Origin of the sequence: Dyella sp. S184, assembly GCF_009766065.1 — a bacterium.
Taxonomy (GTDB): Bacteria; Pseudomonadota; Gammaproteobacteria; order Xanthomonadales; family Rhodanobacteraceae; genus Rhodanobacter.
This window is the reverse complement of record NZ_LMUE01000002.1, coordinates 1-115,343: the sequence shown is the minus strand read 5'-3', so window position 1 is coordinate 115,343 and position 115,343 is coordinate 1. Positions and strand designations below refer to the sequence as shown.

At 62.2% G+C, this 115,343-nt stretch carries 98 protein-coding genes, 1 tRNA gene, 1 pseudogene and 1 riboswitch; of the genes and pseudogenes, 57 read left to right on the top strand and 43 right to left on the bottom strand.

The window, feature by feature from the left end; all coding sequences use genetic code 11:
• Positions 1-113: 113 nt before the first annotated feature.
• The 4 genes from GSQ75_RS00500 to GSQ75_RS00485 form a co-directional block, all read right to left on the bottom strand.
• Positions 114-1,037, bottom strand: a complete 924-nt coding sequence (locus GSQ75_RS00500; protein ID WP_158752596.1) for a type II CAAX endopeptidase family protein — start codon at positions 1,035-1,037, stop codon at positions 114-116.
• Positions 1,038-1,130: 93 nt separating this feature from the next.
• Positions 1,131-2,732 carry a peptide chain release factor 3 gene (locus GSQ75_RS00495; protein ID WP_158752595.1) on the bottom strand — a complete coding sequence of 534 codons (1,602 nt, stop codon included), beginning with the start codon at positions 2,730-2,732 and terminating at the stop codon, positions 1,131-1,133.
• 216 nt (positions 2,733-2,948) lie between these two features.
• Positions 2,949-4,121, bottom strand: a complete 1,173-nt coding sequence (locus GSQ75_RS00490) for a YncE family protein (RefSeq protein WP_174236678.1) — start codon at positions 4,119-4,121, stop codon at positions 2,949-2,951.
• Positions 4,122-4,177: 56 nt separating this feature from the next.
• On the bottom strand, positions 4,178-4,996 hold the full coding sequence (locus GSQ75_RS00485) for a creatininase family protein (protein ID WP_254058389.1): 819 nt from the start codon (positions 4,994-4,996) through the stop codon (positions 4,178-4,180).
• A 235-nt stretch (positions 4,997-5,231) separates the two neighbouring features.
• On the opposite strand from GSQ75_RS00485, the gene GSQ75_RS00480 reads away from it, so the two are divergent.
• Positions 5,232-5,615, top strand: coding sequence for a carboxypeptidase-like regulatory domain-containing protein (locus GSQ75_RS00480; protein ID WP_158752593.1), 384 nt, complete (start codon positions 5,232-5,234; stop codon positions 5,613-5,615).
• Positions 5,616-5,714: 99 nt separating this feature from the next.
• On the opposite strand, the gene fusA is transcribed toward GSQ75_RS00480, so the two are convergent.
• The 10 genes from fusA to GSQ75_RS00430 form a co-directional block, all read right to left on the bottom strand.
• Positions 5,715-7,844, bottom strand: a complete 2,130-nt coding sequence (fusA, locus tag GSQ75_RS00475; RefSeq protein WP_158752592.1) for an elongation factor G — start codon at positions 7,842-7,844, stop codon at positions 5,715-5,717.
• Between the two features lie 286 nt (positions 7,845-8,130).
• Positions 8,131-8,493 (bottom strand): response regulator, encoded by a 363-nt coding sequence (locus GSQ75_RS00470; protein WP_158752591.1) that lies wholly within the window; start codon positions 8,491-8,493, stop codon positions 8,131-8,133.
• A complete protein-coding gene (locus tag GSQ75_RS00465) occupies positions 8,493-12,062 on the bottom strand; it encodes a chemotaxis protein CheB (protein WP_158752590.1) in 3,570 nt (1,189 codons plus the stop codon). Before GSQ75_RS00465 ends, GSQ75_RS00470 begins: the two co-directional genes overlap by 1 nt.
• Positions 12,063-12,172: 110 nt before the next feature.
• A complete protein-coding gene (locus GSQ75_RS00460; protein ID WP_158752589.1) occupies positions 12,173-12,835 on the bottom strand; it encodes a M24 family metallopeptidase in 663 nt (220 codons plus the stop codon).
• A 14-nt stretch (positions 12,836-12,849) separates the two neighbouring features.
• A complete protein-coding gene (locus tag GSQ75_RS00455; protein ID WP_158752588.1) occupies positions 12,850-13,206 on the bottom strand; it encodes a DUF1304 domain-containing protein in 357 nt (118 codons plus the stop codon).
• Positions 13,207-13,427: 221 nt separating this feature from the next.
• On the bottom strand, positions 13,428-13,766 hold the full coding sequence (locus GSQ75_RS00450) for an RcnB family protein (RefSeq protein WP_158752587.1): 339 nt from the start codon (positions 13,764-13,766) through the stop codon (positions 13,428-13,430).
• A 328-nt stretch (positions 13,767-14,094) separates the two neighbouring features.
• Positions 14,095-14,433: an RcnB family protein gene (locus GSQ75_RS00445; protein ID WP_158752586.1), complete on the bottom strand. Its 339-nt coding sequence runs from the start codon at positions 14,431-14,433 to the stop codon at positions 14,095-14,097.
• Between the two features lie 237 nt (positions 14,434-14,670).
• Entirely contained in the window at positions 14,671-15,858 is a 1,188-nt protein-coding gene (locus GSQ75_RS00440; RefSeq protein ID WP_158752585.1) for an acyl-CoA desaturase, read from the bottom strand.
• Positions 15,859-16,017: 159 nt separating this feature from the next.
• Entirely contained in the window at positions 16,018-16,743 is a 726-nt protein-coding gene (locus GSQ75_RS00435) for a 2OG-Fe dioxygenase family protein (RefSeq protein WP_158752584.1), read from the bottom strand.
• 60 nt (positions 16,744-16,803) lie between these two features.
• A complete protein-coding gene (locus tag GSQ75_RS00430; RefSeq protein WP_158752583.1) occupies positions 16,804-17,820 on the bottom strand; it encodes a cysteine synthase A in 1,017 nt (338 codons plus the stop codon).
• A gap of 300 nt (positions 17,821-18,120) precedes the next feature.
• Positions 18,121-18,236, top strand: a riboswitch (SAM riboswitch).
• A gap of 85 nt (positions 18,237-18,321) precedes the next feature.
• On the opposite strand from GSQ75_RS00430, the gene GSQ75_RS00425 reads away from it, so the two are divergent.
• The 6 genes and pseudogenes from GSQ75_RS00425 to GSQ75_RS00400 form a co-directional block, all read left to right on the top strand.
• Positions 18,322-19,353, top strand: coding sequence for a homoserine O-succinyltransferase (locus GSQ75_RS00425; RefSeq protein ID WP_158752582.1), 1,032 nt, complete (start codon positions 18,322-18,324; stop codon positions 19,351-19,353).
• Between the two features lie 37 nt (positions 19,354-19,390).
• Positions 19,391-20,596 carry a cystathionine gamma-synthase gene (gene metB / locus GSQ75_RS00420; RefSeq protein WP_158752581.1) on the top strand — a complete coding sequence of 402 codons (1,206 nt, stop codon included), beginning with the start codon at positions 19,391-19,393 and terminating at the stop codon, positions 20,594-20,596.
• On the top strand, positions 20,593-21,702 hold the full coding sequence (locus GSQ75_RS00415) for a homoserine dehydrogenase (protein WP_158752580.1): 1,110 nt from the start codon (positions 20,593-20,595) through the stop codon (positions 21,700-21,702). The genes metB and GSQ75_RS00415 overlap by 4 nt, the downstream gene beginning before the upstream one ends.
• Positions 21,703-22,288: 586 nt before the next feature.
• On the top strand, positions 22,289-25,174 hold the full coding sequence (locus GSQ75_RS00410) for a type 2 lanthipeptide synthetase LanM family protein (protein WP_158752579.1): 2,886 nt from the start codon (positions 22,289-22,291) through the stop codon (positions 25,172-25,174).
• A 110-nt stretch (positions 25,175-25,284) separates the two neighbouring features.
• A complete protein-coding gene (locus GSQ75_RS00405; RefSeq protein ID WP_158752578.1) occupies positions 25,285-27,084 on the top strand; it encodes an ATP-binding cassette domain-containing protein in 1,800 nt (599 codons plus the stop codon).
• Positions 27,085-27,154: 70 nt separating this feature from the next.
• A pseudogene (locus tag GSQ75_RS00400) lies at positions 27,155-27,569 on the top strand (homoserine dehydrogenase); the annotation flags it as partial.
• 22 nt (positions 27,570-27,591) lie between these two features.
• On the opposite strand, the gene GSQ75_RS00395 reads toward GSQ75_RS00400, so the two are convergent.
• The 3 genes from GSQ75_RS00395 to GSQ75_RS00385 all read right to left on the bottom strand — a co-directional run bounded on the left by GSQ75_RS00395 (position 27,592) and on the right by GSQ75_RS00385 (position 31,599).
• Positions 27,592-28,290 (bottom strand): CDGSH iron-sulfur domain-containing protein, encoded by a 699-nt coding sequence (locus GSQ75_RS00395; protein ID WP_158752577.1) that lies wholly within the window; start codon positions 28,288-28,290, stop codon positions 27,592-27,594.
• A gap of 167 nt (positions 28,291-28,457) precedes the next feature.
• Positions 28,458-30,122: an APC family permease gene (locus GSQ75_RS00390; RefSeq protein ID WP_158752576.1), complete on the bottom strand. Its 1,665-nt coding sequence runs from the start codon at positions 30,120-30,122 to the stop codon at positions 28,458-28,460.
• A 94-nt stretch (positions 30,123-30,216) separates the two neighbouring features.
• The gene (locus GSQ75_RS00385) at positions 30,217-31,599 is read right to left on the bottom strand and encodes an L-serine ammonia-lyase (RefSeq protein WP_158752575.1); all 1,383 of its coding nucleotides are present in this window, start codon (positions 31,597-31,599) and stop codon (positions 30,217-30,219) included.
• A 77-nt stretch (positions 31,600-31,676) separates the two neighbouring features.
• Here GSQ75_RS00385 and GSQ75_RS00380 point away from each other — a divergent pair, with 77 nt between their 5' ends.
• Positions 31,677-31,904, top strand: a complete 228-nt coding sequence (locus GSQ75_RS00380) for a glutaredoxin family protein (protein ID WP_158752574.1) — start codon at positions 31,677-31,679, stop codon at positions 31,902-31,904.
• Between the two features lie 64 nt (positions 31,905-31,968).
• Here the strand turns inward: GSQ75_RS00380 and GSQ75_RS19305 are convergent, their stop codons facing one another.
• Entirely contained in the window at positions 31,969-33,327 is a 1,359-nt protein-coding gene (locus GSQ75_RS19305) for a 3-oxoacid CoA-transferase (RefSeq protein WP_158752573.1), read from the bottom strand.
• 167 nt (positions 33,328-33,494) lie between these two features.
• Here GSQ75_RS19305 and GSQ75_RS00370 point away from each other — a divergent pair, with 167 nt between their 5' ends.
• The 3 genes from GSQ75_RS00370 to GSQ75_RS00360 all read left to right on the top strand — a co-directional run bounded on the left by GSQ75_RS00370 (position 33,495) and on the right by GSQ75_RS00360 (position 36,345).
• Positions 33,495-33,866 carry a BlaI/MecI/CopY family transcriptional regulator gene (locus GSQ75_RS00370; protein WP_158752572.1) on the top strand — a complete coding sequence of 124 codons (372 nt, stop codon included), beginning with the start codon at positions 33,495-33,497 and terminating at the stop codon, positions 33,864-33,866.
• The gene (locus tag GSQ75_RS00365) at positions 33,853-35,172 is read left to right on the top strand and encodes a M56 family metallopeptidase (RefSeq protein ID WP_158752571.1); all 1,320 of its coding nucleotides are present in this window, start codon (positions 33,853-33,855) and stop codon (positions 35,170-35,172) included. The genes GSQ75_RS00370 and GSQ75_RS00365 overlap by 14 nt, the downstream gene beginning before the upstream one ends.
• A gap of 177 nt (positions 35,173-35,349) precedes the next feature.
• On the top strand, positions 35,350-36,345 hold the full coding sequence (locus GSQ75_RS00360) for an isoaspartyl peptidase/L-asparaginase (protein ID WP_158752570.1): 996 nt from the start codon (positions 35,350-35,352) through the stop codon (positions 36,343-36,345).
• 10 nt (positions 36,346-36,355) lie between these two features.
• On the opposite strand, the gene GSQ75_RS00355 is transcribed toward GSQ75_RS00360, so the two are convergent.
• From GSQ75_RS00355 to GSQ75_RS00340, 4 genes are all read right to left on the bottom strand, one after another.
• The gene (locus tag GSQ75_RS00355) at positions 36,356-36,814 is read right to left on the bottom strand and encodes a hypothetical protein (protein WP_158752569.1); all 459 of its coding nucleotides are present in this window, start codon (positions 36,812-36,814) and stop codon (positions 36,356-36,358) included.
• Complete coding sequence (locus GSQ75_RS00350; protein WP_158752568.1) at positions 36,811-37,986, bottom strand: sialidase family protein; 1,176 nt, start codon at positions 37,984-37,986, stop codon at positions 36,811-36,813. The genes GSQ75_RS00355 and GSQ75_RS00350 overlap by 4 nt, the downstream gene beginning before the upstream one ends.
• Before the next feature lie 23 nt (positions 37,987-38,009).
• On the bottom strand, positions 38,010-40,229 hold the full coding sequence (locus GSQ75_RS00345; protein ID WP_158753836.1) for a TonB-dependent receptor: 2,220 nt from the start codon (positions 40,227-40,229) through the stop codon (positions 38,010-38,012).
• 250 nt (positions 40,230-40,479) lie between these two features.
• Entirely contained in the window at positions 40,480-41,334 is an 855-nt protein-coding gene (locus tag GSQ75_RS00340) for an outer membrane protein assembly factor BamD (RefSeq protein ID WP_158752567.1), read from the bottom strand.
• A 71-nt stretch (positions 41,335-41,405) separates the two neighbouring features.
• Between GSQ75_RS00340 and rluD the strand changes: the two genes are divergently transcribed.
• From rluD to GSQ75_RS00230, 22 genes are all read left to right on the top strand, one after another.
• Positions 41,406-42,365, top strand: coding sequence for a 23S rRNA pseudouridine(1911/1915/1917) synthase RluD (rluD, locus tag GSQ75_RS00335; protein WP_158752566.1), 960 nt, complete (start codon positions 41,406-41,408; stop codon positions 42,363-42,365).
• A gap of 35 nt (positions 42,366-42,400) precedes the next feature.
• A complete protein-coding gene (locus GSQ75_RS00330; RefSeq protein ID WP_158752565.1) occupies positions 42,401-43,732 on the top strand; it encodes a glycosyltransferase family 39 protein in 1,332 nt (443 codons plus the stop codon).
• Positions 43,733-43,745: 13 nt separating this feature from the next.
• Complete coding sequence (gene pgeF / locus GSQ75_RS00325) at positions 43,746-44,477, top strand: peptidoglycan editing factor PgeF (protein ID WP_254058388.1); 732 nt, start codon at positions 43,746-43,748, stop codon at positions 44,475-44,477.
• Positions 44,478-44,604: 127 nt separating this feature from the next.
• The gene (clpB, locus tag GSQ75_RS00320; RefSeq protein ID WP_158752563.1) at positions 44,605-47,211 is read left to right on the top strand and encodes an ATP-dependent chaperone ClpB; all 2,607 of its coding nucleotides are present in this window, start codon (positions 44,605-44,607) and stop codon (positions 47,209-47,211) included.
• A 125-nt stretch (positions 47,212-47,336) separates the two neighbouring features.
• Positions 47,337-47,675, top strand: coding sequence for a zinc ribbon domain-containing protein (locus GSQ75_RS00315; protein ID WP_158752562.1), 339 nt, complete (start codon positions 47,337-47,339; stop codon positions 47,673-47,675).
• 102 nt (positions 47,676-47,777) lie between these two features.
• Positions 47,778-49,550 (top strand): aspartate--tRNA ligase, encoded by a 1,773-nt coding sequence (aspS, locus tag GSQ75_RS00310; protein WP_158752561.1) that lies wholly within the window; start codon positions 47,778-47,780, stop codon positions 49,548-49,550.
• Positions 49,551-49,652: 102 nt separating this feature from the next.
• Entirely contained in the window at positions 49,653-50,282 is a 630-nt protein-coding gene (locus GSQ75_RS00305) for an alpha/beta hydrolase (protein WP_158752560.1), read from the top strand.
• 103 nt (positions 50,283-50,385) lie between these two features.
• Entirely contained in the window at positions 50,386-51,120 is a 735-nt protein-coding gene (locus GSQ75_RS00300; RefSeq protein ID WP_158752559.1) for a YebC/PmpR family DNA-binding transcriptional regulator, read from the top strand.
• Between the two features lie 45 nt (positions 51,121-51,165).
• Positions 51,166-51,687, top strand: a complete 522-nt coding sequence (ruvC, locus tag GSQ75_RS00295; RefSeq protein ID WP_158752558.1) for a crossover junction endodeoxyribonuclease RuvC — start codon at positions 51,166-51,168, stop codon at positions 51,685-51,687.
• A complete protein-coding gene (gene ruvA, locus GSQ75_RS00290) occupies positions 51,684-52,280 on the top strand; it encodes a Holliday junction branch migration protein RuvA (protein ID WP_158752557.1) in 597 nt (198 codons plus the stop codon). Before ruvC ends, ruvA begins: the two co-directional genes overlap by 4 nt.
• 19 nt (positions 52,281-52,299) lie before the next feature.
• Positions 52,300-54,186 (top strand): potassium transporter Kup, encoded by a 1,887-nt coding sequence (locus tag GSQ75_RS00285; RefSeq protein ID WP_158753835.1) that lies wholly within the window; start codon positions 52,300-52,302, stop codon positions 54,184-54,186.
• Positions 54,187-54,316: 130 nt separating this feature from the next.
• Positions 54,317-55,366 (top strand): Holliday junction branch migration DNA helicase RuvB, encoded by a 1,050-nt coding sequence (gene ruvB / locus GSQ75_RS00280; protein WP_158752556.1) that lies wholly within the window; start codon positions 54,317-54,319, stop codon positions 55,364-55,366.
• The gene (gene ybgC, locus GSQ75_RS00275) at positions 55,359-55,781 is read left to right on the top strand and encodes a tol-pal system-associated acyl-CoA thioesterase (RefSeq protein ID WP_158752555.1); all 423 of its coding nucleotides are present in this window, start codon (positions 55,359-55,361) and stop codon (positions 55,779-55,781) included. Before ruvB ends, ybgC begins: the two co-directional genes overlap by 8 nt.
• Before the next feature lie 33 nt (positions 55,782-55,814).
• Entirely contained in the window at positions 55,815-56,501 is a 687-nt protein-coding gene (gene tolQ / locus GSQ75_RS00270; protein WP_158752554.1) for a protein TolQ, read from the top strand.
• Positions 56,502-56,515: 14 nt separating this feature from the next.
• Positions 56,516-56,965 (top strand): protein TolR, encoded by a 450-nt coding sequence (tolR, locus tag GSQ75_RS00265; RefSeq protein WP_158752553.1) that lies wholly within the window; start codon positions 56,516-56,518, stop codon positions 56,963-56,965.
• Positions 56,952-57,896, top strand: coding sequence for a cell envelope integrity protein TolA (tolA, locus tag GSQ75_RS00260; RefSeq protein WP_158752552.1), 945 nt, complete (start codon positions 56,952-56,954; stop codon positions 57,894-57,896). The genes tolR and tolA overlap by 14 nt, the downstream gene beginning before the upstream one ends.
• A gap of 8 nt (positions 57,897-57,904) precedes the next feature.
• The gene (gene tolB / locus GSQ75_RS00255; RefSeq protein ID WP_158752551.1) at positions 57,905-59,218 is read left to right on the top strand and encodes a Tol-Pal system beta propeller repeat protein TolB; all 1,314 of its coding nucleotides are present in this window, start codon (positions 57,905-57,907) and stop codon (positions 59,216-59,218) included.
• Between the two features lie 247 nt (positions 59,219-59,465).
• Positions 59,466-59,975 carry a peptidoglycan-associated lipoprotein Pal gene (pal, locus tag GSQ75_RS00250; protein WP_158752550.1) on the top strand — a complete coding sequence of 170 codons (510 nt, stop codon included), beginning with the start codon at positions 59,466-59,468 and terminating at the stop codon, positions 59,973-59,975.
• 42 nt (positions 59,976-60,017) lie between these two features.
• A complete protein-coding gene (gene ybgF, locus GSQ75_RS00245) occupies positions 60,018-60,824 on the top strand; it encodes a tol-pal system protein YbgF (protein ID WP_158752549.1) in 807 nt (268 codons plus the stop codon).
• A 10-nt stretch (positions 60,825-60,834) separates the two neighbouring features.
• A complete protein-coding gene (queE, locus tag GSQ75_RS00240; protein ID WP_158752548.1) occupies positions 60,835-61,527 on the top strand; it encodes a 7-carboxy-7-deazaguanine synthase QueE in 693 nt (230 codons plus the stop codon).
• Positions 61,528-61,687: 160 nt separating this feature from the next.
• Positions 61,688-62,383, top strand: a complete 696-nt coding sequence (gene queC, locus GSQ75_RS00235; RefSeq protein WP_158752547.1) for a 7-cyano-7-deazaguanine synthase QueC — start codon at positions 61,688-61,690, stop codon at positions 62,381-62,383.
• 61 nt (positions 62,384-62,444) lie between these two features.
• A tRNA-Lys gene (locus GSQ75_RS00230) sits at positions 62,445-62,520 on the top strand.
• Between the two features lie 459 nt (positions 62,521-62,979).
• On the opposite strand, the gene folE2 is transcribed toward GSQ75_RS00230, so the two are convergent.
• The 8 genes from folE2 to GSQ75_RS00190 all read right to left on the bottom strand — a co-directional run bounded on the left by folE2 (position 62,980) and on the right by GSQ75_RS00190 (position 70,158).
• Entirely contained in the window at positions 62,980-63,879 is a 900-nt protein-coding gene (gene folE2, locus GSQ75_RS00225) for a GTP cyclohydrolase FolE2 (RefSeq protein WP_254058467.1), read from the bottom strand.
• 132 nt (positions 63,880-64,011) lie between these two features.
• A complete protein-coding gene (locus GSQ75_RS00220; RefSeq protein ID WP_158752545.1) occupies positions 64,012-65,316 on the bottom strand; it encodes a S8 family serine peptidase in 1,305 nt (434 codons plus the stop codon).
• Positions 65,313-65,948 carry a zf-HC2 domain-containing protein gene (locus GSQ75_RS00215; RefSeq protein WP_158752544.1) on the bottom strand — a complete coding sequence of 212 codons (636 nt, stop codon included), beginning with the start codon at positions 65,946-65,948 and terminating at the stop codon, positions 65,313-65,315. Before GSQ75_RS00215 ends, GSQ75_RS00220 begins: the two co-directional genes overlap by 4 nt.
• Positions 65,945-66,529 carry a sigma-70 family RNA polymerase sigma factor gene (locus GSQ75_RS00210; RefSeq protein ID WP_158752543.1) on the bottom strand — a complete coding sequence of 195 codons (585 nt, stop codon included), beginning with the start codon at positions 66,527-66,529 and terminating at the stop codon, positions 65,945-65,947. The genes GSQ75_RS00215 and GSQ75_RS00210 overlap by 4 nt, the downstream gene beginning before the upstream one ends.
• A gap of 76 nt (positions 66,530-66,605) precedes the next feature.
• Positions 66,606-67,442, bottom strand: coding sequence for a hypothetical protein (locus GSQ75_RS00205; protein WP_254058387.1), 837 nt, complete (start codon positions 67,440-67,442; stop codon positions 66,606-66,608).
• Positions 67,443-67,533: 91 nt separating this feature from the next.
• Positions 67,534-67,908 carry a c-type cytochrome gene (locus GSQ75_RS00200; RefSeq protein ID WP_254058466.1) on the bottom strand — a complete coding sequence of 125 codons (375 nt, stop codon included), beginning with the start codon at positions 67,906-67,908 and terminating at the stop codon, positions 67,534-67,536.
• A gap of 38 nt (positions 67,909-67,946) precedes the next feature.
• Entirely contained in the window at positions 67,947-69,320 is a 1,374-nt protein-coding gene (locus GSQ75_RS00195; protein ID WP_254058386.1) for a cytochrome C, read from the bottom strand.
• A gap of 52 nt (positions 69,321-69,372) precedes the next feature.
• Entirely contained in the window at positions 69,373-70,158 is a 786-nt protein-coding gene (locus GSQ75_RS00190; protein WP_254058385.1) for a cytochrome b, read from the bottom strand.
• Between the two features lie 157 nt (positions 70,159-70,315).
• Between GSQ75_RS00190 and GSQ75_RS00185 the strand changes: the two genes are divergently transcribed.
• From GSQ75_RS00185 to GSQ75_RS00110, 16 genes are all read left to right on the top strand, one after another.
• Positions 70,316-70,753: an FdtA/QdtA family cupin domain-containing protein gene (locus tag GSQ75_RS00185; protein ID WP_158752541.1), complete on the top strand. Its 438-nt coding sequence runs from the start codon at positions 70,316-70,318 to the stop codon at positions 70,751-70,753.
• Complete coding sequence (locus tag GSQ75_RS00180) at positions 70,738-71,403, top strand: acetyltransferase (RefSeq protein WP_158752540.1); 666 nt, start codon at positions 70,738-70,740, stop codon at positions 71,401-71,403. The genes GSQ75_RS00185 and GSQ75_RS00180 overlap by 16 nt, the downstream gene beginning before the upstream one ends.
• Before the next feature lie 7 nt (positions 71,404-71,410).
• A complete protein-coding gene (locus GSQ75_RS00175) occupies positions 71,411-72,364 on the top strand; it encodes a hypothetical protein (RefSeq protein ID WP_158752539.1) in 954 nt (317 codons plus the stop codon).
• Positions 72,351-73,283, top strand: a complete 933-nt coding sequence (locus tag GSQ75_RS00170; protein WP_158752538.1) for a GNAT family N-acetyltransferase — start codon at positions 72,351-72,353, stop codon at positions 73,281-73,283. Before GSQ75_RS00175 ends, GSQ75_RS00170 begins: the two co-directional genes overlap by 14 nt.
• Before the next feature lie 14 nt (positions 73,284-73,297).
• Positions 73,298-74,410, top strand: a complete 1,113-nt coding sequence (locus GSQ75_RS00165) for a DegT/DnrJ/EryC1/StrS family aminotransferase (protein ID WP_158753831.1) — start codon at positions 73,298-73,300, stop codon at positions 74,408-74,410.
• Positions 74,407-75,657, top strand: coding sequence for an O-antigen translocase (locus tag GSQ75_RS00160; RefSeq protein ID WP_158752537.1), 1,251 nt, complete (start codon positions 74,407-74,409; stop codon positions 75,655-75,657). Before GSQ75_RS00165 ends, GSQ75_RS00160 begins: the two co-directional genes overlap by 4 nt.
• Positions 75,658-75,659: 2 nt before the next feature.
• Complete coding sequence (locus tag GSQ75_RS00155) at positions 75,660-76,607, top strand: glycosyltransferase (RefSeq protein ID WP_158752536.1); 948 nt, start codon at positions 75,660-75,662, stop codon at positions 76,605-76,607.
• Positions 76,604-77,818 carry a hypothetical protein gene (locus tag GSQ75_RS00150; RefSeq protein ID WP_254058384.1) on the top strand — a complete coding sequence of 405 codons (1,215 nt, stop codon included), beginning with the start codon at positions 76,604-76,606 and terminating at the stop codon, positions 77,816-77,818. The genes GSQ75_RS00155 and GSQ75_RS00150 overlap by 4 nt, the downstream gene beginning before the upstream one ends.
• Positions 77,805-78,641, top strand: a complete 837-nt coding sequence (locus GSQ75_RS00145) for a Wzz/FepE/Etk N-terminal domain-containing protein (RefSeq protein WP_158752535.1) — start codon at positions 77,805-77,807, stop codon at positions 78,639-78,641. The genes GSQ75_RS00150 and GSQ75_RS00145 overlap by 14 nt, the downstream gene beginning before the upstream one ends.
• Positions 78,642-78,866: 225 nt before the next feature.
• Entirely contained in the window at positions 78,867-79,751 is an 885-nt protein-coding gene (locus GSQ75_RS00140; RefSeq protein WP_158752534.1) for a class I SAM-dependent methyltransferase, read from the top strand.
• A 25-nt stretch (positions 79,752-79,776) separates the two neighbouring features.
• Entirely contained in the window at positions 79,777-80,985 is a 1,209-nt protein-coding gene (locus tag GSQ75_RS00135; RefSeq protein ID WP_254058465.1) for an amidohydrolase family protein, read from the top strand.
• 2 nt (positions 80,986-80,987) lie between these two features.
• Positions 80,988-81,686 carry a class I SAM-dependent methyltransferase gene (locus tag GSQ75_RS00130; RefSeq protein WP_158752532.1) on the top strand — a complete coding sequence of 233 codons (699 nt, stop codon included), beginning with the start codon at positions 80,988-80,990 and terminating at the stop codon, positions 81,684-81,686.
• 24 nt (positions 81,687-81,710) lie between these two features.
• Positions 81,711-83,228, top strand: coding sequence for a radical SAM protein (locus GSQ75_RS00125; RefSeq protein ID WP_158752531.1), 1,518 nt, complete (start codon positions 81,711-81,713; stop codon positions 83,226-83,228).
• 13 nt (positions 83,229-83,241) lie between these two features.
• Positions 83,242-84,369, top strand: a complete 1,128-nt coding sequence (locus GSQ75_RS00120) for a glycosyltransferase family 4 protein (RefSeq protein ID WP_158752530.1) — start codon at positions 83,242-83,244, stop codon at positions 84,367-84,369.
• On the top strand, positions 84,366-85,475 hold the full coding sequence (locus tag GSQ75_RS00115; protein WP_158752529.1) for a glycosyltransferase family 4 protein: 1,110 nt from the start codon (positions 84,366-84,368) through the stop codon (positions 85,473-85,475). Before GSQ75_RS00120 ends, GSQ75_RS00115 begins: the two co-directional genes overlap by 4 nt.
• A gap of 7 nt (positions 85,476-85,482) precedes the next feature.
• Positions 85,483-86,634 carry an acyltransferase gene (locus GSQ75_RS00110; protein ID WP_158752528.1) on the top strand — a complete coding sequence of 384 codons (1,152 nt, stop codon included), beginning with the start codon at positions 85,483-85,485 and terminating at the stop codon, positions 86,632-86,634.
• A gap of 128 nt (positions 86,635-86,762) precedes the next feature.
• Here GSQ75_RS00110 and GSQ75_RS00105 read toward each other — a convergent pair whose 3' ends face one another.
• From GSQ75_RS00105 to GSQ75_RS00090, 4 genes are all read right to left on the bottom strand, one after another.
• Complete coding sequence (locus tag GSQ75_RS00105) at positions 86,763-87,686, bottom strand: hypothetical protein (protein WP_158752527.1); 924 nt, start codon at positions 87,684-87,686, stop codon at positions 86,763-86,765.
• 1 nt (position 87,687) lies between these two features.
• Positions 87,688-88,287, bottom strand: a complete 600-nt coding sequence (locus GSQ75_RS00100; RefSeq protein ID WP_254058383.1) for a class I SAM-dependent methyltransferase — start codon at positions 88,285-88,287, stop codon at positions 87,688-87,690.
• A gap of 73 nt (positions 88,288-88,360) precedes the next feature.
• Positions 88,361-89,575: a nucleotidyltransferase family protein gene (locus tag GSQ75_RS00095; protein WP_158752525.1), complete on the bottom strand. Its 1,215-nt coding sequence runs from the start codon at positions 89,573-89,575 to the stop codon at positions 88,361-88,363.
• Entirely contained in the window at positions 89,550-91,061 is a 1,512-nt protein-coding gene (locus GSQ75_RS00090; RefSeq protein WP_158752524.1) for a radical SAM protein, read from the bottom strand. Before GSQ75_RS00090 ends, GSQ75_RS00095 begins: the two co-directional genes overlap by 26 nt.
• A 296-nt stretch (positions 91,062-91,357) precedes the next feature.
• Here GSQ75_RS00090 and GSQ75_RS00085 point away from each other — a divergent pair, with 296 nt between their 5' ends.
• The 3 genes from GSQ75_RS00085 to GSQ75_RS00075 all read left to right on the top strand — a co-directional run bounded on the left by GSQ75_RS00085 (position 91,358) and on the right by GSQ75_RS00075 (position 95,279).
• On the top strand, positions 91,358-92,395 hold the full coding sequence (locus GSQ75_RS00085; protein WP_254058382.1) for a serine kinase: 1,038 nt from the start codon (positions 91,358-91,360) through the stop codon (positions 92,393-92,395).
• 237 nt (positions 92,396-92,632) lie between these two features.
• Positions 92,633-93,244: a peroxiredoxin gene (locus tag GSQ75_RS00080; protein WP_158752523.1), complete on the top strand. Its 612-nt coding sequence runs from the start codon at positions 92,633-92,635 to the stop codon at positions 93,242-93,244.
• Positions 93,245-93,524: 280 nt separating this feature from the next.
• Entirely contained in the window at positions 93,525-95,279 is a 1,755-nt protein-coding gene (locus tag GSQ75_RS00075) for an ABC transporter ATP-binding protein (protein WP_158753829.1), read from the top strand.
• Between the two features lie 11 nt (positions 95,280-95,290).
• On the opposite strand, the gene GSQ75_RS00070 is transcribed toward GSQ75_RS00075, so the two are convergent.
• The 4 genes from GSQ75_RS00070 to GSQ75_RS00055 all read right to left on the bottom strand — a co-directional run bounded on the left by GSQ75_RS00070 (position 95,291) and on the right by GSQ75_RS00055 (position 104,677).
• Entirely contained in the window at positions 95,291-99,184 is a 3,894-nt protein-coding gene (locus GSQ75_RS00070) for a filamentous hemagglutinin N-terminal domain-containing protein (RefSeq protein ID WP_158752522.1), read from the bottom strand.
• 55 nt (positions 99,185-99,239) lie between these two features.
• On the bottom strand, positions 99,240-100,934 hold the full coding sequence (locus GSQ75_RS00065; RefSeq protein ID WP_158752521.1) for a ShlB/FhaC/HecB family hemolysin secretion/activation protein: 1,695 nt from the start codon (positions 100,932-100,934) through the stop codon (positions 99,240-99,242).
• Positions 100,931-103,063, bottom strand: coding sequence for a CHAT domain-containing protein (locus GSQ75_RS00060; RefSeq protein ID WP_216840585.1), 2,133 nt, complete (start codon positions 103,061-103,063; stop codon positions 100,931-100,933). The genes GSQ75_RS00065 and GSQ75_RS00060 overlap by 4 nt, the downstream gene beginning before the upstream one ends.
• A gap of 180 nt (positions 103,064-103,243) precedes the next feature.
• Positions 103,244-104,677 (bottom strand): HAMP domain-containing sensor histidine kinase, encoded by a 1,434-nt coding sequence (locus GSQ75_RS00055; protein ID WP_158752520.1) that lies wholly within the window; start codon positions 104,675-104,677, stop codon positions 103,244-103,246.
• Positions 104,678-105,024: 347 nt separating this feature from the next.
• On the opposite strand from GSQ75_RS00055, the gene GSQ75_RS00050 reads away from it, so the two are divergent.
• The 3 genes from GSQ75_RS00050 (at position 105,025) to GSQ75_RS00040 (ending at position 106,667) form a co-directional block, all read left to right on the top strand.
• Complete coding sequence (locus GSQ75_RS00050) at positions 105,025-105,621, top strand: OmpA family protein (RefSeq protein ID WP_158752519.1); 597 nt, start codon at positions 105,025-105,027, stop codon at positions 105,619-105,621.
• 10 nt (positions 105,622-105,631) lie between these two features.
• Positions 105,632-106,021: a DUF4280 domain-containing protein gene (locus GSQ75_RS00045; protein WP_158752518.1), complete on the top strand. Its 390-nt coding sequence runs from the start codon at positions 105,632-105,634 to the stop codon at positions 106,019-106,021.
• Between the two features lie 118 nt (positions 106,022-106,139).
• Complete coding sequence (locus GSQ75_RS00040; protein ID WP_158752517.1) at positions 106,140-106,667, top strand: DUF3617 family protein; 528 nt, start codon at positions 106,140-106,142, stop codon at positions 106,665-106,667.
• Between the two features lie 85 nt (positions 106,668-106,752).
• Here GSQ75_RS00040 and GSQ75_RS00035 read toward each other — a convergent pair whose 3' ends face one another.
• From GSQ75_RS00035 to GSQ75_RS00015, 5 genes are all read right to left on the bottom strand, one after another.
• Positions 106,753-108,231, bottom strand: coding sequence for a hypothetical protein (locus GSQ75_RS00035; protein WP_158752516.1), 1,479 nt, complete (start codon positions 108,229-108,231; stop codon positions 106,753-106,755).
• Between the two features lie 4 nt (positions 108,232-108,235).
• Positions 108,236-108,589 (bottom strand): hypothetical protein, encoded by a 354-nt coding sequence (locus GSQ75_RS00030; protein ID WP_158752515.1) that lies wholly within the window; start codon positions 108,587-108,589, stop codon positions 108,236-108,238.
• Entirely contained in the window at positions 108,582-109,169 is a 588-nt protein-coding gene (locus tag GSQ75_RS00025) for a DUF4123 domain-containing protein (protein WP_158752514.1), read from the bottom strand. The genes GSQ75_RS00030 and GSQ75_RS00025 overlap by 8 nt, the downstream gene beginning before the upstream one ends.
• Positions 109,156-111,282 (bottom strand): type VI secretion system tip protein TssI/VgrG, encoded by a 2,127-nt coding sequence (tssI, locus tag GSQ75_RS00020; RefSeq protein WP_158752513.1) that lies wholly within the window; start codon positions 111,280-111,282, stop codon positions 109,156-109,158. The genes GSQ75_RS00025 and tssI overlap by 14 nt, the downstream gene beginning before the upstream one ends.
• A 953-nt stretch (positions 111,283-112,235) precedes the next feature.
• Positions 112,236-113,330: an IS110 family transposase gene (locus GSQ75_RS00015; protein ID WP_158752512.1), complete on the bottom strand. Its 1,095-nt coding sequence runs from the start codon at positions 113,328-113,330 to the stop codon at positions 112,236-112,238.
• A gap of 146 nt (positions 113,331-113,476) precedes the next feature.
• Between GSQ75_RS00015 and GSQ75_RS00010 the strand changes: the two genes are divergently transcribed.
• The gene (locus tag GSQ75_RS00010; protein WP_254058381.1) at positions 113,477-113,797 is read left to right on the top strand and encodes a hypothetical protein; all 321 of its coding nucleotides are present in this window, start codon (positions 113,477-113,479) and stop codon (positions 113,795-113,797) included.
• 102 nt (positions 113,798-113,899) lie between these two features.
• Complete coding sequence (locus GSQ75_RS00005; protein WP_158752511.1) at positions 113,900-114,427, top strand: hypothetical protein; 528 nt, start codon at positions 113,900-113,902, stop codon at positions 114,425-114,427.
• The last annotated feature ends 916 nt before the right edge of the window (positions 114,428-115,343 follow it).

The following is a 115,343-nucleotide window of genomic DNA, read 5'->3' as shown; positions in this document are numbered from 1 at the left end:
CTGGGCCATCGTGGTTCGTGGGCGACCTGTTACACGACCACCGGAACGGCCATCGTGCCTTCAACAGGGTAGCCGGTGCGGCCGGCGAACCATAGCCGGCCGCACACTCCGGATCAGCAGCGCCTGAACCAGTGCCGGAATCGCTGCCAGGGTGCGCACGGCATGATCGAATCATGCCTCATAGCGACAATCAATAAGGCGAGCGTGCATGCTGAACAGAGGCTCAGCGCGACCACCGAGGCTTCGGCCCCGAACACGCCACCGCTGAGCCAGTCCGGGCCGCTGCGCGTGGAAACCAGCCAGCCGTCGGCTGGCAGACCGGATACCGGAATTCCGTAGACCGTGCCCTGACAGAAGTTCCAGGCCGCATGCAGACCCATGCAGAGCGGCAGTGAGCGGGTGAGGTGGTAAATCATGCCGAACAACAGACCGGCCTCGATTGCGATTGCCATCGAACTCCACACCGTGGCGCCGGGATTGCTCGCGTGCATGAAGCCGAAGACCAGCGCCGACACGATCAGTGCAGCCCAAGTGCCGAGGCCCTCCTCAACAATACGGAATAGTGCACCACGAAACATGATTTCCTCCCCGATGCCGGCGCCAAGGCCGACCATCAGCAGCGCCGGCAGCCATGCGGCATGGGGATTGAATCCGGTGATGTGATAGCTGCCCAGCAACCCGAGTATGCCGACGATCGTGCTGAACAGTACCGTGCCAAGAAACACGCCAAGCAGACCATGTGGCAGCAGTTTGCATGGCGCCAGTTCGGTCATCGGTCGGCGTTCGATCAGCTTCACCAGCACCAGATAGGCGATCAGCGGCGGCAACGAGCGACCGATGAACTGTGCCAGTCCACGCTGCAGCGCCGGTGCGCCCTTGCCCCAGCCTACTGCGTGCAGGCCGTGTTCGGCCAACATCACGCCAGCCATGAACAGCGCGATGAAGATCGCGATGCGCGCCAGCGGCGAGAACAGCAGCCAGCGTTTCCACGCGGGCGCCGCGGCGGGTGTGGCGAAGGCGGTCGAAATTTCCTGCATGGTGCGGCGTCCCCTGTTGGAAAGACCGCACACTAGTGATCGCCCCCAGCAGCCACCCAGTGGCATCGGTCATGATAGGTCGGCAGTAACGGGTTACACGTCCACCGACGCCGCATGCTCACGCGTGTTGGCAAAGCGCACCTGCGGCCAGCGCTCCTGTGCCAGCTGCAGGTTCACTCGCGTCGGTGCGATGTAGACCAGTTCGCCGGCGCCGTCGATGGCCAGGTTCATCGCATTCTTCTCGCGGAACTCGGCCATCTTCTTTTCATCGTCGCAATGCACCCAGCGCGCGGTGGTCACCGTTACCGGCTCGAAGCTGGCATCGACGTTGTATTCGTCCTTCAGGCGGTACGCGACCACATCGAATTGCAGTACGCCGACCGCGCCGAGGATCAGGTCGTTCGACATCAGCGGACGGAAGAACTGGGTAGCCCCTTCCTCGGACAGCTGCGCCAGGCCCTTCTGCAGCGCTTTCATCTTCAGCGGATCACGCAGCCGCGCACGACGGAACAATTCGGGCGCGAAGTTCGGGATACCGGTGAAGTTGATCGCCTCGCCTTCGGTGAAGGTGTCGCCGATGGTGATGGTCCCGTGGTTGTGCAGGCCGATCACGTCGCCCGGATAGGCGGTCTCCACGATCTCACGGTCGCTGGCCATGAAGGTCAACGCATTGGCAATGCGGATGTCCTTGCCGGTGCGGGTCTGGATCATCTTCATGCCGGCGTTGTAGGTGCCCGAGCACACGCGCATGAACGCCACGCGGTCGCGGTGCGCCGGGTCCATGTTCGCCTGGATCTTGAACACGAAACCGGTCAGTTTTTCTTCCTCGGGCTGCACTTCGCGACTCATCGTGCCGCGTGGACGCGGCGAAGGTGCGTGTTCGACGAAGAAGTCCAGCAGCAGCTGCACGCCGAAATTGTTGACCGCCGAGCCGAAAAACACCGGTGTCTGCTTGCCGGCCAGGTATTCGTCCATCTCGAACGAGGGCGCAGCACCCTGCACCAGCTCCAGTTCCTCACGCAGCTCGCGCATTGCTTCGTCGCCGACTTTCTCCAGCAGGCCCGGTGCATCGAGGCCCTTGAAGATCGTCGAGTCCTGCCGGGTGAAGTTCTTGCCCGGTTCGAACACGTGCACTTCATCCAGCAGCAGGTGATAGACGCCCTTGAGTCGCTTGCCCATGCCGATCGGCCAGGTCACCGGCGCACAGGCGATGCCGAGCACCGACTCCACTTCGTCCAGCAGTTCGATCGGCGAGCGGCCCTCGCGGTCGAGCTTGTTGATGAAGGTCATGATCGGCGTATCGCGCAGACGGCACACTTCCATCAGCTTGATCGTGCGTTCTTCCACGCCCTTGGCGCAGTCGATCACCATCAGCGCCGAGTCCACCGCGGTCAGCACGCGGTAGGTATCCTCGGAGAAGTCCGCGTGTCCCGGTGTGTCGAGCAGGTTGACGATCTTGCCTTCGTACGGGAACTGCATCACCGACGAAGTCACCGAGATGCCACGCTCTTTTTCCAGCGCCATCCAGTCGGACGTCGCATGCCGCGCCGCCTTGCGTCCCTTCACCGAGCCGGCCATCTGGATCGCGCCGCCGAACAGCAGCAGCTTTTCGGTCAACGTGGTCTTGCCCGCGTCAGGATGGCTGACGATGGCGAAGGTACGGCGGCGACGGGTTTCTTGCAGATGGGTGGACATGCGGGCAGGTCGGCTGGAGCGTTAACCGGCAATTGTAGCTTGGATCGAGCCAACGCCTCAGTGATGGCTTGATAGCGCAGACGGCGGGTGCCTGCATGCTGGCCAAAAGGTCATTGGCAGCTTATTGCACCTGCCCAGACCAGCAAAAAAGAACCCGAGGATTTCTCCCCGGGTCCCTGGTTTTGCGCTTGCCGCTAAGTCAGAGCGGAATACGGGTCAACGCATGATCCCGGTATGGCCCAGCGAGTAGCGTCCGGGCTGCGGCCAGACGGCCAGTCCGTGGGGCTCCGCGCCGACCTTGATGGATCTGACCGCGCCGGTGGTGGTGTCGAAGGCATAGACGACGTCGTCGAACCGTCCCGACAGCCACAACAGCTTGCCATCGGCACTGACGTTGCCCATGTCCGGGCTGCCACCGTGTGGAATCGGCCAGTTCGCGACGACCTTGCGCGTGGCAAAGTCGATCACCGACACGCTGCCCTTGCCGTGGCGTGGTCCGTGGATGCGGTTGGAGCCGCGATTGGCGACATACAGCTTGGTGCCATCCCGGCTCGGATACATCCCATGCGTGCCGACCCCAGTCGGAATGAAACCGATCCGGGTGAAGCTGTCACCATCGACCAGGTAGACACCATTCGCCATCATGTCGGCGACGTAGAACACCTTCCCGTCGGGCGAGACGCGGATGTCCTGCGGCATGCCCTTCTTGTCGAGCAGCAGATAGCCCACCACCTTGCGCTTGACCATGTCGATCTTGGCCAGCTTGCCGCCGAATTCGCAGGTGAAGATCGCATAGCGGCCGTCGATCGAGAAATCGGCGTGGTTGATGCCCTTGCACTCCGGTACCTGGAGGCTGTTGTGCAAGGCCATCGTATGCGCATCGCGGAAGTCCAGCCGCGCCCGCGACTCGGCCACCACGATCGCTTCCTTGCCGTCCGGGGTGAAGTACATGTTGTAGGGATCGTCCACCGCGACCGCTGTGCCCGGCTTGCCGGTCTTCGGATCGATCGGTGTGAGGCTGCCGTCGTTGTGGCCCTCGGCGTTGTTGGTCACCCACAACGTCTTCAGGTCCCATGCCGGGACCACATGTTGCGGGCTCTGGCCGACGGGAAACGTGTCGATCACCTTGAACGTCGCCGGGTCGATCACGGATACCGTGTCCGAGCGCAGGTTCGGCACGTAAATCCGCGGCAATGCCCCCGCCACGGCCGGGCTGAAGTGATTGACGCCGGCTTCGCTGTACATATTGCTGGCATTCACCACCCGGGGCATGCCGGGGACGGTAGCAATCGACTGTGCGGCTCCCGCGAAGGGGGCCGTACAGAGGCCAGCAAATGCTATGCCGACACATGCGGCGATCCGGGAAAAACGTTGGGGACGTGTAGTCATGGCGAATTCGTTTTCAAATGATGGGGGAGGGGAATGAGTAAGGCGCCAGCGCTGCATTATCGCCCAGCTGTGTCCTTCCTGAGGGCATCGACCGTTCGCGACACGATCGCATTGATACCCAGTTGGCCAAGTTCGGCGCTCGATCGACGGGGATCCCCGCCGTAAACACCGTCGGCAGGACCAAGTTGCGGGCCGTTGCGCAGTCGATCCAGCCGGACCATCTGTGGTGCGACCGCCAGTTGCAGTGAGGTGTCGGCGAGTCCTGCATGTGTGCCGATCTCGTCATCGCGGATGCCATGCTGGCGCAGGATCTGCGCGTAACCATCCGAGCTGGCCTCGTAGTATTCCGGCGGTACAAAGGCCCGCGCTGTTGAACCGGCCCAGGTCTTGTTGAGATGGGTGACGACCCGCTGGAGCTCCTTCTGATAGCCGCCATGGTCGCCCAAGAAGACGATGTTCCGAAACCCATGCACCGCAAAGCTGTTGGCCGCGGATTCCAGCATCTGTTCGAACACGCTGTCCGGAATGGTGATGGTGCCCGGGAAGCGCATATGCGAGGTCGGTGGCGCGTAGCCTCCCTCGGGCACATAGGCGATGGTCGGCGCGACCAGCGCATTGCCCAGCCCTTCCGCAATGCGTTGCGACAGCACCGTCACGCGTACGTTGTGCTTGCCCACGGCAATGCCCGGGCCGCTTTGCTCGGTCCCACCGATGGGAATGATGATGGTGGTCTTGCCCGCCTGAATCTGGTCGCGCAGCTCCGTCCAGGTGAGGTCCTGCAGCTGAACGGTTTTTGGCGTTTGCGCAAACGATGCCTGCGCGGCGATCAGCAGGATGGCAAGCGCGAAAGCTTGTCGCAATGGGTGGCGCATCATGAAGCGTCCTCGCGGGTGTGCGGTGCATGGTGTGGGGAAACGGTTGAAGCATCACCACATATGGTTACATGCCGCCCAACCATAATGCCGTTTGGCTTCTTTTATGCTTCTGAGCAGATGCCCGAAAGATTCACGATTTGCCCGGTGGAACTGCATCCGTCGGCATTAGAAGCGCTAAAATCTGCTGGTGAGCCCGCCACGCAGGGATGCATTCCTCGCAGATGGAGGCATCGTCATGACCCGTCTAGTTCCAACCCTGGTTCTCACCGCGCTGTTCGCGACCTTGGCTTTCAACGTGCAGGCGTCGCCCGATGAGTGTCGCATTATGGGTACCGCGTATGACTACACCGGACATCCGCTGCCCGCCGCCGTGATCCGCCTTATCGATCAGCAAACGCAGCAGACCGCTTACACCGCCAGCAATGCGGATGCCACGTTTGCATTCACCAATTTACCGGTGGATGCCAGTGGGCAACGTTATCGGCTCGATGTGCTGAGTCCGGCTGTTGAAGTCACCGGCAGCCATATCCCCATGAGATCCGTGCTCGGCATCGCGCCGGCTTTTGCCTGCGGAGCAGGCCAGAGTGTGCGCGCCGACGTGAGAGTCGAAGTGCGTTGAATCACTGGACCGATGGATAAAAAAGAGCCCGGGGATCGCTCCCCGGGCTCTTTGCTTTCGCGCTGACGATCAGATCAGCACGATCATGCAAGCGAAGGCTTACTTCGCCTCCTTCTCCATCAGCTTCTCGACCATGCTGGCCGGCACTTCCTCGTAATGATCGAAGATCATCGTGAAGTTGCCGCGGCCGCTGGTGGCCGAACGCAGGAAGTTGATGTAGCCGAACATTTCGGCCAGCGGCACGAAGCCCTGCACGAAGGCATTGGTACCCTTCTGGCCCTGTTCGGTGATCGAGCCGCGACGACGGTTCATGTCGCCGATCACGTCGCCGAGGTAGGTCGCTTCGGTGACCACTTCCAGCTTCATCACCGGCTCGAGCAGCTTCGGCTTGGACATCTTCTGCGCTTCGCGGAAGCAGGAGCGGGTGGCGATGTCGAAGGCCAGCGCCGAGGAGTCGACGTCGTGGTACTTGCCGTCGATCAGGCGTGCCTTGAAGTCCAGCACCTGGTAGCCGGCGACCTGGCCCTGGCGGGATTCCTTGATGATGGCCTGCTCCACCGCCGGAATGAACTCGCGCGGTATGCGACCGCCGACTACCTCGTCGGAGAACACCACGCCGCTGCCCGACTCGCCTGGCTCGAAGATGATCTTCACTTCGGCGAACTGACCCGTGCCGCCGGTCTGCTTCTTGTGCGTGTAGGTGTGCTCGACGGTCTGGCCGAACGCCTCGCGGAAGCTGACCTTGGGCTTGCCCATGTTCGCTTCTACGCCGAGCTCGGTGCGCATGCGGTCGATGGTGATTTCCAGGTGCAGCTCGCCCATGCCCTTGAGCACGGTCTGCCCGGTTTCCTGGTCCACTTCCATGCGCAGCGACGGATCGGCCTTGACCATCTTGTAGAGCGCGGTCGACATCTTGTCGACGTCGCCACGGGTCTTCGGCTCGACCGAGACGCTGATCACCGGATCGGGGAAGCGCATGCGCTCGAGCAGGGCCGGGTGCGCCGGATCGGACAGCGAATCGCCTGTCTCGGTGTCCTTCATCGAGACGAACGCGCAGATGTCGCCGGCGCGAACCTCGTCGATTTCCTTGGTGGCGTTGGCCTGCACTTCCACGATGCGGCCCACGCGCTCCTTCTTGCCGCGGGTGACGTTCTGCAGCGTATCGCCCTTCTTGATCACGCCGGAGTAGATGCGGCAGAAGGTCAGCGTGCCGAACTGGTCGTTGATGACCTTGAACGCCAGCGCGCGCGCCGGCGCGTCGTCGCGCACTTCCTGCTCGCCGATGATATTGCCGTCCTCGTCGACGATCGAGATGCCGCCGTTCTCGCCCGGGTACGGCATGTAGTCGACGACCGCGTCGAGCAGCTGCTGCACGCCCTTGTTCTTGTACGACGAGCCGCAGAAAACCGGTACCAGCTTGCCGGTGACGCAGCCCTTGCGGATGCATTCCTTCAGCTTCGCCGGATCGTGCTCGCCGGTCTCGATCAGGCGCTCGAAGGCGTCGTCGTCCATCGCCAGCGCGGTCTCCAGCATTTCCTCGCGCAGCTTCGGTAGCTGGTCGATCCAGTCGTTGTCGACGGTGGAACCGAACTTCAGGCGGTTCTTGGCTTCCTCGAACGACACGGTTTCCCAGGTGCTGTCCTTGTCGTCCGACGCCCAGATGTAGGCGACATTGGCGACCAGGTCGGCCATGCCGACGAATTCGTCGGAGCTGCCCAGCGGGATCTGGCACAGCAGGGCCGGTGCATTGAGGCGCTCGCGGATGCCCTTCACGCAATGCGCGAAGCTGGCGCCGATGCGGTCCATCTTGTTGACGTAGCACACGCGCGGCACGTTGTACTGGTCGGCCAGGCGCCAGTTGGTCTCGGTCTGCGGTTCCACGCCGGCGACGCCGTCGAACACCACCACGGCGCCATCCAGCACGCGCAGTGAACGATTCACCTCGATGGTGAAGTCCACGTGTCCCGGGGTGTCGATCACGTTGATCTGGTGACCTTTCCATTCGGCCGTCACGGCCGCGGACTGGATCGTGATGCCGCGCTTGCGCTCCTGCTCCATGTAGTCGGTGGTGGTCGAGCCCTTGCCGTCCTTGGTGTCATGCACGTCGATGATCTGGTGCTTCTTGCCGGTGTAATACAGCACACGCTCGGTGGTCGTGGTCTTGCCCGCATCGATATGCGCAATGATGCCGATGTTGCGATAAAGGTTGAGTGGTTTGTTTCTGGCCATGACCTGGGTTCCGGAGTATCGAGCGTGATTGAATGGGTAAAGTGAAGTTATCCGCGGTTGCGAAACGCCATCCACGGACGCAGCCGTTCCGTGGATGGCTATGCCTCGAAGCACGGTCCGAGGGACATCCATGGGGAACGACAACGGTATAACCGCTTATTTTAGCGTGATTTGGGGTCCAGCTTGTAAGCCCGCCCGCTGGAATCGCTTCCAAGGCCCGCCCAGCCTCGAATTTGCGGTCAGTGCGCCGAAAGCGAGAGGGGCGTCATTTGCCTTTCGAAGCCAATCAGGCTGCGCGCAGTGCGGTCAGTGCCGCGGCCAGTTGCCTGGTGTCATACGGCTTCTGCAGGACTTTTTCGTTGCGCCACGCTTCCGGCAGGTCCTGGTCGTCGTAGCCGGAGGAAAACACAAACGGAATGCCACGACGGCGCAACACCAGGGCGACGGGGAAGCTGACTTCACCGGCCAGGTTGATATCGAGAATGGCCAGATCGATCGACGCAGACTCGGCCAGCTCCAGGCATTTGGCCAACCGCGCGGCCTTGATTACGCGGTAGCCCGAGGCGTTGAGGCGATCCTCCAGCATCATCGCCAGCATCATCTCGTCTTCGGCGAGCAGGATGCAGGGCAGGTTGCTGTCGATGGTCATCAGGAAGCTACCTCAAGTGGTACATCGATGGTGCAGGTCACACCGCTATGGGGAAATGCGAGGGTCACCTCACCATCCAGTTCATACGGCACGCCTTCATCGATCAGGCGTGAACCGAAGCCGCGGCGTGTGGGTGGCTTGACGGCTGGGCCGCCGGTTTCCGTCCACTGCAGCAGCAGCCACGGACGTTGGTCCTTGATGTGTGTCGTCCAGGTGACGGTGACCAGGCCTTCCGGTATCGACAGTGAGCCGTACTTGCTGGCATTGGTGGCGAGTTCGTGCAAGGCCATGCTCAGTGCCAGCGCCTGCTTCGGCTGCAGATTGAGTTCATCACCCTGCAGGCATACCCTCGCATCATTCATCCGCGCATCGCTGTCGTGCCGGTATGGCGCCAGTTCGTTGTTGATCATGCCAACCAGTGACGCGCCGAGCCATGCATCCTGTGCCAGCAGGTTGTGCGTGTGCGACAGCGCCAGCAGCCGCGATAGGAAGCTTTCGGTAAAGGCAGGCAAGTCTTGCGCGTTGATGATGGTCTGCTGGGCAATCGCCTGCACCGTGGCGAGGGTATTTTTTACCCGATGGTTGAGCTCGGCCATCATCATTTCCGTATGCCGTTCCGCGCGCACGCGCTCGGTCACGTCGCGTGCGATCAGCTTGCCGGCGAACATCGTGCCGTCCTGGTCGCATACCGGCGAGTAGCTGATCGCCAGTGGCACGGATGCGCCGTCCGGTCGCACCCAGGTCATGTCGAATTCGGCCAGCCGCATCGGCCGCTCGTGGCTGACGAAGAACTTCCTGGTCTCCTCGGACGGTTCCGGCGGTAGCAGCATGTTTAACGGCTGACCGACTACCTGTTTGGCGGACAGGCCGAAGATGCGTTCGGCGCTGGCGTTCCAGCTGCTGATGCGCTCGTCCAGCGAAAAACCGAAGATCGCGTCGCGCGAGGCGTTCACGATCGCTGCCATTCGGGCGTGCTCGCTGTTCAACTGCTGGCTTTCGGTGATGTCGACGAAGGTCAGCACAACGCCGTCTACGACATTGTCGAACGTCAGGTAGGGCCGCATGCGCAGCAGGAAGGTCGGGGCTTCACCTACGCCGCGCAGCATGCGTTCGGTCACGGCCATGTCGTGCAGCACCTGCGCCACGTCGCTTTTCAGTTCCGGGTAGCTGATGCGCGGCGAGATCTCGGTGATCGGCCGGCCCTTGTCACCGTCACGCAGATGGAACAGTTCGGTCATCTTCGGCGTATAGCTGCGGATGTGTAGCTCGCAATCGAGGAAGATCGTCGCGATCTGCGTGCTGTCGAGCAGGTTGCGGATGTCGTTGTTGAGCCGGTTCAACGCCTCGTTTTTGCTGTTGAGCTCGGCGTTGACGGTCTGCAATTCCTCGTTGATCGACTGCATTTCCTCGGTCGAGGTTTCCAGCTCTTCGTTGGCGGATTGCAGTTCCTCGTTGACCGACTGGTATTCCTCGTTCGCTGATTTCAGTTCCTCGCTGGCCGTTTCGTGCAGGTCGACCGCGGCATGCAGTTGCATGCGCGTGCCGCGCAATTCGTCCTCCAGTGCCTGAATGCGCGTAAGTTCATTGCCGGGTTTACCGTCCGTTGTCGGCTCGATCGAGTGCGGCGCAGGTTCGAGCTCATGGAAGGCAACCACACACATCTCGACCTTGCCGTCGTCGCGGAGCTCATCCTGACCCAGCGGCTCCACGATCAGCCGCAACGATCGCTCGTGTCCGTTGAGCAGGAGGGTCAGTCCATCGCGGATCACCTGCTTGCCGCTGGCAAATGCCTGCAGTGCGGCTGCGCGCACGGCGCCGCGCAAAGGCTTGTCGAGCAGCTGGAACAGGTTCAGGCTGGCTGCGCCGGTCGAGGGTGCCAGGTAACGTCCGGTGTCGCCGCCGAAGCGCAGCACGTCGTGGCTGCTGTTGATCACCACGTAAGCCGGTGACCACGGTTCCAGCGCCTGGCGCGCAGACTGATCGATCGGGTCTTCCACATGTCGCGGCGCGGCGTGCTCGGTACTGCTGAAGGGGCGCGGATGCGTGCTGACAAAATCCCGCGGGCGTGTATGTGTGTCGTCGCGTCGCACGTACAGCCGCTGCTTCTTGTCCAGCTCGGTGAACAGGCGCGCGTTCCGTGCCAGCCGCTCTGACGGACCCAGCAGCAGGAAGCCGCCGGGTCGCAACGCATAGTGAAACGACTGCACCAGCCGCTCCTGCAGACCGTTGTTGAGATAGATCAGCAGATTGCGGCAGGAGACCAGGTCCATCCGCGAGAACGGCGGATCCTTGATCACGCTATGCGGCGAGAAGATGCACATTTCGCGGATCTGCTTGGCCACGCAGTAGTCGTCGCGGTCCTGGGTGAACCAACGCTCGAGGCGCTCCGGCGAGATGCCGTTCAACGGTGCGCGGTAACGTCCGGCGCGTGCGCGGTCGATCGCCTGATCGTCGATGTCGGTGGCGAAAATCTTCACCTTCAGGCCGCGCTGCGAACCCATCGCCTCGCGCAGCAGGATCGCGATGGAGTAGGCCTCCTCGCCGGTGGCGCAACCGGGTACCCAGACCCGCAGCACATCGTCGCTGGCCCTGTCCGCCAGCAGCGAAGGGATCGCGATGGAGCGCAGTGCCTCGAAGGCAACCGGATCGCGGAAGAACTCGGTCACGCCGATCAGGAATTCGCGAAACAGCAATTCGTGTTCGTTCGGATGCTCGCGCAAATACTCGATGTAATCCGTCACGGTCTCGGCCTGCACCACCAGCATGCGCCGTTGGATCCGCCGCATCAGTGTCTTCTCCTTGTACTGGCTGAAGTCGTGGCCGACTTCGGCGTGCAGCAATCCGCAGATGGTATTCAGGTGCGCAGCCACATCGCCGCGTACGCCATCGGAACCCTTCTTCTGCTGCGCGGCGTGCATCTGCTTCTGATAGGCCAGCAGCCGTGCCGGCATGTCGGATACCGGCATGACGGCATCGACCAGCCCGGTGGCTACCGCGTTGGCTGGCATGCCGGTCATCGCCTCGTGGTCGAAGCCGGACTGCGCCAGCGCCAGGCCGCCGTGATCCTTCACCGCGCGTAGCCCCTGTGCACCATCACTGCCGGTGCCGGCCAGTACCACACACACCGCGCCATCGCCCTGATCCTCGGCCAGCGACGTGAAGAACGTATTGATCGGCCAGCGATGCTCGCGTGGTGGCGCCGGCTTGCATACCTGCAGCACGCCGTCGGCAATCGTCAGCGTGGCATTCGGCGGAATCACATAGACATGTCGCGCTTCCACCCGCATGCCATGCGTCGCCTCAAGCACCGGCATCGTGGTGCTGCGCCCGATCAGTTCCGCCAGCAGGCTGTTGTGATCGGGCGCCAGATGCTGCACCAGCACGAAGGCCAGCTCGCCATCGGCCGGCATGTGCGCGAAGAACGACTTGAACGCTTCCAGTCCACCCGCCGAGGCGCCGATGCCAACGATCATGGTGCTGTTCGGTGGCAGCTTGCGGGTTTTCGCCGTTAGTGCGCCTTTGCCGGCGGTTGCGGCGGGAGTGGGTACTGGCTTCAGATACGACGGCATGCGGTGCAGCCTGAATCTAGGCGACGCCTGGATGAGGCTGCAGCATAGCGCGCATGGCGTTCAGTCTGGGTGATTGCAATGCGGGTATGTGGCTGCTGTGTTTGCGCGGATCAGCGCGCCAGCAGATCCTCGTAGAACGCGCCGAACGGTTCGCTCGGATGCGCGATCTGGATTTCCAGGATCCACAGTCCGCTAGACGGTGATGCTTCCAGATCACCAAGGTCGCCGGCCTTGTGGATCGCATGCGGAAAGTCGCTGACCCGATGACCTTTGATCGCGTGGTTGAACCGCCAACCCATCGCTGCGGCACGCTGGCCGGCATACGCATACAGCGCCTGGCCGCTCAGCGCTTGCGAGCGCCACACGTCGGCCACTTCGCCGAACAACGTCCGCGCCGCTTCCGCGCAAGCCTGACGTTCCGGCGCGTGACCGACCACGAATGTATCGCCCACATCACCCTCGTGTCCGTCGAATACCAGTCCAAGATCGATGAAGTAGCTATCGTTCTCGCCCAGTCGCACGCTGGGGTCGGAGCGCTGCCGATAGATCTTGGTGGTGTTCGGCCCGATGCGGATCAGCACCGGATGCCATAGCCGCTCGAAGCCTAGCTCGCGGAATACCTCGGCTGCCTCGAGCTTCGCCTCGTCTTCGCTGATGCCCGGACGCATGCGTTCGCGGATGCCATGTAGCGCGGCCCAGGTTTTTTCGCGGGCGTGTTGCATCAGCGCTTGATCGAAGCGTTGTCCGACAGCTTCGCGAGAGGGCGTCGCCATGAGTGTCTGCCTCGTCAGGCCAGATGGACGAGTACCAGCCCAATCAGGGCCGGCAATGCCTGTATCCACAGAATCTTCCTGCTCGCGGTCAGTCCGCCGAAGATGCCGGCGACCAATACACATGCGAGGAAGAACACTTTCACGCTGAAGCCGGCGCCGCCGAGGTAGAGGCCCCAGGCCAGTCCTGCGGCCAGGAAGCCGTTGTAGAGCCCCTGGTTGGCGGCGAGCGCTTTCGACTGCTCGGCGAATTCTGGGGTGAGGCCAAAGGCGCGGCGGCCCGCGGGCTTGGTCCACAGGAACATTTCCAGGATCAGGAACCACAGGTGCAGCAGCGCGATGATGGCGATCACGACGTTTGCGGCGATGGACATGTCACTCCCCTTGGATGAGTTGATCATGGCGTTCCATGGCTGGAGCACCGTGGCCGCAGTGTCGCAGCCGGATCGGTTCATCGCAAACCTGTAGTTCTACAAGGGGAGGTAACGGCAAACGCGGGCAGTAGATCGAAATCTGCAATAAAAAACGGATCCATGGAAACCATGGATCCGTTTGCAAGGGCACGGCGATAAACCGTGCCCTTGGCCGATCAGCTTCAGTGTTGCTGGTGGACGATGCTTACGATGGCACCGGTGTTTTCGTCGACCAGCAGGAAGTCACCGTTGTCGCCACGCACCCAATGGGAACCTTCAGCGGGTTCGTTCAAGTGCTCGGTCTGCCAGTGCTGAACGACATACCGATTGTCGCGATACTCGGTAGGTATTACGCCACCCTGTTTGTACCAGGTCTCGTTGTTGCCACCGATATGCTGCACGGTGGTAGTGACCGTCTTGGTGGTTTCAACCGTCCCACCACTTTGATCGTCGGTTTGCGCCAACGCCACATTGGACAGCAGCAGGGCAGCGCACATAGCCAAAACAAGTTTCGTTTTCATGATGTATTCCTTCGTAAATGGCGAGTCACAACAAGAAAGGCAGCAAATCTCAGCGTGCACTAGCTAAGAGTTAAATCGCACCGGGCATGCCTAATGCACAGGCAGCTTTGCAAGCTGCAAGCCCTCAATATGTGAATTTCGCGCCAGTGCGCCGTTCACGTTTGAACGTAGGTCACCTGTCTGCGATGGTGCGTTCAGATTGTTGTCTGCCCTTCAGTTTCCGGGAACGGCATGCCACTTGATCGGATCGGCAGAAACAAAAACGGACCCATGGAAACCATGGGTCCGTCAGCATGGGTACGGCAAGAAGCCGCGCCCAGCAGGTCAATCAATGCTGATGGATGATGCTGGTAATCGCGCCGGTGTTTTCGTCGACCAGCAGGTAGTCACCATTGTCACCACGCACCCAGTGGGATCCTTCCGTGGGTTCGTTCAAATGCTCGGTCTGCCAGTGCTGAACGACATAGGTGTTGCCGCGATACTCGGTAGGTATCACGCCACCTTCCTTGTACCAGGTGGTGTGGGCGCCGCTGACGTGCTGCATGGTCGTAGTAGTGGTTTTCGTGGTCTGAACAGTGCCGTCGCTGCTTTGATCATCCTGCGCTGCCATCGCTGCACTTGAAGCCAGCAGAGCTGCGCACATAGCCAAGACAAGTTTCGTTTTCATGATGAGGTGTCCTTTATGAATGCCAAGCTTGTGGCGGAGCCACAGGTCAAGGACAGTGGCAAATGTCAGCGCACGCACCTGACGGAGGTGAAACCGTACCGAAGGCATGGCTACTGCGGATACAGCATCGCAAGCCGCAGGCTCTTTGCATGTGAATTTCGTGGGAGTGCGGCATTCACATGTGGGCGACAGTCACGCGTGCCTCGGATCTTTCCACGGGCACGTGGAATGGGTGGCTCAGGTCTGCGGCAGCGGTTCGGGTTCCAGTACGGATACTGGAGCGGTGGCTGTCACGATGACTGGGCGGCCCAGTTGCCGCAGCCAGCGGTAATGCGAAGCGATGCCGGCAGCGAACGTGCGATGTTCGAGGTAGGTCACTCCGAATTCGCGGCAGGCCTCTTCCACCACGCGTGCGACGGCCGGATAGTGCACGTGCGAGATACGTGGAAAAAGGTGGTGTTCCACCTGGAAATTCAGGCCGCCGATCAACCAGCTCAATACGCGATTGCCGCGCGCGAAATCCACCGTGGTTTCCAGCTGATGGATCGCCCATGGCGTGTCCATCTGCTGACCGCCTTCATTCGGCTCGGGAAACGCTGCCTCTTCCACCACGTGCGCCATCTGGAACACCAGCGCCAGCAGCACGCCAGCGACGGCGGTGGTCACCGTGTAGAAAAGCAGCACGGCACCGATCGAATGGAAGGCCAGCGGCAACCCGAACGCAAGGGTGAAGAACGCCAGCTTGCCGACCACGAACACAGCCAGATCCCAACCGCGCGGGCGCGCGAACGGACGTTCGCCGACAGTGCCGGTAATCATGTCGCGGAAATCGCCGTACAGATGCCAGCGGATCGCGGTGACGCCGTACAGCACCCACAGGTAGAAGTGTTGCCAGCGATGCCATGGTCGCCTCGGTTGCGATGGGGAAAGGCGCCCCAGTACGCCGAGGTCGATGTCACTGTCATGCCCGGCGACGTTGACCCATGTATGGTGGAAACGTGCGTGCTTCCACTGCCAGATGTACGAGCTGCCGCCGACCATATCCAGCGTCATTGCCATCAGCCGGTTGATCCAGCGGCGTTCCGAATACGCCTGATGGCCGCCGTCATGCATGATGTTGAAACCGATCCCGGCTGTCGCCACGCCGAGCACGATGCTCAGCAGAAGGGCCTGCCAGCCGCTGGTCGCGAAGAACACCAGCGCTACATAGGTGAGCGCGAACAGGCCAAGGATGATCGCCGTCTTCAGATACATCTGCGCACTGTCACGCTGGTGGCGGCCGCTGCGCTCGAACTCGGCGTCGACACGTCGACGCAGTTCGCGATGGAAGGAGTTGTCACCGCTGAACTTCAACCGCTCCTCGATGGCATCGTGTGGCAAGGCGGGGGCAGCGTTGTCCCTGCGATGAGATGAATCGAGGGACATGGGGGGTACCTTGTGAAAAATGTGGGTTCCATCATAGCGGGTGTGACGTAACGCGGATGTTGATGGCTATTCCAGCAAATTCGCGGCTTGCCCGGGGTGCTCGGTGCGCGGCACACGTCCGATGACGATGTCGTAACAATTGCAGCGATGCACGGGCTGCTATGTGGAGGCCTTGAACGTCACCACCAGCACGTCGCGATGGGCTGGGTGCTTAGGATCGAGCGGCGTCACTGCGGTAACGCCGTGGTAGACGCGGGCATCGTCGACCAGGGCGGCGTCCAGTGCATGGGTGAGGGTGAAGCTGCCCAGCAGGGTGCCATCGTGGGCGTGGATGGTGGTGGTGCCGCTCTCGATGTTGGCGCGGTCAATCAGCAGCACCAGCACATAGTCGACGCCGTCGCGATGCACGCCTTCCGGAGTTGGCTCGCCGGCCTCGCCCGCACGCGCCTCAATGCGGAACTGGTGCACCTCGATGTGCCAATGGCGAGTGGCCGGCGCCAGCGCGCCGAACAGTTCACGGCTGAAGGCGAGGATGCGCCGCAGGCTGGGGCCTTCGGCGATCGCTTGCTGCACCGGATCGAACCAGCGCTGGATGTCGCCCTGCAGGGTGTTGTAGGTGAGGCTCTGGTAATGCGGTTGGTGCGGTTCGCGCCGGATCTCACCGCTGGCATCGGCGGCGTACACCGCATGCCGCCGGCGCCGCTGCCGGCCGCGTGCAGCCAGATAGGTGTCGGGTCCCAGATCGTTCCAGCTGGCGGCGAACGCGGGCCAGTCGCTCAGCGCCTGCGCCTGTAACAGGTCGCGCATCTGGTCGGCGGTGAGGAAGGCAAAGCCGTCGCGTTGCAGCTGGATGTGCAACGTCGACGTGTCGGAGTGTGCGGTCATGCGAATACGTTAGCAGGAGGCGCATGAAGCGGCGCAGACTCTGCCATCGCAGCGATCGCCTCAGCCCGGGAACGCCTGCGCCAGCCAGTCCGGCACGGGTATGCCTTTTTCGTGGAGGAACGCCGGATTGAACAGTTTGGCCTGATAGCGCGTGCCGGCATCGGCGAGCACGGTGACGATGGTATGGCCGGGGCCGAGTGCGCGTGCGAGGCGGATCGCGCCGGCCAGGTTGACGCCGCTGGAGCCACCGACGCACCAGCCTTCCTCGTGCAGCAGCAAGTGGGCGAGCGGCACCGATTCATCGTCGGGAATCGACCAGGCCAGGTCGATTGGCGCGCCGTCGAAGTTGGCGGTGACGCGGCTGGAGCCGATGCCCTCGCTGATCGAATTGCCCGTGGCAGTCAGTTCGCCGGTATTGACGTAGCTGGCTAGCGCGGAGCCGGTGGGATCGGCCAGTGCGATCATCACGCCCGGCTTGCGCGCTTTCAGTGCGCGGCCGACGCCGGCCAAGGTGCCGCCGGTGCCGGCGGCACAGACGAAGCCGTCCACACGGCCGTCGGTGTCTTCCCAGATTTCCACGCCGGTAGTGGCTTCGTGGAAGTCGCGGTTGGCGGTGTTGTCGAACTGGTTGGCGAACCATGCGATGCCCGTGTCGATCGCGTTCAATGCCTCGGCGTGTCGGCGGGCGTGATGTGCGTAATGGTTCGGATCTTTGTACGGCACGGCAGGTACCAGCCGCACCTCGGCGCCGGTGACGCGCAGTGCATCGATCTTCTCGCGACTCTGCGTCTCCGGCATGAAGATCACCGTGCGATAACCCAGACTGGCACCGAGCAAGGCCAGTCCGATGCCGGTATTGCCGGCAGTGCCTTCGACGATGGTGCCGCTTGGACGGATCAGGCTGCGCTGCTCGGCATCGCGCAGCAGGCCAAGCGCGGTGCGGTCCTTGATCGAGCCGCCGGGATTCAGGAACTCGGCCTTGGCCAGGATCTCGCAACCGGTCAACGCGGAAGCGTGGCGCAGCCGCAGCAGCGGGGTGTGGCCGATGGTGGCGGAGAGGTCAAGGTGAATGCTCATGGCGACGGCTTGATGAGTGGGCTTGGCAGAGATTCTCCTCCCCCTGCTTGTCCCGAAAAGGGACTTCCTTCGGTCGCAGGGGAGAGGCAATAAGCCAGTCAACCTTGTGGTGCCGGCACCAGTTGCAGGTAGGACTTCAGCATCCTCCGGCCTGCGGGGTGTGGCTTCAGGTGATGGCATGGATGGTCAGCATGAGGATGTTTCAGGTATATGGCAAATCGTTATCACGAATAAACATATATGCGTTTAGATGTTTAGACGTCTATTGACACTGTGAAACAAGGCGTTCAATATCCGCTCTACTCATCGAGACCGGCTGAGGGACAGGCCCTTTGAAGCCGGGGCAACCTGCGGAGCGTTTCCGCCACGGTGCCAACTCCTGCGGAGGTGCTTCGGCACTGACCGGTAGATGGGCGTCATCGGTATCGCAGCTATCCGCTGCCGATTCCGGAATGGCGACCTTTCCGGTACTGCGCAGGGCGATGCCTACCGGAGAGCGAGATGACCTTCCTGCCCGAAACCCGCTATGTCGAGACCAGCCACGCCGCGTTTGTCGAAGGCCTGGAGGCGCGACACGCGCGCCCGCAGCTGACCGCCCAGCGCAGTACGCGGCGGCTGCGGCTCACCCCGAAATACGGCGCCGGCCCGCGCGAGGTCGAGGTGCGCTACCTGTGGTGCGGCGCGCCCGATGCACCGACCTTGATCGTCCAGGGCGGTATCTCGGCCAGTCGCGACGTCACCGCGCTGGACGGCGACAGCGCTCCGGGCTGGTGGCAGGCGCTGGTGGGCGCCGGTGCAGCGATCGATCTGGACCGCTGGCGCGTGCTGGCGATCGACTGGCTGACCCCGGCCGAGCTGGGCGTCGACTCGGTATCCAGTGAGGATCAGGCCGACGCGCTGGCCGCGCTGCTGCAGGCGCTGGCGGTCCCGCAGGCGCACGCCTTCGTCGGTTCCTCGTACGGCGCGATGGTGGCGCTGGCCTTCGCGGCGCGCCATCCACGCTGCGTCGATCGGCTGCTGCTGCTGGCCGGCGCGCACCGGCCGCATCCGCTGGCCACCGCGCAGCGCAGCGTGCAGCGCGGCATCGTGCGGCTCGGTCAGTCGACCGGCCGGGTCGATGAGGCACTGGCGCTGGCACGCCAGCTGGCGATCACCACCTACCGCGGCAGCGGCGAATTCGGCCGGCGCTTTGCCGGTGGCCCGGAATGGCGTGACGAGCGCTTCCATTTCCCGGTCGAGGACTATCTGGAGCATCAGGGGCGCCGCTTCGTCGAGCGTTTCGATGCGGATCGTTTCCTCGCGCTGTCCGAATCGATCGACCTGCATGACGTGACGCCGGAGCAGATCCCGACGCCGACCACGCTGATCGGCTTCCCGTCCGACCGGCTGGTGCCGCTGGCCGACCTGTGCGAGCTGCAGCGCCGCCTGCACGGCCCGGCCACGCTGGAAGTAGTCGAGTCGCCGTACGGCCACGATGCCTTCTTGAAAGAACCCGAGCAGCTCGCGCCGCTATTGCGCGAAGCGCTGGCCTGACTACATCCGATAACTAGCAAGAACTGGAGATCCACCCATGAGCGAGTCCGCCCCCTGTACCGAGAAAGGTACAAGTACCCGCGCCGTGCGCGCCGGCATCGAAAGCGACACCCAGCACGGCGCCGTGGTGCCGCCGCTGCATCTGTCGAGCAACTACAGTTTCGCTGGCCTCGGCCGCAAGCGCGCCTACGATTATTCGCGTAGCGGCAATCCCACCCGTGACCTGCTCGGCAATGCACTGGCGGAACTGGAGCAGGGCGCTGGCGCGGTGGTGACGTCCAGTGGCATGTCGGCGGTGGCGCTGGCGCTGGAACTGGTGCCGGCGGGATCGAAAGTCCTCGCTGCGCACGATTGTTACGGCGGCACCTGGCGCTTGCTGGATGCGTGGGCAAAGAAGGGTCGTTTCAGTGTTGAATTCGCCGACTTGACCGACAGTGTGTCGCTCGCCGCGGGCCTGGCGCAGAAGCCGGCGCTGGTCTGGGTGGAGACGCCGTCCAATCCCTTGCTGCGGATTACCGACATCCGCCACGTGGCGCAGGCCGCGCATGCGGTCGGTGCGCTGGTGGTGGTTGACAACACCTTCCTGTCGCCGGCACTGCAGCAGCCATTGCTGCTCGGTGCGGATGTGGTGGTGCACTCCACTACCAAGTACATCAACGGTCATAGCGACGTGGTCGGCGGCGCGGTGGTGGCGCGTGAGCCGGCCGTGTTCGAGCAGCTGAAGTGGTGGGCCAACTGCAACGGCCTCACCGGAGCGCCATTCGACAGCTACCTGACCTTGCGCGGCCTGCGTACCCTGTCCGTACGCCTGCGTCAGCATCAGGAGAACGCCGAACGCATTGCCGTGCAGCTGGATGCCCATCCGGCCGTACGCAAGGTGTATTACCCCGGCCTTGCCAGCCATTCCGGTCACGCCCTGGCCGCACGTCAGCAGCAAGGCTTCGGCGCCATGCTCAGTTTCGAGCTGGAAGGCGATGTCACCCAGATCGAAGCGTTCGTCGATGGGCTCGAGTATTTTTCGCTGGCCGAGTCGCTGGGCGGAGTGGAGAGCCTGATCGCGCATCCGGCCTCGATGACGCATTCGTCGATGGCGGTGGAAGCGCGTCACGCCGCCGGTATCGCCGACAGCCTGTTGCGGGTGTCGGTGGGCATCGAAGATGGCGACGACCTGCTGCGCGATCTCGATGCGGCGCTGTTGCGTGCCGTCGCCGTGGATAAATCCAAACGCCGGGTGATCGCATGAGCGCGGTGCTGGAAGAAGCGGCTGCTGCGGTTGACCGCAAGCTGCCGCGCGCCACCCTCGCAGTTGGAACCGCGCCCACGATTGCCATCGTGCTGCTAGGTACAGGCGTGGTCGGTGGCGCGTTGTTGAAGCTGCTCAACACGCCGGCTGCCGCCAGCGTGCGGCTGGTCGGTGCGGCCAACTCACGCCGCCAGCAGACCGATCCGATCCATTTGGCCAATCGCAGCCTGCGCGAGCAGTTGAACAGCCAGGGCGATGCGCGCAGCGATGCCATCCTGCTTGAGGTGCTGGATGCCAGCAGTGCGGCGGTGAAGGTGATCGTCGACGCCACTGCCAGCGTGTCCCTGGCGTCGCGCCACGCCGAGTGGCTGGCACGTGGTTATCACGTGGTCACCGCGAACAAGGCGCTGGCGGGCGGCGAACTGCCCGGCTGGCGTGCGCTGCAGGCGGCGGTCGCGAACGGCGGTCGCTACGGCGATTCGGCCACTGTTGGAGCAGGCCTGCCGGTGCTGTCCACGCTGCGCCGTTTGCGTAGCTGTGGTGACAGCCTGCTCACGCTGGAAGGCGTGTTCTCCGGTTCGCTGTCGTGGCTGTTCAACCAGTACGACGGCAGCCAGCCATTCTCTGTCTTGCTGCGCGAGGCGCGTCGACTGGGCTACACCGAGCCCGATCCACGCTCGGATCTTTCCGGCGAGGACGTGGCGCGCAAACTGCTGATCATCGCCCGCAACGCGGGCTTCGCCCTGGGCGTCGATGAGGTACAGGTGGAAAGCCTGGTGCCCGAACCGCTGCGTGCGATCACTGCCGAGCAGTTTCTGGCTCGGCTGACGGAACTGGACGAACCGCTTGCCGCGCGTCACGCCGAAGCCAAATCACGCGGCAACGTGCTGCGCTTCCTCGCCCGTCTCAACCAGCGTGGCAAGGCGCGCGTCGGCATCGCCGAAGTCCCCGTTACCCATCCTGCCGCACGCCTCTACGGCACGGACAACCAGTTCGCCCTCACCACTACCCGTTACAACACCCAACCGCTGGTGATTCAGGGGCCAGGCGCGGGGCCGGAAGTGACCGCACAGGCTTTGCTTGGTGACGTGTTAGCCCTTTTGTAGCGGTGACGAAAGTTTATCCAGAAGCGCTAAATTTCCGTCGTGCGGCAGTCGCAACATGCCTCACAACAAAGCATGTTGCGACTGTCTGGATCGCACCAATGCTGCAATATCATCCATATGTATCCGGCACGAAAATCTACACGACCGCCATGAAATGCTGCACTGCTTTGCGCCGTAATGTGGCTATTCCGCTGGAATAGTCAACTGGTAATTCGCCCAGGTAGACCGGTTCTTTTAAGCGTGACTACCATCGCCGCGGGAGAGTGATCTCCCAGTTTGTCGGCGGAGTTTACGGGGTGGAGGCGGTTCGACATAAAGCAAAGCTCATAAATCGCCGTTTGCCTTTGCACATCTTTCCGGCACGATTTTCCTCAACCATCTAAGAGGTAGATGTTATGAGCAATGCAAACGATATGGTCTCTGGTTGGCTCAACGATGCTGGACTGGACAATCCAGCCGGTCCGCTGTTCAGCAGCAGCCAATTCGCCGAGGCCGACATCGTCAGCGAATCGATCAGGCCAACCACGCTCGGTGGATGCGGCACGGCTTGTACGGGGTCACAAACGCGTCAGTGCTGCTAAACCCGATGGCGTCCACCACGGACGCCGGTAATTTTGATGCATCGCTGGGTTGCCTGTTCTCGTCCGCGTTGGACGAGCTGGCAACCCAGTTTGCGTTGATTACCGGCCTTGTTGAGCGCGAACGCGAAGCGATCCTGGCCGCGACGCGGCAATCCCTCTACGCCGTGCTGCACAGCAAGCTTAGCCGCATGCTGCTGCTGGAGCTGAATGCGGCGCGGGTCACCGGCCAACTGCATGGCGACGATAGTGCTCAGCGTTGGCAGCAGTTTCTCGACCTTTCGTCGCAGCGCAGCTTCTGGGATAGCCGGGCCGAGCGCTATCCCGGTTTGTTGGCGCGGGTCACGTATATCGTGCAGCATCGCTGCGCAGCATCGTTGAATTTCGCGCAACGCTGGGCGGTTGATCGCGCCAGCCTGGCGTCGCTGTGCGCCGAGCCGCTGGGCGACTTGTTGGAAATGAGTTTCAGTGCTGGCGACAGTCATCGCGGCGGACAAACCGTAGCACTGCTGCGCTGCACCGGCGGGCGCCTGGTCTACAAACCGCGTTCGGTGGCGGTGGATATCGTGCTGGCCGATTTTGTCGACGAGCTCGCCGACGCGCAGACTGAGCGATCAAGCATGCGCGTACCCCGGGTGGTGGCGCGCAAGGGTTATGGCTGGACCGAATTTATCGGCCATCGCTACGCAGCGGATGCCGGGCAACTGCGCGGTTTCTATCGCGGCATCGGCCACTGGCTGGCGGTGATGCGCCTGCTCGGCGGGACCGATCTGCACGCGGAGAACGTGATCGCCCATGGCGACAGTCCCGTGGTGATCGATTGCGAGACGCTGTTTACGCCAAAGGTTGCGCCATCGCCCTCCGGCTTCGGGCAGGCATTGGACCGCGCATCGGAACTGGTCGCTGGCACGGTGCTGAGCATCGGCATGCTGCCGGGCCGCGGTGTGGGACTGGGCTGGCGTGGCGTCGATGCTTCGGCGGTCGGTATGCTGCCGGGAGAGCAGCCGCTGCTGCCGCTGCCGGATATCCTCGAGCCCGGCACCGATCAGGCGCATATCGGTACCAGCCTGGTGTCGGCGCCGATCTCGCAGAATCATCCCAGTCCGCAGCCGGCGCTAGCGCAGTACTGGCCCGAGGTGCTGGATGCATTCGATCAGATGACCGCACACCTGCACACACTTGACGCCGCCGGCACGCTGCGCATACGGTTGGCCGCGTTTGCCGACTGCCGTATCCGGGTAGTGCCCCGCGCCACCGAGGTGTATGCCGAACTGGGTCGCATGTTGTGGCATCCGGTGTCACTGCATAACGAGCCACCGGCACGAAAGCGGGCGCGTGAACTATTAAGCAAGATGGCCGCCAACGTGGCGGCAGCACCAGGCGAGTCCGTGGTGATCGAGGCCGAGATCGACGATCTGCTGGTCGGCGATATTCCGTTCTTTACCGCGATGGCCGGCGAAGGGCAGTTGGAAGGTCCGCGCGGCACACGCTGGCGCGCACAGGGCGACCTGATCGAGGCGGCGCTGCGGCATTGGCGTGCCGCCGATCTGCAACTGGAACGCAAGGTGATCCAGGGTGCTTTGATCAGTGCCTATATCAATCAAGGCTGGTTGCCGGATGAGACATCGATGTGGCCGGCACGAGCGCATACCGGCGAACACGATGCGCGCCGCCGATTGCTGGCGGCGCAAATCATGCGCGAGCTGCTGTCCAGCGCGATCCGCGGCGACGATGGCAGCGTCGCCTGGATCGCCCCTGTATTCGATCCGGACACGGACTGGTCGGTGCAGCCGGTGGGCTTGGACCTGTACGGCGGCACTGCCGGGGTCGCGCTGCTGACCGCGGCCTATCTGCGTGAAGCTCAAGCTGGCCGTGCCGATCCGGTCGAGGGCATCGAGGCCTTATTCGCCGCAACCTTGCGCACGCTCGATTTGGCCGAGGCGAAACGCCAGAACCAGCGCAACAGTAGTATCGAGGTGCGCCCCTTGTCGCCTGGCGGCTATTTCGGCTTGGGTTCGCTGATCTGGACACGGCTGATTTTGGCCGATTGGGGCATGGCAGGCGATGACAGCGTGGCCCGCGCCTGCGCGATGGCCGACGATATCGCCGAGGCGGCCGCCGCCTGCGATGTGCAAGATGTGCTTTCCGGTGCACCAGGCGCGATCCCGCCCTTGCTGATGCTGGCCAAGCGCACTGGTGATACGCGCTATCTGGATATGGCCTGTGCTCTCGGTGACCAGTTGTGTGCGCAGGCCAGCCAACGCGATGGGCAGGCGTTCTGGGTGTATGAGCAATGGCCGGACGGTATCGGCGGTTTTGCGCACGGTGTCAGCGGAATCGGTTGGGCCTTGAGCAGGCTGGCCCAAGCCAGCGGCGAGGCGCGATATCTACAAACGGCGCAGGCGGCGTTCGCTTTCGAGGACGCCCTGTTCGATGACGAAGAACAAAACTGGCTAGACAAGCGCCTGCTGGGTGGCATCAAAACCGCCGCCGCGTGGTGCCATGGCTCGGTCGGGATCGGTTTGGCCCGGCTCGATCTCGATCCACAGCTGCGGCAGCCGTCGACGCGGCTGCTGCTGCGGCGTGCTGCCGCGGCGACCTGGCGGTTGGGGCTGGGTTGGAACCACTGTGTCTGCCACGGTGATCTCAGTGCGTGGGAGTTGCTGGATCATGCAATCGTTGCCGGTGAGGGACCGCCGGAGCTGTCGCGCGACGGGCTGCTGGAATACGTGCTGACCAGCCTGGAGCAACACGGCCCGATCTGCGGCATGACCCGCGAGATCTTTTCGCCAGGACTGATGTCGGGTCAGGGTGGTATCGCCTATCAGCTATTGAAAGCGCATCCGGACAGCGCCCTGCCCTCGATCCTCACTCTCGGAGGCGATCGGTTCTGAACACGCAGGCAGACCAGGTCGATCAGGCAGAGCTGCACACCCCGTACTGGCGTCTGGACGATCAAGCGCAGCAAGCCGTAGGGCTGCGCGCGCTATTGCGTCGCCTGGGCATGGCGGCACGACCGGTGGTGGGTATTCTGCGGCGCGCTTCGCCGAGACTTGCGGTGCTGGTGGTAGTGGCGCAATTGCTCGCCGGCGCGGCTACTACCTTGGGTCTGTTGCTGACGGCCAAAGTGCTGGCGCGCGTCTTCAACGGGCCCGGCAATCCAGCGCAACTGCGAGCCGCCTTGCCGCTGCTGCTGCTGTTGTGCGCCGTGTATCTGCTGCGTATCGCGATGGACGCCTTGACGTCCATCGCCAGGGTGCGACTGGCGCCGCGAGTGCATCGCGTGGCCGAGGAGCAACTGTTCGAAGTCAGCCTGCAAGTGCCGCTGGAATCGTTCGACGATCCGGCGTTCTACGATCGGCTGCATCGCGCGAAGGATCGCGGTGTGATGCATATGGAAAGCGCTACCGCTTGTTTGGTCGAGGTGCTCAGCGCGCTGCTCGCGGTGGCCGGTGCCTCGCTCGCAGTGTTTCTGCTGCATCCGCTGTTGCTGCCAGTGTTGTTGCTTGCGCTGCTGCCGGATGGTTGGGCCGCGCTGAAGGCCGCCGGCCTGCAATACGCTGCGATGCCGACCACGATCGCGCTGACCCGGCAAACCCAGATGATGGCTGAGTTGGCCACCGAGCGCGAAGCGGCGCCGGAGATCCGCGCCAACCAGGCACAGGACTATGTGCTGGCGGAATACCGCCGCAGCGCGACCGAACTTGAGCGGCATCTGGTGCGCCAAGGTATGGCCGAGACCCGATCGACCACGTTGGGCCGGCTGCTGTCCGGGTTGGGGCTGATCGGTACCTTTGTGGCACTCGGCGTGATGCTCGATGAGCGCTGGCTGGATCTGGCCGCTGCCGGCACGGCGGTGATCGCGATTCGCAGTGCCAGCGCGGCGCTTGCCAGGTTGATGCTGGTGGCGCGCGAACTGTTCGAGAAGGCGCTGTATATCAGCGACTACCGGGAATTTATCGAGCAGTTGGAACTCCAGCGTGGTCCGGCAGCTGGTGTCGAGGCACCGCAGGCACCGGGCCAGATCGAATTGGAGCAGGTCAGCTTTGGCTATCCCGGTGCACAGGGCCTGGCGCTGCAGGAGATCTCGCTGACCATCCAGGCGGGCGAGACGATTGCCCTAGTCGGCGAGAACGGTTCCGGCAAGACCACCCTGGCGAAGTTGATCGCCGGCCTGTATCGGCCAAGCGCGGGGCGGATCAGCTGGAGCGGTGTTGATCTGCGTGCAATGGCGCCCGAGTCGTTGGCCGATCGCGTCGCCATGGTGCTGCAGGAGCCCGTACGCTGGCCGCGCAATGCGCGTGACAACGTGCGTCTCGGACGGCATGACCGGCCCGATCCGGGCGAGCACGATCTGCGGCGCGCGGCACGCGACGCCGGCGCGAGCGAGGTTATCGACAGGCTGCCGCGGCGCTGGGATACCTTGCTGTCGCGTCATTTTCTCGGCGGTCAGGATCTATCCGGCGGCCAATGGCAGCGGTTGGCAGTCGCGCGCGGGCTGTATCGCGATGCGCCGCTGGTGATCTGGGACGAGCCTACGTCGTCGCTGGATGCCAAGGCCGAACAGGCGGTGTACGAGTCCCTGCGCAAGCTGGCGCAGCAGCGTACGGTGATCCTGATCACCCATCGGCTGGCGAGCATCCGCAAGGCACACCGGATCTTCTTCTTGGAGCGTGGTGTGCTGATCGAGCAGGGTAGTCACGACGAATTGCTACAGGCAAATGGGCGCTATGCCGAGCTGTATCGATTGCAGACGCGGCTGTATGGTGAGGCCGATGGTGGTGGCGCGGATATGATTGGTTGAAAGCCCCGACTCGGCGGGGCTTTCGTTTATCACGAATCGATGCTTACACAATCAATGCTTCTGCTGGGCAGTGCGCCGTTTGCGTACCTGTGGTGACAGCTTGCTCACGCTGGAAGGCGTGTTCTCCGGCTCGTTGTCGTGGGTGTTCAACCAGTATGACGGCAACCAGCCATTCTCTGTCTTGCTGCGCGAAGCGCGTCAACTGGGCGACACCGAGCCTGATCCACGCTCCGATCTTTCCGTCGAGGACGTGGCGCGCAAACTGCTGATCATCGCCCGCAACGCGGCATTTTCCCTCGGCACCGACGAGGTGGATGTGCAGGGTCTGGTGCCCAAGGCGCTGCGCGCGCCCGTATGGCACCGACAACCACTGCGCGCTTACCACTACCCGGCACAACACCCAGCCTTTGGTGATCCAGGGGCCGGACGCGGGACCGGAGGTGACCGCGCAGGCGCTATTGGGAGATGTGCTGGCGCCGGGATGATGTAGCGCAGGCAGGCGCACTTTCACTTGCTGTCGCTGAACCCCATCGACGCATGAGTGCCATCGCAGAACGGCTTGTTCTGCGATGCGCCGCAGCGGCACAGAGTCACGCGATTACGCACTTCGTATTCAAAGCCATCGGCGCCGATCAGCTGCACGCCGCCGCGTAACCAGATCGGCCCGGAACAATGCTGGGCAGGATCTTCGATCAGAGCGATCGATGGCTCAAACGCAGGTTCGATCGCTTTACCGGTTTCGTTGTCCCAAGCCACCAGCCGTCCCGACGGGCAGTCGCAGGTCTGACTAACGAAATGCTTGCTGGCCGTGGGGTTGTCGGTTTCGTTGACGAGGTTCCATACCTTGCCGCGCGGATCGCAAAACCGCGCGAATGCGCACAGGCTCTCGACGTCGGTCAGCGACATCACTGGGCCCCGAATGACTTCGGCTTGCTCGAGATACGGCTTGCGACTCGCGGTTTCGCTGCCGTCAAAGCCGACCTTGGCATGCGTGCCATCGCAAAATGGCTTGTTCGCGCTATGGCCGCAGCGACAGAGTGCGTATTGCTCCTCCGCAGCATAGTGCTGCCCTTTTTCCCACTTTATCGACTCGTCATCTGCGTTCGTGCCGATGGTCTCCTTTTGCAGAGGGAGCCGTCCCGAAACGAGATAGGGGCCGTTCTTCGAAATTTTTACTCTTGCACCGACTGGCTTCTGCGGATTCATCTGACGTCCCTCGGTTGAGTAACGTGAAGGCCACGATCCAAGTTCCAAGTATTCACTTTACAACTAATGCTGTCGTTGTCAGATGCGGATGAAGTGGCTGGAGGCATTAGAAACAAAAAACGCGCGGCGATGAGCCGCGCGTTCTTGTTTGGTCAAATGATCGAAATTCAGTGCCCGGTGATGCGCTCCGCGGTCGCTTCATCCGGCGGTATCAGCGGAGAAGTCGGATTACTTTGTGCTGCCAACTGCGCGGCTTCCACCGACGGCGTGCGCCAGCCGGATTTCACGCCCCACACGTAGAACACCAGGCCGATCACCGCGACCACGACCAGGTCCCAGCCGTAAGTCAGATAACCCTGGCCGCCGAACGTGGTACTGCCGGCCCAAGCGGTGAACGCGATCACCGGCAGGTAGACCACCAGCCACCACGCACCCTTCATCTGTCGGGCGAAGTCGTGCCAGCCGCTCTTGGCCTGGTAGTACAGGTACACCGGCAGCGCCACCACGATCAGCAGGATGATTTGCCCGTTGAACGGCCACTTGGCCCAGTACAGCAGTTCCGTCGCCATGATGAAGGCGATGCCGGCAAGAATCGGCAGGCCGGTGATGCGCAAGGGACGATGCAGCTCACTCGCGGTGCGGCGCAGCGTCATCACGCTGACCGGGCCGGTGAGGTAGGAAATGATCGTGGCCACCGAGATCACCGCGGCCAGCGTGCCCCAGCCGCGGAAGAAGAACAGGAACAGGAACGACACCACCAGGTTCAGCCACATCGCCGGGCGTGGCACACCCGACTTCGGATCCACAAGACCGAGGATCTTCGGCAGCGTGCCGTTGCGTTCCATGCCGTAGATCATCCGCGCGGTGGTGGCGGTGTAGGTCATGCCAGTGCCGCTGGGGCTGATGAACGCATCGAGGAACAGCAGGTTCGCCAGCCAGAACAGGCCGAGAATTTTCGCCAGATCCGCGAACGGCGAGCTGAAATCGAGGCCGTGCCAGCCGGCCTTGGCCAGCAGGTCCGGTGGTATCGCGCCGATATAGGCGACCTGCAGGATCATGTAGACGACGGTGGCGATCGTGATCGAACCGACGATGGCGAACGGGATGCTCCGGCCCGGATTGCGCGCTTCGCCGGCAAGGTTCACCGGACTCTGGAAACCGTTGAAGCTGAACACGATGCCGGCGGTGGCCACGGCGGTGAGGATGGCCGCGAAGTCAGTCACGTGCGCGCCACCGTGGATGCCGACCGAGAAATTTTCAGGATGAAAACCGCTGGCGATCAGCAACAGGCCGGTCGCCGCCGGCACCACCAGCTTGAACACGGTGATTGCGGTATTGGAGTGGGCGAACAGCTTCACGCTCCAGAAGTTCATCAGGAAATAGATGATTACCAGCACTGCGGCGATGACCAGGCCGGCATGGCTGAGTTCGCCTGATGCGCCCGGCACATGCGCGTACAGGTCCTTCGCCCATTGCCACTTCCAGCCGGACATGTATTGCACCGAGGCCTCGGCCTCCACCGAGATCACCGACACGATCGCGATCCAGTTCGACCATGCGGCGATGAAGCCGACCAGCGAGCCATGCGAGTAATGGCCGTAGCGCACCATGCCACCGGACTCGGGAAACATCGCGCCCAGCTCGGCATAGGTCAACGCGATCGTCATGATGATCGCCGCGCCCAGTACCCACGCCCACACTGCTCCGGGGCCGGCTAAGCCGGCGGCTTTCCACGCGCCGAACAGCCAGCCGGAGCCGATGATCGAGCCCAGGCCGGTGAGCATCAGGGCGAATGGGCCGACGTCGCGGCGAAGGGGGCTGGATGAAGACATGCGAACTCCTGCGTGGGCGAGAACAACACCCAAAGAAACCGATGGTTACAGAGTGTGCCGGAGCTGTCACCCGGCAAAAGTCAGGCAGGCCGCTTCAGCACTCGATGACGTTGACCGCGAGGCCACCGCGTGACGTTTCCTTGTACTTGTCCTTCATGTCGCGGCCGGTGTCGCGCATGGTCTTGATCACCTTGTCCAGCGAGACGCGGTGCTTGCCGTCGCTCTTCAGCGCCATGCGGCTGGCGTTGATCGCCTTGACCGAGCCCATCGCGTTGCGCTCGATGCAGGGGATCTGCACCAAGCCGCCGATCGGGTCGCAGGTGAGGCCGAGGTTGTGTTCCATGCCGATCTCGGCGGCGTTCTCGACCTGCAACACGTTGCCGCCAAGCGCGGCGGTGAGGCCACCGGCAGCCATCGAGCAGGCCACGCCGACCTCACCCTGGCAGCCGACTTCGGCGCCGGAGATCGAGGCGTTTTCCTTGTACAGGATGCCGATCGCGGCGGCGGTGAGCAGGTACTCGACGATGCCGTCGTCGTCTGCCTTCGGGCAGAAACGCAGGTAGTAGTGGCCCACCGCCGGCACGATGCCGGCCGCGCCGTTGGTCGGCGCGGTGACCACGCGGCCACCGGCGGCGTTTTCCTCGTTCACCGCCAGCGCATACAGATTCACCCAGTCGAGGATGGTCAGCGGATCGCGCAGGGCGGCTTCGGGCGCGTTGCGCAATTCCTCGGCCATGGCGGGTGCCCGACGATGCACCTTCAGACCGCCGGGCAGTACGCCGGGCGAGCGCAGGCCACGATTGACGCAATCCTGCATCGCCTTCCATATCGTCAGCAGGCCCGCGCGGGTTTCCGCCTCGGGGCGCCACACGGTTTCGTTCGCCATCATGAGCTGGGCGATGGTCAGGCCGTGCTGCTTGCACAGCGCCAGCATCTCGTCGCCACTGGAAAACGCGTAGGGCTGCTCAGTGGTGTCGGCGACGATGCGGTCTTCCGCGGCCTCGTCGGTGTTGACCACGAAGCCGCCGCCGACCGAGTAGTAGTCGCGCGTGGCCAGTTCGTTGCCGTCGGCATCGTACGCGCTGAAGCGCATGCCGTTGGTGTGGAACGGCAGTTTCTGGCGCTTGTTGAAAACGAGGTCGCGCTTTTCCTCGAACTCGATCTCGTGTTTGCCCAGTACGCGCAGGCGCTGTGTCTTGCGGATGCGTTCGAGCGTGGCGGGGATCTGGTCGGGATCGACGGTGTCCGGATGCTGGCCTTCCAGGCCCAGCAGCACGGCCTTGTCGGTGCCGTGGCCGCGGCCGGTCATTGCCAGCGAACCGTACAGTTCCGCACGCACGCGGGTCACCCGATCCAGTACACCTTTCTCTTCCAGCCAGCGCTCGGCGAAACGTGCCGCCGCGCGCATCGGTCCGACCGTGTGCGAGGAGGAGGGGCCAATGCCTATCTTGAACAGGTCGAATACGCTGACGGCCATGGGTTTGCTGCTGGGGAAGGGAGTGAACCGGCTATTCTACGCGGCGTCCCCGCCTTTGGCAGTCCATTCGCAAGCGCATGTCCGACCTGATCCTGTACCAGCGCGATTATTGCCACCTGTGCGACCTCGCGCTGGCAGTGCTGGCCGAGGCGCGTGCGCCGGAGTTCGATAGCGTGTGGGTGGATGACACGGCCGAACTGGAACAGCGTTACGGCACGCGGGTGCCGGTGCTGCGTGATGACCGCGACGGGCGCGAACTGGACTGGCCGTTCGACGCGGCAGCGGTGCGCGGGTTTCTCGCGTAGGAGCGCACCCTTTCCGCGAACAACGCGTGGAAGCGACAGAAGTCGGTTCCACGCGTACCTCTACTCAGCCAGCCAGCCCGGCAGCCACCGCAAACGCGCAGCCGGTCTTCGCCTTAACTTCGTCCAGCGTCACGCCGTCGTTGAGTTCGATCAGGGTCAGGCCCTTGCCCTTGGCCACCTCGAACACGCACAGGTCGGTGATGATCAGATCGACCACCTGCTTGCCGGTCAGTGGCAGTTCGCATTCGGTCCTGATCTTGGGTGTGCCGTCCTTCGCGTTGTGCTCCATCAGCACCACCACGCGCTTGACGCCACTGACCAGATCCATCGCGCCGCCGGGGCCCTTGACCATCTTGCCCGGCACCATCCAGTTCGCCAGATCGCCGTGCGCGGAGACTTCCAGGCCACCGAGGATCGACAGGTCGATATGGCCGCCGCGGATCATCGCGAACGACTCCGCGCTGGAGAAAAAGCTCGAGCCGGGGAGCGTGGTGATGGTCTGCTTGCCGGCGTTGATCAGGTCAGGATCGATCTTGTCCTCGGTCGGGAACGGGCCGATGCCGAGCAGTCCGTTTTCCGACTGCAGGGTGACGTCGATGCCTTCCGGGATGAAGTTGGCAACCAGGGTGGGGATGCCGATGCCGAGGTTCACGTAGAAGCCATCCCGCAGTTCCTTCGCAGCGCGCTGCGCCATGGCCGTGCGTACCGGGCTTTCCTTGCCGGTATTGGCGCCCGCAATCGTGCGGAACTCGATGCGCTTCTCATACTTCACGCCCTGTACGATGCGGTCGACATAGATGCCGGGCACATGCACGCCATCGGGATCGATCGAGCCGACTGGCACCAGCTCCTCCACTTCGGCTACGCAGATCTTGCCGCAGGTGGCGATCATCGGATTGAAGTTGCGCGCGGTTTCGTGGAACACCAGGTTGCCGTGGGCATCGCCCTTCCACGCCTTCACGATCGACAGGTCGGCATGGATTGCCTCTTCCAGCACGTATTCCTTGTCGCCGAATACCTTGGTTTCCTTGCCTTCGGCCAGTTTGGTGCCGAAGCCCGTGCGCGTATAGAACCCGGGAATGCCAGCGCCACCGGCGCGCAGCTTCTCGGCCAGCGTGCCTTGCGGGGTCAGGTGCAGTTCCAGCTCACCGGCCAGTACTTGGCGCTCGAACTCCTTGTTCTCGCCCACGTAGGAGGCGTACACGCGCTTCACCTGATGTGTCTTCAGCAACGGGCCCATGCCGAAATCATCCACGCCCGCGTTGTTGCCGACGATAGTCAGGTCCTTGGTACCGGCTTCCAGCAATGCGCCGATCAGGTTCTCGGGAATGCCGCATAGGCCAAAGCCGCCAGCGGCGATCGTCATGCCATCGACCAGCAGGCCATCCAGAGCCTTTGCTGCGCTTGGGTAAACCTTGTCCATTGCGATGTCTTCCTGCAGGGAGAGTCAGCTGCCAAGGATACGACGGTTTAACTGTGTACGGCCCTGTACCAAGGTCGCAGGTCTGATTTCACGCCAGTTAAGCGAGACTTGACGCGATCATTTACACGTGTAAACATAAACTCACTTACACGTGTAAACGGTGACACATGGCAATCAGCGAAGCGGAAGCGGTGGTGATGGACGTGTTGTGGCGCGAGGCGCCGCGAAGTGCCGAGGAAATCCTCGCCGAGGTTGGCCCGGTGCAGGACTGGCAGGAGGGCACGGTGAAGTCCCTGCTCAATCGCCTGTTGCGGAAAAAAGCCGTGCATGCCGAGCGCGATGGCCGCCGCTATCTGTACACGCCGCTGCTCACCCGCGAGCAGTACGTCCAGCAGGAGAGCAAGGGGTTGCTCGACCGTCTGTTCGGCGGTCGCGTGGCGCCGCTGGTCGCGCACTTCTCCGAGCAGCGCAAGCTCTCGAAGAAGGACATCGCCGAACTTAGGAAACTGCTGCAGGAGCTCGACGATGAACAGCATTGATCTGGCAGGAATCGACTGGCTCGGGCGCGGTTGGCTGTTGATCCTCGCCTTCACCGCAGCGGTACTCGTCGTTGCCCCACTACGCAGACCATGCCGACGCCTCTTCGGTGCCGAATGCGCGTTCCAGCTTTGGTTGCTGCTGCCGCTGGCGATGCTGGCGAGTCAACTGCCGCATGTTGCCGCAGAACCAATCACGGTATTGCCTCCGGTAGTACTCAGAATCACATCGGCGGCTGCGGCATTTCCATCACATGCTTCGGGTGCGATGGCCATCGATTGGCGTGCCAGTGTTGTGTTGGTCTGGCTTGCGGGCAGCGTGGTCACCTTGCTGCTATCCACGCTCGCGCAATCACGCTACCGTGCCCGTTTGCGTGGGGCCATGCCGGTTGTCGACGTGTCATCGCGCTGGCCCGTGTTGCGCGCTGCTGGTGTAGATGTCGGACCGGCGCTGGTTGGTGCGTGGCGAGTCTGTATCGTTTTGCCAGCCGATTTCGAACAGCGTTACGACACAACCGAGCGTGCGCTAATTCTTGCTCATGAGACTACGCATGCGCGCCGACGCGACGGCTGGTGGTGCCTTCTCGCGCAGGCGGTCGTCGCCATCCTCTGGTTCCATCCATTGGTGCGTTGGACGTTTTTGGCGCTGCGCCACGACCAGGAATTGGCCTGTGATGCCGCTGTGCTGCGCGAGCACAGCGTGCAACGGCGAAGTTATGCGAATGCCATGTTGAAGACCCAATCGGCCGCGCTTGCGTTGCCGGTTGGTTGCACTTGGTCACCTCGTCATCCCATCACGGAGCGCATTGCCATGTTGAAATTGTCTTCACCGAACCGCAGCCGCCGGTTGATCGGAATAGCTATCGTCTGCACAGCCATTGCCGGCTTTACCGGAGCGATCTATGCGATGAATCAACCAGCGATCAAGTCAAAATCTGATGCCTCGGCGAAGCAGGTCTTTCAGCTCGCCATGAATCTCAGCCAAGGAAGCGAAACATTAGGCACGCCTACGGTATGCGTAAAGACCGGCGAGCCCGCAAGCATTTCTCTAGGGGACGACAATGGAAAGCCCAGGTGGACGTTTGATTTGATGGTGAAGCCTCTAACCGCTGCTGTGGTACAGGTCGACATCAAAGGTTCGGTGCATACATTCGACGGGCGCGCTATTGATTTCCATCCCACGTTACGCGGTTCGTTCAATAGTCCGATGGCGGTGAAAGTGGACGATGAAAAGGGCGGGGCGCCGTCAATACTGACAATTACGCCGACTCGGAGTTGTGCGGCAGCAAATAGCGCAGCAAGCGTGTAACAGCGGCTTCTGATCAAGCTTTGATGAGTTGAAGGCCGCTGGTTGGAACAATCAGGGGACTTCACTTTATGTAGCACGTGCAAAATCGGCGGCTCGTTATACTTGTCCCGTTGCCGTCGGGAGAGTCATGTGAAGTACCGCCTGTTCGTTGTCCTTGCCGCCCTCGGAATCGCCACCATGAGCCACGCCGCCGTCTCACCCGTACTGGTGATCCACGGCGGTGCCGGCGTGATCAAGCGCGACATGACGCCGGCGAAGGAAAAGGCCGTGCGCGCGGCGATGACGCTGGCGTTGCAGAACGGTTACGCCCAGCTCAAGGCGGGCAAGCCGGCGCTGGATGCGGTGACGGCGGCGATCACTGTGCTGGAGGACGATCCGAACTTCAACGCCGGCAAGGGTTCGGTGTTCACCCACGATGGCAAGAACGAAATGGATGCAGCGATCATGGACGGCAATACCCTGCGCGCCGGTGCTGTGGCGGACGTGCAACGGGTGAAAAACCCGATCCTGCTGGCGCGTGCCGTGATGGAGCATTCACCGCATGTGATGCTGGCCGGTGAGGGGGCCGAGGAATTTGCGAAGGAGCAGGGCATTACCCTGGTCGATCCTTCTTACTTCCGCACCGAGGAACGCTTGCAGCAGCTGCAGAAAGCCTTGAAGGAAGACGCGGCGAAGCAGCCACATGCCGAGGTGGAGACGGCGAAACACTTCGGCACGGTGGGCGCGGTGGCGCTGGATGTCGAGGGCCATCTCGCCGCTGGCACGTCCACCGGCGGCATGACCGACAAGCGCTGGGGCCGGATCGGCGATTCGCCGATCATTGGCGCCGGCACCTATGCGAATTCCGGCTGTGCGGTATCCGGTACCGGCTGGGGCGAGTACTACATCCGCACCGTCGCCGCGCACGAGATCTGCATGATGGTGACCCAGATGCGCGTGCCGCTGAATCGGGCGGCCGCCCAGGTGATCAACCAGGAAATCCCCTCAATGGGTGGCAACGGTGGCGCCATCGCACTGGATACGGATGGCCACATCGCGATTCCGTTCAATACCGATGGCATGTACCGCGGCTGGATCGGGGCCGATGGCGTAGCGCACGTGGCGATCTACGGCGACGAGGACGATGGCATTGCCGAGCCACCGGCGCCGGCCGATAGCACGGCACAGCCGTAGAGCTCTTAACTTAGTGGAGCTTCTGCAGTTGTGCGGGCGTCAGCGCGCCGCTGAAACCAAGCCGGCTGCCATCTGCACGGATCACCAGCACGCGCGGCAACTCACCGCCCCAGTTGGGATCAAGCAGAAAGTTGATCCGCTCGGGTGACGCTTCGGCGTAAGCGCGCGCCCGGTAATCCTCCACCCTGGCATTTCGCAGGCGTGCTTCGATGGCATCGTGTTGCTCGATGCTGTCGGTGGCCACGGTAATCAGTTCGATGGCTTCCGGATGGGCGCGCTGCAGCGTGGCCAAGGCCTGGAGATTCTGTTCGCAATAAGCGCAGTCCAACGCCCACAGCGCGATGATCCGCTCGCCATGTGCCGGTGGCTGCAGCAAGGTTGGTACATCAGTCGCGCTCAGCGGCTCCAGCGAGCCGGCGCTGGCCAGTGCCGGCAACATGCAGACGAACGCAAGCAACAGGCGTTTCATTGTGGGGTATCCAGTGTGATCAGGCGGAAGCCACCGGCGGTGTTCCACGCCACGAACGCGCGATCCTGCGTCTGCAGCAGCTGTGGCGAGCCGATCGCGTCAGTGCTTCGAGCGATTTCACGGGCCGTATCGAAATGCACGCCGTTGTCGGACGATCGTCGCAGCATCAGTGCATAGCCGTTGGCGCTGACCTGATTCCACGTGATCCATACCGTCTTGCCGTGCACGCCCACGTCGGCATGGCTGGCGCCGGCGTTGGCGATCAACAGTGCGTGTTGCGGAGGATGTCCCGGATCGAGCTGGCCATACCAGATGGTCGGTTTGTCTTTGGACTCGAACCACACCGCGTGGCGCGTGCCATCGGCACCGATGGCGAGGCCGGGGCCATGTTCCGGGCAAGCGGCGATCTGCCACTGGTTGAAGGTGGCACGTTCGCCGTGACTTGGCTCGCCGTCCGTAGGCAGCACGGCATAGGCATGATCGCGGATGTTGTCGCCGAAGATGCTGCGGAAGAACACGGCAACGTCGCCCTGCGGCGTGCGCGCAATGGCGAGGCGACAGCACTCGCAGCTCTGGTCGATCAGCTTGCGTTCGGGCACGAAGCTGCGGCCCTCGTCGTCCGACCAGCTGTAGTACACGGCGGCACCGAGGTAGCGCGCACCCTTTGCCTGTGCCGCCTCGAGGTCGCGTTTGTCGATCCAGGCGATCACCACGCGGCCGTGGCCGTCGACCGCCAGCGTGTCGAAGCGGTGGGTGATCTCGGCGCGGTCGTGGTGCACAGTGATGGGAGTGGAGAAATGTGCGCCACCATCGAGTGAACGGGCGAAACGCACGAAGCCGGTATACGGTTTTGGGCGTGGCTGCGACCAGCTCACATACAACTCATCATGCGGACCGATGGCGATCTTCGGCCGGTTCTCGGCGCTGTCGTAGATCGGCTCGGCCTGGGCGTTCATCTCGACCGGCGCGCTGAGCGTCTTGCCGAAGTCATCCGAGTGACGCAGTCGTACATGGCCGTTCGCCGCGTCGACCAGCCACAACCGGCCGTGCGTATCGAATGCTGTGCTGGCGCCCAGCTGCGGACCCCTGGCCATCTGCATCATGGCCATGTCGTCATGCGCGATGACGGTCAACGGCAACAGACAGAGCAGGGTAAAGATCAACTTGCGCATGGGATACCTGGATGGTGATTGGGTCACAGGTTCCAACGCAGCTGGCCGAACACGGTGCGGCCAGCGTAGGGATGGTAGACCCAGTAATGCTCGTTGGTGAGATTGTCCACGCCGAGCGATGCCGTCCATTGCGCTGCGTAGCGCCAGCGCAGTTTGGCATCGGCCACGGTAAAGCTGCTCACTGCGCCGTAGGTATCGACGAAGTCGCTGTTGTTCAGCGTGCCGTACTGACGGCCGGAGTGGCGGATGCCGAGTGACATGTCCCATTGCGGCGAGAAGCGGTAGTCGGCAAGCAGGCTGGCGCGGACCTTCGGGATGCGTGGGAAATATTTGCCATTGGCGAGCGGGTACTGGCGATCGTCCAGGGTCCTGGCGTCGTTGAAGGCGAGGCTGCCCGAAAGGTCGAGTCCGGGCGTCCAGACATCCGTCAGGCCGAACTCGCCCTCGATGCCACGCACGCGCATCGCAGCGATGTTCTGCACGCTGGTCACCGTGGGCGTGATGGTGATGTCAGTCTGCGAGTACAGCGCATTGGCAATCCGATCCTGGAACAGCGAGACGCGCCAGTGGCCATTGGTCAGTTGGCGGTTCAGCGTGAGGTCGGTGGATTCGTCGATCTCCGGCTTCAGATCGGGATTGTTGTTGACGATGGCGTTGGCCGAGATCGTGCCCTGGAACAATTCGGCCACGGTCGGATAGCGCACGGCCTTCCCATGGGCCAGCCGCAGTTGCCAGTCGTCGGAAAAATCCCAACTCAGCGATGTCTTCGGCGAAAAGTCGGTGCGCTGGCGGTCCGTATAGCGCAGCGTGTTGCTGGTATTCGCGAGCAAGCCGCCGTACGCACGCCATTGTTCCAGGCGCCCACCGACCGTCAGCGCCCAGGCGGGTGCGAAGCTCCACACGTCCTGCAGGTAGGCTGCACGGGTCTGGGTGCGCCCGGCGAATGCGCTGACCTGGGTGCCGTCGGCGTCACCGAGCCAGTCGTTCGCATTGTGGACCTGGGTATTGAGTATGTAGCGATCGCCATGCACGCCGGCGTACAGCATGTTCTGATCGTCGAGCGGACCTGAGCTGCGCAGATCGAAAGTGTTCCAGCCGGAGCCACTCATGTCGGCGATCGTGCCAGGGCCGCCGACCGGGGCACCGGGTTCGGCCAGCTTCGCGGTAGCCGCCTGCGACTGCAGGAAATCGTAATCACTGGCCACGGCGGTCCAGTACCACCCGTTGTCGAGATGACCATTCAATTCGGCGCCATACAGCATGTGCGTATCGATGCTGGAGGTGGGCGCCAGACCGCTGCGTGGCAGCGTCCAGATCTGGTTGTCGGCGCTGATGACCCCGCTGCTGACCGGCTGCCCGCCGGCATCACGGATCAGGCTGCGGGTGCGATCCTCGGCTTCGTCGTGCCACGAGCCGAGCGTGAATAGCGCCGCGACGTGGTCAGTGATGTCCACGCCGAGTTTCAGCTTGGCCTGGGTCTGCACGGTGTGCTCGATGCTGTTGGCACCATAGACCAGTCGCGGCGTGCCGTTCGGGTTGCGATCCAGCGTGGCCCCCTCCACTGGTATCGCAGTTGCGGCGTTGCCGCCGGCGGTGGCTGTAGCGTATTGCAGCGGCTGGCTGTCGTTGTCCAGTCGACTCAGCTCCAGCAGCCAGCTCCAGCGACCCTGCTTGTTGCCTAGTGTGGCGGCGATCTGGCTACCGTTGTAATGGCCATCCGCGTCATAGGCGTCGTGGTAGTCCTGGCTGAAGAACTGCGTGCTGACGCTGGCGACCAGCTGTTGTGGCAACACGGTGTGGATCAGTACCGTGGTACCTAGCGAGTTGCCTGGATAGAGCGCGGAATACGGCCCGTACATGATGTCCACGGCACCGATTTCCTCCGGTACCACCATGCCCCAGCGCGGTGCGCCGTTGTAGCCGTTGGTCATCAGGTTGGACAGCAGCAGGCCGTCGGCATAGACCAGGCTGCGCGCGCTCTGCAGGGTGCCGGCGTTGCGCCCGCTGATCACGGCATTCGGATCGCCGATGTAGCGTGCACGCACGATCATGTTCGGCGCGTACTTCAAGGCATCTGCGCTGGTGGTGACGTTCTGTTGCTGCAATTTCTTGCGGGTCACGTGGACCTGCACGCTTGGTGATTCGGTCACGATCGTATCGCTGGCATGCACCGACACGGGTGCCAATGTAGTGGTTGCCGAAGCAGGATCGGCGGCCGCCAGCAGCCGTTGGCTGGGCAGCATCAGGGCGACGGCACACAGGCCGGGCAGGATGGCTTTCAAGGGATATTCTGGATGCGGGTCTAAGGTCGCAAGGATAGTGAGCTGCCCGGCATGCGATAGATGGCACGATGTCGCAGGTATTTACGAACAACCCGGTTCGCATGATGGGATGCGCATGGCGGCAAAAGCGGCTGACCTTGTGCACGCGGGAGCTACGCGCATAAAAAAGCCGGCGATGAATCGCCGGCTTTTTGCTGTGAAAACTGAAAACTCAGTGATGCCCGGAGAACGGCACCATCTTGCGCAGGGTGGACGGCGGATGCGGCCACTTGGCATCTGTCAGATAGGGATGGTTCGGATAGTTCAGCGCCAGTACCTGACGCGTCTGGTCGGCCAGCTCCTTGTGACCCAGTGCCAGGTAGCTGCGGCTCAGGATGGCCAGCGCGTCACCGGTCTGTGGCGCTTCCTGGTAATGCTCGATCACATACTGCGAGCGATCGGCCGAGGCGACATAGGCCTTGTGGTTCAGGTAGAACTCGGCCACGTTGATCTCGTACTGCGCCAGCACGTTGCGCAGGTAGATCATGCGCTGGCGTGCGTCGGCGGTGTACGCGCTATCCGGGAAGCGGCGCGACAGCTCGGAGAAGTCGTCGAACGACTGCAGGTTGTAGCCTTGATCGCGGCGGGCTTGGCCGCTGTCGTTCTTGGTGTAGTGCGCGATCCAGCCGGTGGTGCGATCAAAATTGATCAGGCCACGCAGGTAATAGGCATAATCAACGTGTTTGTTGGTCGGATTCGTCTTGATGAAGCTGTTGATGGTCGACAGCGCATCATCCGGCTGGTCGTCCTTGTACTGCGAATAGGCCAGGTCGAGCTGGGCCTGCTCGTTGTACGGGCCCGACGGGAAGCGCGCAATCAGGCGCTGGTAGCTCTTGGTCGCTCCAGAGTAGTCGGCGTTCTCCAGTGAGTTGTGCGCCTTGCTGTAAAGCGCTTCCAGCGACAGGTTATCGTCAGTGGCGCGCTTGGAGCCGAACATCGAGCAGGCGCTCATCGACACGGCGAGCACGAGCACGACGAGTATCTTCAGGGCAGGCAATTTGGACATCGGCAACTTGGTTACACGCATGAGGACAGGATTCAGATGTTTGATCGAAAAGGCATGATAGCCGAAACCGGCCACCGCCCGCGGATGCCGGCATGACCACCATCCGGCACGAGGCAACGGTGCCGCTGGGCGCAGCAGGACGCAGGTTCGACCAAGCTTTGGCCGAGATGTTCCCCGATTATTCGCGCTCGCGGCTCAGTGGCTGGGTCAAATCCGGCGCGGTGACCTTGGATGGCGTAGTAGCGCCACCCCGCCAGCTGCTGCGCGGCGGCGAGCTGGTGCGGCTCCAGGTCGAGCTGGCGGTCGAGGTCACCAGCGCGCCCGAGGACATCGCGTTGAATATTGTTCATGAGGACGAGCATCTGCTGGTGCTGGACAAGCCGGCCGGCTTGGTGGTGCATCCGGGTGCCGGCAATCCAGCCGGTACACTGCTCAACGCGTTGCTGCATCACGATCCGAAGCTCGCCGAGCTGCCACGTGCCGGCATCGTGCACCGGCTGGACAAGGACACTTCAGGCCTGATGGTGGTGGCCAAGACACTGCGGACGTATACCGCGCTGGTCGACCTGCTGTCGCGTCACGAGGTGGAGCGGCAATACGAGGCCGTGGTGCTGGGGACGATGGTGGCCGGTGGCACGGTGGATGAGCCGATTGGCCGCAGCATGGGCGACCGCCTGCGCCAGGCCGTGCGCGACGAGGAGGATGGCAAGCGTGCGGTGACCCATTACCGGCTGCGTGAGCGCTTTCGTGCGCACAGCCTGCTGCAATGCCAGCTGGAAACCGGCCGCACGCATCAGATCCGTGTCCACATGGCGCATATCAACCATCCGCTGCTCGGCGATCCGCTTTACGGCGGCGGCCTGAAACTGCCCAAGGGTGCCTCGCCCGAACTGATCGCCGTGATGCGCGGTTTCCGTCGGCAGGCGCTGCATGCCGAACGATTGGCCTTCGAGCATCCGATCAGCGGCGAACCGTTACAGTTTCAGACGGCGCGCCCGGCCGACCTTGAAAATCTCATTGCTGCGCTGAGGGATGACGCCAAATGCATATAGCCTCACGGAAGAGTTCGCTGCAGTGGTACCTGCAAATGTTTTGTCTACTGCTGATTCTCGCGGTCGGAATGTTCTTGCGCCTGGGAACGGCTGATCTCACCGTAGTTGATCATCCTGTGCGGAACGATGCCAAGGACTATGTTGCATATGCCTGGAATCTCAAGTTTTACGATGTCTACTCGCGAGACATTTCCAAGGTCAATGGCTCTGAGGTTTTGGCGCCCGAGCCGGATGACATCCGCCCACCAGCCTATCCCTGGATGTTGCGCCTTCTGCTTGGCAGCAAGGTTGACCTCGCCTTTTGGTCACGGGTGACGCATGTGCAGGCATGGATCGCCGGCTTGACTCTGCTTTGCTCGACCCTGTTGGCGATGGAACTTCTGGGTGCATGGGCCGGACTATGGTTGGGTGTCCTGGTCAGCATCAGTCCGCATCAAAGTGTTTATGTCCCGTATCTGCTAACAGAAACACTTTACGGCGCGACATTGATGTTGTCGTTGGGCCTGGGGGTGCTTTCGCTGAGAGCCAGACGATGGCGATGGCGTTGCGTTTGGGCAGTGCTGGCCGGTGTATTGTTCGGCGTTACCTGTTTGGTAAGGCCTACTCTCAATCAATGGGTTCCGGTGCTGCTTTTGTTTTTGCTTTTGCCGCAAGTCCGGCGCTTCCATCGCGAAATATTTGTTTTCTCGTTTGGCTTCATGCTGATGATGGCCCCTTGGTGGGCGCGCAATGAACTCACTCTGCATAAGTTATCTGATTCCAGCCAAATGGTCGGAACCGTGCAGAATGGTAGCTATCCGGATTTCATGTTCAACGACCTTCCCAAGAGCTTCGGATATCCTTATTGGTATGATCCCGATGCCGCCCGAATCGGATCCAGTTGGGTAAACGAATTTTCCGATTTGCGCGCAAAGTTTGCGCGCAGGCCGGTGGCGATGATCAAGTGGTACCTTGTCGGGAAGACCATTTACTTCTTTCACTGGTCTACGCCGGATGGGTGGCATGACATGTTTGTGTATCCCGTATTCCGATCACCCTGGTTGACCGATCCGGCGTTCATTCTGATCATGGCGATCGTGGGGGGGCTTTATGGTCCACTGATGGTTTGTGGGGTATTGGGGACACTGGTGGCATTTGCACCCAGGACTCGTACCCTGTTTGGGGCTGCGAAGACCGATGGGTTGCGCCTACTCGCGTTGCTGCATCTTTTTGCCATTGGTGTGCATGTAGCTGGTGCGCCGTTCGCGCGCTACAGCGTACCATTCCGACCAGTGACTTTCCTGTTGGCAGTGTTTCTGCTGGTCTGGATCGCGCGGAGTTACGCTGCCTGGAAACACCCGTTGCTGGTTGATGGTAACCGTGGATAAGCAGGCGTGGCTGATGCCTGACTGGCCAGCGCCGCGCCGGGTGCACGCGGCGGTTACTACCTGCGATGGGCCTGGCGTGTCAGCTGCGCCATACGAGCGCTTTAATCTGGGTTTGCGCAGCGGTGATCTGCCCGATGCAGTAGCGGTTAATCGAAGTGCCCTGCAACAGATACTCGGCCTGCCTGCTTCACCGCGCTGGCTGCGCCAGGTGCACGGTATAAGCGTGGCCGAGCTGGGGCCGCTGCCCAGCGCTGACGAACCGCAGGCCGATGCGGCGATATCGCACATCCCCGGTACCGTGCTGTCCATCCTCACCGCCGATTGCCTGCCGGTGCTGTTCTGTGCCGACGATGGCAGCGAGATCGGTGCCGCACATGCCGGGTGGCGCGGTCTTGCTGCCGGCGTGCTGGAAGCGACGCTGACCCAGCTGCATGCGCCCCGCGAACGATTGCTGGCATGGCTTGGGCCCTGCATCGGGGTGGCCTCGTACGAAGTGGGCGAAGAGGTGCGTGCCGCGTTTGTGGCATCGGATGGGGCAGCGGCGAACTGCTTTGTGCCGACTCGACCCGGCCATTGGCAGTGCGATTTGGCGGGACTGGCGCGGCGGCGGCTGGCCTCAGCGGGCGTAACGCGGATCCATGGTGGCGGCTTCGATACGTTCAGCGATGCACGGTTCTATTCGTACCGCCGCGATGGCGCGCGCAGCGGCCGTTTCGCCAGCCTGATCTGGCTGGCCGACAGCTGACTGCCCGACGAGATCTTGACGCGGCGCGATCATGCCGTTTGCTTGAATCGTCCGTCGCAGTCCGCATCTTTGTGGCCAGTGGCGGCAGATCCGCCAAATCCTTTCACCTCTTGCCGGGGATCTCGATATGCGGATGGACAAACTCACCTCGCGTTTCCAGCAGGCGCTGGCCGACGCGCAATCGCTGGCCGTGGGCCGTGACAACAACATGCTGGAGCCGGTGCATGTGATGGCGGCGCTGCTCAATCAACAGGGCGGCTCGACCGGGCCGTTGCTGACCCAGGCGCAGGTCAATGTGCCGGCGCTGCAGCAGCGCGTCAATGACATGCTGGAACGCTTGCCGAAAGTCAGCGGGCAGGAAGGCAACATCCATGCAGGCAACGAGCTGACTCGCCTGCTCAACCTCACCGACAAGCTGGCGCAGCAGCGCGGCGACCAGTTCATCGCCAGCGAGCTGTTCGTGCTGGCGGCGTTGGATGACAAGGGCGAACTGGGTGCGGCGCTGAAAGCGGCGGGTGCGACCAAGCCGAACCTCGAGGCGGCGATCGAGAAGCTTCGCGGTGGCGAGAAGGTGCAGAGCGAAAACGCCGAGGAGCAGCGTCAGGCGCTGGAGAAATACTGCATCGACCTGACTGCGCGCGCAGAGTCCGGCAAGCTCGATCCGGTGATCGGCCGCGACGAGGAAATCCGCCGCACCATCCAGGTGCTGCAGCGGCGCACCAAGAACAATCCGGTATTGATTGGCGAGCCCGGCGTGGGCAAGACCGCGATCGTCGAAGGTCTGGCCCAGCGCATCATCAAGGACGAAGTGCCGGAGGGTCTGCGTGGTCGCCGCGTGCTGGCGCTGGACATGGGCGCGTTGATCGCCGGTGCGAAATTCCGCGGCGAGTTCGAGGAGCGCCTGAAGGCCGTGCTCAGCGATTTGTCCAAGCAGGAAGGTCGGGTGATCCTGTTCATCGATGAACTGCACACCATGGTCGGCGCGGGCAAGGCCGATGGCGCAATGGATGCGGGCAACATGCTCAAACCCGCGCTGGCGCGCGGCGAGCTGCACTGCATCGGCGCCACCACGCTGGACGAGTATCGCAAGTACATCGAGAAGGATGCCGCGCTGGAGCGCCGCTTCCAGAAAGTGTTCGTGGGCGAACCATCGGTGGAAGACACCATCGCGATCCTGCGCGGGCTGAAGGAGCGCTACGCGGTACATCACGGCGTCGAGATCACCGATCCGGCGATTGTCGCCGCCGCCACGCTGTCGCATCGCTATATCGCCGATCGCCAGTTGCCGGACAAGGCGATCGACCTGATGGACGAGGCGGCCTCGCGCATCCGCATGGAGATCGACTCCAAGCCGGAGGAACTCGATCGGCTGGAGCGCCGGCTGATCCAGCTGAAGATCCAGCGCGAGATGCTGAAGAAGGAGAAGGACAGCGAATCGAAGCAGCGCCTCGCCGATCTGGAAACCGACATCGAGAAGCTGGAGCGCGAGTTCTCCGATCTCAACGAGATCTGGAAATCCGAGAAGGCAGCGCTGCAGGGTGCGACCAAGGTGAAGGAGCAGATCGAGCAGGCGCGGCAGGAGCTGGATGCCGCGCAACGCCGGCAGGACTACGCCAAGATGAGCGAGATCCAGTACGGCCGCCTGCCGGAACTGGAGAAACAGCTGGCCGCCGCGCAGGCCGCCGAGACGCAGGATTTCAAGCTGCTGCAGGACAAGGTGACCGCCGAGGAAATCGCCGAAGTGGTGGCGCGCTGGACCGGCATTCCCGTCGCCAAGATGCTCGAGGGCGAGCGCGAAAAGTTGTTGCACATGGAAGACGACCTGCACAAGCGTGTGGTCGGCCAGGACGAGGCGGTGCGTGCGGTGTCCGACGCGATCCGCCGCTCCCGTGCAGGCTTGTCCGATCCGAACCGACCGAACGGCTCCTTCCTGTTCCTCGGCCCGACCGGCGTGGGCAAGACCGAGCTGTGCAAGGCACTGGCCGAGTTCATGTTCGACACCACCGATGCGATGGTGCGCATCGACATGAGCGAGTTCATGGAGAAGCACTCGGTGAGCCGGCTGGTCGGTGCACCGCCGGGTTATGTGGGCTACGAAGAGGGCGGCTATCTCACCGAGGCGGTGCGGCGCCGGCCATACAGCGTGATCCTGCTGGACGAGGTGGAGAAGGCGCACCCGGACGTGTTCAACATCCTGCTGCAGGTGCTCGACGATGGCCGCCTCACCGACGGCCAAGGCCGCACGGTGGACTTCCGCAACACCGTGATCGTGATGACTTCGAACCTCGGCTCGCAGATGATCCAGGACGCGTCCGAGAACAGCGAGGGTGGCGATGCCGAGGAACAGTACACGCAGATGAAAGCTTCGGTGATGGGCGTGGTGCAGGCGCACTTCCGCCCGGAGTTCATCAATCGGCTCGATGAGCTGGTGGTGTTCCGTCCGCTCGACAAGACGCAGATCCGTGCGATTGCCAGGATCCAGCTGGCATATCTGGAGAAACGCTTGGCAGAACGCCAGCTCAAGCTGGAGGTCAGTGACGATGCGCTGGCGCTGCTCGGCAACGTCGGTTTCGATCCGGTCTACGGGGCGCGGCCGTTGAAGCGGGCGATCCAGCAACAGCTGGAGAATCCGCTGGCGCGGGAGATCCTCGAAGGGCGTTATGCACCCGGTGCCGTGATCACGGTGGATGCCGCCGGCGGCCATCTGGTGTTTCGCCAGTCACCGCAGGCATGAGATAAATCCCGGCGCACTCTGCGGCGAAGATTGCTGCATGCGCCGGGTATGCATTGAAATCCCCCCGAACGCGCCGATAATGAACGGTTGCCAGCCTGGAGTTGGCTGGACTGACTGGAGTCTTCATGCCCATCTATGAATTCGAATGCAGTGGCTGTGGCCACCGCTTCGATCGTCTGCAGAAACTGTCCGATACGGATCCGTCGATCTGTCCGGCCTGCGATGCGCCGCAGTTGCGGCGGCGGGTCAGTGCGCCATCGTTCCGTCTGGCCGGCAGCGGCTGGTACGAAACCGACTTCAAGAAGGATGGCGACAAGAAGCGGAATCTTGCGGGAGACGCTGGCGGCAGTGGCGACAGCAAAGCCCCACCAGCTGCCGATAAGGCCGCTGCGGCCCCGGCGGCTCCGCCTGCCCCAACCGCCCCGATCGCGTCGTCTGGCGGCACATCCGGCAGCAGCGACTGAACAACCCAGCGGCGCCCGCTGATCGTGGTCGGGCGCGGCGGTGGTAACATTCCGGGTCTTTTCCATCTGTTTTGCCGCCCCGCGGCCCGGAGTTCCAAGCGCATGCGCACGCATTACTGCGGCCTCATCGACGAGTCCCTGGTCGGCCAGACCGTTACCTTGTGCGGCTGGGTCAACACCCTGCGCCTGCAGAGCCACGTCGCCTTTGTCGATCTGCGTGATCACGAAGGGCTGGCGCAGGTGGTGATCGAGCGCGACAACGCGGCAGCCTTTGCGGTGGCGAACGAGATTGGCAATGAGTACTGCCTGCGTGTCACCGGCACGCTGCGCAAGCGCATCGCCGTCAACGACAAGCTGAAGACCGGCACGGTCGAACTGCTCGCCGACACGGTGGAAATTCTCAACGCTGCGAAGGATCTGCCGTTCGCGCTGCACGAGAACCCGAACGAGGACATGCGGATGACCTACCGTTACCTCGATCTGCGTCGTCCGGAAATGCAGGCGATGATGCGCAAGCGCATCAAGCTGGTGCAGACCCTGCGCCGTTACCTCGACGAGCGCGGTTTCCAGGACGTCGAGACGCCGATCCTGACCAAGGCCACCCCCGAGGGGGCACGTGACTATCTGGTACCCAGCCGCGTGCATCCGGGCCAGTTCTACGCGTTACCGCAGTCGCCGCAGCTGTTCAAGCAGATCCTGATGATGGCTGGCTTCGACCGCTACTACCAGATCGCGCGCTGCTTCCGCGACGAGGACCTGCGTGCCGACCGCCAGCCGGAATTCACTCAGCTCGACCTGGAATTCGCCTTCGTCGAAGAGCAGGACGTGCAGGATTTCGTGGAGGAATTGATCCGCCACGTGTTCCGCGAAGTGCAGGGCGTGGAACTCGATGCGAGCTTTCCACGCATGACCTGGGCCGAGGCGATGCGTCGTTTCGGTTCGGACAAGCCTGACCTGCGCATCGCGCTGGAACTGGTCGACATCGCCGACGCGGTGAAGCACGTCGAGTTCAAGGTGTTTGCCGAGCCGGCCAATGAGGCGGACGGCCGCGTTACCGCGCTGCGCGTGCCCGGTGGCAGCACACTGAGCCGCAAGGATATCGACGGGCTGGTCGAATACGTGTCGCGTTACGGCGCGAAGGGTCTGGCCTGGCTGAAGGTCGAGGATCTGGCCAAGGGCCGCGAAGGCGTCAACTCGCCGGTAGCGAAGTTCCTCGACGACGCGGCGCTGGACGGCGTGCTCAAGGCCACGGGCGCCCAGTCGGGCGACATCGTGTTCTTCGGTGCCGGTACGTGGAAAGCCGTGACCGATTTCATGGGTGCATTGCGGCTGAAGGTCGCAAAGGACCGTGGGCTGGTCGAGAACTGCTGGAGGCCGCTGTGGGTCACCGACTTCCCGATGTTCGAGTACGACGCGGAAGATCAGCGTTACGTCGCCCTGCATCATCCGTTCACCGCACCGAAGGTGGACGATGCCGCCCAGCTGCGCGCCGATCCGAAAAACGCGGTGAGCCGTGGCTATGACATGGTGTTGAACGGCAACGAGATCGGCGGTGGTTCGATCCGTATCCATCGCCCGGAAATGCAGAGCACAGTGTTCGAGCTGCTTGGCATCGGCGCGGCCGAAGCCGATGCCAAGTTCGGTTTCCTGCTGAAGGCGCTCAAGTTCGGCGCGCCGCCGCATGGTGGCCTCGCGTTCGGTATCGACCGGATTGCTGCGCTGATGGCCGGCACCGAGTCGATTCGCGACGTGATTGCGTTTCCCAAGACCACCAGCGCACAGTGCCTGATGACCGATGCGCCGTCGCCGATCGCGGCGGTACAGCTGAAGGAGCTGCATGTGCAGGTACTGGGCGGCGAGGCGTCAGGCACGTGAGTCTGTGCGCCGGCATGACCGGCGTCAGGTTGTTCATGCGGACGCGGTTGCCAGTGGCGGCGATGTCGTTTTTCCCACTACGCGTCAGGTTTCATTTGTCTCATGTCTGATCATGTGATCCTGCTGCACGGCCTTTGGATGCGTGGTTTCGCGCTGTCCATGCTGCATCGTCGGTTGATCGAGGCGGGTTTTCGCGTACACCGATTCGACTACCTGAGCGTGGCGGCCACCCAGCAGCGCATCCTGGATCGGCTGCAGGCACGCATGAACGGATTGGCCGCAGAAGCCGATGCAGTGCACCTGGTCGGCCACAGCCTTGGCGGCCTGCTGGCCTTGCGCGCCTGTCTCGACGGCGAGCTGCCGCCGGGTCGCATCGTCTGTCTCGGTTCGCCGGTGAAGGGTAGCGCCGCTGCACGTGGCTTCGCCGCCTGGGGCCGCGGCGGCGCAGTGTTGCTGGGGCATAACCGTGAATTGTTGCAACAAGGTTTCGAGCGCTGGGACGGCGCACGCGAGGTCGGCATGATCGCCGGCCGCATGCCGCTTGGTCTCGGCGCCATGCTTGGCCATTTTGAGGGCGAGCACGATGGCACCGTGACGGTAGAGGAAACCCGCCTGTCTGGCCTGACCGCCCATTGCGTGGTCGAAGCCAACCATACCGGCCTGCTGTTTTCCGCCGAGGTGGCCCAGCGAACCGCGCGTTTCCTGCGCCAGGGCCGTTTCGAGGTCGATTGAGTCGTGGCGGCACTTGCCGCGTCCTTGCCGCAATTCCGGCACGCGATCCGAAATCAGGTAAAATTCCCGGCTCGTTCACCTGATCCAAGTGCAGGCTATTGTCATGGGTAGAGGCCCCTCCATCGAAGGTCGCAAGAGTGCCGAGGACGCCAAGCGCGCCAAGGTATTCACCAAGCTGATCCGCGAGATCACCGTCGCCACCCGCGCCGGCGTGGCCGATCCTGCCGGCAATCCGCGGCTGCGCTCGGCGGTGGACAAGGCGTTGTCGGCGAACATGACCCGCGACACCATCGACCGCGCGATCAAGCGTGGTTCCGGTGCCGACGGCGGTGCCGACATGCATGAGCTGCGCTACGAGGGCTACGGTCCGGCCGGCATCGCACTGATCATCGATTGCGTCACCGACAACCCGGTGCGCACGGTCGCTGACGTGCGCCACGGGCTGACCAAGCACGGTGGCAATCTGGGTACCAGCGGTTCGGTGGCATTCCAGTTCCATCGTTGCGGCGAGCTGGTGTTCGACACGGCAGGCGACGCTGCGCTGGAAGAGAAAATTCTGGAAGCCGCACTCGAGGCTGGTGCCGACGATGTGGTGAACGAGGCGGGCGAGAGCAGCGTGCTGTGCACGCCGGACAGTTTCGAGGTGGTGCAGCAGGCGCTCGCCACGGCCGGCCTCAAGCCGTCACGTGCCGAGGTGGTGATGCGCCCGGCCAATCGCGTGGCGATTCCGGCCGAGGCGCAGGAAACCCTGCTCGACCTGCTCGACTGGCTGGAAGAGCTCGACGACGTGCACGAGATCTATCACAACGCCGCTCTGCCGGCCGAGGCCCATCCGTAAGCGCCGGTCGGCAGGTTCGCCTGCCGCCTTGCCTGGCTCCGCTCCATGACCAGAATCATCGGCATCGACCCGGGCAGCCAGCGCACGGGCGTGGGCATCATCGACGTAGACGATGCTGGCAAGCTCACCCACGTCTTTCATGGCGCGCTGGTGGTGGCTGGTGAAGCCACGTTCCCGTTGCGTTTGAAACGCATCTTTGACGAGCTGTGTGACATCATCGCCGCGCATCAGCCGGTCGAGTGCGGGATCGAGCGTGTATTCATGGCGCGCAATCCCGATTCGGCGCTGAAGCTGGGGCAGGCGCGTGGCGCCGCGATTTGTGCGGTGGTCAGTCAGGGGATCGAGGTGCACGAATACGCAGCAACCGAAGTGAAACAGTCCGTGGTCGGCAGCGGCCGCAGTGACAAGACCCAGGTACAGCACATGATCGGCATACTGCTCGGCCTCAAGGGTCCGCTGCAGGCCGATGCGGCCGATGCGCTGGCGATCGCGGTGACCCATGCGCATACCCGCGCCAGCCTCGCGCGTGTCGGCATTCCGCGTACCGCCTGGAGGCGACGCCGATGATCGGACGTCTGCGCGGCATCCTGATTTCCAAGCAGCCGCCGTCCTTGCTGGTCGAGGTCGGTGGCGTCGGTTATGAAGTCGAAGCGCCCATGTCGACGATCTACGACCTGCCGGGCCTCGGCAAGGAAGTGATCCTGCTCACCCACCATGCGGTGAAGGAGGACAGCGTGACGCTATATGGCTTCCTGCATGAGGCCGAACGCGCGCTGTTCCGCAACCTGCTGAAGGTCAGCGGGATCGGCGCGAAGATCGCGCTGGCGGTGCTGTCTGGCGTTTCCACCGACCACTTCGCTCGACTGGTGCATGCCGGCGACGTGGTCGCCTTGACCAAGATCCCTGGCATCGGCAAGAAGACCGCCGAGCGCATCGTGGTCGAGCTGCGCGATCGTCTGGATGGGCTGTCCAGCCTGCCTGGCGGATCCGCTCAGAGCCCCGGCGCACCGCTCGACGCAGCGGGGGAGGCCACCGTGGCGCTGCAACAGCTGGGTTACAAGCCGATCGAAGTGACGCGGTTGGTACAGAAAGTCGCAGCCGACGGCGACAACGCCGAAGCCATTATCCGCAAGGCGCTACGCGCCGCGCTGGGGAGTTGAATTCGTGAGTCAGGAAGCCATGCACGGCACAAACGAGTCGGAAACCAAGCGGCGCCTGGCGGCACTCGCGCTGGGTGCGATCGGCGTGGTCTATGGCGATATCGGCACCAGCCCGCTGTACACCTTGCAGACCACGCTCAGCCACGACGGCATGAGGCCGACCCCGGAAAGCATTTATGGCGTTCTCTCGCTGATCTTCTGGGCGCAGATCCTGGTGGTGTCGCTGAAGTACGTGGTGTTCATCATGCGCGCCGACAACAAGGGCGAAGGCGGCATCATGGCGCTGATGGCACTGGCGCAGCGCAGCGTACGCGAGCAGCCGAAGTTGCGCTGGGTGCTGGCCATCCTGGGCATCTTCGGTGCCTCGCTGTTCTATGGCGATGGCGTGATCACGCCGGCGATCTCCGTGCTGTCGGCGGTGGAGGGCGTGAAGGTGGCGGCCCCCAGTCTTGCGCACTGGGTGGTGCCGGTGACGGCGGTGATCCTGTTCATCCTGTTTGCGATGCAGCGTCATGGCACGGCGCGCGTGGGTAGCGTGTTCGGGCCGGTGATGGTGGTCTGGTTCATCGTGATCGCCTTGCTTGGCATGCATCTGATCGTGAAAAACCCGCAGGTGTTGTGGGCGATCAATCCGATGCATGGCCTGCGTTTCTTCTTCACCCACGGGATGCAGGCGTTCATCGCACTCGGTGGCGTGGTGCTGGCGCTGACCGGTGCCGAGGCGCTGTATGCCGACATGGGGCATTTCGGCAAGCGGCCGATCCGGCTGGCCTGGTTCAGCTTTGTATTGCCGGCACTCGTGATCAACTATTTCGGTCAGGGCGCGTTGCTGCTTGCCCACCCCGACGCGATCGACAATCCGTTCTTCAAGATGGTGCCCGCGTTCCTGCTGTATCCGATGATCGGCCTCGCCACGGTGGCCACGGTGATCGCCTCGCAGGCAGTGATTTCCGGCGCATTTTCGATGACCCGCGAGGCAATGTCGCTGGGTTACTCGATGCGCATGCAGGTCGTGCATACCTCGCGCGAAATGTCCGGACAGATCTTCGTGCCCTGGGTCAACAGCTTCCTGCTGGTGATGGTGCTGGTGGCCGTGTTCGGCTTCCGCAGCTCCGACAGCCTGAGCGCGGCCTATGGCATCGCGGTGACGGGCACCATGACGATCACCACCTTGCTGGCCCTGGTGGTGGCGCGCTATCAGTGGCACTGGAACCCGATTGCGGTGATCTCCGCAGGCGTATTGTTCCTGACGATCGACCTGTCCTTCCTTGGCGCCAACCTGATCAAGGTCGAGTACGGCGGCTGGTTCCCGCTGGTGCTGGGTCTGGGCGTGTTCGTGCTGATGACTACCTGGCGCCGCGGCCGTGAACTGGTGGTGCGCGAGATCAAGCAGGGTGGCCTGGCGCTGGCACCGTTCATTGCGAATATTTCCGAGCATCCGCCGCTGCGGGTGCCGGGCACGGCGGTCTTCCTCACCGCGAACCAGAATGCGGTGCCGCATGCCTTGCTGCACAACCTCAAGCACAACAAGGTGCTGCACGAGCGCAACGTGATGCTGACGGTGGACATGCTGGAAACGCCGGTGGCGGATCCTGGCGAGCGGATCCACATCACCGCCATGGGCAACGAATTCTTCGGCCTGGAGCTGCGTTTCGGTTTCGCCGAGGATCCGAATATTCCGCTGGCGTTGTCGATGTGCTCGTCGGCCAACCTGCCGTTCGACCTGATGGACACCACCTTCTTCCTGTCGCGTGAAAACATCGTCGCCGACAAGCGTCGTCCTGGCATGGTGCTGTGGCGTGACAAGCTGTTCGCCTTCATGGCACGCAACGCCGTGCCGGCCACGGCATTCTTCCAGATTCCAGGCAACCGGCTGATCGAGCTGGGCGCGCAGGTCGAGATCTGATTGGGCCGGGAATGGTGAATCGGGAATCGAGAATCGTAAAAGTGCGACACGGCTGGGGTATCGTGGACATTGTCGAAGCCCGGTTTTGCTCTCACCATTCCCGATTCACCATTCCCGATCCCCGGCACTCATGACCGATCACCGCATCATCACCGCCGCTGCCCAGCTCGACGACGAGGCGCTGGAAGCCACGATCCGTCCGAAGCGGCTGTCCGAATATCTGGGACAGCAGGCGGTGCGCGAGCAGTTGTCGATCTACATCGAGGCGGCCCGCAAGCGCGGTGGTGCGCTTGACCACGTACTGATCTTCGGGCCACCCGGCCTGGGCAAGACCACGCTGAGCCACGTCATCGCCAACGAGTTGGGCGTCAACGTGCGCTCGACCTCGGGACCGGTGCTCGAACGCGCTGGCGACCTCGCCGCGCTGCTGACCAACCTCGAGGCGAATGACGTGCTGTTCGTCGACGAGATCCATCGACTGTCGCCGGTGGTCGAGGAAGTGCTGTACCCGGCGATGGAAGACTTCCAGATCGACATCATGATCGGCGAGGGTCCGGCTGCGCGTTCGATCAAGCTGGACCTGCCACCGTTCACGCTGATCGGCGCGACCACCCGAGCCGGCATGCTCACCGCGCCGTTGCGCGACCGCTTTGGAATCGTGCAGCGACTGGAGTTCTATACCACCGAGGAGCTCGCCGCGATCGTGCGTCGTGCCGCGCGCATCCTTGGCATCGTCTGCGCGCCGGAAGGGGCGCAGGAAATCGCCCGCCGCTCACGTGGCACCCCGCGCATTGCCAACCGCCTGCTGCGCCGCGTGCGCGATTACGCCGAAGTGCGTGCCGATGGCGAGATCACCCTGGTGGTGGCGAAGGCCGCACTGGACATGCTGAAGATCGATCCGGAAGGTTTCGACGAACTGGATCGGCGCATGCTCAGCCTGATCATCGAGAATTTCGATGGCGGCCCGGTCGGGGTGGAATCGCTGGCCGCCGCGCTCAGCGAGGATCGCGGCACGCTGGAAGACGTGGTCGAACCGTACCTGATCCAGCAGGGTTACCTGATCCGTACCGCCCGCGGCCGCATGGTCAGCGCCAAGGGCTGGCGTCACCTGAGCCTGACCCCGCCGCCGCGCCAGGCGCAGGCAGCTGACCTGTTCGATGCCGAGACCGGCAATGTCTGAGTCCGTGCAAAAGTCCCCCTTCAGCTGGCCGGTGCGGGTGTACTGGGAAGACACCGATGCTGGCGGCGTGGTCTATCACGCCGGCTACCTGCGTTTCATGGAGCGCGCCCGCAGCGAGTGGATGCGCGCGCTCGGGATCGATCAGTCGGCGTTCAAGCAGGCCACCGGACTGGCCTTCATGGTGCGCGACATGCAGATCGACTTCCTCAAGCCAGCCCTGCTGGATGATGAACTGTCGGTAACGGTCGAAGTCAAAGAACGGCGCGCAGCCAGTATCCTGTTCACCCAGACAATCACCCGGGCGACGGACGGCAGCAGCCTGATCCGCGCGACGGTGCGCGTGGCTTGCGTGGATATTCCGCGCATGCGTGCGGCACCGATACCAACCGACCTGATTCCAGAACTTGCCCCCTGACAACCAAGCCGACTGGCGGAGAACCTTCAAGCAATGAACGGTGGACTGAATATTTTCTCGCTGATCGCGGACTCGAGCCTGCCGGTGCAGCTGGTACTGCTGGTGCTGCTGGTGTTCTCGTTCCTGTCGTGGGTGATCATCATCCGCAAATACTCGCAGACCAAGGCCGCGGTGCAGGATGCCGAGGCGTTCGAGGAGCGCTTCTGGTCCGGCGGCGATCTGGCCCAGCTGTTCCGCGAGGTCAGCAATCGCAGTTCCGACAACGGCGGTATCGAGAACATCTTCGAATCGGGCTTCCGCGAATTCGCTCGCCAGCGCCAGCGCAAGACGCATGACGTGCGCAGTGTGATGGAGAGCTCCGAGCGTGCCATGCAGGTCGCCGGCACCCGCGAAATCGGCCGGCTCGAGCGCAACCTGGAGTTTCTCGCCAACGTCGGTTCGATCAGCCCGTACGTGGGCCTGTTCGGCACAGTGTGGGGCATCATGGGCGCGTTCCAGGGCCTGGGTGACATGAAGGACGTGACCATCGCGGTGGTCGCGCCGCATATCTCCGAAGCGTTGATCGCCACCGCGATGGGTCTGTTCGCGGCGATCCCGGCGCAGTGGGCGTACAACCGCTATGCCACCAAGGTCGAGCGTATCGCCTCGCGCTATGACGTATTCCAGGAGGAGTTCTCCTCCGTGCTGCAGCGGCAGATCCAGACCGACGACGTAGCCTGAGCGGAGCAGCAGCCATGCGAACCTCCGGGCGCCAGAAGCGCTACAAGCTGAAATCCGAAATCAACGTCGTGCCGTACATCGACGTGATGCTGGTACTGCTGATTATCTTCATGGTCACCACCCCGATGATGAAGAGCCTCGGCGTGCCAGTGAACCTGCCGCAAAGCAACGCCAAATCACTCAAGGACATGAAAGACCCTGTGGTGGTTTCGGTGGACGAATCCGGACAGATCTTCCTCAAGGTGGGCGATGGCAAGGCCGATCCGGTGAGCGTCGAGGAATTCACGACCAAGATCACCGCGTTCCAGCAAGCCGACCCCGACCTGCAAGTCGTGCTGGCCGGCGACAAGCGGGCTGTCTACGGCAAGGTCTACGTGATCCTGCCGATCCTGCAACAGGCCGGCGTGGCGAAGATCGGGCTGCTGAGCGAGCCGGGATCGGGCGGGACGAATGGACGAAAGTAGGTGGACGCCCAAGGCGGTCATCTTTGCCGCCATCCTGCATCTGGGCATCGTGGGGTTTCTGTTCCTCGCGGTGCTGCCGTGCACGAGCTATGAGAATTTCTTCAGCGCCCTGCACCTGCCCGCCGGGCTGAATCCGATCACCTGCAACCCGCCCCTGCAGCTGCAGGGGCAGGTCATCGAAGCCTCGCTGATCGGACCGACCGGCAGTCCACCGCCGAGACCGGTCAAGACCAAGCCGGTGCCAAACACCGTGCCGCCACCGCCGACGGTACCGCCGCCCCCACCACCGACACCTGTCACGCCGGTGGTCAAGGCATTGCCGCCACCGCCGGAACACCCCGACGTCGTGGATCAGGAGCGGGTGGTTGCTGATGCCATGCAGAAGGCCGAGGACGCCAAGAAGCTGCAGGAAGAGAAAGAGCGTCAGCGCCAGTCCGAGCTGGATGCGCAGGCGGCCAAGCAGAAAGAGGAAAAACAGAAGCAGCTCGATGCGCTGTTCGCCAAGATGGACGCGGCGGCGCAACAGACCAAGCAACTCGACAGCAAGGCCAAGCAGGCCAAGCAGCAGATGGAAGATCTGGCGAATGCCAAGGATGACGCTCAGCCAGACTTGCCCAAGGCCGATCAGCGTCAGACTGGCAACAACAGCCAGAACAGCGATCTCAGTAGCGAATACGCCGCGGCCATTCAGAATGCGGTCACGCCGAACTGGCTGCGGCCGGATAACATGCCGAGTGTTCCGTGTCAGGTCCATATCGTCCAGTCACCTGGCGGTGACGTGATGAGTGCCAACGTGGACTCCAGTTGTCCCTATGACGACGCCGGCCGCCGTTCGGTCGAGAATGCGGTGCTGCGAACCAAGACCTTGCCTTACAAGGGTTTCGAGAGCGTGTTCCAGCGCAACCTTACCTTCACCTTCAGGCCGCAATGATCATGCTCATGCGCAAATTCAGCTCAAGCTTCGCCGGGATCCTGCTGGCTGTGACGGTGTTGCTTGCCGGTCCCGCCACTGCTCAGTCGTTGAACGTCGACATCGTCGGTGGCGTCAAAACCGCCACCCCGATCGTGGTCGTGCCATTCGCCCAGCAGGGCGGGGCGCCACTGTCGACCGACATCGCCGATGTGATGCGTAACGATTTCAACCGTTCCGGCAAGTTCCGTTCGCTGGCCAAGAGCGACATCGTGGAGTTCCCGTCGCAGGGGTCGGACATCAAGTTCGCCACCTGGCGCTTGCTCAAGCAGGACTACATTACCGTCGGCCGCGTCAGCGATGCCGGCGGCGGCATGTTGAAGGTCGAGTTCGAGCTGTGGGACGTCAACAAGCAGCAAAGTTTGCTGGCGCAGGCGTTCACCGTGCCGGCCGGTGACCTGCGTGGCGTGGCGCACCAGATTGCCGACCAGATCTACGAGAAGATCACCGGCGTGCGCGGCGCATTCTGGACCCGCATTGCCTATATCACCGCCGTAGGCCTGGGTGATCACACCACCTATTCGCTGATCGTGGCTGATTCCGATGGCTTCAACCCGCAGGTAGTGGCCCGTTCCAAGGAGTCGCTGCTGTCGCCGGCGTGGTCGCCGGACGGCCGCAAGATCGCCTATGTCTCGTTCGAGAGCGGCAATTCGAACATCTACATCCAGGACATCACGACCGGCGCGCGCCAGCTGGTCTCGTCGCACAAGGGCATCAACGGCGCGCCCGCCTTTTCGCCGGACGGCAGCAAGCTGGCGCTCTCGCTCTCCTTCGTCGGCAATCCGGAAATCTACGTGCTGGATCTGGCCAGCCGCCAGGAAACCCGCCTGACCACCAATCTGGCCATCGATACCGAGCCGAAATGGGCGCCGGATGGCCAGAGCATCTATTTCACCTCTGACCGTTCCGGCCGGCCGCAGATCTACCAGATGCCGGCCAGCGGCGGCACGGCGCAGCGGATCAGTTTCCAGGGTCAGAACAATCTGGATGCTTCCGTGAGCTTTGACGGCAAGCAGGTCGCGATGGTGCAGGGCAACGGGAACGTGTATCGTATTGCCATTCTGGATAATGGCTTGGGTGGGCAGGTCCGTTACGTCTCGCCAGGGCCGATCGACGACGCGGTCAGCTTCGCTCCCAATGCAAGCATGCTGCTGTATGCCGCTACCGAGGGCAGTCACGGTGTCCTGTATTCAGTATCCGACGACGGCATGGTCAGGCAGCGACTCGCACTTGCCGACGGCAATGTGCAGGAGCCAGCCTGGGGTCCATACCGGCAACGCTGATTATCTATGCTGCCACGCACCATCTGTGGCAATATGATGCCCAAGGATTGGGCCCGTACAGCGCCTCTGGCGTATGTCGGTTTCCGGTTGTGACGCTTTGCCGCGGCATGGCCAGTCAGATCGATTGTGCATTGTCATGCACAATCGATCTTTCACGTGTCAAAATAACAGCCGGTTAACCGGCGTCGTTGTCCCGTAACCCTGATCGTCATCGTTTGTCGGAACTCAACTCGTAAGGAACGTCACCATGAATAAGACCGTTCGCGTCGCCCTGGTCGCCCTGCTGTGTGTTGGCGCGGCCGCTTGCTCCAAGAAGCAGGAAGTCAAACCGCAGCCGCCCATGCCGGAGCAGACCACCCAGACTCAGTCCAACGAGACCTCTGGCAAGTACACCCCGGCCGATCTCGATACCGATGCCTGCCTGCGTCAGCGCGTCGTGTACTTCGATTTCGACAAGACCGAGATCAAGCCTGAGTTCCAGCAGATCATGGCGTGCCACGCCAAGTACCTGCAGGATCGCCCGATGTCGCATATCCGTCTCGAAGGCAACACCGACGAGCGCGGCACGCGTGAGTACAATCTGGGCCTCGGCGAGCGTCGTGGCAATGCCGTGTCCAGCGCGCTGCAGGCAGCCGGTGGTTCGTCCAGCCAGCTCGAAGTGATCAGCTACGGCAAAGAGAAGCCGGTGTGCCGTGAGCACAACGAGGATTGCTGGAGCAAGAACCGCCGCGTCGAGATCGTCTACACGGCGCAGTAAGTAATGCAGCGACTGGCTAACAGCTTTGCAGCCAGGTTCAGCATGGCGGTCGCGATCGCGACCGCCATGCTGTTCGCGTTCCCGGTATGCGCGCAGGATTCACGGCTGAGTCTCGCCGATCGCGTCGCTGCGCTGGAACAGCAGGCACAGAACAAGGACCAGTCCGGTATCGGCATGGTCAACCAGATGCAGCAACTGCAGGCGCAGGTGCAGCAACTGCAGGGTCAGATCGAGGAACTGCAGCACAAGCAGCAGGAACTCGAAGACAAGAACAAGGCACAGTACGCCGACCTCGATGCTCGTCTGGGGCGTCTTGAGGGTGGCGGCGCTGGCGCTGCGGCAGGCAGCAATCCGCCGGCACAGGGCAATAATCCGGCAGGCGCGGCGACCGCCGCTGCAGCCATTGTTGCGCCGCCGCCGGGTCAACCGGCCGCTGCGGCGACGGGCAGTGCCGATCCGGCTGCCGCCCAGGGCGCCTACGATGTGGCTTTCAAGGCGATCCGTGCCGGCGATTACGTGCAGGCATCGCGCGAGTTCCGCAGCTTCATCAAGCAATACCCGAATCACCCGCTCACCCCCAATGCCTGGTATTGGCTGGGCGAGTCGTACTACGTCACTACCAATTATCCGGTAGCGCTGGAGTCCTTCCAGCAGCTGCTCAGTCAGTTTCCGCAAAGCGAGAAGGCGCCCGATGCCATGCTCAAGGTTGGCTACAGCCAGCTCGAGCTGAAGCAGAACGCCGCGGCCAAGGCCACGCTGATGCAAGTGACCACCAAGTATCCGGGCTCCAAGGCTGCCAGCCTGGCCAAGGAACGCCTGCAACGCATTCAGTTGCAGTCGGCCAACTGAGGTCGTTGCAGTGAACGGCAACAGCGCAAGCGTGGACGCTTCCACGCCTGCACCAGCGGCAACCGAGCGGCTGCGCATTACCGAGATCTTCCACTCGATCCAGGGCGAGGCCGATGCAATCGGCTGGCGCACCGTGTTCGTGCGGCTCACCGGTTGCCCGCTGCGCTGCGTCTGGTGCGACACCGAATATTCGTTCTACGGCGGCGACTGGCACGCGATCGACGACATCCTCGCCGAGGTGGCCTCGCATGGTGCGAAGCATGTCTGTGTAACCGGCGGCGAGCCGCTGGCACAAAAGCGCTGCCTGATCCTGTTGCAGAAACTGTGCGACGCCGGTTATGAAGTTTCGCTGGAAACCTCCGGTGCGCTCGATGTTTCCGCGGTCGATCCGCGCGTGCGCAAGGTGATGGACTTGAAAGCGCCCGATTCGGGCGAGAGCAAGCGCAACCTGTGGTCTAACCTCGAGCATCTGCTGCCGCACGACCAGATCAAGATCGTGATCGCCAGTCGCGCCGACTACGAATGGTCACGCGCGATGCTGGACGAATACGCGCTGGCGCAACGCTGCATGGTGCTGTTCTCGCCGGTACACGGCGCGGTACAGCCGCGCGATCTGGCCGAGTGGATCATCGCCGACAAGCTGCCGGTGCGTTTTCAGATGCAGTTGCACAAGCTGTTGTGGAACGACGCGGCCGGGCATTGAGGCGAGGAGTGAGTGCAGAGGAGTGAGTAGAGAGAGTACGTACTGCGTGCTTTTCTCTCACTTCTCACTCCTCTGCACTCACTCCTGTTTTATGCGCGCCGGCCTGCGTTGTCGGTGGCGTTTGCGGCCGGTGACCGGTCACTTCTGTGTGGAATACATCATGTCTCAAAATTCATTGCGCAAGGCCGTCGTGCTGGTTTCCGGCGGCATGGATTCGGCCGTCACCATCGCGCTGGCGCGCGAGCAGGGCTATCAGGTGCACGCACTGAGCGTGGCCTATGGCCAGCGCCACAACTCCGAACTGGCGGCGTCCGAGCGGGTCTCGCACATGCTCGGTGCGGTGGAACACAAGACCGTTAGTATCGATCTGCGCAGTATCGGTGGCTCCGCGCTCACCGCTGATATCGACGTGCCGCTGGACGACAGTGCACACGACGGCGACGGCCACATCCCGGTGACTTATGTGCCGGCGCGCAACACCATCATGCTGTCGATCGCACTCGGTTGGGCCGAAGTGCTCGGTTCCAGCGATATCTGGTGCGGCGTCAACGCGGTCGATTATTCAGGCTATCCGGATTGCCGGCCCGCCTTCATCGAGGCCTTCGAGACCCTGGCGAATGTGGCTACCAAGGCAGGTGTCGAAGGTGCCGGCATCCGCATCCATGCGCCGTTGATGCGCATGAGCAAGGCCGACATCGCACGCGAAGGCCAGCGTCTGGGCGTGGATTTCTCGGCCACGGTCAGTTGCTACAAGGCTGACGACGAAGGGCGTGCCTGTGGCCATTGCGATGCCTGCCGGCTGCGCGCGCAGGGTTTTCGCGAAGCGGGTTTGGTCGATCCCACGCGCTACGTCTGAGCATCGTTGCTTGTGCCGTCGCCGCCCAGCCCGTAAAATTGTCCGGTTGAGTTTTGCAAATGGGTCGTTAGCTCAGTTGGTAGAGCAGTAGACTTTTAATCTATTGGTCCCGGGTTCGAATCCCGGACGACCCACCAATTCAACGTCTAACGGCGTACAACGAAGGCCGGAAACTTTAGCAATAGCAAAGGTTCCGGCCTTTTTTGTATTCAATGATGTCCAGTCGAAGTTATTGCTGACGGGGGCAACATCGGGACAACAGCGCCTATCCTTTGAGGATTGCCGGCATGACGCTCAGTGATGTCGCATCGCAAGGTCAAGGCAGCCGACAAGATCCAGTGCTTTTATCGATCGGAACCTGCGGATCAAACTCATACACTGGGGATAGTGCGTACTGCTTCCCGGTCGCCAGTTACCTGGGATCAATTGCGTGAGAGCTTCTTGAATCGTGCAGTCCCGGTTCGATATCTTTTCGCAGAGATGCCGGTGTCGAATTGCATTCGATAGAGTTATGTCGATCGCTTCCGCTCCTCATGTGAGCGGAGCGTGTTGGGGAGAGCTGCTCGATGAAGTGGCCCAGGTCAGGATGAAACTCCTCACTCCTGGATATCCTTGCTCGCATATGCCACGGCATCATGCGGATGCAGGCTCTCCTGATGTTCAAGGCGAATGTGAAAGTCGGCAATGCTGTCATCGGCATCGAACGCGTGTTTGATGCGGCGCGCGGCGTCTTCGCAGAACATCAGGTTGCCGCCATTGGCAAGTGCAAATGCCTGCTCGTCGACACGCTTCACGGCCGTCTGCACCGGCGTGCCCAGTGATAACTCAACGCGATCGAGCAAGGCAATCAGGTTCAGCGTCGCATCGTCGACGAAACGTACCCGAAATTGCGCGACACTGCGCTGTGCGTGCGGTGTAGCGACGATAGCTTTCTCGCTGCCTAGCCACGACAGCACGGCAGCATGATCCAGCGTCTTGGCTGCCTCGAAATCTTGGGTGAACTGTTTCTGGATAAGCTGACGCGACAACGCCGCCGAAGCAGGGCAGGTCGAGGAATACACCACTTCAGTGCCTAGATCCAGGTGGAAACCGTCGGCATCAAGGCTGGCCTCGATCGAGACAGGATAAGCACGCCAGCCGCTGTTTTTACTGCGAAGTGCAGCACGCCGTATGAGCTGCTCGAAGCGGATGCTGATACGCGCACGGTCGGCCAAGTCTTTGTGCGATTCCAGAAAGGCGCGCAACAGGTGTTCGAGCATCGGTGCACTGATTGTCTTTGCGCTCAAATACTCGTCCATCAGCAGGTACAAGCGCGACATGTGGATGCCACGTTGATCCGGCTGAGTGAGGTTGACGAAGGCGCCGACTCGGGCGCTGGAACGTTGGACGTCACCATCGCCAGGGTCGAAACGCACTGACATCTCGATACCATCCATGCCGACCCAGTCCAGCGCAGCACCCAGATACGGCTGCGTCTGGGTAGCTACGTCTGGCATCAGGCCAATAGCGTCTTCAATGCGCTTCAATGCGAAATTCCAGTTTGGTGACACATGCATTCCCTTCGGAAGTTCGCATCGCTTTGCGAGCCGGTGGGCTACGGAATATCAACATGGAGCAAGCTATTTAGCTCAAGGAGTGGCTCTCGGTGCGCTGCGAAGTGCCATCACAGCAGACGCTGCGTTCACTTGAAGCGTTCCATTGGAGATCTTGCTGCTTCGTAGCAGGAGATCATGGACCGCGTTTGCATCCAGCTTCGGCGCGAGAGAAAGCAACAGGGCGGCAATGCCGGTCACATGCGCGGCAGCCATTGATGATCCGGAAGTGAAGTCATATCCGCCACCGGGCTGGGTGGTCAGTATGTCGCTTCCGGGAGCGTTCAATACGCCGGGTGGCGCGGCGGACGTGCCACTTGTGCGAACGACAATAACTCCAGGCGCGCTATCGGGAAATCCATCGACGACCCCATCCGGAGGCATTGCTGTGATCACGATGCGACCCTGGCTCAACAATTTCGCAAGCAGCATATTAAGTAGCGGATCTGTCGGTCCGCCCAGGCTCAAATTGACGACGCGGGCATCCGTATCGATGATTCCCGCCAGAGCCTTGGCCAGCGTGAAGGAGTTGCAGCGTGCGCCGGCATTGGAAGCCGGCGGATACCAGCATGCCTTGTAGACACTGAGTATGGCCTTGGGCGCTATGCCCACGATCCCTTGATGATTATCGGCGTTTGCGGCGATGACCCCGGCCACTTCGGTGCCGTGGCTATCACGGTTGAATGTCGAGGCATCGTCATCAACCATATTGTGCATATCGCGAATGCGCCCCTGAAGGTCCAGGTGCTTCATGTCCACGCCCGTATCGACGATCGCGATATGGATCCCGCTACCTTGACTAAGGCCTTGCGCCAGCGCGGCATCCGTTTCCACGAAGCCGCGCTGGAGATTGACGTAGGGATCGTTGTAATGACGGGTGTCTGGGTGAGCGTCTGCGTAGACGGAATAACTTTGCAGCGGTTGCGCAAGTTGTACCCGTTTGTCCTTGGCCAGCGCCTTGAGCAAGGTATCCCGCGCCATACCGGAAGGCGGCTCCAACACGACGCAATACAGGTCGAGGGCCTTGATGGGCCAGCCTGTTACTTCGCGCAATCCGTAACCTTGCTTCAACGCGGCCAGCGTGGAAACTGCGCGCTGACCGGCGCCGTAGTGCCTTGATGGAACGTAACCCAACAAGCTGGCACCCGCATGCATGCCCGGCGGCTCAAGTGGGTTGGCCACAGCGAGCACGATGTCACGCTGGCTGTCCATGGAGCTCACGCTCGGACCTGCTACCTGGCCCGGGCTGGCTTGACTATCCGGAGGCGTCATCGGACGCGAGGATGCGCACGCACTCAACAACGCTATGGCTGCGACAAGAAAGAAGGCGCCGACTTTCATGGAGTGACGGCGACGGGCTCTGCCATGCGGATGCCTTGTGTTGCACGCAGTTGTTGCAGCGTATGGGTCGTCGATGCGGAACCCATGGGTGCGACGGTATAGGCGCCCACATCGTTGGGGCCGCCCACTACCTGCAATCGGAGGGAATGCAGCAACGCGTTCCAGTTGGCCAGCGTCATGTCTGCGTCGGGTACGATCCGGATCGCACCCGGGGCTACAGGCACAGGCACCTGACTGAGTGTCCTATACGCCGGACTGTTACCCGTGGACCACAACTTCAAGCCCAGTGTACCGATGCCCAAAGCCTGGATCAGTACCACGGCGACCAATGCCCGGCTCAACCAGCTTCCCGATCGCATGCGGAACGATTCGTCCTGTGCATCAGCCGTATCGAGACGACCCAGAAAGCGCTTCAAACCGGCATTCGCGTCGAGCGGCATATCCACAGGCAGAGATAGCGCACGCTGCAAGCGATTTTGCTGTGCGAATTCAGCGGAGCACGATTCGCAATGCGCCAAGTGATCTTTCAGCCACTCGCCTTGTTCCTGCGTGGCACTGTTCTGAAGTACCCAGGGCATCGTGTCCCAGGCGCGGACGCAGTCCCTACCTGAAGAATTCTTCGGGAACGTCATGGCACGTTCTCCTTTAGTTTGGGCGAATCTCCAGCCAAGGCAGGGAGCACGTTGCGCAACTTGACTCGCGCGTGGAACAGGCGTGCCTTCACCGTGCCGACGGGGCACTGCATGATAACGGCGACATCGTCCAGAGTATGGCCCACCCCATAGACGAGCTCGATCACCGCCCGTTGATCCACGGACAGGTGATCGAGTCCCTTGCTTAACCAGTCGCGCAACTCGCGATCTTCATCCAGATCATGGGCGGCAGTGCGTTGTTCCGGCAAGTTGTCGTCTTCGACCGGTTCGTCACCGTGTTGCCGCAATGCCTTCAGTCCGCAGCGGTAGGCAATACCCATGAGCCACGTAGAAACACGGGAGTCACCATGGAAGGTGCCCGCTTTTTGCCAGGCAATCCAGAAGCAGTCGTTGATGACTTCTTCGATGATATCCGGGCGTCGTGTCAGCCGGGACAGGAAACGGCACAATCTTCCGTGATAGCCGCGATATAGCACCGAAAGAGCGGTACGATCACCCGTCGACATGCGTTGCAACAGCATGCGGTCAGTGACGTCAGGGTTGATATCGTCGTCGTTCATGGTTCCGGTGAAGCCGGCGGGTTACGGGGAGTTCACTGCGTAAGTACCGTTTCAGCGCAAAAAGGTTGCTTCCAGGTCAAAAGGACCACGAAATCGTTGCGACCCAGGGGGAGGCGCCCAGGCTGGCCCATTGTCGCTGTGTTGTGCCGTCGGCCATGATCCGGTCCACCTCTATCTGCCAGGGCCCATTGGCCCACAGTAACCCCGCATGGCCGTAGCCGTACAATCCTGTACGGTCATAACCATGGGGGGCGGCCTGACCGTAGTGGTAGGAGGTGTAGGGCGCAATGATCGGTTGGGCCACGCCCGCCCCCGCGGAAAGTGAAAAATGCCACACCAATGGCCAGTGGAAACTCAGATCGGCGGCGCCGCGTGGCTGCGAATTTTGGGCGCCGATCACATAGATGGCCGACACGCCAAAGGTCAGCACGTCCCGATAAGTCCAGCTGACGCCCGTTTCAGCGCGATCATAGGCTTTTGAATGGGTGTGGCTGGGATATCTGTAGTAAAGCCCGCTCACCTGCATCTGCCAGTCGTCGGAAAGCGACCAAAAACGAGACGCTTGGGCGAGCGCTTCTACAATACGACCGGGTGAGCGCACTTCCGTGCTTGCCGACAGGCCCAGCGACCAGCCCGCTGGATAAGTCCAGGACGCAGCTCCCTGCAGGATTGGGGTGTTGCCGGTAATCGCCTGACCGCGGTCGATCAACTCCGAGCTGAGTGCTGTGGTTCCGTTGAACGTTGCCGATTGGGCATGCAGCGCCTGAGGAAGGCAGCTGCCAACGGCGAGCAAGGTGAAACCAAGACACGCACGGATGACTGAGTCACGTCGAGTGACGCCATGAGTGTGTTGGGAGCGGACACGACGATCGTGTAAACAGAGCGCTGCGCACGGGAATCGATAGTCCATCATGGGCAAATCATCGGTTCATTATCCAAATGATCAGTGCAGGCCCGACCGGTATCCATACCCGCAGATTGATCGACGGGGGCCGGCAAGATCATCAGTGCAGCGTACCAAGATATGAAATGAGATCGTCCAGGTCCTTGGCATCAGTTAGGCCATCGTATTTCATTTTGGTGCCGGGATTGGTTTGTTTCGCGGGCTGCGACAAGTAGCCATGCAGCTTCTCCGGCGTCCATACCCAATCGGTTCGTCCGCGCAGGGCGTCTGAATATTTGTAGTCAGGCAACGACGCCGCCTTGCGCCCCACAATGCCGAAAAGACTGGGCCCTTTTTTATTGCGACCCTCCTTGGGGCTGTGACACTCGGCGCACTCTGACTTGAAGACGTCGGCCCCTACGGTGGCATCGGCGGCATGGGCAAAGCGGGAGGCCAGCGCGCAGCCTAAAACGAGTGCTGCGGCTGAGAGGCCCAAAAATAACTTTGGCACGTTCTGATTTCCTATGCGTATTTTTAGAAGGCCACACTTGCCGTAACCAGGAACGCGTTGAGGTCGCCGGGCTTGGTTGTAGCAACACCCAACGGAACACCGAAAATGTTGTCGGTCACGCCGTTGAACCGTGTGAAGCGGAACCAGGTGGCGGCGAGCTTCAAGTTCGCGATAGAAGTGAAAGAGTCCTCCTTGCCGAAAGGCGCCCAGAACACGGTAAAGAGATTGGCAGTGGTATCGGGCTTGCCATACGGCCCGAATCGAACCGCATCGCGTGTTCCATTGCTTTGCAGATGCGCAAGCTGCACGCCATAGCTCTGCTTGAAGGTGTAGGTGAGGCTGAGGTTCTCGTCGTGCAGTGCGCCGCGTGGCAGAGCGACGAGGCTGGGGTCGACCGGACTTACCGGTGTGCTGCCGTACTTGCGCTTTTCAAGAATGTTCACATAGCTGACCTGCACGATGTTTTCGCGATTACCCAGGAACTGGTAAGTCAGGTCGTAGCCCAGGTCGGTGAGATCGTCCGCTGGACCGGTGCGCGGCAGCTGGCGTCTGGTCGTCAATCCTACGATGCCTGCCGAGAAGAACTGGCGCTTGAGATCTTTCATGTACGCGAAACGGAAATATCCTGTGTCGCTGATCTTTCCCGGATCGCCCGAGATGGAATAACCTAGGTGATCCTGCGTGGAGGTAGGCAGCGAATTGTAGGTACCGACTTCGCCGTACCAGTCCTTGTCGTACAGACCGTAGACGGTGGCGCCGATGACGCGATCGGCCGGTGAATTGGCGCTGGACTCGTTGAGGAAGGTGCCGGTGGGGCCTTGCCCACCAGGCGGTCCGAGATTTACCGCCGCGGGCAGCACGGCGATGGGGTCGTCGAAGCCTGGACTGTTGTTGACGCTTACTCCCATTGTCAGGTCCTTGCCGTTGAGCTTGAGGTCCTTGGCGACAAAGCGCAGATCGATATTGCTGAGCTGGGTTTTATAGGTGTCGTTACCGGCGTAATTGGCTTCGACTTTGACGTAGCCGCCGATCTGATCGGTAAGGCGGCCGGCCAGGTAGAGGTCCGCTTCGGTAAGGTCGGTGGAGCTCTTGCCACGGGCTGGCGCGTCATGTGTTTCCGTCAGCTGACCGGCCACGGGAATCTTTTTGCCATTGTCGTCTGTATCGGTGTAGCCGTTGAGCTTGAAGCGCATACCGTAAGGCGTCAGATTCGGTCCATTGCCCCCTCCGCCATACGCGCCGGCGTGACAGTCTGCACAAGCGGAACCGGTCTGTCGGGCATACGCCGGGATCGCATGGACGGTGGTGCTGGCGAACATCAACAGCGTCGCAAAGCTGTAGCACAACGCCAGGATCCCGGGACGGTACCTCACGCATCGACTGAAAAAAGACGACATGAAGTCTCCTTGTTGGGACTGGTGCGGTAGTGAGTGGAATGCCATGCGCCGATCAATGGCGACGTTGCGGCAACATCATCCGCAGCACGCCGTCGCGAAGGACGAAGTGGTGCCAGAGTGCAGCGGCGATATGCAGTGAGATCAATCCAAGCAATAGCCACGCGGCATCCTGATGCCATACCTGCAAGGCATCGGCGACATCCTCATCAGCGCCAACGAGGGCAGGCAAGGTCAATCCGAATAGATGCACTGGTCGGCCTTGCGCATCGCTGAGTGCCCAGCCGAGCAAAGGCTGAGCAAGCAGCAACGCGTACAAGGCGACGTGGGTCAGCCCCGCAAGTAGTCGAACTAGCCGCGACGAACCGTTGTCCGAGGGCAACTTACCGAATCGGAAGCGAAGGGCAACACGGACAAAGAAAAGCACCAGCACGAAAAGTCCGAAATGACGGTGTCCCTCGAGTAGCCACATTTTGAGGGCTCGCCCGGAGACTTCAGAACGGATCAGGATTAGCGCCGCAGCGATGAACAGAAAAAGTACGGTAAGCCAGTGCAGGACTACCAACGCCCTGGAGCGCTCCGGTGCAATTTCTTCAATAGGCTCGTCGAGCAAACGTCCCGGATCGCCTTCGGCGCCAGGTATGGACATCACGTCGCTGCTTCCTTTTGACAGAGTTTTGTTCTCCATTCGCGTCCCAGAACTGCCTTTGCCCGTTGCCGTCGTCGAACCGATTCCTGTGTATGTCCTATGGCCGGCTTCACCGTCGAAAGGGCGGCCCATGCACAGGTCGAGAGTGACCTTGGTGGACGTGAGTGCTTGCGGTGCGATGAAAGGTTGCATCCAGTCACTCCCTTGCTCGCGCATAGACAGATCAAGCCATCACTCGAAGCGAAGTCGCTACTTTTCCGTCGCTGATGCCGAGGCAACCTTTCGCCAGCTACGCGGCACTCAAGTGAGTTGGTTGGTCATCTCAAAATTCACGGTCTGGCCCAAAAACATGGAAATCGAGCGAATCCAGTTGCAGAAGCATGGTGACAACGGCGGCATGCTCATCGCATTGGAGGAGGATCGGAACGTGCCCTTCGTGATCCGGCGCGTGTATTACATCTTCGCCACGCAGAACGACGTGCATCGGGGGCGGCACGCGCATCGTCATCTCCATCAACTGGCGATAGCGGTGCGAGGCTCCGTCACCTTTCTGCTGGACGATGGCAGCGGACCTGTAGAGGTTGTGCTCGACGATCCCTCGCATGGACTGATGCTAGGCCGAATGGTGTGGCGCGAGCTGTACGACTTCAGCGAGGATTGCGTGTTGATGGTGCTGGCCGACCAGTTGTACGACCAGAGCGATTACATCACCGATTACGACGATTTCATGCGCGAAGTCAGCGGCGCCATGTATTTCGAGGACATGGCAGCATGTCAAGGCCGCTAGTCCTGATCGGAGCTGGCGAGTTTGCGCAGATCGCCTGCGAATACTTCGAACACGATAGCGACTACGACGTGGTGGCCTTCAGTGTCGAGCGCGAATATCTCGCACAACCGACGCTGGCCGATCGTCCCGTGGTGGCATACGAGACCCTGGAAGCACACTACCCGCCGGCTGAAGTCGAGGTGTTTGTGGCCATTCCGGCCAGTCAGCTCAATCGTCTGCGTGCGCGCTTCTATCAGGACGCCAGGCGTAGGGGCTACCGGTTTGCCACGTATGTCAGTACACACGCCTTCGTATGGCGCAATGTCGAGCTGGGCGAGAACAGCTTCATCTTCGAAGGCAACGTCATCCAGCCCTTCGTTCGCATCGGCAACAACTGCATTTTGTGGAGCGGCAACCACGTGGGACATCGCACGGTCGTGCGTGACAATGTATTCGTCGCCTCGCATGCGGTCATTTCAGGTTATTGCGAGATCGGCGAGAGCAGCTTCATCGGTGTGAACGCCACCTTCAACGATCACGTGAAAGTCGCGTCCGACAATCTGGTCGGCGCCGGTGCGCTCGTTACGCGTGATACCGAGCCGGGACGGATCTACGTCGGCTCGCCGGCCAAGGCGGTGCCTGGAAAATCCAGCTTCGATGTGAGGCTTTGAAGGGCGCATGTTCAAATGGAGCAAGAAAGGGCTCGTGTTCGAAACCAAGCGGCATGGGGTAGGCGGCTGGATGAGTCATTCGGCGCTCACACCGACCCCGTATCGCATCGACGATGATCTCATACGCGTGTACGCGGGTTTTCGCGATGCTGACGGTGTGAGTCGCATAGGTTACGTCGACCTATGGGCAGACGATCCTGCGATCATCGTACGTGTCAGTACGGAACCGGCGCTCGACATCGGCCGGGACGGCTGCTTTGACGACAACGGCGTGATCCTGGGCGATATCGTCGATGCGCCAGGCGGCCTGCACATGTTCTATGTGGGTTTCCAGCGCGTGGCCAAGGCCAAGTTTCTGGCCTTTACCGGCTTGGCCATCTCGACCGATGGCGGCCATTATTTCGAACGCACACAGGAGACACCTGTCCTGGACCGTGCGCACGGTCGCAGCACCATCGGCGCGGTGCATTCGGTCATTCATGAAAATGGTCGCTGGCGCATGTGGTATGCAGTTGGTGACGATTGGGAGACCATCGACGGTCAGTCGTTTCCGCGCTACCACATTCGCTACGTGGAGACGGATGATCTGAGGTCCATGCCGCGCGAAGATCAGGTTTGCCTGCTGCCCCGTGGCAACGAGTATCGAATCGGCCGACCGCGTGTGTACCGGTTCGGTGGCAAATACGTCATGTACTTCACGCGGGGGAACCTCACCGGCGAATACTTTCCCGGCGTTGCCTATAGCGATGACGGCATCCGATGGGCACGTTGCGACGAAGCGTTTGGTATGACGCTTTCCGACAGTGGTTGGGATTCGCGGGTCATCTGCTATCCCGCGTTGATCCAGCAGCGCGACAAACTACTGATGTTCTACAACGGCAACGATATGGGAGTGGATGGATTCGGCGTGGCCGAGGCCAGTCACGCCTGCCTCGACGGTGATGCGCATGTTCACGGTTAGGCCTTATGTCCAGGATGATGCGAACGCCTGGGATGCTTTGGTCGAGCATTCCCGTAACGGCAATCTGTTGCATCGGCGCGGTTACATGGATTACCACGCCGACCGCTTTGTCGACCGGTCATTGATCGTCGAGCGGAACGGCCAGACCGTGGCGGTTTTCCCTGCAAACATCCAGGAGAACCTGGTGACCAGTCACGGCGGTCTTACCTATGCCGGACTTATAACGACGCAGACCTTGCGCGCCGAATCGACGCTGGCCGTGTTTGAACAGATCGGCAACCACTATCGCTCGCTTGGTGTGGGACGTGTCGTCTACAAGGCAGTGCCGCATGTGTTTCATGCCTACCCCGCCGAAGAGGACTTGTATGCCTTGCATCGGTTGGGAGCGCAGCTGAAGCGACGCGACCTTTCCTCGGTCATCCCATTGCAGGAAACATTTCACTTCACGCAGGGGCGCAGGCATGCCATCGACAAGGCAAGGAAGGCGGGTATCCGATTGCAGGTCGGCGCCGATCCGGCGGCTTTTCATGCACTGCTTTTGGATGTGTTGGGCAAGCACGACGCCCTGCCAACCCACCGCCTGCAGGAGTTGTATCTGCTGCAAGCGCGCTTTCCGGAGCAGATCGTGTTGCATGAGGCACGCCATGACGACACTTTGCTGGCGGGCGTCCTTGTCTACGATTTCGGCAGGATCGTGCACACCCAATACATGGCTGCATCGGAGCAGGGGCGACGCCTGGATGCGCTCAGTTTTCTGCTTGCAGAACTGATCGGTGGCATCTATGCGACCAGAGCTTATTTCAGTTTCGGCATTTCGACTGAACAGGAAGGGCGCGTTATCAACAGCGGCCTGATCGCGCAAAAGGAATATTTCGGCGCGCGCGCCATCGCGCACGATTTTTACGAATGGCCGCTCTGATGGACACCGCCTTGATGGACGTCCCATTTCTCAGTCTCAAGGACGTCAATGCGCGATATGCCGACGAATTGAAGGCTGCGGCCGGGCGCGTTATCGATTCAGGCTGGTATGTGCTTGGCGAAGAACTGACGGCCTTCGAACACGAGTTCGCCGCCTATTGTGGCGTTCGCCATACCGTGGGCGTCGGCAACGGACTGGATGCCCTGTCACTGATCCTGCGCGGTTACAAGGAACTCGGCATCATCGAAGAAGGCGACGAGGTCATCGTGCCGGGCAATACTTTCATCGCCAGTTTTCTTGCGATTTCCGAAAACAGACTTGTGCCGATTCCGGTCGAGCCTTGTCAGGCAACCTTCAATATGGATCCGGCATGCGTAGAGGCAGCCATCGGGCCACGTACGCGCGCGATCGTGGCGGTGCATTTGTATGGCCAGCTGGCGGACATGTCCGCATTGGCTGCGCTGGCCAGGCGGCACAACTTGCTCCTGATTGAAGATGCGGCGCAGGCGCATGGAGCGATGAGCGACGGACACAAGGCTGGAGCGCTCGGCGATGCGGCGGCCTTCAGCTTTTTCCCCGCCAAGAACCTTGGGGCGCTGGGTGATGGCGGCGCCGTGGTAACCGACAACAGCATGCTGGCAGAGCGAATCGCGGCCTTGCGCAATTACGGTTCTGCCGTGAAGTACCACCACATCCAAAGGGGGCTCAATTCGCGGCTCGATGAGATCCAGGCCGCCATGCTTCGGGTAAAACTTAAGCATCTCGACGAGGACATCGCATGGCGTCGTCGCGTGGCACGTCGGTATCGCGAAGGCATCAGTAACGCGCAGATCCAGTTACCCTACGCGGCGCGGGAGGAACGGCACGTCTGGCATCTCTTCGTGGTTCGCTGTTCTCGCCGCGATGCCTTGCAACAGCATTTACAGGTGCATGGTATCCAGAGTCAGGTGCACTATCCGGTGCCACCACACCGGCAACCGGCCTATGCCGCCTTGCGGGGGGCCCATCTGCCGCTGACGGAACGATTGCACGATGAAGTGCTGAGCCTTCCCATGGGACCGACGCTGAGCGACGATGCGGTGGACCGGGTGATCGAAGCCTGCCAGGCATTCGAGTGCCCCGCATGAACATTGTGCGCACCGGCTTTTACACCACCATCGCTACCGTTGCGCGGTTGCTCGCGGGTCTGGTCGTGATCAAGCTGGTGGCATGGTTTGCCGGGCCCGCAGGGGTGGGCAAGCTGGGCCAATTCATGAGCCTGATGTCGTTGCTGGCGGTATTGGCTGGCGGCGGCATCAGCGCCGGCGTCGTCAAGTACGTTGCCGAATATCGTCACGATGCACAGAAATTGTCGCGCCTGCTTGCCGCGGCGCTCTGGTATGCGCTCTGCGCATCTTGCCTGATGGGAGGCGTCGCGCTGCTGTTCAGTCGGCAGATTGCGTTCTGGCTTCTGGGTGACCCAGGCTATGAAAGCCTGATCCGCGTACTCGCCGTGGCTCAGCTTGGCATTGCCCTGGTCAACTACATCCTTGCCGTGATCAATGGCTTCATGGATGTGCGCCGGCTTGCCTTCATCCAGGTGCTGGGATCGGCTTTCAGCATCGTGTTGGTGCTCTGGCTGTCGCGCTGGCTGCATCTGTACGGCGCGTTGCTGGCACTCGTCCTGGGCCAGCTGCTCTGCCTTGTCGTCGGCTTGCCGGCCTGGTCGCGCAGCCCCTACTTCCAGCCCAGCATGCTGCGGATGCATTTCGACCGCGAAATGACTCTGCGGTTAGCAGCCTTTTCGGTGATGACGCTCAGCTCGGCCTTGCTGCCACCCCTGATCAATATCGCGGTTCGCGATCACCTCGCGGTCCAGTTCGGCTGGGAGCAGGTCGGTTACTGGCAGGCAGTGAGCAAGGTATCGGACGCCTATCTGCTGTTCCTCACCACGGCCATCAACATCTACTACTTGCCCAAACTGGCGTCGACACACGAGCGCGCGTCGCTGGTGCTCGAACTGCGCAATGCCTACCGCTACCTGCTACCCGCCGTCATCGTCCTGGCGGCCGTGGTCTATGCCTTGAGAGGCTGGGTGACACGCCTGCTGTTCAGTGCGGACTTTGCGTCCGCCAATACGTTATACGGACCACAGCTGGTGGGCGATGTCATCAAGATCGCTTCCTTCATCCTGTCCTACGTCATGCTGGCCAAGGCGATGACGCGACTGTTCGTGTTATCCGAATGCGTGTTTGCGGCCAGCTATCTGGTGCTGGTCTATGTACTTACCGCGCACTTCGGTCTGGTCGGCGCGATGTACGCATTCACGATCAACTATCTCCTCTACCTCGCATTCAATGTCCTGGTCGTACGACGTTACCTGGGAGGGCTGTGACGATGGCCTTCGACGTATCGAAAAACGTGGCGGCGATGCCGCTGGTCTCCGTGCTCATACCGGCATTCAATCACGAGCGTTTCGTGCAGCGCTGCCTGGATAGCGTGCTGGAAGATCCGTATCCAACCAAGGAGCTCATCATCATCGATGACGGGTCGACCGACAAAACCGGCGAAAGAATTGCCGACTGGGTCGCGACGCATTGCATGGAACTCCCGATCGAGTACGTACGTCGGGAAAACAGAGGCATCGCGGCGACCTTGAACGAACTGGTGGCGCGCGCCAGTGGAGAGTTCCTTCGGCCGGGCGCCAGCGATGACTATCTGTTACCAGGAGGGCTCGATGCCCAGGTCGATTACCTGCTGGCGCATCCGGGCAAAGGGGCGGTGATCGGGGATTCGGTCGTCGTCGATCAGGATGGGAAAAAAATGCATGACAGCGGCATGCGCGATCTGCACGGTGCCAACAAAAGTCTCTATCGATCGGATGACGGCATACGACGTGCCGTCATCAGCCAGTGGGCCATCGGCGGTCCGGTCGCCTTATTGAGAAGGAGCGCACTCGACACCGTCGATCGCTGGAGCGAAGGCCTGCGTATCGAAGACTGGGATCTGTTTCTTCGCCTGGCAGCCCGTGATGCACTTGGTTTCATCGACGTCAGCGTCTGTGCTTACCGCATCCATGGAAAAAACCTGAGCGCGACGCGGCACACAGCGACCCGCGTCATCAATCTTCTCGAGTCGAAGCAGGTCGCGCTACGCCGGGCATGCCTGTTCGACGAACCCTACAAGACCTTGCTCAGGGCGCAGTCGCATTACATCGGGGCCAAGATTTCGTTCCTGCAGAGACAACTGTGGCCACTGGCACTCCACATGCTGGCGTATCTATCGCTGGTGATTCTGTCAAAGGTCAGGCCTTCATCCGCAAACCCGGGTGCGGAGGCGACATGAAGCGATTGCTATGTCTTCCCTCGACCTATCTGGGATTGCCGATCCTGCTTGCCTGTGGGCTTACCTTGCTCACTTACGATCTCCCCGTCGACTACCTGCAAGGCTTGCTGCTGCTGGCAGTAACCGCATCGGCCATTGTGTTGTTCGACGTGTATGCAGGCGTCCGGATTCCCGGAGCCGCGCGATTCCGTATGCGTCATTACGCCGGCACTCGCGACTCGTTCGTCGCGCTGGCCTTTGCTGGCCTGATCGTTCTTTTCTGCGTGCTCGATCTCACGCTGTTTTCGATACCGCTGTTCGACAATCCATCTTCCTATGCCTCGATGGAAGGCGGCCGCGAGCACGTCCGGCACATCTCTGACATGTGCTGGGTGCTTCCTCCGATCGGGTTGCTCTGCGTCAGAAGCAAGTGGCTCCGCAACATGCTCATTGTCATTGGCTTTCTGTTTCCCGTGCTGGTGATCGACCGCAACAGGCTCTTCGCCAGCGTGTTTTCGTTTGCGCTCGTCATTGTATTGCGACGGGATGAGACAAGACCGCTGCCGTGGAAAAGCATCGGCTTTCTGGCGCTCGCGGGCAGCAGTATTTTCTCGATCCTCGGCATCTTGCGATCGGGCCCACTGGATTACATCACGCTGCCTTTTGGTGCCATGTATCGGGCTTCGCCGGTGGGCATCAAGTGGTTGCTGCTTTATGGAAGCGCTGGGCCATACAACTTCAGCGCCATGCTGGCCAAGCATTACTCCAACGCCAGCTTTCTCATCCATCAGGTGGTCCCCATGAGCGGGTCCGTTGCAACCGCCGGGACGAATATCCCGCTGGACGCGCCGACCATCAATGTGGGTACGGAATTCTTACCGTTCCTTCTGGCGCTGGGTCCGTTCGCCGCGGTGATTGCAGTCTTCGTGTTGTACGGCCTACTGCTGTGGAGCGTGCGGCGCCTTCGCCCGACCGTCCCACTGTTTTCCTTCCTGATTTTCCTGCGTGTTTCCTATGTGTGCGTCATGTCGCCCTTCGCACCGCAGGCATTCACCTGGACGAATGCCGGTTTTATCGGCCTGTGTCTTTTCATGCAGGTTTTTGCGGCATGGCTGCCGAACAGAAGGCCGCGGGAACCTGCCGGCGTTGGGCAGGAATATGCGTCCGTGGCTGCTGCGCAAACCCTGTCTTCACCCCTTCTCCAGCGAGTACAGAACCATGGAACAAGATGAAATCTATCTGATCGATCTCTGGCGGATCCTCTCTCGCGAATGGAAGTGGTTCGTGGCCGTGGTGATCGTGATCCTGGCCTGCACCTATGCCTGCGCGCACCTGATGAAACGCCAATGGGAAGCGACCGCCTGGATCCAGATCGGGCAAGTCGGGCAGGTGGTGTCAGGCCAGGATCCGAAGGTTGAACCACTGCAGCGTGTGCTCGAGCGGCTGCAGCTGGTGCCGTTCGAAAACGATGTCCTGAAAAGCGCCGGCTATGTGCCCGATTCGTCCGTGGCCCAGCTCTACCGCAAGAGTCTGAAGCTGGACCCGTTGCCTTATGCTGGTCCGCTCATCCGGTTGACCGTACGGGCCTACTCTCGACAGCAGGCCAGCGAACTTGCTACGGCGACGGTCACCCAGCTGCGTGCGATTCACCAGCGCCTCGAGCAGATATCGCTGACGTCGGCGCAGGCGCGTCTCGCCCAGGTCGAGGCCGACCTGCAGACCACCGAAGCCGACCGGGCGCGCTATCAACAAGCGGCCACGCCGGTAAAAGAAGGCGATGCGAGCAGCAAGGATGTCCAGAATGCGATGCTCGTCAGCGTGCTGCTGGCCAACAAGAACGATGAGATTCACAGCTTGCGGCAGACGAGGAGCGACCTCATCGATCGCCTCGGTCCTGCCAACACATATGAAACGTCGATGATGTGGCCGGTCTATGTCCCTGAGGCACAGGTGCTTCCGAATCCCGAGCTGACCTGGGGGATCGGTCTTCTGTTGGGGGTTTGTCTTGGCACATTCGCGACCGTTGTTAGAGGTGCCAGGCGACGATCCGCATAGAAGGGGGCCGCTTTTGCCGGCAAACAGAGCCGGATGCCGGATTCATCGGGACGTAGCGGGCGCTACATCCATGCGCCAGCTCTATTCACAACCAAAACAGTCCCAGCTGGCACTCACTGAACGAGCCAGCGAGTGTCGAGAACGGCGTTGCGGACCAGCTGGCGGCGGGCGGTTGGTGTGATGGTGAATAGAGGACTACATCGCGGTGGAACGGAGTTCGATCAAATGAGTGGGCAACCCAAGCTTGAAATCGTGCGCGAGGCAGTATCCGACGCCAGCGTTCGTCAGCGCCCACGGAGTGCGCCCTTGGGTGAGGAGCAACTGCTCGATACGCAACGCGCCTTCGACAGTGTTGCCGCCGACTATGACGGTCCGCGAGGCAATAACGAACTTATCCAGCGCATGCGGCTGACTCTGTGGGATACCGTGCACAGCGAGGTCCCACAAGGCGCCCGGCTGCTCGACCTGGGGTGTGGCACCGGCATCGATGCGCTCGAATTCGCACGACGTGGTTTCCATGTGGTCGCCTCCGATTGGTCGCCCCAGATGGTCGAACGCACGCAGACGCGCGTCGTTGCCGCGGGCCTTCAATCCCGTGTCACGACCATCCACCTGGGCATCCAGCAGCTGGAAGAACTCAAAGGCGAGTTCGACGCTATCTATTCGAACTTCGGTCCGCTGAACTGCGCTCCTGATCTCGGCGTGGTCGCGGCTGAATGCGCGCGTCTACTTCGGCCCGGCGGTAGCCTGGTCTTTTCGGTGATGGGCCGGATCTGTCCGTGGGAGCTGGGCCATTACGCATTGCGGGGCCGCTTCAAGCGGGCCGGCGTGCGCGCCGCGCGAGGCGCGACGGCGGTGGGGATGAACCGCCACACGATCTGGACTTATTACTATCTTCCACGCGAGTTCTACCGCGCCTTCACCGAACACTTTTCACTGCAGAGCTATCGCGCGCTGAGCCTCTTCATGCCGCCGCCTTACCTGGTGGATTACTACCGGCGCCGACGCAACTGGTGCGAGCGGCTGGGTCGGCTCGACGACCGCCTTGGCAGCCTGCCGTTGCTGCGCGACATGGGTGACCATTTCCTGATCGTGATGCGGCGGCGCTGAGTCCATGGATATTCTCCAGGCCGCAATGGACGTCAGCTTGTGCCGCGCGGTCTCGGTCACGACGGAAGCCCGCTCGCGTGTACCGCTGCCGATCCGGGCAGGGCGGATCGGCTCGTCGCTGGCGGCGCGGGCGTATCGGGTCGATCTGCGCGACCATCTGATTTTCCCCGGCCTGATCAACGCGCACGAGCATCTGCACGTCAACACTGTTCCACCGCTGAAAACCGGCGCGCCCTTTCCCAACAGCTACGCCTGGATTGCGGCCTTTCAGGCGCATTTCGAGGAACCCGCCGTCATCGCCGCGCTGCAGGTGCCGAAAGAATTGCGGCTACGGCACGGCGCGTTGAAGAACCTGCTCGCCGGCACCACCTGCGTGGCACATCACGATCCGTGGCATCCGGCGCTCGACGCGACGAATTTCCCGGTCACACTGCTGCGCGATTACGGCTGGAGCTACGCGCTGGGGTGGCCTGGTTACGGACCTCCAGTCCAGCATAGTTTTGCTGCCACACCCGCCGATCGGCCATGGCTGATCCACTTGGCTGAGGGTACCGATACAACGGCGCAGGCCGAGCTGACGCAGCTGGATCAACTGGGATGCCTGGCACCGAACAGTGTGCTGATCCATGGCGTGGGCCTGCGCGAACAGGACGTCGATCGGGTGATCGCCAGCGACGCCGCAGTGGTCTGGTGTCCGACCAGCAACCACACCCTGCTTGGGCGGTCGCTTAATCCGCAGCGCCTGCGCGCGGCCGGCCGGCTGGCGCTGGGCACCGATTCACGGCTCAGCGGTGCGCGTGATCTGCTTGAAGAAATGCGTGGCATTGCCGCTCGCCGCGAGCTCAGTCCCCAGCAGGTACTGGAGCTGGTCACGACCCAGGCTGCCCGTATCCTGCGTCTACCCTCGCGCGGTAGCCTCACGCCGGGCGTGCCTGCCGATCTGGTGATTGTCGAGGATCTCGGTGGTGATGAGGAGCGCAGCCTGGTGGGCATTGAACGCAGCCAGATCCGCGCCGTGGTGCGCAACGGTGTCCCCTGTATCGCCGATACCGATTTCGCCGAATGGTTTGCCGCCGCAGGCATGGAGGCTGTGCCGGTGACCCTGGATGGCAAGCCGAAACTGTTGGCCAAGTCTCTGGCCGAACCGGCGCTGGTTGCGCTCGAGCCTGGACTCGAACTGATCGCTGATCGGAGCGAGTGCGGTCGCGATCTCATCATGGAGGGACGGTGTTAGTGATGACGCGCCCAGCGATGCTCGAACCTGCCGAGGCCTATGCGTTGTGGGCATCCAGCTATCCGGCGTATGCCCACAATCCGGTCATGCAGGTCGAGGAGCGCGCAATGCTCGGACTAATGCCGTCCACCCTGCAGGGACAGGCTGTACTCGACGTCGGCTGTGGCAGCGGGCGCTACATGTTGCATGCGCTGCGACGTGGTGCGACGCGCGTGATCGGCGTGGATCTTTCACCGCAGATGCTCAAGCGCGCCGGCACCGAGCTGGCCACGTTTCAACCCGATACCGAAGTTGACCTGGTACAGGGCGGCTTGGCGGCGCTGCCGGTGCCGGATGCGCGGGCCAATCTGACGATCTGTGGTTTGGTCATCGGACATCTCGAGAGTCTGGAACAATCGCTGGCCGAGCTGTGCCGGGTGACCCGACCCGGCGGCACGCTGTTGTGCAGCGACGTGCATCCGATCGGGCATGCGCTCGGTTGGGTACGAGATTTCAAATCCGATGGGCGGCGCTACGTCGTGCGGCATACGCAACACTTGTACAGCCATTGGCACGCGGCCTGCGCGACGCTTGGACTGCGCATCGAGCAGGTACTGGAGCCCAGGCTCGATCCGGCCGACATCCCTGACGGGGCACACTTCGACCGCATGGCGCTGGAAGTTCCCGTCGCGCTGGTGTTTCAGCTCAGTCGCGCGTCCTGATTCTTTTTGCCGTAATCCTTCGCCATGACTCGTTCCCCCAACACCTTGCTGATCAACCCGACCATCACATCGCGCTCGAGTGCGCGATTTCCGTTGTCGCTGCTGCATTTGTCGGCGGCGCTCGACAGGTTCGGCAACAGCCACATTATCGATGGCAATGTCGATCGCGACGTCGTCGGCGAAACATTGCGTGCGATGGAAGGAAGCCACTTCGATGCCGTCGGCGTCAGCGTCATGGGTGGCCCGCAGATCGCGCCGTCGATCGATGTCTCCCAGGCGATCCGCGAACGCTTTCCTTCGATGCCAATCATCTGGGGCGGATATTTCCCCACGCTCTATCCAGATACTGCGCTCGCCGCGCCGTATGTCGATTACGCCGTGCGTGGGCAGGCCGAGGAAAGCCTACCTGAATTGATCTCGGCCATCAGTCGCGGAGCCCAACCCGAAGCGTTGGCAAAGATCGGCAGTCTGTCATGGCGAAACGATGATGCCATCGTGCACAACCCGAACCGCCGCTTCACGATGAATGACGACGGGCTGGTACTGCCCTACGACAAGCTCGGCGATCCGCAGCGCTATCTCGCGCGTACGTTTCTCGGTCGACGCACGGCTGCACATCAGGCATCGATCGGTTGCCGCTTTCGCTGCACGTTCTGTGGTGTGAACGCGATGTTCGGCGGCACCACCGTCTTGCCGGGCGCGAGTCGGCTCGAGCGCGACCTGAGTTATCTCAAGCACGAGGTCGGCGCCGATTCGATCCAGTTCTTCGACCACAACTTCTTCGACCGCGAAGTGGACATGATTCCGCTGCTCGAAGTGATGGCCAAACTCGAGATGCCATGGTGGTGCTATGCCCGTTCGGACGCGCTGCTGAATCTCTCGGAAAGCACGTGGAAGCTGGTACGCAAGAGCAAGCTGCGGATGGCCTATGTCGGCGCCGAGTCGCCCAGCGGCGCAATACTCAAGGAAATCCGCAAGGGCACGCGACCTGATCAGACCCTGGAGGTCGCCGAGCTGTGCCGCCGAAACGGCGTGATTCCCGAGCTCTCCTTCATGGTCGCGCCACCCGAAAACACCGAAGAGGAAACCGAGCACACCTTCGAATTCATCCGCGAGTTGAAGCGGATCAATCCCCAATCCGAAATCATCGTCTATATCTACACGCCGTTGCCGGAGAGCAGCAAGCACGAAAAGGATCGCGGCAAGCGGGCGTCGATGCCGCTGCTCGATCTCAACGGTGAGCCGGTGGTATTTCCCAAAACACCGGAAGAATGGATGGAGAAGCGCTGGGTCGACTACGCCTGCCATGCCGATGCGCCATGGCTCACCGACAAGCTGCGCAGTCGCATCCATGACTTCGTGACGGTACTGCGTTGCCGTTTCCCCACGGTGCAGGACCTGCGCTCGCCACCCTGGGCCAAGCGTAGCCTGAGCGCCATGGCTGGGTGGCGCTATCGCTACGGCAAGTACGACCGGCCGTGGGAACTGAACCTGGCCAACCGGCTGGTACGCCTGCGCATGCCGCAGGTTTCAGGCCTCTAGACAAGTGCAAGCCTTGCACGTCGCGCAAATCAATTTCCTGCCGGTGCCGACGGGTCTTGCGCATGATGAGGTTCTTGAGCAATGGCATTCGCTGGTGGATATCGCTGAACTGGTTGCAACTGCCGGAACTCGTGTTTCGGTGATCCAGGCGGCGGCACGCGAGGATCGGCTTACACGAAGCGGCATCGACTACCACTTTGTCGATATCGGTGGAGTGGTGGGGACGACCGGGCGCGGGCGCCGTTTCGCCCGTCTACTCAGCGAGATCAAGGCCGACGTCCTGCATGTGAACGGCCTGGGTTTCGCCGAACACGTATTTGCCGTGGCGCAGTGCCTGCCGCAACTGCCCATTGTTATCCAGGACCACGCGGACCGGCCGCCGCGCTGGTGGCGACGGCCGCAATGGCGGCGGTGGTATGCGGCCGCCTCAGGCGTCGCCTTCACAGCGCGCGAGCTGGCGCTGCCATTCACCCGCGCCGGATTGTTCGAGCCGCGGATGCGGCTATTCGCGATTCCCGAATCCAGCAGCCGCTTCACCGTAGGTAGCCGCGTCGATGCCCGCACGGAGACAGGCCTTCACGGCGACCCGTGCGTCCTGTGGGTGGGACATCTGAGCGCCGGTAAAGATCCGTTGACCGTCCTTGAAGGAGTTGCCCAGGCGATACAGAAGCTGCCTGGTCTGCAGCTGTGGTGCGCGTTCGGTAGTGCGCCGCTGATGGATGAAGTGCAGCAACGCATCGCGCACGACGCACGGATTGCCGGTTGCGTCAATCTGCTGGGCAAGGTGACGCACGCAGATGTCGAGCGCCTGATGCAATCGGCGGATCTGTTCGTCTCCGGCAGCCTAGCCGAGAGTTGCGGTTATGTCGTGCTGGAGGCGCTGGCCTGCGGCGTGACGCCGGTGATCACCGATATTCCATCATTCCGTGCGTTGACCCGCGATGGCAATGTCGGTCATCTGTGGCCTTGTGGCGACGCAACGCGCCTCGCGGATGCGCTGGTCGCTGCCGCGTCGAATCGTCCATCGCCGGAACGTGTTCGCGCGTATTTCGATGCTGTGCTTTCGTTCAAGGCGGTGGGCCGTCAGTGGGCGGACGCTTATGCGCAAGTTCACGGCGACCGGCGACGGAGGAAATCGTGAAGCTGGCGCTGGTGATCCCTGGTGGTGTGGATCGCACCGGCGAGTTTCGTGTGATTCCGGCATTGCTGGCTCTGATCGAGCGGCTGGCGCGAGCGAACGAAGTGCATGTCTTCGCGCTGCGCCAGGAGGCGGTCGCGGGTCGCTGGGAACTCGCTGGCGCCACCGTGCACAACATCGGCGACAACTGGACGCGTTTGCGCGCGATCGGTGCGATCCGCAGCGAACATCATCGCGCGCCGTTTGATCTGGTCCATGCGATCTTCTCCGGTCCTTGCAGCCTAGTCGCTGTGGTTGCGGCAAAACTGCTGCGGCTGCCGAGTCTGGTGCATATCGCCGGCGGCGAGCTCGTCGCGTTGCACGAGGTCGACTACGGTGGACGACAGAATTGGAAAGGACGGCTGTGTGAAGCGGTGGCGCTGCGCGGCGCTGATGTCATCACGGCGGCCAGCGTGCCGATCATCGATTCGCTGCGAGCGCTCGGTCTCAAGGCGCAACGCGTGCCGCTCGGCGTCGACCTGCGTGCATGGCCGCCGCTCGCGCCGCGCGAGCGCCGCACGAAGCAAGCGCGGCTGATCCACGTCGCCAGCCTCAACCGCGTCAAGGATCAGCCGACGCTGCTCCGGGCGCTGGCAGCCGTGGTCGACAGGGGGCTGGAATTCGAGATGGATATCGTCGGCGTGGACACATTGCAGGGCGAGATGCAGCGGCTGGCTCGCCAGCTTGGACTGGAACATCACGTGCGGTTTCATGGATTCAAGACGCAGCGCGAATTGCGCCCGATGATGGAGTCTGCCGATCTGTTGGTGATGTCTTCGTTGCACGAGGCTGGACCGCTGGTTCTGCTGGAAGCTGCGGTGGCGGGCGTGCCTGCGGTCGGTACAGCGGTCGGGCATTTCGTGGAGTGGTCGCCTGCGGCGGCCCTGACCGCGCCGGTCAAGGGCTGGGATGAATTGGCGGATGCCATCCACCAGGTGCTTGCCAATGAGGGACTACGGCTCCGGCTGGCCAAGGAAGCACAGCGTCGCGCGATCCTGGAGGATGCCGATTACACCGTTCAAGCATTTCAGGCCTTGTATCCGCAGCATTCCGCTTTCGTGGCGCGGTAAAGCAAGCATGTCGAACTCGACTGGCCGGCGCATACCGTCACTGGACGGAATCAGGGCGATCTCGATCCTGATGGTGCTCTACGGACACCTCAGCGGTACGCGGCATTTCCCTGTCTCGAACCCGGGCGGCTATGGGCGCTGGTTCGGCGATGTTGCCCATCTCGGCGTGCTGGTGTTCTTCGTGATTTCCGGGTTCCTCATCACATCGCTGCTGATGAGCGAGCATGAGATGACAGGGACGATCTCGTTGAAACGGTTCTACTTGCGCCGTGCATTGCGCATCTTTCCTGCGTTCTATGTATACGTCCTGGTTTTGGTGATCGCGGCGTTGCTGGGGGTAGTGCACCTGACCAGCCAAGATTTCGCCTTCGCACTGACCTTCGGGTTCAACTATTCGCCGAGCCATCCGTGGCAGTTGGGCCATCTGTGGTCGCTGTCGATCGAGGAGCAATTTTATTTGCTGTGGCCGTTGATGCTGGTGGCTTTGCGCGAACGCCGCGCGCTGATCGTCGCGATCGTGGCGATTTTCACGAGCGCTTTGTTGCGTGCGGCCATCCGTGCATGGGTTCTCCACGCAGGTCCCCAAGTGCTCATCAGCAAAATGACGATTTTTCCCGCCATGTTCGATTACCTGGCCACGGGTTGTGCATTGGCGATGCTGCGGCCGTGGCTGCTGACTCAGACGTGGTATCTGCGCCTGACCGCCAGCCGCTGGCTGCTGCTGACGGTGCCCGTAGTGGTTCTGCTCAATAGAGTGGGCGGCGATCCGGTCGTGATACTCCTCGGGTCACCGGTGACCAATGTGTGCCTCGCACTGCTGGTCGAGTCGAGCACACGCCATACAGGTGCGCTGGCGGGGCGCTTCCTCAATTGGAGGCCCGTTGTGTTTCTTGGCACATTGAGCTACTCGCTGTATCTCTGGCAGGAGGTGTTCCTTGATCGCGGATCCGATACATGGGTGAATGCGTTTCCGCAGAGCCTTGTATTTGCTTTCCTCGCGGCGCTGGCATCCTACTTCTTGATCGAGCGCCCATTCGTTCGCCTGCGCAGGAGATTACGGCGCGACGCCGGATTGCCTCCACGCGTGCAAGGTATTGCAGGTGAGGATTGGACAGTATTTGAAGAAGCGGTGCCGACAGAAATCCCCAGACACAGGTGAATTGTGGGCAGATCACCGGTACGTCCGGATCGCCTACTTCGCACCGGACTGGAGCAGGGCCGCGCCAGGCTAGACGATGATGCCGCAGATCAGGCGAGGTTCGCTATCGCTCCTCCCGTCCCAAGAGGTTAGACCTCCGCAAGCGGCATGTCCTGCCGGCGGCGGTACGCTTGATGAAAGCCTGCCGTGTGATGCAGCTGCTCGCCTTTCGCCAAATTTTCGTCGGAAGTAATGCGGCCAAGAAAAAACGTGTGCAAGCCGATCTCCTGACTATGCACGATGGTGAGCTCCCGAATGCTCAACGCCGCAGCAACGGCGGGAATGCCAAATTCCCGCGACAGCCGCACAGGAAACGGAAGCGCATGCCAGTCCAGCAGCGGCTGCTTGTGATGCGCGCTGAGCTTGTAAACGGTCGCCTTCATCGTCGCAGGGATGCTGGACAGGGCAACCCGGCGTACGTCACGCATGACTGGCACGGAAACGTTGGTGCTGCGTAGCGCAAGCGAAAAAAGCCCGCTTCGCTGCAACGGACCAATCAAATCCATCGGGAAGATATTTTGCTGGCCTGGCGTGGCGATGGAGACAAGGACAACCGGCCGCGGACATAGATAGGCGATCATGAGCTGCTGTACGGCGGCAGGCTCCGTATTCAAGTGATTCGACGAGCGGTTTTTCAGCATGTGGCGGTTCTGAAGCCACGCGTTCCAAGAGCGCCGCGACCAGCCCAGACAGCGGTGTCCGCCAGCTGCCACGCGGTAGAGGACGAGTGAGGTCTTGTCAGCAGCGACCGCCGTCATATGCATCAGGCGCAAAACTCCGAGGAGCCTTCCACTAGCGCTATCGCGGTACTCGAGTACCGGGCGCTGGCCGGCATCAAGACTGGTCGCGATCACGAGTGGCTTGAGCGAAGCCACGGTATGGTCCGCTGTGACATCTGCCGATTTGCCGTCCCATCGCAAGGTCGCTGTGACCACCTGCTGCGGAGGAGCAACGGCAACCGTGGACCATTGCGGTAGGGGATGCACGAACGGCCTTATCCAGTCCTTCCACATCTCAGACCCGCCGGAATAGCAGGAACATGTAGAGATCGGTAGCCAATCCGAAGCCGCGCGGAATGAGGCGTTCCAGGCGAAAATGCGGTGCAGCTGCCCGCGCCACGACACGTGGCGTGAAACGATGGATGCGACTTTCGCTTGGTATGGCGTAGTGACCACGTCGCACGAGATTCATGACGTTCGCCCGCCACCAGCCGTAACGTGCATCACCGAGGTAATAAGGACTCAGCATGCTGGCCAGCACAAAACCGCCTTGGTTGACCACGCGCGACAATTCTTCAAAAAGCGAGGTGTGATCCGCGAAATGGTTGAGGACCGCAAAGTTCGCCGTGACTGCCTGCACCTTGCAGGCGAGCGGCGAGGCAATCTCGACGATGGTTTTGCGGGCGATTTCGTCGTGGCAGTACTGCGCCAGGTGCGCGCACATCGCCTCCGACGGGTCATATACGAAGGTCTGATGTCCATTAGCGGCATAAGCTTTCGCATCAATGCCGGTACCTGCACCAAAATCGAGTACTTCTGCTCCCTCGGGCAGCAGATCCAGCGCGATCCTCTGAAAGCTGTCGCGCACTATCCGGTCCCGCTGCGAGGCCAGCATGAAGTGGTGGTACTGCTCTCCGGTATGCACGTCGTCGACTACCTTGCTGACAAACTCACTGACTGATGTCCCATCACCGAAGCCCCGGCGACTCCAGTGCTGCACGTACGACGTACAAGGTATCCATCCGCGGCACCGACCGGGTGAGCAAGGTCAGGATGCGCCGGCCCTGGTGCTGCTTGACCCAGCTTTGCCCCTGCAACCAGAACTGTGTCCGCACCATGTCGGCACGCTCCTTGATGGTTTCTCCAGGAGGCCTGACACGATTCCTGACGTAGCGCCCGACTTCGCGGACAGAGCGGGACCATTCGATTCCAGCCAGGGCGTGCAGCCACAAATCCGAACACGAAACTTGCGTCAGGGTCTGATGACGCGAGATGGCTCGCAACACAAGGTGGCAGTCGCGTTCAAGCTGGGCGAGCACTGCGTTGGGAATCGCACTCGGGTAGTAGTGTGTAAGTAGACGCAGCGGTGGCAACGCCCACCAGGGGGTGTCGATGGCATGCTCATCCCATAAGACGTTCCAGTCGTCTGCGGTCATGCGCGTGGCCAGGAGCGCGATGTCATTCAGGTGCAACAGACGCAGGCTGCGGCCGCAGATGTTGCCCGCCGCGTGAAGCAGCAGATGGTTCATCAAGGCGCCGTTCGACGGATACGGATTCAAGCCTGGTGCGGGCTCCCGCGGGTAGATCCGCTCGGTAATATCGATCGCCGATACAGGCAGGCGCTCCTGGATACGCGTATGCAACTCGATATTGACTGGGGTATCGCGGTGTTCGCCCAGCACCGCGGAGGGCTGGCCCGTCGAAGGCTTGAATACCCGATGTTTCCACGCGACGAAGGACTCCACGTAGCCAAGGTCCCGCAGCAGTTTGCTCGCCAGTTCGGCATCGCCTTCACGGACCAGCAGGTCGATGTCGGCCATCGGACGGTCGCCTGGCATGTAGATTCCCATGTCGTGCAATGCGGAACCCTTCAGGGCGACGATGGCCAGCCCTGCGGCGCGTGCGCCGGTGTCGATGCGTTCCAGCAGTGACGCTATGCGTCGATGGCGAAGCTCGACGTGTTCGCGCTGACTCTCGAGAAACCGTCTCCATTCCGGTTTTTGCCACCGGGAAGATTTGCAAAGCAGCGGCGACACGCCGTGTGCGGCCGCGGCGGCCGCGGCGAGCTGCCATTCGAGTTCGCTCCACTCTGGCGCGGTGCTGCCTGGCTGCACCAGCTCCACGGCAAGCGTTTCGGTGGTTCGGCGCAAGCCGTCTCTAACGGTTTTTAGCGGTGGCAGCATGACGGAGCACCTGGGCATTGTCTTGCACGGTCGAGAGCAGTGACGTGACGGCTTCGGTACGGTGCGCGTGCTCGCAGGCGATCAACGCATTCCATCGCGCATCGAGTGCGGCACAGTCCTGGCGGTAACGCTCCGGTTCCGTGACAGCTTTCGATTGCTGCAGTGTGACCTGCTCATGCAGCAGGTCGCGCACACGACGATAGAACTCCGAGTCGTAGGCGCCGCGGAACATCATGGCCAGGTCATCGCTGTCCTGCCAATTCGTTTTTGCCCCAAGCTGGGCCTTGACCCGCTCGTAGAATTTCGTGCCGGGCAACGGGTAGGAAACGCTGACGCCGATGTCGTCCGGTGCGGCCTGCGTGACCAGCTCGCGGGTGGCCAGCAGATCGGCCAGGTGTTCGCCCAGATAGCCGAGCTGGATGAAGAAGCCCACTCGGATGCCGCGTTCGCCTAGCCGCATGCGGGCGGTGATCAGGTCGGCGACCTTGGTGCCCTTGGTCATCGCGTCCAGCACGCGCTGGCTGCCGCTTTCCGCACCGATCCAGGCTTCCGCGCAGCCGGCCTGTTCGAGCGCGCAGGCCATGCGTTCGCTGATCAGGTCGGCGCGGGTCTGGATGGTGAACGGCACCGACCCGTCGGCAGTGCGCAGGTGCTCGGCGAACTCCGTGACCCAGTCGACGTGGAAGCCGAAGATGTCATCAGCCAGCCATATGTGATCGGGCCTGAACGTCTGTTTCAGGTACGTCATCTCCGCCGCGATGTCCCGGGGGCCACGCTGCTTGTAGTGATTGCCCCAGATCGGCTTGGCGCACCAGTTGCAGCGGAATGGACAGCCGCGCGACGCCGCCATGTTGAGGCTGAAGTAGCCGTGTCGTTCGTTCCACATCGTGCGATAGCGTTCAATATCGACCAGATCCCACGCGGGCTGGCCGGTCAGTCGCGGATCCGGCGGCTGTGCGCCCATGCGCAGCAGCTGCGTCTGTCCATTCACCAGCGTCGCGACGCCTGGGATGGCGGATGTCCAGTTCGAGGTGGTGATCTGTGGATCGCGGTCCACCCGCTCGATCAATTCGACCAAGGCTGCTATGCCTTCGCCGATCAGCACGGCATCTGCACCCGCCGCGAGAAAGGCATCCGGGTGGTCGGAAGCGTCGGAGCCCGCAACGATCACCCGGGCACCGTGGGCGCGCGCCTCGGTAATCATCTGGCAGGCTGCTTCGCGCATGCGACTGAGGCACATCTTGGTCAGGTAGTTGAAGTTGTCTTCGTAGATGACTACCAAGTCCGGTCGGGCGGTCTGCAAAGAGGCTTCGTAAGCCTCGACACCATCGGCCAGCATCGCATCGAATAAGGTGGCGGCATGTCCCATCTGCCTGAGCAGTGCAGCGACCTGGATCGTGGCGAGTGGGGGATAGGGCTTGCCGCGCTCCCACTGCTTCCGGTCGTAAGCCAAGAAGTAGGAGTGGCCAACCTGGATCTTTAGCATCGCAAAGGGTCTCGTAAGCCGTGGGGCACGCTGTGGCAGCGCATCGGCGCCGGGCCGGCGAGCCGGCTCCAACGATCAACGTTGACTGGACGTGAGTGCTCCGGCGTGCTGCTTCGGTTGCCTCGTGCGGAAAAATATTCGAGTAGTGCGCGCTGCGGACCGTCGTTGACACGTCGCAACCGGGATCGCCTGCGGCGATGTTGCCGACGCAACCTTTTTCCGCTGAAACGGTACCTACTGACAACCTATTCGCAATTCGCGCAGCACGGCGCCCGGCAATCAGACGGCTGAAACTTTTGATCGACGACGATGGCCTTGGCTTCTGCGCCGGTGTTCAAGACGCCGGTGCAGACCCTTTTTGCGAGCGCTCCGCTGACCGCCGTTTCTCGGAGTGTCGGCAGATCCTGGGCGGATGCTTCCGCTTCGAAAGCAACAGCGAGGCGCTGCTGCAACTGGTGGGCGCAGCCTATGCCGGCCTGCCGTCGCACAGGCTACCGAACGCCGTACCGGAATTCCGCATCGAGCTGCACTTGTTGCTTCGTCAGGCGTCGCCGGCTATCGCGGACCCGCCGCCAGTGCAGACCCAGTCAGGCGCGGGCCTGCTTTGCGGCATCATGGACTCGTCGAACTACGTGATCCTGGCGCCCGAACAGCACCGCGCACTGGTAGTGGTCTCGGAGGACATGCTCAGTCATCCCTACCATCTGCGCTACGAGCTCATCGAATTTGCCGTATTCACTCTGGCGACGCGCGGACTGGGCCTGGTTCCCCTGCATGGCGCCTGCGTCGGTCGGCAGGGGCGCGGTATCCTGTTGCTGGGAGCCAGCGGCTCGGGCAAATCGACGCTGGCCTTGCACAGTGTGCTGCGGGGGCTGGACTTTCTCGCCGAAGACGCGGTTTTCGTGCAGCCCGAGAGCCTGCTCGCCACCGGCGTCGCCAATTACCTGCACGTGCAGGGCGATGCACTGCGTTTCATCGATGACGAGGAGACCCGACGCTGGATCAGACGGGCCCCCGTTATCCGACGCCGCAGTGGGGTCGAGAAGTTCGAGGCCGATTTGCGACAGGGACATCGTCGGCTCGCAACGACTCCGCTGGAGCTGGTCGGTGCGGTGTTCGTTTCCGGTCAATCAGCCGACGATCCCGATGTCCTGTTGAGTCCTGTCCCCAGGGACGAAATCGCCGCACGGCTGTCCGCCGATCAGTCGTATGCTGCCGGGCAGCCGGGCTGGCATCGCTTCGAACAGCGGCTGATGCAGCTGGGTGTCCACCAGTTGCGCCGTGGGCATCATCCACGGGCCTCCGTCGATGCACTGTGCAGGCTTCTTGATTGATGCCGCCGATCGCGCCGGATGCCACGGTGTTGCATTGCATCGGGCAGGTAACGTTGGACATATCTGTAGCGAAGATAGAAGCATCGGAGCGAGTGGCATGGTCGCCGGGTGCGCTCCACCTTTCTCAAGTGTCGGGATCCCCGGAAAATCTGGGGCAGTTCAAGGTCAAATGGGCAGCGGACTGAAGCACGGATGTGTTCCATGCCGGGTCGATGCTCCTCCATGAGGGTCACAGCAATGAAAAAGCGTCTTGCAGGATCGATGGCACTGGGTGCGCTGGTGGCGCTGGCTTCGGCGATGCCGGCCTTCGCCGCACTCGGACCGGGTGTTACGGCACCCACATTCACGGCACGGGCCAGCCAGGCAGGCAAGGATTTCACTTTCTCCCTTGCCGATGCCCTCAAGAAAGGGCCCGTGGTGGTGTACTTCTATCCATCGGCGTACACGGGAGGTTGCGATCTGGAGGCACATAACTTTGCGTCCAACCGGGACAAGTTCGATGCGGCCGGCGCGACCATCATCGGCGTGTCGGCTGACAGCATCGAGCGCCTCAATGCCTTCTCAGCGGATCCGAAGTATTGCGCCGGCAAGTTTCCGGTCGCCTCCGATGCCGACGTCAAGGTCGCACTTTCCTATGACCTCAAGGCCGTCGCGGCGCAGGCTGGCATGAACGATGTGCGCGGCGTGGCAATCGATCACGCCTTCATTCCGCGCACGACCTTCGTCATCGACAGCACCGGCAAGATCGTCGCCACGCTTTCCTCGGAGACGGATCATCTTCGGCCGGACGAACATGTGAAGCGGTCGCTGGCCATCGTGCAACACCTGCAGGCAGGCAAGACACCGTAGCGACGTTCGAAATTCCCGGAAGAGCGGCGGTCAAACACCGGATTGAAGGTCCACGTCACTGAACGGTCACGGCGGCAAGGGGAGCGATCTGCCCCTCTTGCCACCCACTGCTCGACTGTCGCCACCAATCGTTCGTGATGGCGGCGCGCAACCTTTTCTTCTGCCGGCCGCACTTACCGACATGGGAAACGTTGCCCGGGAGTAGCACTGTTCTGAATCGCCTTGAAGCGTCATCGAAGCCGCGGCCGATGCTGCCGTCCAGTGGCGTGAGTTCGTGAAGATGTCAGGCGAGCCCTCGCCAGCACCCGAGCGAGCACCCGATCTGCTGCGTTCGCTTGCGCGCACGCTCACTCGCATCGAGCTGGTGGAAACGGCGGCTTATGTCGTGCTGTCGCTGGGCGCGGCGCTTGCCGGCAGTCTCGCGGCGGTGCTGCTCGTGCCACTGGTCCAGCCGGGACACGCGCTGCCGTTTGGCGGAGCGCTGTTTAACGTACGCCGCAGTGTCGAGATGCAGGCAGTCATCTTCGCCGTAGCGATGGGTGCTTTTGCTCTTTTACGGTGGCAGGCGGCGCATCTCGGCGCGCGTCTGGTGGGTCGCTATGGTGTGAGCCTGCGCCGCCGGGTTCATGCGCGCCTGATCGACGCTCCCTTGACGTCGCTGGCGGATTTGACGTCTGCGGAAATCGCCAACGTTCTCACCCACAACGTCGAGATCATCGTCCAGGGTTTCAGCGCTCTGCAGCAATTGCTGATTGCCGCGGTCACCGCCGCCGTCAGCCTCGGTTTCGCGTTCTGGGTATCGCCACCACTGATGCTGGCGGTACCACTGCTCGCGGGTTTGGGGCTGCTGGCCTCGCGTGCCTATGGCCGTGAGCAATCACTGGTCTGTCGCGAGTACGTCGCGGACATGACACGGCTGTTCTGGCACAGCGAGGATTTTCCGCGGCGTCTGCGCCATGTCCGCTCATTCGAGAAGGAAGATCTGGAGAAAGCCAGTTACGGCGCCATTTCCGCCCGGCTGTGCCACGGCTACCGACGTCAGCTGGAGTTGGTGGCCTCCGGGCGGCTGATGCTCGAGCTGCTGGCGGCGGCGGGGATCGCGGCGGTCTTCGTGCTCGCCCATCGTTGGCACGGGATCGATCAGTCGTCGCTCATCGCGGTGTGCCTGTTGCTCGGACGCTTGCTCCCCTATCTGGCGTCGACCCGGCAGAGTTTCCAGCAGCTGCGTTCGGCCGCTCCGGCATTCGAACTGTGGCAGCGTTACATGAATCTGGACCCAGCCCGGTCATCCGCGGTGCCCGCGCGCACGGCGACTTCTGGCGCTGCGCTGCATATCGAGCGGATGCGGTTGATACCACCAGCCGCCGGACTCGATGTCGGCAACCTGGTTTTGGTGCCCGGCGACCTGACCTTGATTTCTGGTGACTCCGGCATCGGCAAGAGCAGCCTGGTCGACGTCCTGGCGGGCATGATGGCGCCTGAGACTTTTGCGGCACGCGTAGGCGAACGATCCATCGGTTTTGACGAGTATCGCGAGCTCGTGCGACATGGCGCCTACGTTAGTCAGAATGTCCGGCCCTGGCAGCGTTCCGTACGTGAGTGCCTACTGTGGGCGGCGCCGGAAGCCACGGACGTGATGTTGCGAAGTGCGCTGATGGACGTCGGTCTCGACAATCGACTGACGGGATCGCAGCACGGTCTCGACACAGCGCTGCACAGCTCCTCGAGTCGGCTCTCCGGAGGCGAGTTGCAACGGCTGCTGCTGGCTCAGGTCATCCTGCGACAACCTTTCCTCGCCTTGCTGGACGAGGCTACGAGCGCGCTCGACGCCGCCTCCGAGATCGTGGTTCTTGCAGCGCTGAAGCGCCGCCTGCCGCGGACGATCCTGATCGTCGTATCTCACCGAACCGGCGTGGCGGCGATCGCTGACCAATGCCTGGTCATCGGCAATGCTCCTGTTGCGGCGACTGCCAGGAAAACTGACCAGTGGTACGCAGCGCCTTCGTTTGGTTCAGCGGATCGTCTCAAGTCCTAGATCAACCTCTCTCAGAAGTCGCCGCAGCTGTTCTTCTGCTTGGTCGATATGCAGTTCGCCAGGTTCGGCCGCGAGCGCACCCGTGACCATTGACGTGCCAGCGTGTCGCCTTCCTGTTCGCGACTGCCGGCCGTCAGATCAGGTGCCGGACACAGGCTGACCATGCCGAAGTTGCTGTCGTAGACGTAGGTGACCGGTTCGTCGCGCATCACGTCGAGCGTGTAGGTTTCCAGCTGCGGCGCAATGAGCAGGGCAGTCGCGTTGCCATTGGCCTGCACGAATACGTAGTTGGTGGCGCTGAGGCCGGTGCCGAAGATGCCGTAGGTACCGACCGGCGAGTAGGTGCCGGCCGGACTCTGGAAGCCGAGCGTGCCGGTGGTGGCGGTGGCCAGTGTGTCACCGTTGACGAAGCCGGTGACGCTGCCGCCCAGCAGGCCGTTCGGCGTACCGACCAGTCGCTGGAACGGATTGGCTACATAGGTCAATGTGGCCGGGGTTATCGACAGTGCGCCTGGAATGACGTTGACCAGATAGCCTGCGGGTGAGATGAAGCTGCCGGAGATTGCATAGCTGCCGACGTTGCTGGCTTGGGTGGCATTCGTGAAGATGCTGCCGTTGATGGCATTCGCCGCCAGATCACCCAGAATCAACCCATTGATGCTGTAATTGATCGTTCCATTCGACGAGCCGTATTGCCGTGTGCTGTTCGCCAGGTCCACCGTGACAACGGGTTGATTTACGTAGATGAATTGGTTTGCGCTGGTGGAGGGTGTGACCGAGCAGTTTGCGCCGAAGGCGCAGCCGTAGAGATTGGGCAGCGTGCCATTGCCAGCCACGCCGTCGCGAGTCTCGCCCACCCAGGTGTTGCTCCATACGTGCCAGTCGCCGGTCGCGGTAATCGTATCGCCGCCAGCGTTGTCGAAGATGCCGGCGTCGACCAGGTTGACGTTGCTGCCGCTGACATCGGCGTCGAGGATCATGTTGCCGGCAAGCGCGCGCACCAGGATGTCGCTGCCGCTGATGCCGGATCCGCTCAGCACGGTTGGTGTGTTGCTGGTGGCGCTGAAGCCGGTTGCGGTGACATCGCCGATACCCACGGTACCGGCATTGACGTAGGTGAAGTCGCCATTCGCCGATCCCGCCAGAGTGGCGGAGGATACGTTGTTGCCGGCGTTGTCGAGATTCACCAGACCGGCGCCGGATTGCACGAGCAGTGATGCTGCGGTGATCGGTGCGGTCTGGGTGATGTTGCCCGCACTGATCAACGCCAACGTGTGCGCGCCGACGTTGAGCGTGCCGTCGACCGCGATGCCACCGCCGGCCCCACTGTCGAGCGTGAGGTTGTGCTCGAAGGCGATCGGCGTTGACACGGTGATCGCGCCAGTCTGGATATCGCTGCCCAGCACGAGGTTGCTTGTCGAGATCTTGCCCAGGTCGGTGGTGCTGATCCCGAAACCGAGGGTGCCGCCCAGATTGATCGCGTCGCTCGGATCTTCGATTACGTTGCCGTTGACATCGACCCCACCGGGGCGCAGATCGATCGTGCCCGTATTGGCGAGGGTACCGTTCAGAACCAGCGCGTCGCCCGTCCCGTTATTGCTGGCTTCCACTACCATGTTGCCGGAGCCGCCGTTGACGCTGGCCCCAGCATCGATCTGCACTCCAGCAGCGCCCGAGGTGGCCTCGCCGGCGATCAGCGTGTTGCCGCTGCCGTTGAGGATGGTTGTGTTTGCGCCGATCTCAACGCCAGGGTTGACGAATCCCGCGTCCAGAGTGCCCTCGGCGCGACCGATGATGGCGATATTGCCACTCTGCGTGGTGATGTCGGTATTGGCCGTTTGTACGCCCCATTTGGCGGCTTCGTTGTTGGCCTGCAGGCTGGTGCCATCGAGCGTGATGTTGCCCGAGGTGGTGGACAACTGCGTTGCCACGAACGTATTACCTACTTCCAGGTCGGAAAGGCCGACGCCGGCACCGTCGCCGGTCAATACGCTTCCATATAATGAAATGGCACCGGTGGAGGTGGTGATGCTGGAGCCCGAGATATCGACACCGGCGATGCCCTCGTCGCTGTTGTTGGCGACGCCGCGCATCATGACACTGCCGCCGGCCTGGGTATTTTCCTGATCGATCCGCGTATCAATCAGGCCGTCGTAGAACTGAATGCCAATCTGGGACGAGGACGCAAATCCGCTCGTCGGATTGCTCTGCCCGTACATCGACACATTGCCGCCGTTGGTGAGCAGGTCCATTCCGTTCAGTGCGATATAGCCGTTGTCCGGATCACCGTTGTAGACGCTATTCGCATTGCTGTTGAAGACGACGTTGAGCGGGCCCGCACCGTCGATTGATTCGATGGTGCCGGCTGGCCCCAGGTTTAAGATGCTGTAGATGCTGGCGTTGGCATCGATGGTGAAAGTGAGCGGTGTTGTGCCCGTTGTGCGCGCGATATCCACGTCATCGAATATGACGTTGCCGACGAATTTGCCATTGGTGCCCGTGGTAATGGTGACGTTGGTGCCGCCATTGAGCGCGTTGTTGATGTCGCCGTCGTCGATCGTGCTGTTGCTGGTAGGTACGAACGGGTTGGTCGGCAGGGTGCCGGCGGCAGCGCCATGCACGATGAGCACGTTGTAGGGATCGATCAGCCACAAACCGGCGGCGCCATGGGTCGCGCTGGCATTGATCCGGATGCCATCCACGTCGACCCCGCTGCCGGATGTCTCGATCAAGCCACCGTTGCCGCTGTTGCTGCCGCCGGTAGCGGACAATGCACCGTAGGCATACAGGCCGCTGGCACCGTCGAGCGTGATGTTTCCACCGTTACCGTTGCCGAGCGCATTCGCCGAGATGGTGCTGCTGCCAGCCATCGCCAGCACCCCGCTGGCATCAACGCTTACCAGGCCGCCACCATAGCCGTTGGTGTCAAGCAGCGAATTTGTATTGAGCAGGATGTTGTTGCCATAGAGATCGATCTGCCCGCCGGCGACGCCGGCACTACTCGCGCTGGCGTCGTTGCTGCCGCTGACCTCCAGTTCGTTGCCGCCGGCGTCCAGTACGATCTGACCGGCATGGTTCGACAGCGAATGCGCCTGCACGATACCGTCCTGGTTCACCACGCCGCCAATGTCGCCCATGTCAGCACGCATCACCACCTGGCCACCGTCGGCCTGCAGGGTTCCGGTATTCACGATGCTGGCGCTGCCCTGGCCGCCGCCGTGCAGGGCGATGACGAGATTGGTCAGGCCGTCACTGCCGATGTTCAACGTGAGCGCGCGACCCCAGCCCAGCGCCACGGTGCCTCCGGGCGCGTTGATGGTACCGCTGTTCGAGATGTTGCCGGCACTGAGAAACGCAATCGTGCCGCCCGCGGCCGCGGTGAGGCTACCGAGGTTGCTGATCCCACTGCTGCCGGTGTTGCCGGTAAACACGAAGGTGCCGGTAGCCACCCCATTGTTGAAATTCGCGTTGCTGATGTTCAGTGTGGAGGCCACCAGGCCACCCACGCTCACCTGGGCACCGTTGCCGAACAGCACGCCGTTCGGATTGATCACGAACACACGCCCATTGGCATTGAGGATGCCATCGATCTCCGATGCGCCGGCGCCGGTGACGCGATTGAGCACGACGCTCGTGGCGCTCGGCTGCAGGAAATTGACCGTATAGCCGGAGGCGATGTTGAAGCTGTTCCACTGGATGATCGCACCAGGGCTGGTCTGGTTGATCGTCATGGTCTGGCCGCTGGTAACCGGCGAACCGACCGCGCCGTATATGTTGTTCGTGAAGCCTGATGGCAGCTTCTGCGCGAATGCGGTCGGTGCCAGCAGCAGGATCAAGGCGGCGGCAAGCGGTCGACGCGACAGTCGCAGTGGGCGAAGTGGGCGGGTGGTGGGCTGCGTATTCATGTCAAATCTCCGGGGCGGCGGCCATGCCGTGCAGGTCGTTGCGACGACCCGTGCATCAGAAGAATTTCTTTAACTGGAAGTACAACCGCGGTCGCTTGTTGCCATCGCTGGTCACCGCCGGGCGCGTGTCGCTCCAGGCGACGGTGAGGTCAAGCGAGAAATTGCCCGGCTGCGCCCAGTTCAGGCCGAGGCCGGGGCCGCGCAGGCTGCGGATCGGACGCCCATCGGGCGAGTCGTTCGAGCGGTTGAGTTCACCATGCGAGGCGTCATAGAACGCATACGGCGTGACCTGATCACTCAGCGAATAGCGGTACTCGAGGTTGGCAATGAAGCCTTGATCCACCAGCACCTCGCCCTGCGGATAAGCGCGTACTGCGTTGTAGCCGCCGAGCGAGAGCTTTTCCGAAGGATCCAGGTTGCCGTTGCTTAGTTGTCCACCGATACCGAGAAACAGCGTCTGCTTCGGCGCGATAGCCTGCAGCCGGGAGAACTGGAAGGTCAGCTTGGTGAAACCGCCTTCGGTGTGCAGGCCGTATATGCTCTGGTCGTACGCGCGCGCCACCGGGTCGAGGATGTGCAGATTGCCCGAATACAACACGCCGTTGCTGCTGAAATAGCCGCCGCCGCCGAAATCGTCGCGACGTTCCCAGGCCCAGCCCAGGCCCACGCCATGCACTTGCTTGTGCGAGCTGTAGTCCACCGCATGTAGGTTGTCGTCGAGCAGCTTCTGATCCACCGAGAGGCGCAGGAACAGGTTCTGGTCGCGCTGACGGATGACCGGGAAGGTCATCGATGCATCGTCGATCAGCGAGGTGCCATAGGCATCGAGTGGTTCGAACGCGCCACCCAGAGTGTAGTCGACGCGGGCGACGCCAGCGCCGATGCGGATGCCGTCCGTGCCGAGCGGCGCTTCATAGGACAGCCGTCCGAACGTGGTGCCGTCGTGTTCGGCGAACAATGCGCGCGCATCCAGGTTGTCACCGATGCCGAACGGGCTGTTCCAGCGCACCGAGCCGCCGGCGCGCAGGATGCCGGCTTCCTTGGTGCCGTAGTTGTCGATGCCGACCGAGGCAGTGACCGGATCGGCCCGCGTGATCTTCACCTCGAGATCGGTGGTGCCCGGTTCCGCGCCCGCGCTGAGCGAAGACGTCGCCTTGATGCCGGGCAGGTCGGACAGCAGCAGCATGGTGCGCTCGTAGACCTTGCCGTTGAGTGGCTGGCCCGGCACCAGCGGCGCCAGCATCGCGCGGATGCGTGCTTCCTTGATCGGCGCGGCGGGATCGACCTCGACTTTCATTTCGCCGAGGCGCCCCTCGATGACACTGATTTCGACCACGCCATCCTTCACTTCCTGCACCGGCACCAGCGCGGTGGCGAAGACGAAGCCGGCCTTGCGGTAGAGCGCAGTGACCCGCTTCGCCAGCGCGTCCAGGTCATCGAGCGTCACCGGCTTGCCGATGCGATCGGCCGCCAGTGCATCGAGTTGCGCGGGATGGAACACGCTGACTCCGTTGAACACCACCCGGCGCAGCACGAAGCTGGCCTGCGGCGCAGTCACCGGTGGCGGCGCGGGCACGTTCTGCGGCTGCGGCAGCGGTGCCACCTGGTTGTCGGCGGGAATCTGCGGGGTAGCCTGCGACTGCAGGCCCTGGCTGGTGGTCTGTGCGAATGCTGGCAGCGTCAGCAGTCCCAGCACGATTGCCAGCGGCAAACGCCGCGGCTGCACCGCAATCCTGGCGAGGCAAATCATGGTTTCGCTCCCACGGTGAGGCGCCAGTCACCGATGACGTCGAACGGCGCCCAGAAAAACGGATGGTCCATGCCCTTGGTGTGCAGCACGGCCAGTTGCGCGCGCTGCATCGCCACCTGTACGTCGCTGCCCTTGGCCAGCTCGCCGTACAGCGTCGACATCAGCAACTTGGTGGCGTCGTCGGAGACCGGCCACAGCGAGACGATCAGGCCGGAGCTACCGGCGGACAGGAAGGAGCGGGTGAAACCGAGCACCTCGTCGCCATCAGCCACGCGCCCCAGTCCCGACTCGCAGGCCGACAGCGTCACCAGCGAGACCTTGTCGAGATTCAGCCCGAGCACTTCGTGTGCTTCGAGGAAATCGACCTTGCCGTTTTCATTGGCGAGCAGGATGCGCGAGTACAGCGGATCGATGGTGTCGGCCTGGGCATGTGCGGCGACGTGGATCAGCGAGGTCTTGCCGGCGCTGGCCTCGAAGCGGTCCTTGGTCGCCTGGTCGTGCAAGAACAGCTGCGTGCCCGGGAAGGCGGCGGCGAGTGCCTTCACCTCGGCCTCGGAACCGGGCAACGCGTATTGCGGCGCCACGTCCGGATTGCCGAACGCGGTCAGCGAGCCGTTCATCACCGTGCCACGCTGGATCAGCTGCATCGCGATGCTGATCGACGGCGTCACCGAGATCGGATGTTGTTCGATCAGGTAATGGTCGTCCACGCGCAGGGCCTGGAACGGCAGATAGTGCAGGGGGCCGTGCGGCACGATGATCAGGCGCGCATTAGCGGGCAGGTTCAGCGGCTTGATCAGCAACTCGCCCAGTTGTTCGGCGGCGCCTACCGCACTGCGCCGGCCGGCGATGATCGACTGGCGGAACGCATCGACCAGGCGCACCAGATCCTTGTGCGGAATCGGATAGCTCTGCTCATGAACGCCATCGCTGCTGACTACCCATACCAGCAGGCGTTCGGGCAGCGAATGGAATTCGACCACCCGCTCGTCAGGGCGCAACTGTTTCTGCAGCACCGCCACCGGGATCGTCGAGGCTACGCCAGGGGTGAGCTTCGCGCGGCCGCGCACCTCGTCCAGCAGCGCGCGCGAGCGGCTGCGCTCGGACAGGTCGAACGCGGTCGCGCTATCGCCCATCTTCGAATACAGGTCGATCGCCTGTGCGAAGACGCCCTGCACGTCGGAGAACAGCCCGATCTTGAATTCCTCGCTGCGAAATTGCGCGCGTACCTGGTCCAGTCCGTCCAGTGCCTGTGTCCAGGTCGCTGCCGCCTGCGCCTTGTCGCCCATCGCCAGCTGGCTGCGTGCGATGCCGTCCTCGGCCCAGAAGCGCTGGTAGCCGCCATCGTCACCGCCTGCCGAATGCTCCAGTTCGCGATACAACACCAGCGTATCGGCCGGCTTCTGCTCGGCCAGCAACAGCTTCGCCTCGGTGCGCTTCAGCTCGGTCGACAGCAGCGGGTCGGTTGAGGCAATCTTCAGTTTCTCCATCTCGGCGCGTGCGCCGGCGAGGTCGCCAGCGCCGATCAGCGCATTGATCAGGGACAGCTGCACCAGCGGACGGTAATGATCCGAACTGCCTGGCATCGCCAGCCGATATTCGGCAATCGCGCCGTTGTAGTCGCCCTGGCGTGCGGCGGCATCGCCGAGTACTTTGTGCGCAGGCCCGACGATCTGGGTCGGGTCCTTCACCGGACGCTTGAGCGCGGCGTTGGCAAACGCGACCGCCTTGTCGTAGTCGCCACCGTAACCGTAGACGATTGCCAGGTCGCGGTAGGCGCGCGCCAGCAATTCATCGTCCTTGCTCTGCTGGGCCAGATACAACGCCTGGCTCGCCGCGCGCACGCTCTGGCGCAACTCACCTTTCTCCGCGAGTGCGACCGCCTGGCTGCAGTATTGGTAGCCATCCATTTTCAGCGGGCTGGCGCCATATAGCAGCGCACCATCGGCGCTCAGCGCCAGTGCGGTATCTGCATCGTCCATGCGCGCCTGTGCGTTGAGCGCGGTCGAAGTGTCGATGACGACCGCGTCGTGACTGCGCAAGGCGGGCAGATCCTGGGCGGCAACACAGCCGGCAAACGTCGTGATGATCGCGGCGGTGAGCCGGATCAGGGTGAGCTGTGCACGCACGTGGCGTCCCTCCCAACTGCGAGCCGGCAGCGTGATGCGGCCGGTTGATGAAGCTTTGGCAGTCTAGGCAGGCGCGCCGGTGCGGCCTATTCCCAGTAGGGCATAGCTCGTTCGGATGACGGGTGGCGGTGGGCTGGCTGCATCAGCCACGGCGATCGGGCCGAATCAAATCGGGCTGGGTCAATGCATGGCCGGCGATGCGCGGCGGGTATCGATGCCACCGTGGCGTTCGGCGGTCGGCAGGCATGGCAGTTCGAACCAGAACGTGCTGCCGCGGCCCGGTTCCGAGCGCAGGCCGATCCGGGTGCCCAGCACCTGCGCCACGCGCGTCGCGATGGACAGCCCCAGTCCGTAGCCCTCGCGGCGCTCGCCGTCGCCATGCAACTGCACGAATTCCTCGAAGATGCGCTGCTGATGGATTGCCGCGATGCCCACGCCGTTGTCGCGCACCTCGATGCGAACGCCATGTGGGCTCCATCGCGCGGCGACCATCACGCGTCCATGCGCCGCGGTGCAGGCAATCGCATTGCTGATCAGTTGCCGCAGCAGCGTAGCGGTCAGTTCGAGATCGCCCTGCAGGTGATGACGGCTGCCGCGCCAGATCAGGTCCACGCCATGCTGGTGCGCCTCATCGAGCAGCCAGCCACGGTCATGCAAGAACAGGTCGGAGACGCTGAAGCGGATCGGCGTCACCGTCACCACGCCGGCATCCAGTTGGGAGATTTCCAGCAACGCATCAAGCAAGCGGGTCATCGCGTTGATGCTGATGTGCATCTGCGCCAGCAACGCCTGTTGTTCGGCATCGATGCCCGGATGCAGGCTGGCCACGAGCAGCTGCATGGCCTGCAAGGGCTGCCGGAAGTGATGACCGACGAGTGCCATGAATTGCGACTTGTTGCGTGCAGTTGCCTGGCTCTGGCGCAACTGGTCGAGCGCATCGATCGCGGTGGCACGCTGGCTCGAGGCCTGCTCGATCCGGTACGCCGCCAACAGTCCGGCGACGGCAGCGGTGCTCGCCTGCAGCTGGGCAAACTCCCGGTGCGCTTCGTGTGTCTGGGTGATGCTGTTGGCGCCGGCCAGCAATTCATCCAGTCCACGTTTCAAGCGCTGCAATGGCACCAACACGCGATAGCGCATGGCATACGCGGCCAGCAGCGCAAGCAGCACGATGCCAAGCGTGTTGAATGCGCCATACAGCCATATCAGCCTTTGTGCATGCTGCCGCACCTGGGGATCTACATGCAGGGTCAGCGTGCGATGGCGACCGTTGCCGACGGGCAATTCGCGACGGTAGTGCTCGAGTGTCGCCGCGGTCGGTGCGCCGCTGTGCAACACGAGACCATCGGCCTCCTGCAGGTCGATGCGCTGCAACTGGTCGGCGCGGCCGATGCGCATGGCATCATCGAGCAGTTGCTGCGTCGCATGACCACCATCGCGATCCAGCGCGGCGGAGAGCTGTTCCAGTTGCAGTGCGATGCGCATCTGCGCGGTGTCATCCATATCGCGCAACTGTCGCAGTGTGAACGCTGCGGTCAGCGCGATGGCGGCGAGTGCGCAGGGCAGCACGCCATCGGCGAGCAGACGCGGCAGCAACGCGGTCGGCCGTCGCAACATGGATGCCTACCTTTGCCGGCCGACCGGTGCCGCATGCGGCACGTTGCGGAGATACCTGCCAGAGCAGGCGGTGGTTGGATGGCGCTGTCGTTGCGTGACGGTCATGGCAGGTTGCCGATTTCTGGTCGATCCGAAGTGCGATGCAGAATCCCGATGTGCATCACCGTCCGTGGCTGCCGCAAGCCCACTCTAGGAAATTTCACCGGCCACTTCGATACGCAGTTCGTCATAGCAACAAGCGGCATAGAGCGAATTGCATATCGAAAAAAATCGGTGTGCTGCACACACTGCGGGGCATCGAACACCAGCCCTAGCCGCGCTGCCGCGCGCGGAGACCGGAGAGTCCCATGAACGCCATTCGCCCATTGTCCTGCCTTGCTGCCGCCCTGCTGCTGGTGGCGACCTGCGCCGTTGCACAGGATGTCGGATCAACACCGCCCTCTTCGGATGCGCCCTCGAGCGCGCCATCGGTGAAATCGATCGTCGACCAGCTCAAGGCCAAGGACGACGACTCGGTCAACACCGGGGCTACCCGTTCGCTGCGTCTGGGTGGTGCGGCGGCTGCCGGCAAGGTGGCCGACGAGCCCGTCGCCGCACCTCCGCCGGCTTCGATCTCGATGCAGATCCAGTTCGCCTTCAATTCCGACCGCATCGAGGGTGCCTCTGCCACCACCATGAGCAACCTGGCCACAGCCTTGGGTTCGGACGAGCTGAAGGGACGCACCTTCCAGGTCATCGGGCATACCGACGGCGTGGGCTCGGAGGGTTACAACATGCGTCTGTCGCAGATGCGCGCTGCTTCGGTGAAGCGCTTCCTCACCGAGCATGGTGTAGCGGCCGATCGGCTCACTGCCACTGGCAAGGGTTCCACCGAACTGCTCAACAAGGCTGATCCGACCGCGTCCGAGAATCGTCGCGTCGAGATCGTCGCCAGCGGCGGCTGAGGACACGTTCATGCCGATCCATGTGGTCAATGGCGCCACCTTGATGTGCAGCTTCGGCGTGGCACCGTCGAACCTGGTGGTACTGCCGGAGAACAAGATGCTGTCCACCGACCAGCCGGCGGCGACGATCATGGATTTCATCCCGATGACCAATATCATGCCGTTCGGGATGTGCATCTCACCGAGCAACCCGCAGGTGGCCGCGGCCACCACCGCGGCGCTGGGCGTGCTGACACCGCAACCGTGCATTCCCGCCACCATAGCGCCATGGATTCCCGGTACGCCGACGGTCCTGCTGGGAAACATGCCGTGCCTGGACAATACGCATACCTGCATGTGCATGTGGGGCGGCGTGGTGACGATCAGCGAGCCTGGTCAGATGACCGAGATGATCCCCTGAGCAGGGAAAGGCGTTCGCTGTCTGGTTCGTTGCAACGGCTATTCGTGTAAATCGGGATTAGACTCTTGCGCATCGAGTTGCATCGCATTCCTGGTTCGCATTGCCATAGGGGAATCACATGTCCGCCCGTATTCGCTTTGTTGTTGCAACAAGCCTGCTGATACTGGCTTGCGTTGCCGTTGCCAGTGACTTGCCGGGCAACCTGCCCAAGCGCAAGGCTGGCCTGTGGGAGATCCAGGACAACGTAATGAATGGCGCCGCCAGCCCGCATGCCATGCCGAAGATATGCCTTGACGCGGATACCGACCAGGCGTTGTACCGGTTTGCCGCCAAGATGAGCGGTGCGGTGTGCAGCAAGATGGATTTCAACGTGAGTGGCAATTCGTTCACGGTTGACAGCGTGTGCCAGATGCAGGGTCCGCAGGGCACGATGCACATGGTCAGCCATAGCGAAACCCACTTCGACGGTGACATCGCCTATCACACTGACACCCACATGCAGTATCAGCCAGCCATCCTCGGCAAGACGTCGAGGGACGTCAGCAGCAATGGCCGCTGGCTCGGCCCATGCGCGGCCGGACAAAAGCCCGGTGACATGATCATGCCCAACGGCTCGGTGATGAACATCAGCACGATGATGCATTGAGCGCTGGCCATGGTCGCTGGTGGACCACACACCGTGGTCGCAGACGCAAATTGGCCACGCTGGCCGGGCATCCACTACGCTGCGCTCAGCCTGGCAGACCGCCCAGTCCACTCGCCGCATTGCCAAGTGACTTGGCCGCGTTGCCAGCGAGCGCCGCTGCCTGGCCTGCAGCCTGACCGGCCTTGGCAACGGCAGCGGATGCTGCTCCGCTCGCTGCCTTGCCGGCACCGGCGATACCTTGCTGGACCTGACCGATCGCACCTTGTGCCAGCTGGGTGGCCTGCTGCTGCAACGCCGCGGCCTTTTGCTGTGCCGCCTGTACGGCTGACTGCGCAGCGCCGGTAGCCTGTTTCTGCGCGTTGTCGGCCAGTTGGTTGGCCTGGCTCATCGCCTGCTGTGCCAGGTCCTTGGCCTGTTGCTTGGCCTGGTTGGCGGCATCGCTGCACTCCTTCAGTGCCTTCGATGCGGCGGCGTTGGCGGCGGCCTTGGCCTGGTTCGCCGCATCGTTGGCGGCGGCCATCGCCTGCTTCTCGGCATCGTTGGCGGCCTTCTGCGCGTCGTTGATGGCGCCCATGCCCTTGTCCATCGCGCTGTTGGCCTCGTCGCTGACCTGCTTGGCGGCGTTGTCCAGTTCCGAGCCGGCGTGGTCGAGCATGTCGCCGGCGCCATTCAGCGCATTGGCGGCGTTGCTCAGCGAGTTATGCGCCTGTGCCGCCTGCTGTGCGAGCAGGTCGTGCAGGGCGCGCACGTACGGGCATTCCGAACCCGGATAATCAGCGGGCAGGTTGGGGAAACTCTTGGGCAGTTCGGCGAGTGCGCCGCTCAGTCCGGCCAGCCCTTGGTGACCGAGTGCATTGGCCTGCGCCAGTGCACCGTTCGCCGCATCCAGTCCCTGTTGCAAGGCATGCTTGCCGGCATCCTGCAGCGCATCCTTGGCCTGGTCGATTGCCTTGTTGGCACCATCCAGCGCGTTCTGCACGGTGTTCTCGATCATCGACTGTGCCTTGTCGACGGCCTGATTGGCTTCCTGTAGCGCGTTCTTCGCGGCATCCTCGGCGGCACCCTGCGCCTTGTCGAGCGCATCGCTGGCGGTTTTCAAGGCATTGTTCGCGATGTCGTTGGCCATACCCTTGGCCTTGTCGACGGCGCTGCCGGCAGCATCGAGCGCGCCATGCGCGGCATCGCCAGCGGCCTTGCTGGCGCCATTCAATGCCTGGTTCGCCTGCTCGAGTGCGCCCTGTGCCATGCCCTGTGCACCGCTGGCCGCCTTGCCGAGCGCCTGACTGGCCTGGCCGATCGCACCTTGTGCCGCACTGCCAGCCTTGCCAGCGGCATCCTGCGCGGCACTCTGCGCCTTGGCCATCGCGCCGCCTGCTGCAGCGCCAGCGGCACTGGCTGCCGTGCTGACCGCATTCTTCGCCTCACCGATCGCACCTTGCGCAGCGTGGCTGGCCTGCGCGGCGGCACCCTGCGCGGATTTCTGTGCACCGGCCACGGCACCGCCGGCGGCCTGCGAGGCCTGTTGCGCGGCACCGCCCAGATCGGGAGTAGGGAAGTCGGACATCGGCTCAGCTCCGCAGTCGTGCCAGCTCGGCGCCCATGCGCGCCAGCCAGGTCTGCAGCAGCAACGCCTTGTACGCCTGCGGCAAGTCACGCTGGGCAAGGATGTGCTGCACGGTGGGATCGTCGCGCACTGTCGCGGTGCCAAGCGTGCAGGCGGCCAGCGCATAGGCGGCGATCGCGCGCTGGCTGCTCAGCCCGAGCGTGCGGCATTCGCCGATCAAGGTGTCCAGCGTGGTGCGCAGTTGCGCCGGCGGCATCTGTGAGGCCTGCGGCAGATGGAGAGTCAGGAATCCTTGCAGCGACTGCAGCAGGTGCTGCTGGCCGATGCTGCTCATCTGTTTGCGATCGAATTCAAGCATGCTGATGCTCCGCTTGGCCTGCTAGCGGGAAGGCGCGCACGCTGCCCTGCATCGGTCCGTCGGCAGTGAAATGCAGCACGCTGGAAGGGTCGTCCGCTTCTGTGAACACACCCAGCAACGGGGCGAGAAACGCCTGGTAGTCGGCGCTGCGAAGCTGCGGCATGGTGATGCGGAACGCGCGTGGATCGTAGAAGCGGAACAGCATCGGCTGGCCGCCGGGGCCGGTGACGCGCAGGAAGCGCCGCAGGTGATGGCGTACGGAATACAGATCAACCTCGGCAGCGGTCTGCAGCAGGATGCCGCCATGCTGGTTCCAGCTTTCCTGCAGCAGGCTGCTGGTGAACGGCGACTTTGCTGGCAGCTCGACGAGCCAGGGTGCAGCCAGTTCCAGTGAAGGATCCAGCGCGCCGGAGAACAGGCAGCTATGGGTGCAGCCGGACGACTGCAACCGCTTGGGCAATTGCGCGATCTTGCAGCCGTCGAGTACGGCATACACATGGTGCTGATCGTTGTTGAACACGATGCGCATGAGGGCGATGAGCTGGGCCTGATCGATCACGGTGTGCTCATCCCATTCCATGGCCCATGGCTTCGAGCGCCGCCTTGGCTGCCGCGCATTCGGCGCAGAACGGCGCGCCGGTGGCAGCGGCTGCCTGTAGCGCGGCCGCCTGTGATTGCTGCAGGGCGGCCAGCGGTGAGCCAGCGGCGACGGTGATCGCATCCTTCGCGTTGGTCGCCTTGTCCGGTTTCTCAGGCATGCTCGCCGACAGCGGGCTGCCGCCGCAGTTGATCTGCACCAGCATGCCGTCGATGCTGACGCCGGCCGGCCCCAGCACGACCGAACTGCTGCCGGCCTTCAGGCTGATCGTCATGCCCGCTTCCAGCACGATGTTCATGCCAGCCTTGAGATGCAGGCTCTGGCTCATGTTGTGCATCGCCGAGCCGCCCACGTTGAGGCCCAGGTCGCTGCCGGTACTGACCAGGAAGTTGCCGCCGACGCTGAGGCCGTCGTCCTTGCCAACCGAGCTGGTGCGTGCGCCCTGCACGACATGCTGCTGCGCGCCGTCAATCGTTTCCGAGCGGTTGCCGGTGATGGTGATGTCGCGATTGCCGCCGACCGCCTCCGCCGAATCGTTCTCCACTCTCGCCTGCAGGTCCTTGGCGGCGTGCAGGAAAATTTCCTCGCTGCCCTTCTTGTCCTCGAAGCGCAGTTCGTTGAAGCCGCCGCCACCCTTGCTCGACTGCGTCTTCAGCGTGCTCTTGGTCATCTCGCCGGGCAACGCGTAGGGCACCGCGTTGTCGCCGTTGTAGACGCAGCCGGTAATCAGCGGATGGTCGGGGTTGCCGTCGATGAAATCGACGATCACCTCCATGCCCACGCGCGGCAGAAAGAACGTGCCCCAGCCATTGCCCGCCCACGCCTGCGACACGCGGATCCAGCACGAACTCTTGTCGTCGCTGGTACCCAGGTGATCCCAGAAGAAATGCACCTTCACCCGGCCGTACTGGTCGGTATAGATCTCATCGCCGGATGCCCCGGTGACGATCGCCGTCTGCGGGCCGCGCATGCGCGGGCGCCGCGTGCTGCGCGGCGGCCGGTAGGGGAGTGCCAGCGGCATCACGGTGAAGTCGTTGCGGTAGAAACTCTCGCCGTTGTCGTCGTCGAGGTTGTTCTCGCCGTGATGTTGCGCGCGCAGCGTGCGCCACGCCGGTTCCAGCACATCGTTAGGCGGATCGTCCAGCTGGAACGCTACGCCCGGATGTATCTCGAGCAGCGTGCTGGCACCGTCGAGCAGTTCGTGGCCTGCTTCCTCGATCTCCATCGCCAGCTTGACGCGCGCGTCGCCGTCGCTGCGATCCAGGTAGCCGCCGGGATAACGGAAACTCTGGAACGATTTCTGCGCGCCCACCGTGAGCATGGTGTCCACGCCCGATTCCAGGCTCTGTGTGGGCTTGGTGAAATCGAAGTCGCGCATCATCACACGGCCGGTACGCATGCGCTGCCGGCGTGTCAGCGCGTACACCACCGGTTCGTCCTGCTCGGCCCAGTTGGCGGCATAGCGCAGGCTAGTCACCTGACCCTTGTAGTCCTTCTCCTGGTGATCGGAGATCACCAGCACGTCGGCCGGCTCGTTTGGGTCGTGCTTGAAGAAATAGTGGATGCCGGCATCTTCCAGCAGCCGCGCGATGAAATCGAAACTGCTCTCGTCGTACTGCACACAGTACTCGAGCGGCGTGTACGTGCCGGACAGATCGGTCTCATGCTTGCCCAGCTGCAGTTCGCCAAGAATCGTGTCGACGATGTCGGGAATGCTCAGGTTCTGGAAGATGCGGCAGTCCTCGACCAGCTTCAGCTGCCAGAACCACGGAACCAGCACGGCCTCGTAGGTGGTCAGCTCCTGCGTGTCGCCTGCGCCGGCAAACCATTGCGAGCCGCTGCGCCCGAAACTGGCAACGATGCCACTCCAGCAGGTACCACCGTCGTCATCCTCGGAGTCGCGGTTGGCCCACAGCGTCATGCGCTTGCCGACCAGCTTCTCGGGATCGACCGCGTCGTCTTCCGACACCAGCGACAGGTGGAACTCGAACGGCTGCGACAACGCCTCATCGCCCTCGAAGCGATGCAGCAGCAACACGTCCTCGCTCAGCGGCGTGGTGAGGTGAAAGGGTCGTTTCTTGGTCGAATACGACATGGCGGCGCAGGACGGGACAATGCACCTATCCTGCGGATTCGCCGCCCCCACGACCATTTGCGGGATGGGGTAGGCCGAGTGGCCGAGCCAGCGCTGGCCGCGCAGGTCTTTGTATGCGATGAGCGGAAACTGTGGCCGTGTTATCCGCCGGATTCGAGGGGATATCCCTTATCACTCCATATCCGATCCATGGATATACGTATGCATTTCCGGTGCGACATCGTAAGACACTGGCTTGCCATGCAATTTTCCCTTGACGGCCAATGGCCTAAAGCTGAACACTCGGTGCATATGCCCCTATGTGGGGTCTAATAGGCGTTAGAGCACACATGCATCTTCTCGGCCGTTCAATTTTTTGGATTTCTTCGGCAGGCTTTGTCGGGTCGTGCTTTATTGGCCTTTGCTTCTGGGCATGCTTGTTCGCGGTCAGGGCGCAGCCGAGGCGCTTCCGCATGCAAGACGTTACGTTGTGGGGCAAGCCTTCCAGTGCAGAGCCAGCGGCCCGCTACGCACGCGGCTTCATGCGGTGCCTTTTAGTTGCGGCTGCCTTTTGGTGCGTTGGCCTTGCTACAGGCCTCTCCACGGGCATACTGCACTGAGGCTGCTCTAACAACTCCGTAAGAGACTTCCGATCAATACCGGGCGCTTGATGCTCTTGCCCTGAGCTTTCGGGCCGATGCTGGTCATCATGTTGTCCTCTTCGCTGCGTCGTGCGTGTCAGTACTGTGCGGAGTTGCAACGTTGCCAGACTGCATTTCCGTAAACGGTCTTGTTGCACCGATGTTGCTGATGCGGACCAGGGTATAAACCGCACCCGAAGACCTCATTCATCCAGCGGTGTCGTCAGTGTTCGGGGATCGGACGAAACACGTTTAGACGTCCAGATTGTTAGTCAGGTTCTCTCCGGGTTGGTCTGACCCGTTGCTACCGCTTCGCACTGACGTGAAACCGATTCATGCCATGGCCGCGACCGTGATGGCATGTTTGCCGGCGGAGCGCTGCACCATCGGGTGCTTCAGCCACGCGTCGGCGTCGTAGATTTGCTCGTGCGCCAGCATCGCCCACAACTGGCGTGCATGTTTGTTGGCGATCGCCACCAGCACTTTGCCGAACGGCATACGACAGGCCATCTGCCGGATCCAGATCTGCTCGGGCGTGGATTTCTCCACACTGACTGCCTTGGCACGCTGCAGGCTGCTACGCGCACCCTGAATCAGCAAGGTGCGCAAGTATGCGTCGCCGCGACAGCTGATGGTGCCCAGCCGGGTATGACCGCCGCTGGAGTGCTGGGTCGGCACCAGACCCAGCCATGCGGCCAGTTGCCGGCCGTTCCTGAAGTCCTTGGCCGAGCCCAGACTGGCGACCATCGCATCGGCGGTGATCGGGCCGATACCGATGATGGCGCGCAGGCGCACACACCGTTCGTCCTCTCGCGCATGGGCGTCGATGCGGGCATCGCACGCGTCGAGGGCCTTGCGCACTTCGGTCCAGTGCCCCTCAAGGCGACGAAGCAGCTCCTTGAACTCACCCGGCAGCGCCGCCTGATCGAGATCGCCCAAGACACGGCGCAGCGCCACATCACTCGTCGCCACCACGATCCCGAACTCGGCCAGCAAGCCGCGCAGGCGGTTGCCGATGGCCAGCGACTCGGCCTTGTAGCCCTCGCGCACCCGATGCCACGCCAGGCGGGCTTGCTGATCGACGTCCTTCACTGGCACAAAACGCATGTTGCCCTGGCGCGCGGCGGTAGCGATCGCCTCGGCATCGTTGCGATCGTTCTTGCTGCGCTGGCTCAGGCGATATGGCTTCACCAACTGCGCGGCCATCAGCCGCGGCTGCAGGCTGACCTCCTGACAACGCCGTGCCCAGTGATGCGCGCCGCTACACGCTTCCATGGCCACCACGGTGCCCGCTGGCACCTGCGCCAGCCACACCGCGAAGGCATCGCGCTTGAAGTCCAGCCGGTGCAGCACGTGGCCGCTGCCGTTCACTTCGCACACCGAAAACACGCTCTTCGCCAAGTCCACACCCAGGGTTATAGTGCTCATGGAGACTTCCTCTTCTGCTGACGGTTGTTTCGCAACACCATCATGGCCTTCGAGGCCGTAAGGGGAGGAAGTCTCTTTTTACTCGTTCAAGGCGGACGGCTTCGCCGCCGCTTAACTCCAGCGTTAGGCACCACAAGGATGGGTACATGAAACTTGTAGCAGCACTTCTATTAATCGCAGCATTGCCCGCATTTGCGAACAGCGCAGGCGGGGCCGGCGACCATGACAAGATCATCAACCAAACTTCTGAGCTTGTTTCGTGGTGCCAGTCCGAGGCGGCATCTCGTTACGTCGCAAAGAACATCACCCCATACCAGTGGACTGCCTCGTACCATGACGATGGCAACGTCCTATATGTGGATGGGAGGCTGCGGGTTCACGACGACGACGTAGCTGTACATTGCCGCATTGCGCGTGGCGCGCGTGAGAGCGATGCAGTCATTGAGATAGATGATGCAAGCTTGTAATCATCGTCTGGGGGCCGCGACGACTGGCGCCTAACTATTCGTTCAAGGCGGACGCCTCCGGCGCCGCTTAACTCCAGCGTTAGACGTCTTTGGAGACTATCGGTGTTTGGACCGTTCAAGAAAAAGGAACCGCCTCAAGAGCCGCCTAAGAGGTTTCCGCCAATCCCGGCTTGGCGCCCGGCTATAACGCAGTCTATTGACCAAATCATCGATCGGCTCAGCTTCTACACCAACGGTCAACGTGACATCGCTGCACTCGCGCATGGTACGTGCGTCTTGCTACCGGACGGCCTATCCGATACCGACGCGGAAAAGTTTGCTTGCGACGTTCTGTCGAAAATATTCAACTATCACCCAGACATGAACCCTATTCCGATGAAAGACGGAAACGTTCTGGTGCAATACAACCACCCAGCGGTTAACCTTGTATTAGGCAGTGTTGCAGCTGAGCACTGGGCAGAGATCGACAACAATCACCAGAGAGCTCTTGCAACTGACGAGGTTCTCACTACACCTCTTGGCTCAAACGTATTCGACGACTTTGGTAAAAAAGCCCTCTTTGGACGGTGTTTCATGTTCATGGACGCCCAAGATTCCCGTGTAATCCGAATCGTGCGAAGAGTCGTCTAACATTTCGTTCAAGGCGGCCTCCGGCGCCGCTTAACTCAAGCGTTAGGCAGCCGACGAGCGCCCAAAACTTAAACGGAGACTGGCAATGGGGCAGCAGACAATCATCGCACTCTACGTAGTCTTGATGGCAGCTGTGATCGTTGCAATCGATGTCTTGTTCTTCAAGAATCACTTCTGGGAACGGCTTACGGTAAACACAGGAATCGTTCTGGTATTCGCTGCCTTCTACTTCAGATTTCTTAAACTTCCATGAGCAAGTCGGATGCGCTTCCGCCGGGTGCTGGCAGTCCAATAAAGGTCTCGTCCGGAGCGCTGCCCAACAATTCATTCGAGGCGGACGACTACGCCGCCGCTCAATTCAAGCGTTAGGCGACACAATAACCAGCGCACACTCCGATGAGCCAAGAACAGCATCCACCATCGCTGCACGGTTCCTGCCATTGCGGCTTAGTACGGCTCACGCTGCCGGCAGCACCCGACATGGCAACCAGTTGCAACTGTTCGCTATGTCGGCGCACAGGAGGAGTATGGGCCTACTACGAAATTGGCTCGGTCTCTATCCAAGGCCATCCCGAGAATACGGAAAGCTACGTGTGGGGCGATCGAACCCTGAGGAATGTTCGGTGCAAGAACTGCGGTATTGTCACCCATTGGGAGCCAATTGAACCCGCATCCTCTGCGCGCCACGGAGTGAACCTGCGGAATTTTGACCCCGCGCTCTTGGAGTCGGTCGTCATTAGGCGCTTCGATGGGGCAGACACTTGGAAATTCCTAGATTGAGCGCTTGCCGCCTTTCGCATCAGGCGCTCAGAAGTTCACAGGTGCCCTAACAATCCATTCAAGGCGGAACGGACAGTTCCTACGCTTTAGTGGACACCCTGAACTATCACTTCAGGAGTCCACACCATGCCAAAAC

Coding starts and splice junctions, on each gene's coding strand:
- GSQ75_RS00500 (WP_158752596.1), bottom strand. CDS start 1,037: ATGCAGGAAATTTCGACCGCCTTCGCCACACCCGCCGCGGCGCCCGCG.
- GSQ75_RS00495 (WP_158752595.1), bottom strand. CDS start 2,732: ATGTCCACCCATCTGCAAGAAACCCGTCGCCGCCGTACCTTCGCCATC.
- GSQ75_RS00490 (WP_174236678.1), bottom strand. CDS start 4,121: ATGACTACACGTCCCCAACGTTTTTCCCGGATCGCCGCATGTGTCGGC.
- GSQ75_RS00485 (WP_254058389.1), bottom strand. CDS start 4,996: ATGATGCGCCACCCATTGCGACAAGCTTTCGCGCTTGCCATCCTGCTG.
- GSQ75_RS00480 (WP_158752593.1), top strand. CDS start 5,232: ATGACCCGTCTAGTTCCAACCCTGGTTCTCACCGCGCTGTTCGCGACC.
- fusA (WP_158752592.1), bottom strand. CDS start 7,844: ATGGCCAGAAACAAACCACTCAACCTTTATCGCAACATCGGCATCATT.
- GSQ75_RS00470 (WP_158752591.1), bottom strand. CDS start 8,493: ATGACCATCGACAGCAACCTGCCCTGCATCCTGCTCGCCGAAGACGAG.
- GSQ75_RS00465 (WP_158752590.1), bottom strand. CDS start 12,062: ATGCCGTCGTATCTGAAGCCAGTACCCACTCCCGCCGCAACCGCCGGC.
- GSQ75_RS00460 (WP_158752589.1), bottom strand. CDS start 12,835: ATGGCGACGCCCTCTCGCGAAGCTGTCGGACAACGCTTCGATCAAGCG.
- GSQ75_RS00455 (WP_158752588.1), bottom strand. CDS start 13,206: ATGTCCATCGCCGCAAACGTCGTGATCGCCATCATCGCGCTGCTGCAC.
- GSQ75_RS00450 (WP_158752587.1), bottom strand. CDS start 13,766: ATGAAAACGAAACTTGTTTTGGCTATGTGCGCTGCCCTGCTGCTGTCC.
- GSQ75_RS00445 (WP_158752586.1), bottom strand. CDS start 14,433: ATGAAAACGAAACTTGTCTTGGCTATGTGCGCAGCTCTGCTGGCTTCA.
- GSQ75_RS00440 (WP_158752585.1), bottom strand. CDS start 15,858: ATGTCCCTCGATTCATCTCATCGCAGGGACAACGCTGCCCCCGCCTTG.
- GSQ75_RS00435 (WP_158752584.1), bottom strand. CDS start 16,743: ATGACCGCACACTCCGACACGTCGACGTTGCACATCCAGCTGCAACGC.
- GSQ75_RS00430 (WP_158752583.1), bottom strand. CDS start 17,820: ATGAGCATTCACCTTGACCTCTCCGCCACCATCGGCCACACCCCGCTG.
- GSQ75_RS00425 (WP_158752582.1), top strand. CDS start 18,322: ATGACCTTCCTGCCCGAAACCCGCTATGTCGAGACCAGCCACGCCGCG.
- metB (WP_158752581.1), top strand. CDS start 19,391: ATGAGCGAGTCCGCCCCCTGTACCGAGAAAGGTACAAGTACCCGCGCC.
- GSQ75_RS00415 (WP_158752580.1), top strand. CDS start 20,593: ATGAGCGCGGTGCTGGAAGAAGCGGCTGCTGCGGTTGACCGCAAGCTG.
- GSQ75_RS00410 (WP_158752579.1), top strand. CDS start 22,289: ATGGCGTCCACCACGGACGCCGGTAATTTTGATGCATCGCTGGGTTGC.
- GSQ75_RS00405 (WP_158752578.1), top strand. CDS start 25,285: ATGGCGGCACGACCGGTGGTGGGTATTCTGCGGCGCGCTTCGCCGAGA.
- GSQ75_RS00395 (WP_158752577.1), bottom strand. CDS start 28,290: ATGAATCCGCAGAAGCCAGTCGGTGCAAGAGTAAAAATTTCGAAGAAC.
- GSQ75_RS00390 (WP_158752576.1), bottom strand. CDS start 30,122: ATGTCTTCATCCAGCCCCCTTCGCCGCGACGTCGGCCCATTCGCCCTG.
- GSQ75_RS00385 (WP_158752575.1), bottom strand. CDS start 31,599: ATGGCCGTCAGCGTATTCGACCTGTTCAAGATAGGCATTGGCCCCTCC.
- GSQ75_RS00380 (WP_158752574.1), top strand. CDS start 31,677: ATGTCCGACCTGATCCTGTACCAGCGCGATTATTGCCACCTGTGCGAC.
- GSQ75_RS19305 (WP_158752573.1), bottom strand. CDS start 33,327: ATGGACAAGGTTTACCCAAGCGCAGCAAAGGCTCTGGATGGCCTGCTG.
- GSQ75_RS00370 (WP_158752572.1), top strand. CDS start 33,495: ATGGCAATCAGCGAAGCGGAAGCGGTGGTGATGGACGTGTTGTGGCGC.
- GSQ75_RS00365 (WP_158752571.1), top strand. CDS start 33,853: ATGAACAGCATTGATCTGGCAGGAATCGACTGGCTCGGGCGCGGTTGG.
- GSQ75_RS00360 (WP_158752570.1), top strand. CDS start 35,350: ATGAGCCACGCCGCCGTCTCACCCGTACTGGTGATCCACGGCGGTGCC.
- GSQ75_RS00355 (WP_158752569.1), bottom strand. CDS start 36,814: ATGAAACGCCTGTTGCTTGCGTTCGTCTGCATGTTGCCGGCACTGGCC.
- GSQ75_RS00350 (WP_158752568.1), bottom strand. CDS start 37,986: ATGCGCAAGTTGATCTTTACCCTGCTCTGTCTGTTGCCGTTGACCGTC.
- GSQ75_RS00345 (WP_158753836.1), bottom strand. CDS start 40,229: ATGCTGCCCAGCCAACGGCTGCTGGCGGCCGCCGATCCTGCTTCGGCA.
- GSQ75_RS00340 (WP_158752567.1), bottom strand. CDS start 41,334: ATGCGTGTAACCAAGTTGCCGATGTCCAAATTGCCTGCCCTGAAGATA.
- rluD (WP_158752566.1), top strand. CDS start 41,406: ATGACCACCATCCGGCACGAGGCAACGGTGCCGCTGGGCGCAGCAGGA.
- GSQ75_RS00330 (WP_158752565.1), top strand. CDS start 42,401: ATGTTTTGTCTACTGCTGATTCTCGCGGTCGGAATGTTCTTGCGCCTG.
- pgeF (WP_254058388.1), top strand. CDS start 43,746: ATGCCTGACTGGCCAGCGCCGCGCCGGGTGCACGCGGCGGTTACTACC.
- clpB (WP_158752563.1), top strand. CDS start 44,605: ATGCGGATGGACAAACTCACCTCGCGTTTCCAGCAGGCGCTGGCCGAC.
- GSQ75_RS00315 (WP_158752562.1), top strand. CDS start 47,337: ATGCCCATCTATGAATTCGAATGCAGTGGCTGTGGCCACCGCTTCGAT.
- aspS (WP_158752561.1), top strand. CDS start 47,778: ATGCGCACGCATTACTGCGGCCTCATCGACGAGTCCCTGGTCGGCCAG.
- GSQ75_RS00305 (WP_158752560.1), top strand. CDS start 49,653: ATGTCTGATCATGTGATCCTGCTGCACGGCCTTTGGATGCGTGGTTTC.
- GSQ75_RS00300 (WP_158752559.1), top strand. CDS start 50,386: ATGGGTAGAGGCCCCTCCATCGAAGGTCGCAAGAGTGCCGAGGACGCC.
- ruvC (WP_158752558.1), top strand. CDS start 51,166: ATGACCAGAATCATCGGCATCGACCCGGGCAGCCAGCGCACGGGCGTG.
- ruvA (WP_158752557.1), top strand. CDS start 51,684: ATGATCGGACGTCTGCGCGGCATCCTGATTTCCAAGCAGCCGCCGTCC.
- GSQ75_RS00285 (WP_158753835.1), top strand. CDS start 52,300: ATGCACGGCACAAACGAGTCGGAAACCAAGCGGCGCCTGGCGGCACTC.
- ruvB (WP_158752556.1), top strand. CDS start 54,317: ATGACCGATCACCGCATCATCACCGCCGCTGCCCAGCTCGACGACGAG.
- ybgC (WP_158752555.1), top strand. CDS start 55,359: ATGTCTGAGTCCGTGCAAAAGTCCCCCTTCAGCTGGCCGGTGCGGGTG.
- tolQ (WP_158752554.1), top strand. CDS start 55,815: ATGAACGGTGGACTGAATATTTTCTCGCTGATCGCGGACTCGAGCCTG.
- tolR (WP_158752553.1), top strand. CDS start 56,516: ATGCGAACCTCCGGGCGCCAGAAGCGCTACAAGCTGAAATCCGAAATC.
- tolA (WP_158752552.1), top strand. CDS start 56,952: ATGGACGAAAGTAGGTGGACGCCCAAGGCGGTCATCTTTGCCGCCATC.
- tolB (WP_158752551.1), top strand. CDS start 57,905: ATGCGCAAATTCAGCTCAAGCTTCGCCGGGATCCTGCTGGCTGTGACG.
- pal (WP_158752550.1), top strand. CDS start 59,466: ATGAATAAGACCGTTCGCGTCGCCCTGGTCGCCCTGCTGTGTGTTGGC.
- ybgF (WP_158752549.1), top strand. CDS start 60,018: ATGGCGGTCGCGATCGCGACCGCCATGCTGTTCGCGTTCCCGGTATGC.
- queC (WP_158752547.1), top strand. CDS start 61,688: ATGTCTCAAAATTCATTGCGCAAGGCCGTCGTGCTGGTTTCCGGCGGC.
- folE2 (WP_254058467.1), bottom strand. CDS start 63,879: ATGCCAGACGTAGCTACCCAGACGCAGCCGTATCTGGGTGCTGCGCTG.
- GSQ75_RS00220 (WP_158752545.1), bottom strand. CDS start 65,316: ATGAAAGTCGGCGCCTTCTTTCTTGTCGCAGCCATAGCGTTGTTGAGT.
- GSQ75_RS00215 (WP_158752544.1), bottom strand. CDS start 65,948: ATGACGTTCCCGAAGAATTCTTCAGGTAGGGACTGCGTCCGCGCCTGG.
- GSQ75_RS00210 (WP_158752543.1), bottom strand. CDS start 66,529: ATGAACGACGACGATATCAACCCTGACGTCACTGACCGCATGCTGTTG.
- GSQ75_RS00205 (WP_254058387.1), bottom strand. CDS start 67,442: ATGATGGACTATCGATTCCCGTGCGCAGCGCTCTGTTTACACGATCGT.
- GSQ75_RS00195 (WP_254058386.1), bottom strand. CDS start 69,320: ATGTCGTCTTTTTTCAGTCGATGCGTGAGGTACCGTCCCGGGATCCTG.
- GSQ75_RS00190 (WP_254058385.1), bottom strand. CDS start 70,158: ATGCAACCTTTCATCGCACCGCAAGCACTCACGTCCACCAAGGTCACT.
- GSQ75_RS00185 (WP_158752541.1), top strand. CDS start 70,316: ATGGAAATCGAGCGAATCCAGTTGCAGAAGCATGGTGACAACGGCGGC.
- GSQ75_RS00180 (WP_158752540.1), top strand. CDS start 70,738: ATGTCAAGGCCGCTAGTCCTGATCGGAGCTGGCGAGTTTGCGCAGATC.
- GSQ75_RS00175 (WP_158752539.1), top strand. CDS start 71,411: ATGTTCAAATGGAGCAAGAAAGGGCTCGTGTTCGAAACCAAGCGGCAT.
- GSQ75_RS00170 (WP_158752538.1), top strand. CDS start 72,351: ATGTTCACGGTTAGGCCTTATGTCCAGGATGATGCGAACGCCTGGGAT.
- GSQ75_RS00165 (WP_158753831.1), top strand. CDS start 73,298: ATGGACGTCCCATTTCTCAGTCTCAAGGACGTCAATGCGCGATATGCC.
- GSQ75_RS00160 (WP_158752537.1), top strand. CDS start 74,407: ATGAACATTGTGCGCACCGGCTTTTACACCACCATCGCTACCGTTGCG.
- GSQ75_RS00155 (WP_158752536.1), top strand. CDS start 75,660: ATGGCCTTCGACGTATCGAAAAACGTGGCGGCGATGCCGCTGGTCTCC.
- GSQ75_RS00150 (WP_254058384.1), top strand. CDS start 76,604: ATGAAGCGATTGCTATGTCTTCCCTCGACCTATCTGGGATTGCCGATC.
- GSQ75_RS00145 (WP_158752535.1), top strand. CDS start 77,805: ATGGAACAAGATGAAATCTATCTGATCGATCTCTGGCGGATCCTCTCT.
- GSQ75_RS00140 (WP_158752534.1), top strand. CDS start 78,867: ATGAGTGGGCAACCCAAGCTTGAAATCGTGCGCGAGGCAGTATCCGAC.
- GSQ75_RS00135 (WP_254058465.1), top strand. CDS start 79,777: ATGGACGTCAGCTTGTGCCGCGCGGTCTCGGTCACGACGGAAGCCCGC.
- GSQ75_RS00130 (WP_158752532.1), top strand. CDS start 80,988: ATGACGCGCCCAGCGATGCTCGAACCTGCCGAGGCCTATGCGTTGTGG.
- GSQ75_RS00125 (WP_158752531.1), top strand. CDS start 81,711: ATGACTCGTTCCCCCAACACCTTGCTGATCAACCCGACCATCACATCG.
- GSQ75_RS00110 (WP_158752528.1), top strand. CDS start 85,483: ATGTCGAACTCGACTGGCCGGCGCATACCGTCACTGGACGGAATCAGG.
- GSQ75_RS00105 (WP_158752527.1), bottom strand. CDS start 87,686: ATGTGGAAGGACTGGATAAGGCCGTTCGTGCATCCCCTACCGCAATGG.
- GSQ75_RS00100 (WP_254058383.1), bottom strand. CDS start 88,287: ATGCTGGCCTCGCAGCGGGACCGGATAGTGCGCGACAGCTTTCAGAGG.
- GSQ75_RS00095 (WP_158752525.1), bottom strand. CDS start 89,575: ATGCTGCCACCGCTAAAAACCGTTAGAGACGGCTTGCGCCGAACCACC.
- GSQ75_RS00090 (WP_158752524.1), bottom strand. CDS start 91,061: ATGCTAAAGATCCAGGTTGGCCACTCCTACTTCTTGGCTTACGACCGG.
- GSQ75_RS00080 (WP_158752523.1), top strand. CDS start 92,633: ATGAAAAAGCGTCTTGCAGGATCGATGGCACTGGGTGCGCTGGTGGCG.
- GSQ75_RS00075 (WP_158753829.1), top strand. CDS start 93,525: ATGTCAGGCGAGCCCTCGCCAGCACCCGAGCGAGCACCCGATCTGCTG.
- GSQ75_RS00070 (WP_158752522.1), bottom strand. CDS start 99,184: ATGAATACGCAGCCCACCACCCGCCCACTTCGCCCACTGCGACTGTCG.
- GSQ75_RS00065 (WP_158752521.1), bottom strand. CDS start 100,934: ATGATTTGCCTCGCCAGGATTGCGGTGCAGCCGCGGCGTTTGCCGCTG.
- GSQ75_RS00055 (WP_158752520.1), bottom strand. CDS start 104,677: ATGTTGCGACGGCCGACCGCGTTGCTGCCGCGTCTGCTCGCCGATGGC.
- GSQ75_RS00050 (WP_158752519.1), top strand. CDS start 105,025: ATGAACGCCATTCGCCCATTGTCCTGCCTTGCTGCCGCCCTGCTGCTG.
- GSQ75_RS00045 (WP_158752518.1), top strand. CDS start 105,632: ATGCCGATCCATGTGGTCAATGGCGCCACCTTGATGTGCAGCTTCGGC.
- GSQ75_RS00040 (WP_158752517.1), top strand. CDS start 106,140: ATGTCCGCCCGTATTCGCTTTGTTGTTGCAACAAGCCTGCTGATACTG.
- GSQ75_RS00035 (WP_158752516.1), bottom strand. CDS start 108,231: ATGTCCGACTTCCCTACTCCCGATCTGGGCGGTGCCGCGCAACAGGCC.
- GSQ75_RS00030 (WP_158752515.1), bottom strand. CDS start 108,589: ATGCTTGAATTCGATCGCAAACAGATGAGCAGCATCGGCCAGCAGCAC.
- GSQ75_RS00025 (WP_158752514.1), bottom strand. CDS start 109,169: ATGGAATGGGATGAGCACACCGTGATCGATCAGGCCCAGCTCATCGCC.
- tssI (WP_158752513.1), bottom strand. CDS start 111,282: ATGTCGTATTCGACCAAGAAACGACCCTTTCACCTCACCACGCCGCTG.
- GSQ75_RS00015 (WP_158752512.1), bottom strand. CDS start 113,330: ATGAGCACTATAACCCTGGGTGTGGACTTGGCGAAGAGCGTGTTTTCG.
- GSQ75_RS00010 (WP_254058381.1), top strand. CDS start 113,477: ATGAAACTTGTAGCAGCACTTCTATTAATCGCAGCATTGCCCGCATTT.